Genomic DNA, 89,401 nt, shown 5'->3' with positions numbered 1-89,401 from the left:
CCCCCACCCCCGCCCCCGGCCCATCGCCGCGTTCCGCCGTCACGAAAGCTTTGCACGCTGCCGCTAGACCCGCCGCGCAGAAAGGGAAAAAGGCATGGCTGCGATCGAGATGGAGGCGGTGGTCCGGGCCTTCGGCGCGACGCGCGCCGTGAACGGGGTTTCGCTGGCGGTGCCGCCGGGGGCGTTCCTGGCGCTGCTGGGGCCCTCCGGCTGCGGCAAGACCACGCTTTTGCGGCTGATCGCCGGGCTCGAGCGGCCGGACGCGGGCCGCATTGCCCTGGGCGGGCGGCTGGTGGCCGGACCGGGGCGGTTCGTTGCGCCCGAGGCGCGCGGGCTGGGCATGGTGTTCCAGTCCTATGCGCTTTGGCCGCACATGACCGTCGCCGGCAACATCCGCTTCGGCCTGCGCATCCAGCGCCTGTCCTACGCCGAGGAACGGGCGCGCATCGGCGAGGCGCTGGAGATGGTCGGCCTGTCCGGCATGGCCGACCGGCGCCCGCACCAGCTGTCGGGCGGCCAGCGGCAGCGGGTGGCGCTGGCGCGCAGCCTGGCGGTGCGGCCGGGCCTGATCCTGCTGGACGAGCCGCTGGCCAATCTCGACGCGCATCTGCGCGAGACGATGCTGGCCGAGTTCCGCCGCATCCATGCCGCCCTGCGCACCACCTTCGTCTTCGTCACCCATGACCAGGACGAGGCGATGGCCGTGGCCGGGCTGGTGGGCGTGATGAATGCTGGCCGGCTGGAGCAGCTGGCGAGCCCGGCCGATCTTTATCGCCGCCCGGCGACGCCGATGGTGGCGCGCTTCGTCGGGCGCGGCCGGACGGTGCCGGTGCAGGTGCTCGGCCGGTCCGGGGGGCTGTGCCGCATCGCCGTGCAGGGCCGGGTGGTGGCGGTGCCGGGCGATGCGCCGCCGGGGCCGGGCTGGCTGTGCCTGCGGCCGCGCGACCTTGCCGCGACGGCGGGCGGGGGCCTGCGCGCGCGGGTGCTGGACCACCGTTTCCAGGGCGGCGGCCATCTGGTCACCGCGGCGCTGGAGCATGTCGAGGACGGCGGGACCGTCGATTTCACCCTGCCGCGGCCGCCGCATCCCGGCGAGACGGTCGAATTGTCGCTGACCGGCGGCTGGATCCTGCCGCGCGAGGCATTGCGGGCCGAGACGCCGCTCCAGCACCGCCTGCTGGCCGGGGCGGGGGCCGACGCATGAGGCTGAGGGCGCTTTCCGGGCTGGGGGTCAAGGGGCCGGCCTGTTTCCTGCTGGAGATCGCCGGGCGGCGGCTGATGCTGGACCTGGGCCGCGGCCCCGATGGCGATGCCCTGCCGGACCTGTCCGGGGTGGGCCGGGTGGATGCGATCCTGTTCTCGCACGGCCATGCCGACCATACCGGCGGGCTGCATCTGGCGGCAGGGCTGGGCGATCCGCCCCTGTTCGCGCCCGAGCCCGCCATCGCCCTGTCGCGCGATCCGGCGATGCAGGCGGCGCGGCGGCTTGAGGCCTTTGCGGATCTCGGCCTGCCCTTCGACTGCGGTCCCGCCGGCCATGCGCCGGGGGCCTGCTGGATGCGCATCGGCGGGGCCGAGGGGCTGGTCTATACCGGCGATCTTTCGGCCGAGGGCGGGCTTTATCGCTGCACCATGCCGCCCCAGGCGCGGGCGATGGTCTTCGACGCCTCCTATGGCGCGGCGGATCAGCCGCTGGCCGAACAGGCGACGGGGCTGCTGGAACTGGCGGACAGGCCGCTGCTGCTGCCCGCCCCGGCCGGCGGGCGCGGGCTGGAGATGGCGCTGGCCTTCCTGGCCGCCGGGCACCGGGTCTCGATCTGCGCCGCGCACCGGGCCGTGGCCGAGGCCATGCTGGCCCGGCCGCGCTGGCTGGTGCCGGGCGGGGCCGAGGCGCTGGCGCGGCTGCTGGCCGAGGCGGCCGATCTGGTGCCCGACGGCCCCCTCCGCGGTACCATGATCGCGGCCGGACCCAATGCCGAGCGCGACAGCGCGGCCATGCTGGCGCGGCGCATGATCGGCGAGCGCATCGGCCGCGTCGTCTTTACCGGCCACCTGGCGCAGGGCACCCCGGCGCAGGGCTGGGTGGCCGAGGGGCGGGCGCTGTTTCGCCGCTGGAACGTGCATCCGACGCTTGCCGGCATCCGCGCCCTGTTCGAGGCCGTGCGCCCGGCGCAGGCGATGCCCGCCTTCTGCACGGCTGATGCGGCCGGGCGGCTGGCCGCGGCGCTGGACCGCCCGCTGGTCGCGACCGCCGAGGTCGCCTGGTGATCCCGCTTCTGTCGCAGCCCTTCCTGTTCCTGCGCCACGGCCGGACCGCGGTCAATGCCGCGAACCGGATCGGCGGCGCGACCGACGACCCGCTGGACCCGACCGGGCTTGGGCAGGCCGAGGCGGCGGCGCGGCTGCTGGCGGGCCGCCCGCTGGCCGCGATCTGGCATTCGCCGCTGGCCCGTGCCGCGCAGACCGCGGCGGCCGTCGCCCGCGTCACCGGCGCGCCCTTGGTGCCGCTGCCGGGCCTGGCCGAGCGCAACTGGGGCGCGTGGGAGGGGCAGGACCGCGCGATCCTGATCCGCGACGCCACCCCGCCCGGCGGCGAGGGGCCGCAGGCGTTCCGCGCCCGCATCCGCTGCGCGCTGGCCCGCATCGTCCCGCCCCTGCCGGTGCTGATCGTCGCCCATTCCGGCACGGCGCGCGAAATCCACGCTGCCCTGACCGACGCCCCCTTCCGACGGCTCGGCAATGCCGAGGCGGTTGAATGGCGGCAGGACCGCGATTGTCGCTGGATCTGCACGAAACTGTCATCTGCGCTTTGACTTTCGCCGCTAGCACCCTTGCGAAACGGCAAAACCGACGAGGACAAGATGAAACCCCTTCGCCTTCTTCCCCTGCTGGCCGGCGCCCTGCTGGCGCAAGCGGCCGTCGCGCAGGACGCGCAGACGATCACCGTCTACACCTCGCAGCCGCAGGACCAGATGGCCGCCGTGGTCGAGGCGTTCAACAAGGACCACCCCCAGATCAAGGTCGAGGTGTTCCGCTCGGGCACGACCGAGCTGATGGCCAAGCTCGCGGCCGAGTTCGCCGCCGGCCAGACCCCGGCCGACGTGATGCTGATCGCCGATGCGGTGGCGATGACGCAGCTCAAGAACGACGGCCGCTTGCTGGCCTATGCCGAGGCGCCGGTCGCCGGCATCCCCGAGGCGCTGGTCGACCCCGACAAGACCTTCTTCGGCACCAAGATGATCACCACCGGCATCATCTACAACACCGCCATGGTGGCCGAGCCGCCGCAATCCTGGGCCGACCTGGCCCGGCCCGAGGTGGCGAACAGCCTGATCATGCCCAGCCCGCTCTATTCCGGCGCCGCGGTGATCCATGTCGGCACCATGGTCCAGCAGCCGGAATTCGGCTGGGACTATTACGAGACGCTGGCCAAGAACGGCGCGGTCGCGGGCCAGGGCAACGGCACCGTGGTCGAGGCGGTGGCGCGGGGCGAAAAGGCCTATGGCATCATCATCGAATACATGGCGCTGAACGCCAAGGCCAAGGGCTCGCCCGTCGATTTCGTCTTCCCGGCCGAGGGCGTGTCCATCGTGACCCAGCCCGTCGCCATCCTGAAGGACAGCGACGCGGTCGAGGCGGCCAAGGTCTTTGTCGACTGGCAGCTCTCCAGGGCCGCGCAGGAACAGTCGGTCGCCCAGGGCTATTTCCCGATCCTGGAAGGCGTGGCCCAGCCCGAGGGCTATCCCGACCCGGCCGGGCTGAAGATCCTGCCCGCCGACGCGGCCCGGATGCTGGCCGAGGACAAGGCCAACAAGGAAGCCTTCGCCGAGATCTATGGCGGCTGATCCGGCCCTGTCGCGGAACCTGCGGGGCGGCGAGCACCTGCTCGCCGTCCTTGTCCTCATCTGGGTGGGGGGCCTGTCGGTCTGGCCCCTGGCCCGGCTTTTCGTCGAGGCCTTCGCTGCGGGCGAGGACGGCCGCGCCTTTGGCCTGATGGCCGAGGTTCTGTCGGCGCGTGCGACGCGGCGGGCGCTGGTCAACACGCTCATGGCCTCGGCCGGGTCGGTGGCGGTGTCGCTGGTCCTTGGCGCGGCGCTGGCGCTGGCGACGGGGCTTTTCGCGCTGCGCGGGCGGGTGGCGATGAGCTTCCTGATCCTCACGCCCCTGCTGATCCCGTCGCAGACCCTGGCGCTGGCCTGGATCGAGATGTCGGGCAACAGCTCGCCCATCCTGCGCCCGCTTGGCCTTGCGCCGCCGCCGGGGACGACCAATCCGCTTTATTCCGGCTGGGGCATCGCCTTCCTGATGGGGATCGAGCATATGCCGCTGGTCTTCATCGCCATGCGCGCGGCGCTGACCGGCCTGCCGGCCGACCTGGTCGAGGCGGCGCGGGTCGCAGGCGCCGGCCGGGCGCGGATCGTCGCCTGCATCTTGCTGCCGCTGGCGCTGCCCGCGGCGCTGGCCGGGGCGATCCTGGCCCTTGCCGCGGCGGTGGGGAATTTCGGCGTGCCTGCGCTGCTGGGCATTCCGGGACGCTTCCCGATGCTGACGACGCTGATCTACCAGCGGCTGAACGGTTTTGGCCCCTCGGTCGCGGGGCAGGTGGCGGTGCTGGCGATGATCCTGGTCGCGCTGGCGCTGGCCGCGCTGGCGCTGCGCGCGCTGGTGCTGGCGCGGCTGGCGGTGCCGACGGGAAGCGGCGCGGCGATGCAGCCCTTCGACCCAGGCCGCGCCCGGCCCTGGATCGAGGCGGCGGTCTGGGCGGTCATTGCGGTGATCGCGGTCCTGCCGATGCTGGCCCTGCTGGCGACGGCGCTGTCGCCCGCCCTGGGGGTCGAGCTGCGGCCGTCCACCCTGACCCTGCGCAATTTCGCCGATGCCTTCGCCAATCCGACCATCGTGCGGGCCTTTGCCAATTCGCTTCAGCTGTCGGTGGCGGCGGCGGTGCTTTGCGCGCTGGTGGCGCTGCCCTTTGCCTTCCTGCGGGTCATGGCGGGAAACCCGCTGGTCCGCGCGCTGGACTGGCTGGCCGACGGGCCTTGGGTGGTGCCGGGCACGGTGGTCGCGCTGGCGATGATCCTGACCTTCCTGCGCCCGCTGCCGCTGATCGGCTCGCTTTACGGCACCGGGGCGATCCTGCTCGTGGCCTATCTGGCGCGGTTCCTGCCCCTGATCCTGCGCCCGGTCCTGGCAGCGGCGGCGGCGATCGAGCCGGCGCAGGACGAGGCGGCGCGGCTGTTCGGGGCCGGCCCGGTCCGGCGGATGGCGGCGATCCTGGCCCCCGCCGTCCTGCCCGCGCTTTCGGCCGGGGCGATGCTGGCGGTGATGACGGCGCTGAACGAGCTGACGCTTTCGGCGCTGCTCTGGTCCAGCGGCAACGAGACCATCGGCGTCATGGTCTTTGCCCTGCAATACGAAGGCAACTCGACCGCCGCGGCCGCGGTCTCGGCGGTGTCGGTGGCGCTGGTTCTGGGGATGGCGCTGGCGCTGGACCGGCTGGCGCCGCACCTGCCGCGCGGCACGCTGCCCTGGCGCGGCTGACGATCCATCCGGGGAAAAACCTTGAGCGGCAGCGGCTTATGCTGTTTGCTCGGGAAAGGGTCGACAGGTTGGGGTGCCGGATATGGTCATGATCGACGAGTTTACCGATACCGCCGTGATGGTCGAGGCGGCAATATCGGGCCTGGTCCTGCCGACGAATGCGGTTCCGCATGGCGCGCTCGCCTCGGTCCAGCAGCTCGACATGATGGCGACCAGCGCGCAAAGGGCATTGGTCTTCGAAGCCCTCATGCGCCTGCTTTGGGCGCTTGGCGAGACGGGCGAAAAACCGACAATCGCGTCCTTCGTCCGCTTTCGGCTGCTGAGTTTCGATGATCTCCTGTCCACGCAGCGGGACTATATGAGAAGGCTCGGATTTTCGTATCAGGAAGGCAACTTCACGCGGCATATCCGCGTCCTGAACGCGGATGTCCATGTCGGCTTCGCGCTTTTGGAGAGCGAGGAAGGCAGTCTTTACAAGAAGATCAAGGCAAGCGTCACCTTTACCTCATCGGAACTGAGGCAGGCCCTGCTGAACGTGGTCGCGATCCTGGCGGCGGAGGCAATATTGTCTTCGCCGTCCGTTTCCGGCGCGGAGACCCTGATATTCAATCCGGGTGGCGCGAAATATATCTGCACGATAGACAGTTTCATCACCGACGATTATGCCGGCGTCCTTGAAGATGCGGTCAGGACGCTGTCCACCACCGAATTCGTCTCGGAACAGCATGAGCGCGAGGTCTGGATGGCCCGGCAGATGTGCCTGGCGGCGGCAGGCCATCCGCCCGGAAGGATCGACGGGATAAGGGGCGAAAACACCCGGCTTGCCGAGGAAGCCTATTCACGGGAACATGACGACATAAGGATCATGTGGTCATCGCCGGTCTTTGCCCGGCATGTGCTGCAACATGCGTTCAAATCCCCGGATTACGCCCGGCAGATGGAATAGGCCCCGCCGGCCGGGGGGGTTTCCGCCCCGCAGGCCCGCATCCGCGCGCCGCCCGGCGGATCAGGCCGGCGCGTTCTCGCGCCTGAGCGCCGGCAGGCCGACGCCGGTGGCATCGAAGCCGCCGTCCACCGCCAGCGTCTGCCCCGAGACGAAGCTGGCCTTGTCCGAACACAGGAAGACGATGGCCTCGGCGATCTCGCGCGCCTCGCCATAGCGGTTCAGCGGGATGGCGTCGTAATAGGCCGAGATGATCTCGGGCGCATGCACCGCCGCCGCCAGCTTGGTCTTGACCGGGCCGGGGGCGACGCAATTGACGCGGATGCCCAGCTCGCCCAGTTCCGCGGCGAATTGCTTGGTCAGGTGGATCACCGCCGCCTTGGAGGTGCCATAGGCCACCCGCAGGGTCGAGGCGCGCAGCCCGGAAATCGAGGCGATGTTGACGATGGCGCCGCCGGTCCGGGCCAGTTCCGGCGCCGCGGCCTGGGTGCAGAGGAACACCCCGTCCAGGTTCGTCGCCATCACCTCGCGCCATTCCTCGAAGCTGGTGCGGCCCGCGCGGGAAAACAGCGCCACGCCCGCGTTGTTGACCAGCGCATCGACGCGGCCGAAGCCGGCCACGGTCTCGGCCATCATGCGCGCGACCTGGTCGGGGTCCGAGACGTCGGCCTCGACCGCCAGCACGTTCTCCATGCCGTCCGCGACCCGGTGCAGTTCCTCGGTGTCGCGGTCGACCATGGCGACGCGCCAGCCCTGCTCCAGGAAGATCTCGGTGGCGGCCAGGCCGATGCCGCGGCAGCCCCCGGTGACGATGGCGGTTTTCATGGCGTTTCCCCTGTCGGTTCGATGATGAGTTCCAGCGTCACGCCGACGGGGTTCGCGCCCCGTTCCAGCGTGCCGCGCGCGATATGGCCGTGGATGTCCACGACCTCGATCGGGACATGCGCCGCGCCCTGGACCAGCCGCGCGCCGTCCAGGCGCAGTTCGGTGGCCAGGCAGTCCATGCGATGCCCCTCGGCGAAGCGGATATGGTCGATGCTGCCCACGCCGTGCAGCCGCGCCGTGGCGATGCCGTGCCAGGCGGCGAGGCTCTCGATGCCCGCGACCACGTCCTCGCCGGGCAGGATACGGGCGAAAAGGCCGGGGCCGTCGCCGCCGCCCTGCGGGGTGAACAGCGTGAAGGCGGTTTCCGGGTCGGGCAGGGCCTCGAACCAGGTTTCGGCCGCGCCGAGGCCCGAGACCGCCGCGTCCTCGGCGATGACGCAATCCAGGGGCAGCAGGTGGCCCATGGCGGTATCGCCTCCGCCCGACCAGATGCCGTGGCAATGCAGGAAGGGGGCGCCGTCCTTGCGGCCCACGCTGGCGGTGGCGCTGTCGATGGTCCAGCGGCCCGCGGGCGCATGGGTCGCGGAATACCAGGCCGCGTGCAGCCCGTCGGTCGACAGTGCCGGCAGCACATAGCGCATCGGTTCGCAGCGGACGCCCGCCAGCGACAGGACGCCGCCCTTGCAGCCGTGAGCGGCGAACAGATCGCCCACCGCCTGCATGACCGTCTGGCCCGCGCGCAGCCTGCCGTGGATGGGCCGCAGCGCGGCGCGCCGGACCTGCACGCGCTCGGCCGCGCGGGGGCCGGGATGGACCATGCTCATGCCGGGGCCTGCTCCAGCAAGCCGCGCGCCTCCAGCTCCTCGCGGATCATCTTCTTGGTGATCTTGCCATAGGCCGATTTCGGCAGCGCCTCCCAGAACAGGAAGCGCTTGGGCAGCTTGTAGCGCGACAGCTTCGGGGCCAGGAATGCCGCCATCTCCTCTTCGGCCACGGGGGTTTGGGCGACGCAGATCGCCCAGCCCACCTCGCCCCAGAGCGGGTCGGGCACGCCCAGCACCGCGACCTCGGAAATGGCGGGATGGGTCAGGATCTTTTCCTCGATCTCGCGCGGATAGACGTTCGAGCCGCCCGAGATGAACATGTCCGACTCGCGCCCGGTGATATACAGGAACCCCGCCTCGTCCATGTGGCCCAGGTCGCCGGTGCGGAACCAGCCGTCGCGGAACGCCTTCGCATTGGCCTGCGGGTTGCGGTAATAGCCGGCGAAGACGGCGGGGCCGATGACGCAGATCTCGCCGGTCTGGCCGGGCGGCAATTCGCGGCCCTGGTCGTCCTGGACCTGGATCTCGATGCCCGTCCGGGCATGGCCGCAGGTGCCGAGGCGGGTGGCAGGGCCGTCCTCGGCCTCGTGCAGATGCGCGGGCAGGACGGTGATGTTGCCGGTGCATTCGCCCAAGCCGAAATATTGCACCAGCACCTTGCCCAGGACGCGCAGCGCCCTTTGCTGGTCCACGCGATACATCGGTGCGCCGGCATAGATCACATAGCGCAGCGACGAGGTGTCGGCCGCCACCGTCGCCGGATGCTCGACCAGCAGTTTCAGGATGGTCGGCACGGTGAACATGGTGGACACCCGCCATTCCCGCACCAGATCCCAGACCTGCGCCGCGTCGAAACGCTCGGTCGGCAGCAGCACGGTCTTGACCCCCCGCGCCACCTGCGTCAGCTGATGCACGCCCGCACCATGCGACAGGGGCGCCACGACCAGCGAGGCGTCCTCGCCCGTCAGGCCCGGCATCAGGTCGGCCAGGTGGTTCGTCACCACGAAGGCCATCTGGCCATGGGTCAGAACGCTGGCCTTGGGCCGGCCCGTGGTGCCCGAGGTAAAGAAGAACCAGCAGGGATCGTCGCGATCCACCACGGCGACCTGCGGGCGGCTTCCCCAATGCTCGGCGGTGATCGCCTGCACCGAGGGGCCGAAACCGGCCTCGCCGAAGACCAGCGTCGTCACGCCGCAGGCCGCCGCGTGATCGGGGAATGCGGCGTTGCAGAACATCAGCGTCGCGCCCGAGGATTCGGTCAGCCAGGCCACCTCCTCGGGCGTCTGGCGGAAATTCGCGGGCACCCAGACGCCGCCTGCGCGCCAGGTGGCGAACATCGCCTGCATCATCTCCATGCAGTTCTGCGACTGGCACATGACCCGGTCGCCCTTTTGCAGCCCGAAGCGGGTTTGCAACGCATGGGCCAGGGCGTCGGTGCGGGCCTCGAACTCGGCCCAGGTCCAGCGCGCCTCACCCATGACCAGCGCGATGCCGTCGGGGTCGCGCCGCGCGGCCTGGGTCAGGAAGGTGGCAAGGTTCATCACCCTGGTCGAAACCGGGCGCTGGCCGCCAGCCGGGTCGATGGCGGGTTCCGTCATTTCACGCGCTCCAGGATCGAGCAATAGCTGGCGACCGCCGCGCCGCCCATGTTGAAGACCCCGCCCAAGCTGGCGCCCGGCACCTGCATGGCGCCGGCATCGCCGGCCAGCTGCATCGCGACCATGACATGCTGCGAGACGCCGGTGGCGCCGATCGGATGGCCGCGCGACTTCAGCCCGCCCGAGGGGTTCACCGGCAGCGCGCCGTCGAACCGGGTCACGCCGTCGCGGATGACGCGCCAGCCCTGGCCGCGGGGTGCAAGGCCCATGGCCTCGTATTCGATCATCTCGGCGGTGGTGAAGCAGTCATGGGTTTCGACCAGCGCCAGGTCGGTGATGCTCAGGCCAGCCTGATCGAGCGCCGCCGCCCAGGCCCGGTGCGGGCCGTCGAAGGCGATGGGATCGCGCCGCGACAGCGCCAGCAGGTCGCCGGCCTGGGCGCGGGCGCGAAAGCGGATGGCGCGCTGCAGTTCGGTCGCCACCTCGGGCGCGGCCAGCACCAGCGCCGCCGCCCCGTCCGAGACCAGCGAGCAATCGGTGCGCCGCAGCGGCCCGGCGACGCGCGGGTTCTTGTCCGAGATAGTGTTGCAGAAGGCCAGGTCGAAGGGCTTTTGCATATGCGCATAGGGGTTGCGCATGCCGTTTTCATGGTTCTTGGCGGCGATCATCGCCAGTTCCTCGGAACGGTCGCCGTGGCGCTGGAAATAGCTCTCGGTGATGCGGCCGAAGACGCCGGCGAAGCCGCCGGGGATCTCGCCCTCCTCGGGGACGTAGCTGGCGGACAGCAGGATGTCGCCGACCTGGTCGCCGGGGGTCGCGCTCATCTTCTCGGCGCCGATCACCAGGGCGACCTGGCCGCGGCCCGAGGCGATGAAATCCGCCGCCGCATACAGCGCGGCCGAGCCGGTGGCGCAGGCGTTTTCCGTGCGCATGAACGGCACGCCCGCCAGTTCCGGCGTGCCCATGGCGACCAGCGCGCCCTGGAAATCCTGGCGCGAGAAGCCGTTGTTGTAGACGCCGACGAAGATGCCGTCGACGGCATCGGGCGGCAGGCCGGCATGGTCCAGCGCGGGCCGCGCCACCTCGGCCATCAGGGCCAGCGTGTCGGGCGCCTCGGACTTGCCGAATTTCGTATGTGCCCAGCCGACGATCAGCGGATCTGTCATGCGATGTTCCTTTTCGGTTGCGTGTCCAGCGCGGCAAGGCGGGCTTCGACCAGCCGCGCCTCGCGATGCAGCAGGGCGGCCAGCTCGGCCTGCCGGGCCTCGCCCATGCGGTTCTCGATGGCGGCGATGGACAGCGCGCCGGCCGGCCGCCCGTCCGGCCACAGGATCGCCACGCCCAGGCCCCACGACCCCGGCACCACCCGGCCGGGGTTCAGCGCATGGCCGGCCGCGCGCGCCTGCGCCAGATCCTCGGCCAGGGCCGGGGCAAGGCCGGGGGCCAGCGCCTCGGCCAAGGGCGCCACGCGGCGCAGCAGCGCGTCGCCCTCGGGCGCGGGCAGGGCGGCCAGGATCGCCAGCGCGCCCGCGCCGACGCCGGCCGGCTTGCGGTCGCCGCGCATCAGGGCGTGGGTGCGGATCGGGAAATCGCCCTCGATCCGCTCGAGGCACAGGGTATGGTCGCCCTGCGGCACGGTCAGCAGCAGGGTGTCGCCGGTCTGGCGCGCCAGCCGCAGCATCGAGTCGCGGGCATGATGCAGGATGCCGTGGCGCTCGGCGGCGAACGTGCCCAGCAGATAGGCCTCGGGGCCCAGGTGATAGCGCCGGCTGCGGCGGTCCTGCTCGACCATGCGCGCTGCGGCCAGGGCCAGCAGCAGCCGCCGCACCGTGGGCCTTGTCAGCCCCGAGGCGGCGGCCAATTGCCCCAGCGCCAGCCCCGCGTCGCCGCCCCTGCCGACCAGCGACAGCAGCGACAGCGCGCGCGCCACCGCCTGCGCGCCGCCGGTCGCTTCAGGGGCGGGCGCGTCCGTCATCAGGCCAGCTTCCGGCCGACGGCGGCTTCCAGGATCTCCCATGCCTCGTCGCCATAGGTCTTTTTCCACTCGGCATAGAAGCCGGCTTCGCGCAGCTTGTCCTCGAAGGGCTGCGGGTCCACGTCGTTGAAGACGAAGCCCTGGCTTTCCAGGTCGCCGCGCAGGGTGGCGTTCAGCGCCATGACATCCTCGCGCTGGCGTTCCGCGCCGGCGTTGAAATGCTTGGCGACGACCTGCTGCGCGTCCTCGGGCAGGGCGCCCCAGGCGCGGCGGTTGCCCAGCAGCCAGAACCCGTCCCACATGTGGTTGGTCATGGACAGGTATTTCTGCACCTCCCACAGCTTCGCGACCTTCATGATCGCCAGCGGGTTTTCCTGCCCGTCGACGATGCCGGTCTGCAGCGCGGTATAGACCTCGGCAAAGTTGATCGAGGCAGGCGCCGCGCCGAAGGCCGAGAACAGCGAGGTCCAGAGCGGGCTGACCGGCACGCGGATCTTGAAACCCTGGAAATCCTCGGGCGTCTGGATGGGCTTGGTCGAGGTGGTGGTCTGCCGGAAGCCGTTGTCCCAGATCTTGTCCATCACCACCAGGCCGGCATTCTCGATCTGGCCGCGGGCATAGGCGCCCAGCTCGCCGTCCATCGCCTTCCACACGGTGTCGTAGTCGGGGAAGGCGAAGCCTACGCCGTTGATCGAGGCGTTCGGCACCAGCGTCGACAGGATCACCGGCGAAAGCTGGAAGAACTCGACCCCGCCCGAGCGCAGCTGGCCCAGCACGTCGGTATCGGCGCCCAGCTGGTTCGAGGGGAAGATCTGGATGTCCACCGCGCCCGAGGTTTCCTCGAGGATCGCCTTGACCGCCTCGGCCAGCCGCACGTTGCTGGGATGCTCCAAGGGCTGGTTGTTGGCGATCTTGTAGCTGAACTCGGCGGCGCGGGCGGCGCCCGGCCGGATGAAGGGCGCGGCAAGCGCGCCTGCGGCGGCACCCATCAGGATGCTGCGGCGGGTGATGGTCATGGTTTCCTCCTCCCCGAGGGTTGTTGACGTCAAAGCAAGGCGGTCGAGAATGCCGGCACGGCGGCGATGGCCAGCAGGCCGACCAGCAGCGCCGCCAGATAGGGCCAGATCCGGCGCATGACCTGGTCGGCGGGCACGTTGGCGATCTTGCAGGCGATGTAGAAGCCGATGCCGATGGGCGGCGCCATCAGCCCGATGTTCATCGCGGTGACGATGACCATGGCGTAATGGATGTCGTGGATGCCCAGGCCGCGGGCGATGGGGAACATGATCGGTGCCAAGAGCACGATGGCCGGCAGCCCCTCGAGCACGCAGCCGAGGATCAGGAAGATCAGGATCGAGGCCAGCATGAACACCATCCAGCCGCCCGGCAGGCCGGTGACGACGGCCATCAGGTCGCGGGCAAAGCCGGATTGCGTCAGCGCCCAGGCCATGGCCGAGGCCGCGCCCAGGATCAGCAGGATCGCGCCCGACATGGCCGCGGTCTCGACCAGCATGGTGCCCAGCCTGCGGACCGGGATGCCGCCATACAGCACGACGCCGATGACGAAGGCATAGACCACGGCGATGGTCGAGACCTCGGTCGCCGTCGCCACGCCGCCGCCGACCAGGCTGCGGATCATGAAGGGCAGCACCAGCGCCGGCGCGGCGATCAGCGCGGTCTTGCCGATCAGCGGCAGGGTGGCGGCGCGCACGCCCGACATGTCCTCGGCCCGCGCCTTCCAGCGCGCCAGCACCGCCAGCACGACCAGCAGCACCATCGCGATCACGAAGCCCGAGGTGAAGAGCCCGGCGATCGACACCCCGGCGACCGAGCCCAAGACGATCAGCACGATCGAGGGCGGCACGGTATCGGCCATGGCCGCGCCCGTCGCAAGCAGCGCCGTCATCTCGGGCGCGGAATGGCCCCGCCTGCGCATCTCGGGGAACAGCGCCGGGGCGACCGTCGCCATGTCCGAGACCTTGGAGCCGGAAATCCCCGAGACGAGGAACATCGAGCCCAGCAGCACATAGCTCATCCCCGCCTTGACGTGGCCGAGGAGCGAGGCGAGGAAATTGACGATGGCCTTGCCCATGCCGGTGGCGTCGAGGATGCAGCCCAGCAGCACGAAGACCGGCACCGACAGCAGGATCAGCGAGGACATCCCTTCGTCGATGCGGCCCATCATCACGAAGATCGGCGCATGGCTGGCGAAGGTCAGATAGGCCAGGGTTCCCAGCGCAAAGCAGAAGGCGATGGGCACGCCGATGCAAAGCAGCACCGCGACCAGCAGGCCCAGCCAGATCGGCAGGTTCCAGTTGCCGATGGACAGAAGCGCCGGCCGCGCGAACCACATCAGCGCCACCGCCGCCGCCGTGACGGCCAGGGTCGCGGCGATGATGCGCCATTCGCGCGACCGCAGGACCGAAATCACCGCCAGCACCGCCATCAGCCCGATCCCCGCCGGCAGGGCCGAGGCGCGCCAGGACATCGGCAGCCCCAGCGCCGGCGACCTGACGAAGCTTTCCTCATAGGCATATTCCACCGCGACCGGCAAAAGCCGCAGCAGCAGGACGCAGACCAGCACCTGCCCCGCCACCTCGGCCACCCGCGCCAGCCGCTCGGGCAGCAGCGGCAGGAACACGGTCAGGCGCATATGCTCGTGCCGGTCCACCGCCAGCGCCGCGCCCAGCATCGCCATCCAGATGAAGCTGATGGATGCGACCTCGTCGCCCCAGATCAGCGGCTTGGCCAGCACATAGCGGAAGAACACGTTCGCCAGCACGGTGACGATCATCACCACCAGAAGGCCGGCGGCCAGGATCTCGACCGGGCGCATCCAGCGTTCGGCGCGCTTGGGCTCGGCCAAGGCCTCGATGCCGCCCAGGGCCAGCTCGCCCTCTGGCTGGGTGTCGGTCAGTTGCATCGCATCCCTCCCATGGCGGCGGGCCTCCCCTCCCTGCTGGCGATCCATGATATGGACATGACAGCTGCCGCGTTTTCGGGAATTTCTGGGCGATTCTCGGCAAAGTGCAAGTAAAAATTGCTGGGAGCCGGGCTTTCGGCCCTCTCTGGCCATATTCTGCAGATATGTCATTCCATATGATGGAATATCTTCTCCGGGCGGCAAACGACAACGGCCGCGCCAAGCCGGCGCGGCCGTTTCTGTCAGCGGGCTTGCGCCCCGCGTCCATCGAATGGTGGTCTTGCCGTCGATGCGCTGGAAGGCACCGATCAGGCCATTTGCCCGGATCGGAGGCTCGCCCCTTACTCGGCCGCCAGCGCCGGGCTGTCGGCCAGGTCCAGCGCCTGCATCACCGCATCGACGCGCTGCCGGAAAGCCTCGGCGCTGTTCGCCGTGGCCGCGACATAGAAATCCGGCCGGATCAGCACGTATTTCGCGTCGATCTCGTCGAGCCAGCGCTTGTAGGTGCCTTCGGCGTCGATCACCGCGCAGCCGCCGCCGGGGGCGCAGACCTGCACGCCGAACCCCTCCAGCAGGTCGAGCTGCGCCCGCTGTCCGGGCGTCAGCGCCGCCAGCGGATCGGCCTCGTAGCCGATCACCACCCAGCCCCGGCCCACCGCCTGGTCGAAGCGGTCGCGCCGGCCCTTGTGCTCGACCACGCCCTGCACCGACAGCTCGCCGGCATGGGCGCTGGCCGGGCACCAGGCGCCGGGGCCGAGATGGCAGATGTCGGTCGGCACCGGCCGCTGGCCGCGGGCCTGAAGCTCGGCGATCATGCGGGCGTCGCGCGCGGCGGCCTCGGCCTCGTCGGCGATGCAGATAATGCGGCCCAGCTCCTGGCTGAAGTCGATGTAGTGGCAGGCGTGGTCCTTGCGCTCGCTGGTATAGCTGTCCAGCAGGCCGAGGCCCGCCTTGCCCTCGAGGATCAGGTTCAGCCGCCAGGCCATGGCCACCGCGTCGCGGACGCCGGCGCACATGCCCTCGCCGGCAAAGGGCGGCATCAGGTGTGCCGCGTCGCCGCCGATCAGGCAGCGGCCCTTGTGCCATTGCTTCGCCCAGCGGGCCTGGAAGCGATAGACGGCGGCGCGCTCCAGCTCGGCATTCTCGGGGGTCAGGCCCCAGGGTTGCAGCAGTTCCCACGCCCTTTCCGGGCTCTGCATCTCGGCGGCCGATTCGCCGGGCAGGACCATGAACTCCCAGCGGCGGCGGTCGGGCTGGCCGGGCTGCGGTGCGGGCCCGCCGGGGACGATGGTGGTCGGGCGCCTGGGGTCGCAAAGCTGCCATTGCGCCGGCTCATCCGGGCGCGAGGCGCGGTAGTCGAATTTCGGCAGCATGTCGAGGATCAGCCAGTCGAAGAAATAGCCCTTGTCCTCGTTCTCGATGCCAAGCGCATGGCGCACGAAGCTGTTGGCGCCGTCGGTGCCGGCGACGAATTTCGCCCGGATCGTCCGGCGCTCGCCGTCCGGGCCGACCTCTTCGGGGCTCTGTTGCAGCGCCAGGGTGACGCCCTCGGCATCCTGGTCCAGCGCGACGGCATTCCAGCCGCGCATCATGGTGATTTCCGGCATGCCGCCCGCCAGCTTCAGCAGGCGCTTTTCCAGCAGCGGCTGGTTGAACCAGTAGCGCACGCGCCAGCCGCTGGCCGACTGGCTTTGCCAGTCCACCACCTGCAGGTTCTCGCCCTTGGCGTTGCGCCAGTAATAAAGCTCGTCGTGATGGTTGATCGAGGGGTCGGTCTCGGCGTCGATGCCCAGCGTGGCCAGGATGCGCGCGATCTCGTGGTCGAAGGTCACGGCGCGCGGCAGGTCGTAATGCGTGCTCCAGCGCTCGATCAGCGTCACGCGCTTGCCGCGCTGGCCCAGCAGGATCGCCAGCAGCGTGCCGACCGGGCCGGCGCCGACGATGGCGACATCGGTGTCGCTGGCTTGGGTTGATGGGGTCATCCTTGCTCCTCCCTGAAACGATTGCCGGGGTTCCGGCCCGATCGCCCGCGCTCCCTTGCGGGCGGATCGGTCGTCGGTGAATTTGTTCTAAAAATGAATGATCGTCAACTTTGATTATAATTCATACCGGCCGAGAACTTGCAAGCCATTGGCTGGACGCCAAAAACTCCCGCACTACCCGCGGCTTCTTGTCGCGCCGGCGGCGCAAGCCTGCCCCTCGGCTTGAGATCCGATTCGTTTCCGAATATGGTTCATGTCCGAATACGGAGCAGGACATGGCCGAGGCAGGGATCCAGGGCGAAGGCCGCGTGGCGCGGCGCCAGCGGCGCAACCGGGCGGCGCTGATCAAGGCCGCGCGCGAGATCATGACCGAAAAGGGCGCCGAAGCCGCCACCATGCTGGAGATCGCCGAGCGCGCCGATGTCGGCGCCGGGACGATCTACAACTATTTCCGGTCCAAGGACGAACTGGCCATCGCCGTGCTCGAGGGGCTGATGCACGACCTGGGGGTCAGCATCCAGGCCGTCACCGACAGGTTCGAGGATCCGGCGCAGGTCTATGCCTTCGGCATCCGCACCGTGCTGGACACCGCGACCGGCGATCCGCGCTGGCGGCAGATGCTGCACCGTTCCGAGGTGATCGCGGATGCGCTGTTCCGCATGATGGGCCCCTTTGCCATCCGCGACCTGCGCCAGGCCTCGGCGGCCGGCCGGTTCCAGGCCGAGGGGGCCGAACTGACCTGGCGGCTGACCTGCCACGCGCTGATCGGTGCCAGCCTGGCGATCACCGAAGGCCAGCTTTCGCCCGCGGAAAGCGAGCGGATCGTGGCCCGCCTGCTCTGCATGGCCGGCCTGGACCTAGCCAGCGCCACCGAGCTGGCCGGCCGGCCGCGCCCGCCGCTGCCCGGCCGCTAGCGCAGCACCCTGCGCAGCCCCTCCTGCACCCGGAGCAGCGCCGGCAGGTAGAGCGTGACCAGTTCCTCGGCCGAGGATTGCACCGCCGCCACCCCGGTATTCAGCGCCGCCACCACCCGGCCATGCGCATTCCAAAGCGGCACGGCAAGCGAGCGCAGGCCCAGCTCGACCTCCTGGTCGATCACCGCATGGCCGTCGGCGCGGGCCTGGCGGATGCGCGCCATGATCTCGTCCGGCGCGGTCAGGCTGTGGCGGGTGCGCGGGGTCAGGTCCGAGCGCTCGACGATGGCGCGCGCCTCGGGCTCGGGCAGGGCGGCCAGCAGCACCCGGCCCATCGAGGTGCAATGCGCCGGCAGGCGCGAGCCCGGCATCAGCCCGATGGACATCACCCGCCGCTGCGCCGCCCGCGCCAGATAGACGATCTCGGTCCCGTCCAGGATCGAGACCGAGGTCGATTGCCCGATCTGCTCGGACAGCTGGTCCAGCCAGGGCTGCACCAGCTGCGCCAGCGGCATCGCCGCCAGCGCCCCCATGCCCAGCCGCAGGATGCGCGGCGTCAGGGTGAAGAACTTGCCGTCGTAATCGGCATAGCCCAGCTCGTGCAGGGTCAGCAGGCAGCGCCGCGCCGTCGCCCGGTCCAGCCCCGTCGCCTCGGCCACCTCGGCGATGGAAAGGCGCGGGCGTTCGGCCCGGAACGCCTCGATCACGCCAAGCCCCTTGGCAAGCGAGGCAATGAAATCGGTCTTGTTCACCATGCGCACAGATTTTTACGCATTTTGAACAAATGTCAACATCCGCACGAAACCTCTGGCCTCGCGGCGGCCAGGCGCGCATGACATCCCCGGAACCCGCAGGAGGAGTTCATGGACAAACGCATCCCCAACCTGGCCGAGGCGATCGCCGGCATCCCGGACGGCGCCACGGTGATGATCGGCGGCTTCGGCGGCTCGGGCGCGCCGATCGAGCTGATCCACGCGCTGATCGACCGCTATCTGGCCACCGGCAGCCCCAGGGATCTGACCGTCATCAATAACAACGCCGGCAACGGCCATGTCGGCATCGCGGCGATGATCGAGCAGGGCATGGTCCGCAAGATGGTCTGTTCCTTCCCGCGCTCGGCCGATCCGCGGGTCTTTACCGAGAAATACCTGGCCGGAGAGATCGCGCTGGAACTGGTGCCGCAGGGCACGCTGGCCGAGCGTATCCGTGCCGGCGGCGCCGGCATCCCGGCCTTCTACACGCCCACCAGCTATGGCACCGACCTGGCCCGCGGCAAGCCGGTGGCCGAGTTCGACGGCCGGCCCTATGTGCAGGAGCGCTGGCTCAAGGCCGATGTGGCGCTGATCAAGGCCGAGCTGGGCGACCATTACGGCAACCTGACCTATCGCATGGCGGCGCGGAACTTCTCGCCCCTGATGGCGATGGCGGCGGCGCGCACCATCGCGCAGGTGACGCGGGCGGTCGCGCCGGGCGGCATCGACCCCGAACATGTGGTGACGCCGGGCATCTTCGTCTCTGGCATCGTCGAGGTTGCGAACCCGGCGCAGGAAGAGGCGCTGAACCGCGCCGATGCGGCCTATCCCCCCGCCCGTCCCCAGGAGGTGCAGGCATGACCCGGAAACTGACCAACGCCCAGATCGCCTGGCGCGCGGCGCAGGACATCGCCGACGGCGCCTATGTGAACCTTGGCATCGGCTTTCCCGAGATGGTGGCCAAGTTCCAGCCCCCCGGCCGCCAGGCGGTGTTCCATACCGAGAACGGCGTCCTGGGCTTTGGCGAGGCCCCGCCCGCGGGCCAGGAGGACTGGGATCTGATCAACGCCGGCAAGAAGGCGATCACGCTGAAGCCCGGCGCGGCCTTCTTCCACCATGCCGACAGCTTCGCCATGGTGCGCGGCGGGCATCTGGACGTGGCGATCCTGGGCGCCTACCAGGTGGCGCAGAACGGCGACCTGGCGAACTGGTCCACCGGGCCCAAGGGTGTGCCGGCGGTCGGCGGCGCGATGGACCTGGTGCATGGCGCCAAGCGCGTCGCGGTCATCACCGACCATGTCACCAAGGACGGCAAGCCCAAGCTGCTGGAAGCCTGCACCCTGCCGCTGACCGGGGTGGGTTGCGTGACCCGCGTCTATACCTCGCTCGCCGTGGTGGACATCGAAGGCGGCCGCTTCGTGCTGCGCGAGAAGCTGCCTGCGATTTCCCTTGACGACCTGCAAGCCGTGACCGGCGCGCGGCTGCACCTGGACGGTGCGGTCGGCGACCTGGTCGTGCCGGAGCTGTGACATGACCGAGGTCTTTATCTGCGACTATATCCGCACGCCCATCGGCCGTTTCGGCGGTGCGCTGGCCTCGGTCCGCGCCGACGACCTGGGCGCCATTCCCTTGCGGGCGCTGATGGCGCGGCATGCCGGCCTCGACTGGCAGGCGGTCGACGACGTGATCTATGGCTGCGCCAACCAGGCTGGCGAGGACAACCGCAACGTCGCCCGCATGTCCTTGCTGCTGGCGGGCCTGCCGGTCGAGGTGCCGGGCACGACGATCAACCGGCTCTGCGGCTCGGGCATGGACGCGGTGCTGGTCGCCGCCCGCCAGATCGCGGCGGGCGAGGCCGGGCTGATGATCGCCGGCGGCGTCGAGTCGATGTCGCGCGCGCCCTTCGTGCTGCCCAAGGCCGAGAGCGCGTTCAGCCGCCATGCCGAGATCCACGACACCACCATCGGCTGGCGCTTCGTGAACCCGGCGATGCAGGCGGCCCATGGCACCGACTCGATGCCGCAGACCGGCCAGAACGTCGCCGACGACTACGGCATCTCGCGCGAGGCGCAGGACGCCATGGCGCTGGCCTCGCAAGCCAAGGCCGCGGCGGCCATCGCCAGCGGGCGGCTGGCGGCCGAGATCGCGCCGGTGACGATCCCGCAGCGCAAGGGCGCGCCGGTGGTGGTCGATACCGACGAGCACCCCCGCGCCACCACGGCCGAGGCGCTGGCCAAGCTGCGGCCGCTGTTCCCGAACGGCTCGGTCACGGCGGGCAATGCCTCGGGAGTGAACGACGGGGCGGCGGCGCTGATCCTGGCCTCGGAGGCGGCGGCGAAGCGGCATGGCCTGACGCCAATCGCTCGGGTGCTGGGCGGGGCGACGGCGGGGGTGCCGCCGCGCATCATGGGCATCGGCCCGGCGCCGGCGTCGCAGAAGCTGATGGCGCGGCTGGGCCTGACCCCGGCGGATTTCGACGTGATCGAGCTGAACGAGGCTTTCGCGGCCCAGGGCCTCGCCACGCTGCGCCAGCTGGGCATTGCCGACGACGACCCGCGGGTGAACCCGAACGGTGGCGCCATCGCACTGGGGCATCCGCTGGGCATGTCCGGCGCCCGGATCACCGGCAGCGCGGCGCTGGAGCTGGCGCGGACCGGCGGGCGGCGCGCTCTCTCGACCATGTGCATCGGCGTGGGCCAGGGCATCGCCGTGGCGCTGGAGCGGGTCTAGGCCGCTGGCGGCGGCGGGGGCCTAGCAGGCTGCTGAAAAAATCCTTGCGATAGGACAGCGCGGGCGGGGAACCGGGAAATCCGCCTCAAATTTGCCGAAAACACCCCATTTTCGGGCCGATATCAGCTGGATCCAGAACGATTTCCGCTGCGTCGCCCTCTCAAAATCCTTTTTCAGCAGCCTGCTAGTGCTTCCGCCGCGCGGCTAGAGCCGTCGGATGCAGCGAAAGCCCAGGTGCCCGGTGGTCATGTCCGTCTGCTGCGGATGGCGGGCGGCCGGGCGGTAGCGCTGGCAATAGTTCGGCGCGCAGAGATAGGAGCCGCCCTTGATGACCTTGGTCGCGGCGCCGCTGGCCTGCGGCTTGCGGCAGCAGCTGCGCGCGGGCTCGGCGCGGGGCGCGGCATAGTCGTCCAGCGTCCATTCCCAGACATTGCCGATCATGTCGAAAAGCCCGTAGCCATTGGCCGGGAAACTGCCGACCGGAGAGGTGCGGGCGAAGCCGTCCTCGAGGTCGTTGACGAAGGGAAAGGCGCCCTGCCAGGTGTTCGCCATGTGCCGGCCGTCCGGCGTCAGGCTGTCGCCCCAGGCATATTCCGCGCCCGCGAGGCCGCCGCGCGCGGCGCATTCCCATTCCGCCTCGGTCGGCAGCGCCTTGCCGGCCCATTCGGCATAGGCCAGCGCGTCGCTCAGCGCGACATGCACCACCGGGTGATCCCCAAGCCCCGCAAGGTCGCTGGCCGGGCCGGCCGGGTGCTTCCAGCAGGCGCCGGGCACCAGCCGCCACCAGCTGGCCGGGCCTTTCGGCACCGTGCCGGGCAGCGGCGGGGTGAAGACCGCCGAGCAGGGCTCGACCATGCGGCCGGGGATCGAGGGGTGCGGCTGCGGCCGCTCGGCCTGGGTGACATGGCCGGTCGCGGCGACGAAGCGGGTGAATGCGGCATTGGTGACCGGGTGGCGGTCGATGAGGAAGGCCCCGACCTCGGCCGGGCGGACGGGCCGCTCCTCGGGATAGAAGCGGTCCGAGCCCATCAGGAAACGGCCGCCCGGGATGGGCACCATGTCGCCGGGGTCGTGCTGGCGGGCCAGGGTCATGGCCGGTCCTTTCGATAAGGCCCAGGGACGGCGATGCCCCTGGGCCGGATTGCATGGCCTCAGCGGGCGCCGGCCGGATGCGGGCGCGGGAACAGGTATTCGGCCTCGTTGGAATAGACCATCTGCGGTGCCAGCCCCTCGTTCCAGTAGATGCCGAAGCGCTCCTGGCAATCCTGCCAGTCGGCCTTCAGCCCTGCCAGCCTTTCGGGCTGATCCGCCGCCAGGTCGCGATTCTCGGCCGGGTCGGCCTTGATGTCGAACAGCTCGAAATCGCCGGTGCCCCAGGGCTTGTTGCTATGCACCATCTTCCAACCGTCCTTCCAGACCGAGACGCGGCCGAACAGCTCGGTGCAGACCGGCTCGTCTTGCGGGCGGGCCGTCTCGGCCCGGCCCTCCAGCCAGGGCCGCAGCGAATGGCCGGTCATCGGCGCCAGCGCGATGCCGTCGCGCTGCGCGGGCGGCGTGGCGCCGGCCAGGTCCAAGAGCGTGGGCGCGATGTCGGTGACATGCACGAACTGGTCCAGCCGCGCGCCATTCTTCCAGCCGGGATAGGAGATGAAGGCGGGCGAGCGGGTGCCGCCCTCGTAGGTATAGCCCTTGACCATGCGGAACGGCGTCTGGCTGACCGAGGCCCAGCTGGGACCATAGCCGAAATACGAGCCCTGCCTGCCCAGGTTCTCGAGCGAATTGTCGAAGGCGCGGTCGATCCATTCCCGGTTCAGCCCGCCCATGATGTTTTCGGGCAGCTGGCCCTCGGCGCCGTTGTCCGAGAAGAAGATGAAGATGGTGTCGTCGTATTCGCCCTTCTGCTTCAGGTGATCGACAAGGCGGCCGACGCTCTGGTCGACCTCGTGGATCATGGCGGCATAGACCTCCATCTTGCGGGCCTCGGTGGCGCGCTGCGCCGCGTCGAATTCGTTCCAATGCGGCCACAGGTCGGGGGCGGTGTTGGGCTGCACATCCGGGCCGATCAGGCCCAGCTCGCGCATCCGCGCCAGCCGTGCGTCGCGGATCGCGTCATAGCCGGCATCGTATTTGCCCTTGAACAGCGCGATGGATGCGTCCGGGGCCTGCAAGGGCCAATGTGGCGCTGTATAGGCCAGATAGCCGAAGAAGGGCGCGTCGTCGGCGGCCGAATCGATCTGCTCGATCAGCTGCGCGGTGAAGTAATCCGTCGAATAGGTGAAATCCTCGCCCAGCTCGATCGGCTGGTCGTCGACGGTATAGTTCGCCTTGGGCAGCGCCTCGATCATGCCGGTCTGGTCGAAATGATGCGCGCCGCCGTTCATCATGGCGAAGGAGCGCTCAAAGCCGCGGGCGTTCGGGCGCTGGCCCTCCTTGCCGCCCAGGTGCCATTTGCCCGAGATATAGGTGTGATAGCCGCTGTCGCGCAGCACCTCGGGGAAGCTGACGACCCGCTCGTTCAGATAGCCCTCGTAGCCGGGATGGCCGCGCTGCTCGTCAAGGATTTCCTCGGCCATGCTGCCCAGGCCCGCGACATGGTTGTCGGTGCCCGACATCAGCATGGCCCGCGTCGGCGAGCAGGTCGGCGCGACGTGGAAATTGGTCAGCTGCACGCCGTCCCCGACCAGCGCATCCAGGTTCGGCGTCGGGATTTCGCCGCCGAAGGCGCCCATATCCGAATAGCCCATGTCGTCGACGACGATCAGCACGATGTTGGGGCGGGCGTCCTGTGCCAGCGCCGGATGGGCGATGGCCAGCGTCGCCACGCTCAGCGCAAGGCGCGGCAAGGTGGTCAGTCTTTTCGGCTTCGTCATGTTCTTCCTCCTCCTCCTCCTGTTCGCGAAGGAACGACCCGGCGGGGCAGCGCCGCTGCTGCGGGCCTGTCTTTCCGGGTCTCCTCCCCCTCGGCAGGGTTAGCAAAGGCGGGCGGGGCACAGCATGACATGATCGGCGGGTAATATGCCGCGATGTTATATCGGGCCCCGCGCGCCGTCCCGCGGCGCCCCTTGCCGGGACGGGTTGCGGCATGCCGCCGGGCGCGTGCTTGCGGAACGCGCCCGGCCGCCGGGGTTCAGCGCGCCAGCACCTGGCGCAGCACGCGGGCCAGTTCCGCCTCGGGCTGCGCGACCAGGCCGGTCGCGCGCCAGCAGACATGGTGGTCGGGGCGCACCAGCAGGCAGCCGTTGTCCTTGATTTCCGAGGCGCGGGCCCAGTCGCCGCTGTGGTCGACATAGGTCTGGCGCGGGCCGATGACATGGGCGACCAGGTCGATGCCCAGGTCGCGCGCCACCTTGCCGGCCGCCTCGGCCCAGGCTTCGCCGCCCAGCCCGGTCAGCAGGGTGAAGCGGCCATGGCCGCACAGGTCCAGGGTCGAGACCTCGGCCCCGTCGTCGTGGCGATACAGCCAGGCATGCGGCAGGCGGGCGCCCGGCCAGGTCGTCGGTTGGTAATGCAGCTGGGGGTCGAGCTGGAAGTCCGGCTCCAGCTGGTCGTCGGTCACGACGGCGTCCGAGCGATAGCGCTGGTTCATCTCGACGCCATGCGCGTCGAATTCGTATTTCTTGAAGGCGATGGCCTTGCGGATCGCCTCGCGCTGCAGCTCGGCCGCGGGCGTGCCGTCGGTGCGGGCCTGCAGGTTCTTCTGCATCTGCACCGGGTCCACCCCCTCGGCCATGCCGAGCGCGGCAAAGATCGGGCCGGTCTCGGTGATGGACTGGTTGGCGCGGGTCACGATCTGCCTGGCCACCGGCGCGCGTTCGGCGTCATAGCTGTCCAGCAGCCGCTCGCCCGCCTGGCCCTTCAGCACCAGGGCCAGTTTCCAGGCCAGGTTGAACGCATCCTGGATCGAGGTGTTCGAGCCCAGCCCGTTCGACGGCGGATGCCGGTGGATCGCGTCGCCCATGCAGAACACCCGCCCGTTCGAGGTCCGGGTGGCGTAGAAGTTGTTCACCGTCCAGGTGTTGGCGGACAAAAGCTCGATCTTCAGCTCGGGATCGCCGACCAGCTGGCGGGCGACGCCGGTGGCGAATTCCTCGGTCACCTCGGGCTCGGGGCCGTTGATGTCATAGCCCCAGACGATCAGCCATTCGTTCCAGGGCCGCACCATGCGCACCAGCCCCATGCCGATGCCGCCGACATCGGCGCCGGGCTGCATCACCCAGTAAAGCACCGAGGGGCGGTGCGCGACGTATTTCGACAGGTCGGCCCGGAACAGGATGTTCATCGAGCCGCCCACGCCCATCCTGCCCTCGAAGGGCAGGCCGGCATGTTCGGCGACCAGCGACTTGCCGCCATCGGCGCCGACCAGGTATTTCGAGCGGATGGTGATCTCCTGCCCGGTCAGCCGGTCGCGGCAGGTGGTGGTGACGCCGGTCTCGTCCTGCACATGGCGCAGGTATTCGGTGGAGAGCCGCCCCTGCGTGCCGCGCGAACAGGCGGTCTTGAACAGCAGGGGCTCCATGTAGGTCTGCGGCAGGTCGTTCATCCGGGTGGGCGAGGACATCAGGTGTTCGGCCTTGGACAGCGGATGGTTGCCCCAGGCCTTCAGCCGGCCGATCTCTTCCCCCGCCAGGCTTTCGCAGAAGATGTTCTCGCCCATCAGCTCCTGATGGGTGGCGAACATATAGGCCTCGTCCTCGACGTCGCGGCCAAGGTCGCGCAGCACCTCCATGGTGCGCTGGTTGGTGATATGGGCGCGGGGCGTGTTGGCCAGCCAGCGATAGCGGTTCACCGCCATGTTGGCGATGCCGTAGCTGGACAGCAGCGCGGCGGTGGCCGAGCCGGCCGGGCCGGTGCCGATGATCAGCACATCGGTGGTGATATCAGTCATTCGGGGTCTCTCCTCCCAGAGGGTTTCGTCGAAACGGGTGGTCGCGCGGGCGGCGGCTCAGCGGCCCGGCGCCTCGCCCGCCCAGGCGGCGGCCAGCAGCCGGCGCAGGGCGTCGCGCTCGACCGGGCGCGGGTTCCAGTAGGGGTTGCGGGTGGCGATCTCGGCGGCGCGGTCCAGGTCCGCCTCCTTCAGGCCCAGGTCGCGCAGCGCCAGCGGCGCGCCGCTTTCGCGGGCGAAGCGGTGCAGCGCCTGGCCGGGATCGGCATCGCCGAAGATCTCGGCCACCGGCGCCAGCAGCTCGGGCACCGCCTGCGCGTTATAGGCGATGGCATGGGGCAGGATCACGGCATGGGTTTCGGCATGGGGCAGGTCGAAGCTGCCGCCCAGCGTGTGGCAAAGCTTGTGGTGCAGCGCCATGCCGACCTGGCCCAGCACCGAGCCGCAAAGCCAGGCGCCATAAAGCGTCTCGCCCCGCGCGGCCAGGTCGCCGGGCGCCGCGATGACGCGGGGCAGGGCGTCGCGAAAGGCGCGCAGCCCCTCGACCGCCATCAGCGAGGTCAGGGGCGAGCGGTCGCGGGCGTAAAGCCCCTCGGCGGCATGGGCCATGGCGTTGAGCGCGCTGGTCACGGTCATGGCCACCGGCAGGGTGGCGACCAGCTCGGCATCGTAGAGGATGACCTCGGGCTGCACGCGGCGGTCGGTTATCGTGGTCTTCAGCCCGTTTTCGGTCTGGCCCAGGATCGGCGTCGCCTCGCTGCCGGCATAGGTGGTGGGCACGACGATCTGCGGCAGGCCGGTGCGCAGCGCGATGGCCTTGCCGAGGCCGGTGGTCGAGCCGCCGCCCACCGCGACCAGCACGTCGGCGCCGATGCTGCGGGCATGTTCGGTCGCCTGTTCCGAGACCTCGACCGGGGTGTGCATGGTCGCGCCGGTGAACCGGCCGGCCGCGCGGTCGCCGCAAAGCGCGGCGAACTCATCGGCCATCCCGGCCTGCTGCTGCGTCGTCAGGATCAGCGCGCGGCGGGCGCCGAGCGCGTCGATCTCGTCGGCGATGCTGTTGCGCAGGCCGCTGCCGAACCGCACGCGGACGGCCGGGCTTTGCGCGGTGAATTCCTCGCGGAAAAAGGACACTGGTTTTCCTCCCTCGATCCTGGTCCTGGGCAAGCTACACCGGCCAAAGACAGATATTGATCGGATGAACGGAACATAATATGATAATGAGTTATGAAAATTGACAGCGAACATCTGGAAATCCTGGCGGTGATCGTCGAGAAGGGCGGGCTGACCGAGGGGGCCGAGGCGCTTGGCAAGTCGCAGCCCTCGGTCTCGCGCAGCATGGCGCTGCTGGAAAAGCGCATCGGCATGCCGCTGTTCCAGCCCGGCCGCCGGCCGCTGCGCCCGACCGAGCTGGGGCTGAGCCTGGCGCGGTTCGGCGCCCGCATCCGTGCTGCCAACCAGGAGGCCAGCCTGCTGGTCCAGCGCTTCCGCAAGGGCCATGCCGGGCGGCTGCGGGTCGGCGGCTCGCCGATCTTCATGGACGGGGTGGTCTCGACCATGATCGCGGATTTCCAGATGCGCCACCCCGAGGTGCAGATCGACCAGTCCTATGGCTATGTCGATACGCTGGAGGCGTCCTTGCGCAATGGCGCGCTGGACATGGCGATCCTGCCCCTGCATCCCAGCCAGGTGCCGCCGGGGCTGAGCTTCACCCCGGTCCTGCCCAGCCGCAACGTGGTCGCTGCCCGCGCCGGCCATCCGCTGACCCGGCGCAAGGCCATCGCCCAGGCCGACCTGGCCCCCTATACCTGGATCGCGCCGCCGGCGAACAGCCCGCTTTACCGCGACCTGGAGCGGGCGCTGAAATCCATCGGGCAAGAGGATTTCAACGTCAGCTTCTCGGGCGGCACGCTGGCCTCGATCCAGTCGGTGATGGCGGGTTCCGACGCGCTGACCGTGCTGCCCTATTCGGTGGTGTTCCTGTCGCGCCGCAGCGTGCCGATGGAGGCGCTGCCGCTGCGCATCGACCACCCCGAGCGGCAGCTGGGCCTGCTGATGCCCGAGAACCGCCCCGGCCCGCCGGCCATGCGCCAGCTGATCGCCTTCCTGACCGAGGAATTCGCCCGGCTGACCGCGCGGATGGAACACGACCAGCAGGTGACGCGGAGGCGCGGCTGAGGGTCTATTTCAGCGCCAGATAGGTCTCGGGGTCCAGCATGCCCACCCGCACCGCGACGTCGAGGCCGCTGGCCTGTTCCAGCATCTGCCGCATGGTCCCGGCGACGGCGCGGATCCGTTCCGGCGTGCGCCCGCTGCGCGGCAGGATCAGCAACTCGGCATTCACCTGCGGCTGGTCGGGCAGGCCCACCACCGGCAGCGCGGCGATCTGGCAGGCGCTGGCCTCGACCGCCAGCCCGTCGCACAGCAGGTCGCGCAGCCGGGGCAGCGCGTCCTCGATGGCGTCGCGGCAGGCGGTAAGGCGGGTTTCGTCGATATAGATCTTGACGTTGGGCATGATCGGCTCAGGCAGGGACAAGGATGAAGTCGAAGGGCGAGCGCCAGAGGGTGTCGCCGTCGATACGCTGAAAGGGGGCGATCAGGGTCTCCTTGACGCCGAAGACGGTATCGTCGGCGATATAGTCGTCCTCGGCGACGAAGGTATGGGTGACGACGCGCTGATAGCCCGGCGCCGTCACCATGTAATGCATATGCGCCGGCCGATAGGGATGGCGGCCCAGCTTGCCCAGCATCTGCCCGACCGGCCCGTCGTCGGGGATCGGATAGCTGACCGGCTTGATGCCGACAAAGCTGTAGCGCCCGTCCGGCCCGGTGACGAAGCGGCCGCGATTGTTCCATTTCGGCTGGATGCCCGGCTGCTGCACGTCATAGAAGCCGTCGGCATTGTCGGACCAGACATCGACGGTCGCGCCCTCGACGGGATTGCCGTCCAGGTCCAGCACCCGGCCCTCGAACAGGCAGCTTTCGCCCTTGCCGTCCAGGCTGATGCATGCGCCCATCTCGCGGATCGGCGCGCCCTCGACATGGAAGGGGCCGAAGACGGTGTTCTCGGTCGCGCCCTCGGGGCGGCGGTTGTTGATCGCATCGACCAGCATGGAAAAGCCCAGCACGTCCGAGAGCAGGATGAACTCCTGCCGTTCGCCCGAGCAGATCTGGCCGGTGCGGGTCAGGAAGTCGATGCCGATCTCCCATTCCTCCTGGGTCAGGGCGATTTCCTTGGCGAAGGCGTGCAGGTGCTTGACCAGGCAGGCCATCACCTGCCGCAGCCGCGGGTCGATGTCCTCGGCCATGCGGGCGTTCACCGCCTCGACCGAGCCTGCTTCGGTGAAATAGGACATGATGCTTTCCTTTCTTGAATCTCAGGGCCGGAGGGCCGGTGCAGGGTCGGGGGCGCGGTGGCCCAGCGGCAGAAGCTCCAGCCCGGTGCGCCCGGACAGGCTGCCCCAGATGCCGCGCCGGGCGAACAGCATGACCGCGATGCCGAACAGGCCCAGCACGATCAGATAGGCGCTGCCGTAATCCGACAGCAGCCGCTCCAGCGCATAGAACACCACCACGCCGACGATGGGGCCGGGCAGGGTGCCGATGCCGCCGATCACCACAACGAACAGCACGAAGGCGGTCCAGTCCAACAGCGAGAAGGCCGCGTCCGGGGTGATGCGGGTGATCTGGATGAACAGCAGCCCGCCGCAAAGGCCGGTGCCGAAGGCGGTCAGCAGAAAGACCAGCGCCTTGAGCCGCACCGGATCGACGCCCACCGAACGCGCGGCCATGGCATTGTCGCGGATCGCCTGCAATCCCAGCCCCATGCGCGAGCGCAGGAAGGCCCAGGACATGCCCAGCGTCACCAGCACCAGCCCCAAGGCCAGCCAGTAAAGCACGATGTCGCTGGCCGCCGCGCTGGAGACGCCCAGCCATTCCTTGACCGGCCCGACGCCCAGCATGTCGCGCGTCGTGCCCTTGGGCAGCGAGGTGCCGGTGCCGCCGCCAAGCGCCTTCCACTGGCCCAGGCCAAGCCGGGCGATCTCGGCCGCGACCCAGGTGCCGATGGCGAAATAGGCGCCGTTCAGGCGAAAGACGAAACAGGCCACCGGCACGGCCAGCGCCATGGCGACCAGCCCGCCCAGCAGCACGCCGGCCAGCGGGTCCAGCCCGAACAGGATGACGGCGGCGAACATGGCATAGGCGCCGATGCCGACGAAGGCCTGCTGCCCGACCGAAACCAGCCCGGCAAAGCCCGCCAGCATGTTCCAGTTCAGCGCCAGCACCAGCAGGCAGAGGATGCCGAACAGGTCCTGCACCACGGCGCGCGGTCCGATCAGCGGCACCAGCGCCAGGGCGGCTGCGGCAAGGACAGCGAGCGCCAGGGGGCGATATGCGGGAAAGGTGGTTTTCATCATGGCGCCCTTTCAGTCGATGGCTCGGGGGAACAGCCCGCGCGGGCGGACCATCAGGATCAGCACGAAGGCGACATGCCCGGCCAGGATCTGCCATTCCGGGTTGACCGCCGCGCCCATGGTCTGGGCAAGGCCGATGACCACGCCTCCGGCCAGCGTGCCCCAGAGGCTGCCCAGCCCGCCGATGATCACCGCCTCGAAGGCATAGAGCAATCGCGCCGGCCCGATGGACGGGTCGAAATTCGCCCGCGTGCCCAGGTAGAGCGCGGCGATGGCGGCGACGACCAGGGCGATGCCGGTGGCCATGGCGAAGATGCGCTGCGGCCGGATGCCCATCAGCTGCGCCGTCACCGCATCGTCCGAGGTGGCGCGGAAGGCGCGTCCCAGCGCGGTGCGGTAGAACAGCAGGTTCAGCCCCAGGATCACCGCGACCGCCGTGGCCAGCGTCAACACCGGCATCACGCCCATATGCACCGGCCCGATGGCGACCGAGGCGGATTCGACCGGCCCCGCCGCCAGCTTGCGGCTGTCGGCGGTAAAGGCGGCAAGCAGCCCGTTCTGGATCACCACCGAAAGCCCGAAAGTGACCAGCAGCGGCGGCAGGATGTCCTCGCCCAGCACGCGGTTCAGCAGGCGGGTCTGCAAGAGCCATCCCAGGCCGAACATCAGCGGCATGGCGATCAGCGCCGCGACAAAGGGGTTCATGCCCGTCACCGTGCCCAGGCCGAGGATCAGATAGGCGCCCAGCACGATCAGGTCGCCATGCGCCAGGTTCACCAGCCGCATGATGCCGAAGACCAGGCTGAGCCCGGCGGCGAAAAGCGCGTATAGCCCGCCCAGCAGCAGGCCCTGCACGATTGTATCCAGCGAAAACATCAGTGGGTCGCTCCGAAATAGGCGTCGTGGATCGCGTCGCGCGACAGCTCGGCCGGCCGGCCGGACAGGGTGATGCGGCCCTCCATCATGCAATGCACGTAATCGGCCACCTTCAGCGCCTGGCTCACGTCCTGCTCGATCACCACGATCGAGGCGCCGCTGGCGCGGATCTCGGGGAAGGCGGCATAGATCTCGCGGATCACCACCGGGGCGAGGCCGAGGCTCAGCTCGTCGCACAGCAGCACGCGCGGGTTGGACATCAGCGCCCGGCCGATGGCGACCATCTGCTGCTGGCCGCCCGACAGCGCCGTGCCGGGATGGTCGCGCCGCTCGCGCAGGACGGGGAACAGGCGATAGACGCTTTCCAAGTTCCAGTGCCCCTGGATGCGGCGCGCATGGGCGCCGATCAGCAGGTTCTCCTCGACGCTGAGCGAGGGGAAGAGCCGCCGCCCTTCGGGAACCATGGCGATGCCGGCCATCAGGATGTCGGGCGCCGGGGTGCCGGTGATGTCGCGCCCGTCCAGCCGGACGCGGCCGGCGCTGACGCGGGCGATGCCGGTGATCGCCCGCATCAGGGTGGTCTTGCCGGCGCCGTTGGCGCCGATGATGGCCACGACCTCGCCTTGCTCCAGCGCCACGTCGACGCCGAACAGCGCCTGGAAATCGCCGTAATGCGCAGTCAGGCCGGAAACCGACAGGATGGGTTCGCTCATACCTCGGCCCCCAGGTAGATCTCGCGCACCTCGGCCGAGTTCATCACCGTTTTGACGTCGCCGACCATCAGCAGCCGGCCGAAATTCAGCACGATCAGCCGGCCGACCACGCTGTTGAGCGCATGCAGCACATGCTCGATCCAGACGATGGCGGTGCCCTCGGCATGGATGGCGCGGATGGTGGCGACCAGCTCGACGCATTCGGCATCGGTCAGCCCGCCGGCGATCTCGTCGAGCAGCAGCACCCGCGGCCGCGTCGCCATGGCGCGCGCCAGCTCCAGTCGCTTGCGGCTGAGCAGCGGCAGGCCGCCGGCGGGACTGTCGGCCACGCCGGCCAGCCCGGTGCGGCGCAGGATGTCCATGCAGAACCCCGGCGCCTCGGCCGCCGCAAGCCCGCCGCCGAAGCGCGCCGCGACCAGCAGGTTTTCATAGACCGACAGGTGGCCGAAGGGCTGCGGGATCTGGAACGAACGGCCGATGCCCGCCGCGCAGCGCGCCATGACCGAATCGGCGCTGACGTCGCGCCCGTCCAGCAGGATCTGCCCGGAATCCGGCCGCAGGTTGCCGGTGATCAGGTTGAACAGCGTCGATTTCCCGGCGCCGTTGGGGCCGATGATGCCAAGCGCCTCGCCCGGTTGCAGGTCGAAGCTGACATCGTCGGTGACTTTCAGCGCGCCGAAGCTTTTCGACACGGATTGCAGCGAAAGCAGCGCCATCACGCCAAGGTCCGAATGCTGTCGCCCAGCGGGATCTCGGGCGCCAGCGCGTTCTCGACGATCACCAGATCGAAGCCGCCGTCCTGCTTGCGGCGCCATTGCCCGCCGACCAGCGGCGTCTTGGCGACGTTCCTGCGGGCGAATTCGGGCACGTTCTGCTGCCCCCAGGCGACGCGGCCGACCACGGTCTGCAGGTCGGTGGCGGCGATGGATTCGGCCAGCGCATCGCCGTCGGTCGGGTCGTCCGTGCGGCGGATGGCGTCCGCGGCGACCTCGAACAGCGCATGGACGAAGCCGGCGGGCTGGGTCCATTGCCGCTTGGCCGCGGTTTCGAAATCGGCGGCCAGCTCGCCCGCGCTTTGCCCGGTCAGGGACGAGCGGAACGGGTGCTGCGGCGACCACCAGACCTCGCAGGTCAGGTTGTCGCCCAGCTCGCCAAGCGCGGCGATGCTTTCGGGAAACAGCAGCGCCTTGGCGACCGAGACCAGCTTGGGCCGGTAGCCCTGCTGGCGGGCCTGGGTCCAGAAGGTGGTGAAATCCGGCGGGATCGGGATGCCGACCAGGATCTCGGCCTGTGCCTGCTTAAAGGCGTTGATCTGGGCGCTGAAATCGTCGGTCAGGTTCTGGTAGCGGCCCGGATCGGTCAGCCGATAGCCGGCCTCGGCCAGCGCGGGCGGCATGCCCACGTCCGAGGACCAGGCATTGCCGTCGCTGTCGTTGGGCCAGAGCGCGCCGACCGATTTGTTGGTCTGAACGGCGTCCCACATGTTCATGAAGACGCGGACATTGTCCTCGAGCCCCCAGAAGAAGTGATAGACATAGTCGAATTCCTGCCAGCTTTCCGGGTCGGCCGGGTTGCCCTGCTGGCCGATGAACCAGGGCTGCCAGGGCGCCACGGTCGAGATCACCGGGATCTCCTCGGATTCCGCCACGCTGCACACCGGGTTGGTGGTCTCGGGGGTCGATGCCACCAGGATCAGGTTCACCTCGTCGCGGCTGATCAGTTCGCGCGCCACCTCGGCGGCGCGGTTGGGGTTGGACTGGCTGTCCTTGACGATGACCTCGACGTCCAGGCCAAGGCCGGGCGCGGCGGCCAGGAACTGCCTGACGGTGAAGGCGTCCGAGGCCGAAAAGGCCGAAAGCGGCCCGGTCTGCGGGCTGACATAGCCGATCCTGATCGCCTTGCGCTGCGCCAGCGCCGGGCGCCCCAGCCCCAGCCCCGCCAGCGCCGCGCCCGAGGCGATGAATGTCCGTCTGTTGAGCATTGCCTAACCTCCCATGATCCGCCGCATCCCGTCGCGGTGGCGCGGCCCTCCTCTGGCCGGCGCCTGCGGCAAGCGTCCTGAGGCAGCACTCTATCTTGGGGAAGGCGGCCATATCATCGCATGGTCGCGCAGAAATATACCCTTGGGTTATATCCATGCGGGTTGCATCCGCGGGCGGGGCGGCACCGATCCCGCCGATTACCGCGACGAAGATCCGGCCGGCCTTTCCGCGACGCGGCAAGAAGCGCCGCCCCGCCGGGGGACGGCGCTGCAAGGCATTCACCTTGGCGGGGGCCTGCATGGGACGGGTCGGCGGGGGGCGACCCGTCCCGGCGGTCACAGATACATGTGCCGGATCGTGTCGTCCCGCAGCATCTCGGCGCGGGTGCCGCTGACCGCGATCCGGCCGCGCACCAGCAGATAGCCCCGGTCCGAGATCGACAGCGCGGTCTCGGCATTCTGCTCGATCAGCAGCACGGTCTTGCCCTCGGCATGGATGCGGACCACGGTCTCGAAATATTCGTCGATCAGCTTGGGCGACAGGCCCAGCGAGGGCTCGTCCATCACCAGCATCTCGGGATCGCCGATCAGCGCCCGCGCCAGCGCCACCATGGCCTGTTCGCCCCCGGACATGGTGTTGGCCTGCTGGTTCATGCGCTCGCGGATGCGCGGGAACATGTCGTGGATCAGCTCCAGCCGGGTCTCGAAGGGGATGGCGCAGCCCGAGGCGTCGTAGCCGAGCTTCAGGTTCTCGCGCACGGTCAGGGTCGGGAACAGCCGCCGCCCCTCGGGGACGAAGCCGACGCCGAGCGCGGCCAGCTTTTCGGTGCCCAGCCGCGCGATGTCGCGGCCCATCATCCGCACCGCGCCGCCGTCCAGCGGCAAAAGCCCGGTCAGCGCCTTGAATGTGGTGGACTTGCCGGCGCCGTTCGGGCCGAGCAGGCAGACCAGTTCGCCCTTGCCGATGGTCATGCTGACCCCGCGCAGCATGGCGACGGGACCATAGGAGGTGCTGACGTTGCTGAGTTCAAGCATGTTCGACCGCCTTCTGTCCGAGATAGGCTTGCTGCACGCGGGGAAGCTGGCGCACGGTGGCGAAATCTCCCTCGGCGATCTTCTTGCCATAGTCGATCACCACGACATTGTCGGGCAATTCGGCGACCAGCCGCATGTCGTGCTCGATGATCAGGAAGGACAGGCCGGGATTGTCGGCCATGACGCGGCGAATATCGGCCATCAGCGCCGCCGTGTCGCGGTCGTCCATGCCGGACGAGGGCTCGTCCAGCAGGATCAGCTTCGGATGCGAGGCCAGCGCCCTGGCGATCTCCAGCCGGCGCCGGTCGGCCTGCGGCAGGATGCCGGCGGGCTGGTAGCGGCGGGCGAAAAGCTCGTCCGAGATGCCGCGCAGGATCGTCTCGGCCTCGGCGGCGCAGGCCTCCAGCTCGCGCCGGGACTTCGCCGGGCGCAGCAGCGCGGTCAGCACGTCGGTGCGGGTGCGGCCATGCATGCCGATGATGACGTTGTCGAGGATCGACAGGTCCTCGAACAGGCGCGAGGACTGGAAGGTGCGGGCGATGCCGCGCGCGGCGATCCTGTGGGCGGGCAGGCCGGTGATCGGGTCGCCCTGCAAGGCCACGGTGCCCGAGGTCGGGCGGTAGATCCCGGTAATCAGGTTGAACAGCGTGGATTTCCCCGCCCCGTTCGGGCCGATGATGCAGGTGATGGTCGAGGGGGCGACGGTCAGGTCGACGGCATCGAGGGCGACGAGGCCGCCGAAGCGGATGCCGAGCCCGCTCAGTTTCAGCAGCGGCGTGGTCATCGCTGGCCTCCGTAATGGCGCTGGCGTTGCGGGAACAGCCCCTTGGGGCGCAGGATCAGGAACAGGATCACCACGACCGAGACGAACAGCAGGCGGTAGTCGGAAAACACCCGCAGCTTTTCGGGCAGCATGGTCAGCAGGAAGGCGCCCAGGATCACCCCCAGCGTGTTGTCCATGCCGCCGACGATCACCATGGTCATGATCGTGACCGAGACCAGGAAGGTGAAGTTGTCGGGCGAGATATACGAGATGTAGAAGGCATAGATCGTGCCGGCGAAGGCGGCCAGGAAGGCGTCCACGCCGAAGGCCAGGATCTTGTACCAGACCACGTTGATGCCCTGGCATTTCGCCGCCAGCTCGTCGGCGCGAATCGCGTTCCAGGCCAGGCCCACGCGGCTTTCGTGCAGCCGCTTGGCCGACAGGATCGCCAGCCCCAGCAGCGCCGCCGAGAGATAGTAGAAATTCGCCTGCGACGGCAGCCGGAAGCCGAACAGCTCGATGGGCCGCATGAAGGAATGGCCCAGCAGGCTGGGCGCCGGGATGCCGACCAGGCCGTTCGGGCCGCCGGTCCAGCTGAGGTTGTTCAGCATCTGGTGGATGACGATGCCGAAGGCGATCGTCACCAGCGCCAGGTAGCTGTCGCGCGTGCGCATCGACGGGATGCCCAGCAGGAAGCCGAAGACGGTGGCGACGATGGCGGCGGCGGGCAGCGTCGCCCAGAAGCTCCAGCCGAGATGGATCGCCAGCAGCGCCGAGGTATAGGCGCCGATGCCATAGGTCGCGCCGGTGGCGAAGTTCGGGATATTGGCCGAGCCGAGCTGGAAGTTCAGCGCCAGGGCCAGCACCGAATAAAGCAGCGAGACGATCAGCAGGTGCAGCGCATAGGTGTTGCCGCCCAGGAAGAACGGATAGATCAGCACGATGGCGACGGCCAGCGCCGTGGCCAGCCCGCGCGCGTCGTGGAAGGCGGCGACGATCACCTCCTCGATCTGCGGGCGATACTGCATCGCGGCGAACAGCGCGCCCATCACCGCCAGCAGCGCCACCACCAGCGGCGTCGATTCCGCCAGCAGAAAGGCGCCCAGCAGGATCGCGCCGCCGATCTCGGTCGCGGCGACGATCAGGCTGGCGGGCAGGGTCGTGCGGCTGTGGATATTGGTCAGGGTCGTGGACATCGGCTCAGACCTTTTCGAAGACGGGCTTGCCCAGCAGGCCCGAGGGCCGCAGGCACAGCATCAGGATGACGAGCAGGAAGGCGAAGACGAGGCGGTATGAGGCGCCGTCGGCGATGTTGGCCTGCACGATGCTTTCGATCCCGGCGATGGCCAGCGCGCCGAGGATCGCCCCGGTCATCGAACCCAGCCCGCCGATCACCGCGGCGGAAAAGCCGATCAGCCCGAGCTGCACGCCGAAGTCGAATCGCACCACCCCGGCATGGCTGGCAAAGAACAGCGCCCCCAGCGCCCCCGCCGCCGAGGCGAGGAAGAAGGTGAAGGCGAAGATGCGCGAGGGCGTGATCCCCATCAGCCGCGCGGTCGCCGCATCCTCGGCCACGGCGCGGATGCGGGTGCCGATGGGCGTCTTCTGCATCAGCCCATACATCAGCGCCACGACCAGCACGGTCGTGCCGACGATCAGCACCGGCTGGGCGGGCAGGCGCAGCGGGCCGATCTCCAGGAAGCCCTGGGCGATGGCCGGGAACGCCTTGGGGTTCGAGCCCTGCGGATAGAAGCCCCGGATCAGCTCGCGGATCACCGTGCCCAGGGCCACGGTGGCCACCAGCGCCATCATCGCCGGCGAGCGGCGAAAGCGCGAGATCACCAGCTTGTCCGCGCCGATGCCGATCAGCCCCGTGACCAGGATCGCGATGGCCAGCGCCGCCAGGATCGGCAGGACGCCCATGGCGCCTCCGGTGATGCCGAAGATCGCCTGAAGGCTGCCAAGCGCCACGAAGGGGGCGATCATCGACACGTCGCCATGCGAGAAATGGATGACGTTGAGCAGCCCGAAGAGCAGGCTGAATCCCAGCGCCACCAGCGCGTAAATACTTCCCAGAACCAGCCAGTTAAGCAGGTGCTGGAGGATCAGACTTTCCATGTCGTCCTCCCGTGTTGATGCGTTGGATTGGTTTTTCCGACGAAGATGACGGCGGGATCGCCCGTCAGGCAAATGAAATGCTGGGCCGGATGCTTCGTATTTTTTGAGGCACTGGTTCAGTTAATGCGACTTCTCAGCCGGGCGGAAATCGGTCGATGTTCGGGGTGCGACAACAAGCCGCGAGGCCGGCAGACCAGCGCCCGGCAAGGGTGCCCGGCCGGGCAACGCGGCAGATCCCAACGCAAACGCGACCGCGGAAACTTCCGCTTCGACAGGAGAGGTCCATGGCTTTCATCCCCACCACCCGCCGCGCCGTTCTGGCCGGTCTCGTGCTTTCGACGGCGGTTTTCGCCGCCCCCGCCTTCGCCGAGAAGGCCAAGATCAAGATCGGCTTCATGGGCCCGCTGTCGGGCGGCAACGCCCAGCAGGGCCTGGGCGCCCGGAACGGCTTCCTGCTGGCCATCGAGCAGGCAAATGCCGACCCCGCCGGCAAGTATGAGATCGAGCCGGTGGTGCTGGACGACGCCTCGGACCCGCAGACCGGCGTCGGCGCGGCGATGAAGCTGGTGAACGATCCCGACGTGGTGGCCGCGACCGGGCACTGGAACTCGCCCGTGGCGCTGGCGACCATGCCGGTCTTTGCCCGCTTCCAGACGCCGCTGGTGATCTGGGGCGCGATCTCGCCGGCGATCACCGAACAGAACCTGCCCGAGGTGACGCGCGTCACCCCGACGCTTCTGACCGAGAACCAGCCGCTTGCGGAATGGATGGTCAAGGAACTGGGCGCCAAGCGCATCGCCGTCATCGCCGACACCTCGGACTACGGCAAGTCGAACGCCGAGGCGATTGCCGAATTCGTCCCCGCGGCGGGCGGCGAGGTGGTCTCGACCGACCTGCTGCCGGTGGGCTCGACCGATTTCCGCACCGTCCTGACCTCGCTGAAGGGCAAGCAGGTCGATGCGGTCTATTTCGGCGGCGTCATCACCGAGGCCGGCATCCTGGCCCGGCAGATGAAGGAGGTGGGGCTCGACAAGCCGATGCTGGGCATCTCGGGCTTCTACGACCCGGAATTCATCGCGGTGGCGGGCGACGCGGCCGCGAACACCATCGTCTCCTATCCGGTGGCCTCGCAGACGCCGAAGCTGGCCAGGATGGAGGCCGACTACCAGGCCAGGGGCTTTGCCGAGCCGATGAGCCCCTATACGAAATACGCCTTCGACGCCGCGAACATCATCATCCAGGCGATCAACGAGGCCGGGGTCGAGGACAAGGCCAGGCTGGCCGAGGCGATCCGCGCCATCCAGCATGACGGCGCCACCGGCCAGATCACCTTCGACGCCAATGGCCAGACCCAGACCCCGATCGCCATCGAGCTCAAGACCGTCAAGGACGGCGCCTGGACCACCTATGCCAAGTCCTGACGCCCGCTGACCGACCCATCCCCGCCGGCCGATCCCGCCCCTGCGCGCCCGCTCGCAAGGGACGGGAGAGGTCTGCCCGATCCGCCGAGGGCCAGCGCGCCCGGCCCAATCCCATCCGCCGAAAGGCCAATCCCGAGGAAATCATGCTAAGAACCGGAGAACAGTATCGCGACTCAATCCGCGACGGCCGCCGCGTCTGGATCAATGGCGAGCGCGTGCAGGACATCACCCGGCACCCGATGTTCAAGCCGCTGGTCGACATTCGCGCGCATATCTACGACATGGCCCATGCCGAGGCCACGCGCGACCTGATGAGCTACGAGGAGAACGGCGAGCGTTTCTCGGTCGGTCTCAAGCTGCCCTTCACCCGCGAGGACTGGCGCGCCAAGCGCGCCGCCACCAATGCGGTGCTGGAAGAGGTCGGCGGCATCGTCACCCGCGTCGGCGACGAGACGGCGGGCGAGATGTGGTCGCTTTTCGACGGCCAGGACATCCTGAACGAGGTGGACCCGCGTTTCTCGGAAAACATCCGCAACCACATCCACCGCGTCATCATGACCGACCCCTTCCACGTCTCGGCCAATACCGACCCCAAGGGGGACCGCTCCAAGCGGCCGCAGGACCAGGATCCTGACATGCTGCTGCATGTGGTCAGGGAAACCGACGCCGGCATCGTCGTGCGCGGCGCGAAATACGAGACCGCCGCCGCCTATGCCAACCAGGCCTTCACCAAGCCGACCATCGCCAACTGGGGCAACGAGGCGATGTCGGATTACGCGGTGGGCTTCGTATGCGACTTTTCCTCGCCCAACCTGCGCTTCATCGCCCGCACCGGCTTTGCCGGCCGCGCGCCGGCCAGGGACTATCCGCTGTCGAACCGCTTCGACGAGGTCGAGACGCTGGTGATCTACGACGACGTGCTGATCCCGTGGGAAAACGTGCTGTTCTACCAGCATACCAAGGCCGCGACCTTCATCCGCGCGACGCTGCACCGCTATTCCGCCTTCGCCTTCGTGCAGCGCAATCTGAAGCTTGCCGACCTGCTGATCGGCGCGGCGCTGTGGAACGTGCGCCAGACCGGGCTGGAGCATCAGCCGGCCGTGCAGGAAAAGCTGGCGACGCTGGCCTGCTATCGCGAGGGGATCAACGCCCACCTGACCGCGGCCATCGCCGAGGCCGAGGAAAGCCCCGGCGGGCTCTTGATGCCGAACCAGTCGCTGCTGATGACCGGCCGCGTGCTGGCCTGTTCGCAGCTGCATCACATGATGCACCTGGCGCGCGAGCTTTGCGGCGGCCAGATCTGCATCACCCCGGACGCCGCCTGCTTCGACGATCCCGAGACCGCGCCCTGGCTCGACAAGTTCTACACCCTGAACGAGAACTGGGGCAGCGAGGATCGCCGCAAGCTGCTGGCCTATGCGCGCGACCTGCTGAACTCGGACTATGCCGGCCACCGGCTGACCTTCCAGCTTTTCGCGCAATCCCCGCCCTTCGCCCATCTGGCTGCGGTCTATCGCAACTTCGACTGGAACGAGGCGCTGCGCTTCACCCACAAATCCGCGGGCCTGTCCGATCAGGTCTGGGGCACGAAACACTGACCGACCGGAGCAGAAACCATGACCATCCATCACCGCATCCGCCCCTTCAACACCAGGGAGACCTATCCCGAGCAGAAGCTGGACAACGACCTGAGCCAGGGCGTCGTCGCCCGCGGCACCATGGTCTTCCTGCGCGGCCAGGTTTCGCAGGACCTGGAGACCCGCGAATGCCTGCATGTCGGCGACCCGGCGATGCAGACCCGCAAGACCATGGAAAACATTCGGATGCTGCTGGAAGAAGCGGGATCGCGGATGGAGCATATCTGCCGCATCGTCGTCTATGTGACCGACATCCGCTATCGCGAGGCGGTCTATCAGGAAATGGGCCGGCACCTGCAGGGCGTGCATCCCTGCTCGACCGGGATCGTGGTTCCGGCGCTGGCCCGGCCCGAATGGGTGGTCGAGATCGAGGCCACCGCCGTCATCCCGGACGCATGAGGCGGACATGACCTTCTCGATCTCCGCCCGCTGCCCCGAGACCGGCATGTTCGGCATCGCCGTCTCCTCCTCCTCGCCCTGCGTGGCGGCGCGTTGCGCCCATGCGCGGGCGGGCGTGGGGGTGGTCGCGACCCAGAACGTCACCGACCCGAGCCTGGGGCCCAAGGGGCTGGACCTGATGGCGCAGGGGCTTTCGGCGGCCGAGGCACTGGAGCGGCTGGTGGCCGGGGCGTCGCATGTCGAGTATCGCCAGCTGGCGCTGGTCGATGCGGCGGGCCGCACCGCCGGGCGTTCCGGCGCCCGGACGCTGGGCACGCATGGCATCGCCCATGGCGAGGGCGTGGCGGCGGCGGGCAACCTGCTGCGCTCGGCCGGGATCCCGCAGAAGATGGTCGATGCCTTCATGGCGGCCAGGGGCCGGCACCTGGGCGACCGGCTGCTGGCGGGCATGCGCGCCTCGGTCGCCGCGGGCGGCGAAGAGGGGCCGGTGCATTCCATGGGCATGCTGATCGTGGACAAGGTCAGCTGGCCCATCGCCGACCTGCGCATCGACTGGAGCGAGGGCGATCCCATCGAGGATTGCGCCGCCCTGTGGGAACGCTGGCGGCTTGAGATGGACGCCTATGTGACCCGCGCGCTGAACCCCGACGCCGCGCCGAGCTATGGCGTGCCCGGCGACGAATGATCCCCCGACGCGGGGGCGGCCCGTTCCGCCCCCCGTCCTTGCGACAAGGATTTCCATGACCGCGATCCCCTCGACCGTCGACATCCTGCGCCGGCTGGTTGCCTATGAGACGCTGTCCCGCCGCCCGAACCTCGACCTGCTGGATTATGTCGAGGGGCTGCTGGTGCCGGCGGGCGCGCGCGTCGAACGCTTCGCCCATGCCGATGGCAGCCGCGCCAATCTCTGGGCGACCATCGGTCCCGAGGGGCCGGGGGGCGTGGTGCTGTCGGGCCATACCGACGTGGTGCCGGTGGCCGGCCAGGACTGGAGCGTCGATCCCTTTGCCCTGACCGAGCGGGACGGGCGCTATTACGGGCGCGGCACGGCGGACATGAAGGGCTTCGTCGCCGCCGCGGTCCATGCCGCGATCGGCGCCGCCCGGCGCGACCTGCGCAGGCCGCTGCACCTGGCGCTGTCGTATGACGAGGAGATCGGCTGCATGGGCGTGCGCGGCATGATCGAGGCGCTGGCCGCGCGTCCCGACCGCCCGGCGCTTTGCATCGTGGGCGAGCCGACCGGCATGCGCATCGCCACCGGCCACAAGGGCAAGCTCGCCTGCCGCGCCTGCTGCCACGGCCGCGAGGGCCATTCGGCGCTGGCCCCGAACGCGCTGAACGCCTTGCACCTGGGCGCGGCCTTCATCGCCAGTCTTCAGGCCCGGCAAGAGGAACTGGTCCGAGCCGGCGCCCGCGACCCGGCCTATGACATTCCCTTTTCCACCATCCATGCCGGCCTCATGCAGGGCGGCACGGCGCTGAACATCGTGCCGAACCGCTGCGAGATCGACTTCGAGATCCGCAACATCGTCGCCGACGACCCCGCCGCGATCCTGGCCGCCATCGCCGGCGACGCCGAGGCCATCGCCGCCCCGCATCGCGCCCGTTTCCCCGAGGCACGGATCGAGATCGAGACGGTCTCGGGCTATCCGGGTCTCGATGCCCCCGAGGACGCGCCCGCGGTCCGGCTGCTGCGCCGCATCACCGGCCAGGATGGGCCGGCGATCAAGGTCGCCTTCGGGACCGAAGGCGGGCTGTTCCATCAGGGCCTGGGCATGTCCACGGCGATCTGCGGGCCGGGCTTCATGGAACAGGGCCACAAGCCCGACGAATTCATCGCCGCCGAACAGCTGTCGGCCTGCGACCGGATGCTGTCGCGCCTGCTCGACGCGCTGGAGGCGCCGGCGGCCTGACCCAAGAACCAGCTTCCCTTTCGGCGGGCCAGCGCAGAAAGAATGTTGCCACTTTGCGCGCATGACAGGGGACCAAGACGATGCGATTCACGCTCAGGCAACTCAGCTATTTCATCGCGGCGGGCGAGACGCTGTCGGTCACGAAGGCCGCCGAGCAGGTCAATATCTCGCAGCCCTCGATCTCGGCCGCCATCGCGCATCTGGAGACCGAACTGAACGTGCAGCTTTTCGTGCGCCATCACGCGCAGGGCCTGTCGCTGACCCCCGCGGGCACCCGGCTGCTGCGCGCGGCCAAGGAATCGCTGCGCGCCGCCTCCGAGCTTTACGACGTGGCCAGCGACGTGAACGACCATGTCGCGGGGACGCTGAATGTCGGCACCTTCTTCACCTTCGCGCCGCTGATCGCGCCGGAACTCTGGACCGGCTTCTCGGGCCGCTACGAGGCGGTGCAGATGACCATGACCGAGGGCAGCGAGGTCGATCTCTTGGAAAAGCTGCGGCTGGCGCGGATCGACCTGGCGCTGACCTATGACCTGAACCTGCCGCCGGATGTCTCGTTCATCGAGCTGGCGCGGCTCAGGACCTATGTCATCGTCGGGGCCGGGCATCGCATGGCGGGGCGCCGGTCGATCCGGCTGGCCGAGCTGATCGACGACCCCTTCGTCCTGCTGGACCCGCCGCTGACGCGCGACTATTTCCTGGGCATGTTCCGCAAGATCGGCGGCACCCCCCGGATCGTGATGGAGACCTCGTCCACCGCGTCGCTGCGTTCCTATGTCGCGGCGGGCATCGGCTACAGCATGATGACCGTCCGGCCTGCCAACCGCCACGCCGAGAACGGTCTGCCGCTGGTCTATCTGCCGATCGAGGACGTCTCGCAATCCATCGCCTTCGGCATCGCCTCCCTGACCGAGCTGCGCCGGTCGCGCGCGGCCGAGGCCTTTGTCGACTATTGCCGCGAGGTGATCGGCGACGGCGCCCTGCCGGGCATGCTGCCGGCCGGGCAGACCGAATGCGGCCCCGATCATCCGGCCCATCAATCTTCCTGAGGCAGAGCTGCGGAAAACACGATTTTGGCTCGACGGCAAAAGCCGGCAATCTGCATTCAGGACAATCGGAACGAACCCCACGCAAGGAAAGCAGCCATGAATGCCGACCCGCAGATGCCCCAGATCCCGCTGCGCGACCGTTTCGTCGCCGGGATGAGCCATGCCGCCTGCACGGTGAATGTCGTGACCACCGACGGGCCGGCGGGCAGGGCGGGCGTCACGGTTTCGGCCATGGCCTCGGTCTCGGCCGATGGCGAGGCGCCGACGCTGCTGATCTGCGTGCATCACCTCAGCCCGGCGGCGCCGAAGATCATCGAGAACGGCGTCCTTTGCGTGAACGTGCTGCGCGAGGACCAGTCCTATATCTCGGAAGCCTTCGCCGGCCGCTTCAAGGACGAGCTGGGCGACAAGTTCGAATGCACCGACTGGGTGGTGCTGGCCAATGGCACGCCCCGCGTCGCCGACCCGCTGGTCGCCTTCGAATGCCGGGTGCTGTCGGCCGAGCGGGTGGGCACGCATCACGTCCTGCTGTGCGGCGTCGAGGACACGCATAGCGCGCGGCTCGGCTCGCCGCTGATCTATGCCAACCGCTCCTATGGCTCGTCGCGCCGGATCGAGGCGCCGCGCAGCATGCGGGGCGTGCTGAACGGCGAAGGGATCAAGCTGAAGGTCGGCTGCTTCCACACCTTCGGGCCGTTCCTGATGCCCTCGCTGATCCGGCAACTGGGCGGGCTCGACATCGAGCTGCTGGAAGGGGACCAGCGCCGGCTGACCGAAAGCCTGGTCTCGGGCGAGACCGAGATCGCGGTGATCTACGACAACGACCTGGACGAGCGTTTCGACTGGCAGGCGCTGAGCGTGCTGAAGCCCTATGTGCTGATGGCCGAGGATCATCCGATGGCCCGGCAGGCCGAGATCCTGCCGACCGAGTTGGCGGCCGAGCCGATGGTGCTTCTGGATGCGCCGCCCTCCAGCGCCTATTTCACCGGCATCCTCGAGGCGCAGGGGGTCGAGCCGCTGATCGCGCATCGCTCGGCCTCGTTCGAGATGGTGCGGGGCATGGTCGCGCATGGGCTGGGCTATACGCTGCTTTGCACCAAGCCCGCATCGAGCATGAGCTATGACGGGCTGCCGCTGGTGGCGCTGCCGCTGGCGGGCGATCATGCGCTGTCGCAGATCGTGCTGGCCTGGCGCAAGGGGCATGCGCTGTCCAGCGCCGCCCAGCGTTTCGCCCAGAAATGCCGCGAGAAATTCGCGCGGGCCTGATGCGTGCGGGCCTGGCGGCCCGCGCCCCCCGTCAGCCCGCGGGCGCTAGGGTGACGACCAGCGCCCGCCCGCCGCGCCGCAGCGGGCCCGGCCCGCAGATCAGCGTATCCTGACGGGCCAAGTCGTGCAGGCGGCCGCCGGTCCTGGCCTGCTGGGCTTCCAGCGCGAAGAGGACGGTCAGGCCGGTCGCCTCCGCCGTTCCCTTCTCAAGCACCGCGGCATCGGGGATGGTCCAGTCGTTGCGATCGGCCATGACGTTGAAGACCCGGACCGGACCGCCGACCGGCCGCCCCTGGGGCGCCAGGCCGGTGTCGAAGCGGAACGGGGCGAGCGGCGCCAGATGTTCGCGGCGATGGCCGAAATCCAGCACCAGCCCCGTGCCCTCGATCAGCGTGATGACCCGGTCGGCGCCGGCAAAGGCGGAAAAGCCGCCATCCGCCAGGATCGGCGCGCGCGAGATGCGGATCGAAAAGGCGTCGCGGTCGCTGCGGGGCGGCCAGAGCCAGATCTCGTCGGTGGCGCCGGTGCCGTTCTTCCACGGCATGGTGCGATAGGTGCTGGCCGGCAGGTGCAGGGGCAGGTCCATGGGGCTCCTTTTTCTCGGGCAAGGCGGATCAGTCGTGCCGATCCAGGAATTCGATCCGGCGCGGCAGGCTTTCGGGGGACAGGATGCGGCCGTCCGCGTCCAGCCGGACCGGCCCTGCCTGCGCGGACCGCTGGGTTCGGACCAGATAGCGCCCCGCCGGCGGGCGGATCTGGTCGGGCGCAAGCCGGCCGGCATCCAGCACGCCTTCCCACGGGCGGCCGAGGCAGCGCCGTGCCTGCCGCATGTCGCCGGCCAGGATCGCCTGGCGCGCGGCGGTCGAGGAAAAGCCGCCCTGCAACGGCAGCACCGTGACGCCGATGCCGCGCGCGGTGCATTCCTGCGCCAGGGTCCGGGTGGTGCCGGCGCGTTTCGCGCCGAAATGGAAATCCGCGCCGACCACGACATGCGAAACCCCCAGCCGCCGGCACAGCACCTCGTCGATGAACGCGCAGGGCGTCATGCCGGCAAAGGCGCGGTCGAAGACCGGCTCGAACAGGTAGTCCAGCCCGATGCGCCGCGCCGTGCGGTGCTTCTGCTCGGGCAGGGCCAGGCGAAAGGGCGCGGCCTCGGGGCAGAACACCTGGCGCGGATGGGGCTCGACCGACATGACGCCGACCGCGCGGCCATCCGCCGCGATCCGGCGGGCCGAGCGGATCAGGAACTGGTGGCCGCGGTGGAAGCCGTCGAAATTCCCCAGCACGACGACGCCCCGGCGCAGCGCCGATCCCGTCGCGATGCCGCTGCGCAGGATCACCAGTTCCGGGCGGAACGGATGGGAAAAGGGAATCTGGGTCATGGGCAACTCGTCGTCCTGGCCGTTTGCCCAAGACTAGCGAAGCCGCGCCGCCGCAAAAAATCGCCATTCCCTTGCCAGCGTCTCAGGATTTCCGATGCAGCGGTGCGCGGGGCGTCACAGAAAGCCGATCCAGCGCCCCGCCAGCAGCACCGACACCCAGATCGCCAGCGAAAGCGCCGCCAGGATGCGCGCATCCGGGCTGGGCACCCCGGTCTCGACCGCCTGTTGCCAGCCCTTGCCGGCATGTTGCAGGGCGACGACCGCAAGGCCAAGGCCGATCAGCGCGATCTTCCAGCGAAAGGCGGCATTGGCCAGATAGTCGCGGGCCGAGACCGACCACAGCACCGGGCCGGTCGCAAGGGCGATGGCAAGCCCGGCCCCCGCCGCGCGGGACAGGAAGGGCGCCAGCACGCGCAGCGCCCCGCCGCGGACGATCCCGACAAGGCGCAGGTCCAGCGGAACGATCGCGCCCAGCAGCAGCGCGATGCCCAGGATATGCGTGGCGTTCACCACCATGTAGAGATGGCCCGACCGGCGCAGCGCCGCGGCAAGCGCGGTGCCCTCGGCCCAGGCCGCGAGTTCCTGCACGGCTCAGTCCGCCTGGATGCGCTCGGGATACATGTCGTAGTTCTGCCCGTCGATCACGATGCGGACGGCCTTCATATGCGCGCTTTGATCCTGGTTGCGATTGCCGATCACCGTGATCGCATCGCCCGGCTCTGCCGTGTCGGCGGTAAAGCCCGAGCGGGCGGTCTGGTTGGGATTGCCCAGGTCGACCTGCCAGACGGTGCCCTGGGCGTCGCGGACCTGAAGCGTGGGATGGGGCGGGCTCATCGAGACGCTCTCGACGGTTCCCTCGAGCGTCGTCTGTTCCCCCTCGGCCCAGGACCAGCCGTGATGCGCCAGCGCGGGCATGGTGCCTAGCGCCAGCGCGGCGGCAAGCATGACGGAGGAAAGGGTGCGGGCTCGGATCTGCATGTCGGACCTCCTTGGGATGTGGGTCGGGACTGCGTCGCGGCGGATGGGGCCGCCCCACCATGATCGGCCAGCCTGCGCCCGTTGGGGCTGACAATCGCGTGAACGCGGCGATCCTCGGCCCATCCGCCGGCGCAGGGCGGCCGCCGGCGGATGGGTGCCTTCAATAATTGACCGACCGGACGGTTAAGGATAACCATGGCCATGCGCCGGAGGAGGCGCTTGCACCCGGAGGAGAATCACATGCTCAGGTCTTCGCTTGGCCGCCTGCTGCTGTCGGCTGGCCTTTCTGCCCTTCTGGCCTGCCCGGCGCTGGCCGACACCAAGGTCGAGATCATCCGCGACAGCTGGGGCGTGCCGCATGTCTATGCCGACGACGTGCATGGGCTTTACGCGGGCTTCGGCTACAGCGTGGCGCAGGACCGGCTGTTCCAGATGGAGATGGCGCGGCGCTCGGTCCTGGGCGAGGTGGCCGAGGTGCTGGTCATCGAGCGGCTGCCCTTCGACATCCAGACCCGCGCGATGTTCGACCATGCCGAGATCCGCCGCCAGATCGAGGCGCTGGCGCCGGAAGAGCGTGACATCCTGCGTGGCTATGCGGCGGGCTTCAACCTGTGGGTGGACCGGGTTCTGGCCAAACCGGCCGGGCTGATGCCCAAGCAGTTCAACGATTTCGGCTTCAAGCCCCGCCGCTGGACCGAATTCGACGTGGCGATGATCTATGTCGGGACCATGGCCGGCCGCTTTTCGGGCTACAGCTCCGAACTGGCCAATGCCAGGACGCTGGCCGAGCTGGAGGCGCAATTCGGCGCCGAACAGGCACGCGCGCTTTTCGACCAGATGTTCTGGGACGAAGACCCGCTGGCCCCGACCACCGTGCCCGAGGGCGAGCAATACCAGCGCAAGGCCGCGCTGACCCCGCCTTCGGCCAGCCGCTTTGCCGCGCTGCTGAACGCGCCGGACCTGCCCGGCGACGATGGGCGTCCGCGCGCCAGCAACCTGTGGATCGCCGGGCCGCAAAAGACCACCGACGGCAGCACCATCCTGATCAACGGCCCGCAATTCGGCAATTTCAACCCGTCCTATGTCTTCAGCATCGGCCTGCATGGCGCCGGGTTCGACCTGACCGGCAACACGCCCTTTGCGGTTCCCAATGTGCTGTTCGGGACCAATGGCACCATCGGCTGGGGCGCCACGGCCGGGCCGCGCGACGTGAACGACTACTACCGGCTGGAGCTGAACCCCGAGAATCCGCGGCAATACCGCGCCGGCGACGGCTGGAAGGAGATGACGGCGCGCCGCGAGACCTTCCGCGTCAAGGGCCAGCCCGAGGTCGAGACCACGGTCTGGGAAAGCGATTACGGCGTGGTCGGCCAGATCGACCCCGAGACGGCGACCGCCTATGCCTTCAACCGCGCCTGGAAGGGGCAGGAGATCTCGACGCTCATGGCCTGGGTGAACTCGACCAAGGCGCAGAATTACCAGGAATGGCTGGACCAGGCGGAAAGGGTCGCGACCACGATCAACTGGTATTACGCCGACCGGGACGGGAATATCGGCTATGTCTCGCCCGGCCATGTCCCGGTCCGCGCCGAAGGCCACGACCAGCGCCTGCCGGCCCAGCCGGGCAAGGACGACTGGCAGGGCCTGCGGCCCTTTGCCGATGCGCCCAAGGCCTATAACCCCAGCCAGGGCTGGATCGCGAACTGGAACAACCGCTCGGCCAAGGGGGACGCCGCGAATTTCGAGGCCACGCCCTGGGGCAGCGCCGACCGGGTGGTCGAGATCACCGCGCGGCTGGACGCCAAGGACAAGCTGACCCCCGAGGAGGTCTGGAACATCAACCGCGAGATCAGCTTCCTCGACATCAACGCCCGCTATTTCCTGCCCTTCATCCTCGATGCGGCCGAGGGCATCGATCCGCAAAGCCAGCGCGCCGAACTGGTCGAGATCCTGCGCAACTGGGACCGGCAGCAGATCCGGGCCGAGGACGGCCGCGCCGCCACCCCGGCGGTGGGGCTGTTCCAGGCCTGGCTGGACGTGATGGTCGAGGACGTGCTGCGCGACGACAGCCCGGCCATCCCGCCGGCGATCCTTTACAACCGTATCTCGCGCGCCGCGCAGATGCTGCACAACGCGCTGCTGGGCGAACGGGCCGGCGTGCCGCAGACCCATGATTTCTTCAACGGCGCCGACGAGGGGGGCCGCAACGAGATCATCCTCGCCTCGCTCGACAAGGCGGCGGCGCGGCTGGCCGACAGGTTCGGCAGCCAGGAGCCCGCGGACTGGCGCATCGAGATCAAGCAGCATGTGTTCGAGACCAGCAACTACCTGGGCATCCCGCAGGCCGGCGAGGACGAGGTCCGCGCCATCGGCACCGCGATGAACCGCGGCACCGAGAACAACCGGATCACCTTCCGCGACGGCAGGGCCGAGTTCTGCGCCGTGACCCCTCCGGGCCAGAGCGGGTTCATCAGCCCCTCGGGCGAGGCCTCGCCGCATTACGAGGACCAGCTGGCGCTTTACGAGGGCTTCGACTGCCGCCCACAGGCGCTGACCCGCGACGAGGTCGAGGCGACCGCCGTGTCGCGCGAAACCATCGCCGTTCCGCGCTAGGAACCGGCCGGCCATCGCGACAGGTGGCCGGCATCTCCGCGCCCGAGGGGCAAGCCGCGTTGCACATGACCGCTTTCCGGGCTTCTATGGCGGCGGTTGCAGGCAGCGGGGAAACATGCGGCGGGGCGGAATGGCCGAGCGCGGGCTGATCGACGGAATATTGCAGGGAATGGCGCTGCGTTCGGCCGCGTTCATCGTCACCGTCTATGGCGACGTGGTGGTGCCGCGCGGCGGCGTACTGTGGACCGGCACGCTGATCGAGGTCTGCGAGCGGGTCGGCATCAGCGAATCGCTGGTGCGCACCGCCGTCTCGCGCCTGGTCGCCGCGCATCGGCTGCGCGGCGAGCGGCTGGGGCGGCACAGCTATTACCGGCTGGACGCCTCGGCCCAGCGGGAATTCGACCAGGCGGCGGGGCTGCTCTACAAGGCCGAGGTGCCGGCGCGGGGCTGGCAGATCCTGCACGCCCCGGAGCTGACCGAGGACGAGGCCCGCCACCAGCGCATGGGCCATATGGGCGGGGCGGTCTTCATCCGGCCCGACCGCGGCCAGCCGGTGCCGGAAGGCGCGCTGGTCTTTCACGCCCCGGACCCGCCGGCGCTTGGCCGGATCGGGCAGTTCTGGGATCTCTCGGCGCTGCATCAGCGTTATCTCGACATGCTGGCGCGGTTTGCGCCCCTGGCCGAGGCGGGCGCGGCGCTGTCCGACGAGATGGCGCTGATCGCCCGGCTGCTTTTGGTGCATGACTATCGCGGCGTGCTGCTGCGCGACCCGCGCCTGCCGCAGGCCGCCCTGCCGCCGGACTGGCAGGGGCACGAGGCGCGGGCGCTGTTCCGCCGCCTCTATTGCCAGCTTTCCCCGGCGGCGGAACGCTGGATCGGGGCGCATTTCGAGGGCGGCGACGGCTTCCTGCCCGAGAAAACCGCCCAGAGCGAAGAGCGACTGGCCGATCTGTGCAGGATAACCGGCTGAATTGAAATTATCTTTTTCGCATGCCGCCAGACATTACACGGCGTGCGAAGAATTTTCTTTCTTTGTGATGTTTGGCCATGTATAAACTGACCAATCGGTCGGCGAATTGGAGAATCGCCGGTCTTTCGTCTTGAAAATGGGAGAGAGCATGCAGGACGCCTTCATCTGTGACGCGGTGCGCACGCCGATTGGTCGCTATGGCGGGGCGCTGGCCTCGGTCCGGGCGGACGACCTGGCGGCAGTGCCGCTGAAGGCGCTGATGGAGCGCAACCCCGGCGTGGACTGGGCGGCGGTCGACGACCTGATCTATGGCTGCGCCAACCAGGCGGGCGAGGACAACCGCAACGTGGGCCGCATGGCGGTGCTGCTGGCGGGCATGCCCGTCGCGGTGCCGGGGACCACGGTGAACCGGCTTTGCGGCTCGGGGATGGATGCGGTCGGCATGGCGGCCCGCGCGATCAAGGCGGGCGATTGCGATTTCGTCATCGCCGGCGGCGTCGAAAGCATGACCCGCGCCCCCTTCGTGATGCCCAAGGCGGAAAGCGCCTTTTCCCGCGCCAATGCGGTCTATGACACCACCATCGGCTGGCGCTTCGTCAACCCGGCGATGAAGGCCCGGTTCGGCATCGACTCGATGCCGCAGACCGCCGACAACGTCGCCGCCGATTTCGCCGTCAGCCGCGCCGACCAGGACGCCTTTGCCGCGCAGAGCCAGGCCCGCTGGGAAGCGGCGCAGCAGGCCGGCGTCTTTGCCGACGAGATCGTGCCCGTCACCATCCCGCAGAAAAAGGGCGAGCCGGTGGTCTTCGACACCGACGAGCATCCGCGCCCCGGCACCACGGCCGAGACGCTGGCCCGGCTCAAGGGCGTGAACGGCCCCGATCTGTCGGTGACGGCGGGCAATGCCTCGGGCGTGAACGACGGCGCCGCGGCGCTGGCGATCCTGTCCGGCGAGGCGGCGGAACGGCACGGCCTGACGCCCAAGGCGCGCATCGTCGCCATGGCGGCGGCGGGGGTCGAGCCGCGCATCATGGGCATCGGCCCGGCGCCGGCGGCGAAAAAGGTGCTGGCGCGCGCGGGACTGACCATCGACCAGATGGATGTGATAGAATTGAACGAGGCCTTCGCCAGCCAGGCGCTGGCGACCCTGCGCGACCTTGGCCTGCCCGACGACGCCGCCCATGTGAACCCCAACGGCGGCGCCATCGCGCTTGGCCACCCGCTTGGCATGTCGGGGGCCCGGCTTGTGACGACGGCGATGTATCAGCTGCATCGCACCGGCGGGCGCTATGCGCTTTGCACCATGTGCATCGGCGTGGGGCAAGGCATCGCGCTGATCCTCGAACGCGTTTGACCCAGGGAGAAGTTTGCCATGTATGCCCAGCTTGTGAAGTCCGAAGGGATGAAAGCCCGCGAGGAGATGACCCCCCAGGAGATCGCCTTCCAGGAGCGCATCGACCGCGGCGAGAAGATCGAGCCCAAGGAATGGATGCCCGAGGGTTATCGCAAGACGCTGGTCCGCCAGATCGGCCAGCACGCCCATAGCGAGATCGTCGGCCAGCTGCCCGAGGGCAACTGGATCACCCGCGCCCCCACGCTGGAGCGCAAGGCGATCCTCTTGGCCAAGGTCCAGGACGAGGCCGGGCACGGGCTCTATCTCTACTCGGCGGCCGAGACGCTGGGCGTCTCGCGCGACGAGCTGATGGAGCTCTTGCACGCCGGCAAGATGAAATATTCCTCGATCTTCAACTATCCGACGCTGACCTGGGCCGACATGGGCGCGGTGGGCTGGCTGGTCGATGGCGCGGCGATCATGAACCAGGTGCCACTGCAACGCACCTCCTACGGTCCCTATTCCCGCGCCATGATCCGCATCTGCAAGGAGGAAAGCTTCCACCAGCGCCAGGGCTATGCGGTGATGATGAAGCTGGCCCAGGGCACCCCCGCGCAGAAGCGCATGGCGCAGGACGCGCTGAACCGCTTCTGGTATCCGGCGCTGATGATGTTCGGCCCCTCGGACAAGGATTCGGTGCATTCGGCGCAGTCGATGGCCTGGAAGATCAAGATCAACACCAATGACGAGCTGCGGCAGAAATTCGTCGACCAGACCGTGCCGCAGGCGGAATACCTGGGCCTGACCGTTCCCGACCCGGACCTGAAATGGAACGAGGAAAAGGGCGGCCACGATTTCAGCGAGCCGGACTGGTCGGAATTCTTCGACGTGATCGCCGGCAACGGGCCCTGCAACAAGGACCGGCTGGGCGCCCGCGTCAAGGCCTGGGAGGACGGCGCCTGGTTCCGCGAGGGGCTGATGGCGCATGCCGAGAAGGCCGCAGCCCGCCGCGCGCAGGCCGCCGAGTAAGCCCGCAATCGCCAGGAACGGCGCCGCCGGACAACCGGGTCCGGGGCGCAACCAAGTTTAGGGAGAGAGAACCATGTCCAAGGAATGGCCGCTCTGGGAAGTCTTCATCCGGGGCCAGCACGGGCTGAACCACCGCCATGTCGGCAGCCTGCACGCGCCCGACGCCGAAATGGCGATCATGAACGCCCGCGACGTCTATACCCGCCGCAACGAGGGCGTGTCGATCTGGGTGGTGCCCTCGGCGCAGATCACCGCGTCGAGCCCCTCGGAAAAGGGGCCGCTGTTCGAGCCCTCGAACGCCAAGGTCTATCGCCACCCGACCTTTTTCGACATTCCCGAAGAAGTGGGGCATATGTGATGCCGTCGCTGCCCGACATGACCACGCCCCAGGTGGCGGAACTGGCCCGGCATCAGGCCGAGGCCCATCCGGCCCATCCGACCGTGCCCCAGCCCGACGAGGGCCAGGAGGCGTTCTTCGAGACGCTGCTGCGCATCGGCGACAGCGCCCTGGTCCTGGGCCATCGCGTGTCCGAATGGTGCGGCCATTCGCCGGCGCTCGAGGAAGACATCGCGCTGGCCAACGTGGCGCTGGACCTGATCGGCCAGACCCAGCTGTGGCTGGGGCTTGCCGGCGAGGTCGAGGGGCAGGGCCGCTCGGCCGACGACCTGGCCTATCTGCGCGACGCCTGGGATTTCCGCAACCTGCTGATCTGCGAGCGTCCGAACGGCGATTTCGGCCATACGCTGATGCGGCAGTTCCTGTTCGACGCCTGGCACCATGAACTGCTGAAGGGGCTGGCGGCATCCTCGGACCCGCGCGTGGCCGAAATCGCGGCCAAGGCCGGCAAGGAAGTGGCCTATCACCTGGAACGCTCGTCCGACCTGGTGGTGCGGCTGGGCGACGGGACCGAGGAAAGCCACCGCCGGATGCAGCAGGCGCTGGACGCGCTCTGGCCCTATGCCGGCGAGATGTTCCTGGGCGACGACAAGGATGCCCAGATGGCCGCGCGCGGCATCGCCCCCGATCCGGCCAGCCTGCGCGCCGGCTGGGACGCCACGCTGCGCCACGTGCTGGGCGAGGCGACCTTGCAGATCCCCGCAAGCGACTTTGCGCACAAGGGCGGCAAGCAGGGCATCCACACGGAACATCTGGGCTATATCCTGGCCGAGATGCAGTTCCTGCAACGCGCCTATCCCGGCGCCAGCTGGTAAAGCCCATGGCCGCTGCGACCCATCCCAGCGTCGAGCAGGTCTGGGGCTGGCTGTCCGAGGTGCCCGACCCGGAGATCCCGGTGATCAGCCTGACCGACCTGGGCATCATCCGCGGCGTCGAATGGCAGGGCGACACGCTGGTCGTCAGGGTCACGCCGACCTATTCCGGCTGCCCCGCGACCAGCATCATCAACCTGGACATCGAGACCGCGCTGCGCAGCCACGGCATCGACAAGCTGCGGCTGGAACGCCAGCTGACCCCGCCCTGGACCACCGACTGGATCACCCAGGCGGGCCGCGAAAAGCTGCGCGCCTATGGCATCGCGCCGCCCATCGACGGCACGGCGGCGGACGGGGTGCTGGCCGGGCGCATCGCCCGCATGAGCGGCGCGAACCTGACCATCGCCTGCCCGCGCTGCGGCTCGACCAATACCGAAAAGATCAGCCAGTTCGGCTCGACCCCCTGCAAGGCGAATTATCGCTGCAAGGACTGTCTGGAACCCTTCGACTATTTCAAATGCCTGTAAGAAGGCGCCCCGCTTCAGGAAGGATACCCCCATGGCACGCTTCCATCCGCTGAAGGTCACCGATGTGCGTCGCGAGACGCGCGACGCGGTGGTCGTCACCCTGGCCCCCCGCGACGAGGACCGCGCGCTGTTCGACTTCACCCAGGGCCAATACCTGACCTTCCGCCGCGACTTCGACGGCGAGGAGCTGCGCCGGTCCTATTCGATCTGCGCCGGCAAGGACGAAGGCACCCTGCGCGTGGGCATCAAGCGCGTCGACGGCGGCGCCTTCAGCACCTGGGCCAACGAGAACCTGGCGCCCGGCGACGAGATCGAGGCGATGCCGCCGATGGGCAAGTTCTTCACCCCGATCGAGCCCGAGGCGGAAAAGCAGTATCTGGGCTTTGCCGCCGGCTCGGGCATCACCCCGGTGCTGTCGATCATCAAGACCGTGCTGGCGCGCGAGCCGCGGGCGCAGTTCACGCTGGTCTATGCCAACCGCCAGATCAACACCATCATGTTCCGCGAGGAGCTGGAGGATCTGAAGAACCTCTATCTCGGCCGCTTCTCGGTCATCCATGTGCTGGAGCAGGAGGGGCAGGAGATCGACCTGTTCACCGGCCGCATCGACGAGGGCAAGATGACGGCGCTGCTCCAGCATTGGCTGGACGCCGAGGCGGTCGACACCGCCTTCATCTGCGGCCCCGAGCCGATGATGCTGACCGTGGCGGCGTCCCTGCGCGGCCACGGGCTGCGCGACGAGCAGATCAAGTTCGAGCTGTTCGCCTCCAGCCAGCCGGGCCGCGCCAAGGCCCGCCCCGTCTCGGCCCAGGCGGCCGGCGCGGGCGAGGGCGTGGCCGCCACGGTGACGCTGGACGGCGCCACCCGCGCCTTCCAGATGCCGCGCGAGGGCGAGACGATCCTGGAGGCGGCCCTGGCCAACAACATGGACGCGCCCTATTCCTGCAAGGCGGGCGTCTGCTCGACCTGCCGCTGCAAGGTGCTGGAGGGCGAGGTCGAGATGGCGGTGAACCACGCGCTGGAAGATTACGAGGTCCGCGCGGGCTATGTGCTGAGCTGCCAGGCCTATCCGGTCAGCGACCGCGTGGTCGTCACCTATGACGAATGATCCGGGCGCAGGAGGGGAACCCATGTCCGATACCATGAATATCGAGGACTACCTGGCGCAGGGGGGCGTGCTGACCGCGCCCGGCAACGTGCCCGCCCGCTATCGCGGCGAGCTTTTGCGGCTGATGTCGTCCTTCGTGGACAGCGAACTGGCCGCCTCGGCCGGCTTTGCCGATGCGATCAACCTCGCCCCCGGCATCAAGGAGCGTATCGCCGCCAGTCGCATCACGCTGGAAAAGGCCGACCATGCCGGGCGCGTGCTGCGGGTGATGGCCGAGTTCGGCACCGATGCCGCCCGCTACCAGACCAGCCACGACTGGGCCGCCCGCGTCCCGCGCGACGCCGATCTGGGCACCGCGCGCCGGCCCGGCGACATGCGGCTGTCGGTGTTCCACTATCCGATCGCCGGCTGGACCGATGCGGTGGTGATGAACGTGCTGCAGGGGCTGGCGACCGGGGTGCAGATGACCGAGCTGACCCGCGTCTCCTACGGCCCGCTGGCCGAGGTCTTTCGCGAGATCGCCCCGCGCGAGGCCCGCCATGCCGAGCTGGGCCTGGAGGGGCTGGAGCAGATCGCCCAGACCGAGACCGGGCGCGAGGAAGCCCGCGCCGCCATCGCCTATTGGCAGCCGCGCGTCGCGGCGGGCTTCGGCCTGACCCATTCGGCGCGCTATGACACGCTGGCGCGCTTCGGCCTGCGCCACAGCCCGAACGAGGCGCTGCTGGCGCGCTGGGAGGCGCTGGTGTCGGAACATCTGGCCGCGCTTGGCCTCTGAACCGGCGCTTGCGGCCGCGCTCCCCGACGGGCGCGGCCTTGCCGCCCGAGCAAAACGAAGACTGACCAAGGAAACGCCAATGACCACTCCGCGCCGTCTTGAAAGCTATGTCTGCGGGTGCTGGACCCCCGGCAGCCAGCCCGGCCAGACCCTGCTGGACGCCGCCACCGGCGAGCCGGTGGCCGTGATCGATTCGACCGGCATCGACTTTGCCGCCGCGCTGGCCCATGGCCGCGAGGCGGCGGGGCCAAGGCTGCGCGCCATGTCGTTTCACGAACGCGCCGGCATGCTCAAGGCCCTGGGCCTGGCGCTGATGGCGCAGAAAGAGGAATTCTACGCCGAAAGCCTGCATACCGGCGCCACCCGCACCGACGGCTGGGTGGACATCGAGGGCGGCATCGGCACCATGCTGACCTTTGCCTCCAAGGCGCGGCGCGAATTGCCCAATGCCCGCGTGCTGACCGATGGCGATGTCGAGCCGCTGTCCAAGGACGGCAGCTTCAGCGCCCAACATATCCTGACGCCGCTGCATGGCGTGGCGGTGCATATCAACGCCTTCAACTTCCCGATCTGGGGCATGCTGGAAAAGATCGCGCCGACGCTGCTGGCCGGGATGCCCTGCCTGGTCAAGCCCGCCAGCCAGACCGCCTATCTGACCGAGCTGATGGTGCGCCGCATCGTCGAGACCGGCATCCTGCCCGAAGGCGCGCTGCAACTGATCTGCGGCTCGGTCGGCGATCTGCTGGACCATGTGACCGAACAGGACGCCGTGACCTTCACCGGCTCGGCCTGGACTGGGCGCAAGCTCAAGACCCATCCGGCGGTGATCGCCAATTCCGTGCGCTTCACCATGGAGGCGGACAGCCTGAACGCCGCCATCCTCGGCCCCGACGCGGTGGCGGGCACGCCCGAGTTCGACCTGTTCGTGCGCGAGGTCGCGCGCGAGATGACGGTCAAGGCCGGGCAGAAATGCACCGCCATCCGCCGCGTCATCGCGCCCCGCGCCCAGGTCGACGCCCTGGTCGCCGCGCTGGACGAGCGGCTGGGCAAGACCGCCGTCGGCCTGCCGGGCGACGAGGGGGTGCGCATGGGGCCGCTGGCCAGCCTGGACCAGCGCGAAGAGGTGCGCGAGCGCATCCGCGACCTGCAGGCGGCGGCCGAGATCGTCGCCGGCGATCCCGATGCGGTGCGCGTGACCTCGGGCGACGCGGCCAGGGGCGCCTTCCTGAACCCGGTGCTGATGTATGCCGCCAAGCCCTTCGCGGCCGGGGCGGTGCATGAGGTCGAGGCTTTCGGCCCCGTCTCGACGGTCATGCCCTATGACGACCTGGACGAGGCGGTGGCGCTGGCGCGGATGGGCCGCGGCTCGCTGGTCACATCGGTCTTTACCGACGATCCGAAGGTCGCCGAGGAGCTGGTGCTGGGCACCGCGCCCTGGCATGGCCGGGTGCTGATCGGCAACCGCGCCTCGGCCAAGTCCTCGACCGGGCATGGCTCGCCCCTGGCGCCGCTGGTCCATGGCGGCCCCGGCCGCGCCGGCGGCGGCGAGGAGATGGGCGGCATCCGCGGCGTCAAGCATTACATGCAGCGCACCGCCGTGCAGGGCGCGCCGCGGCTGCTGTCGGCCGTCACCGGGCGCTGGATCCCCGGTGCCGACGTGCGGCAGGGCGAACATCCCTTCCGCAAGTCGCTGGCCGAGCTGCGCATCGGCGACCAGCTGGTCACGGCGACCCGCACCGTCACCCGCGAGGATGTCGAGCATTTCGCCCATTTCACCGGCGACACCTTCTATGCCCATATGGACGAGGCGGCGGCCAAGGCGAACCCGTTCTTCGACGACCGCGTGGCGCATGGCTACCTGATCGCCAGCTTTGCCGCGGGTCTTTTCGTCGAGCCGAACCCCGGCCCGGTCCTGGCCAATTACGGCGTGGACAACCTGCGCTTCCTGACCCCGGTCTATTTCGGCGACACGCTGCAAGTGCGGCTGACCTGCAAGGAGATCAACCCGCGCGAGAACGCCGGCCATGGCGAGGTGCGCTGGGATTGCCAGGTGACGAACCAGAAGGGCGAGGTCGTGGCGCAATACGACGTGCTGACCATGGTGGCCAAGGAATGGCCGCTGGCCCAGGCGGCGGCGCAATAGGGCCGTCGCCGGGCTTGCGTCGCCGGGCTTGCGTCGCCGGGCTTGCGTCGCCGGATGCGCGAACGGACCGGCGGGACGGTGGGCGCCTGCGCCCCGCCGGTCGTCGGGCGGGACCGCCCCGCCCGATGCCTCAGCCCTGCGCGGGCAGCAGGCTGCGCGCGATCGAGGCGTCCAGCGCCTCGAAGGCGTTGAGCCCGATCGCGTCGTAAAGCTCGGCCCTGGTCTGCATCTCGGGCAGCATGGCCGTCGTCTCCCCGTCGCGGGCCAGCGCGGCGTAAAGCCGCTCTTGCGCCTTGTTGGCCACCCGCAGCGACGAGACCGGCCAGATCACCATGTCATAGCCAAGCTCCTGGAACTCCTGCGCGGTCAACGCGGGGGTGCGGCCGAACTCGGTCATGTTGGCCAGCAGCTTCACGCCGGGCAGGCGGGCGCGGACCTCGCGGAACATCTCGACCGAGGTCAGTGCCTCGGGAAAGATCGCGTCCGCCCCGGCCTCGACGTAAAGCTTGGCGCGGGCCACGGTGCCTTCGATGCCCTCGGCCGCGGCCGCATCGGTGCGGGCGATGACGAACAGATGCCGCCGCGCGCGGGCCGCCGCCGCCACCTTGGCCGCCATGTCCTGCGCCGGGGCCAGCTTCTTGTCGTTCAGGTGGCCGCATTTCTTGGGCAGCAGCTGGTCCTCCAGATGCACGGCCGCGGCGCCCGCATCCTCGAAGCTGCGCACCATGTGCATGACGTTCAGCGCCTCGCCATAGCCGGTGTCGCCATCGACCAGCAGCGGCAACCCGCTGGCCCGCGCGATCTGGCGGATGAAGAAGCAGACCTCGTCCACGGTGATGATGCCCAGGTCGGGCAGGCCCATCGAGGCGGTCATGGCGGCGCCGGAGAGGTAGAGCGCCTGAAACCCCGCCGCGCGGGCCTGAAGCGCGGCCATGCCGTTATGCGCGCCGGGCAGGCGCAGGATGCCGGGACGGGCCAGGGCTGCGCGGAACCGCGCGCCGGCCGGCGCCTCGGGCAGGTCGGAGCCGATCAGATAGGGCATCACTCGGCCTCCAGGGACAACAGCCCGCCGCGCTGGTCGATGGGCAGGAAGCGGCGGTTTTCCGGGCCGATGTAATGGGCCGAGGGGCGGATGATCTTGTTGTCCTGGCGCTGCTCGACCACATGCGCGCCCCAGCCGGCGGTGCGGGCGATGACGAAGATCGGCGTGAACATCGCGGTCGGCACGCCGAGCAGGTGATAGGAGACGGCCGAATACCAGTCGAGGTTCGGGAACATCCCCTTGGCGTCCAGCATGACGTCCTCGATCCGCTCGGCCACGGCGAACATGCGGGTCGCGCCCTTGTCCTCGGACAGCCGGCGGGCGACGCGCTTGATGACCACGTTGCGCGGGTCCGAGACGGTATAGACCGGATGGCCGAAGCCGATGACGACCTCGCGCGCCGCGACGCGGGCGCGGATGTCGGCCTCGGCCTCGTCGGGGGTGGCGTAGCGCTTCTGGATCTCGAAGGCGACCTCGTTGGCGCCGCCGTGCTTGGGCCCGCGCAGCGCGCCGATGGCGCCGGCGATGGCGGAATAGACGTCGGCGCCGGTGCCGGCGATGGTGCGCGCGGTGAAGGTCGAGGCGTTGAACTCGTGCTCGGCGTAAAGGATCAGCGTGGTGTGCATGGCGCGGATCTCGGCCTCGGTCGCGGGACGGCCGTGCAGCAGGTGCAGGAAATGCCCGGCGATGCTGTCGTCCTCGGTCTCGACCTCGATGCGGCGGCCATGCTGGGCGTGGTGATACCAGTAAAGCAGCATCGAGCCCTGCACCGCGATCAGCCGGTCGGCGATGTCGCGGGCGCCGGGGATGTTGTGGTCATGCGCCTCGGGCAGCACGCAGCCCATGGCCGAGACGCCCGAGCGCAGCACGTCCATCGGATGCGCCGCGGCCGGGATCGCCTCGAGCGTCTGGCGCACCGCCAGCGGCAGGCCGCGCAAGCTGCGCAGCTTGGCCTTGTAGGCGGCCAGTTCCGCGGCCGAGGGCAGGGTGCCGTGGATCAGCAGATGCGCAATCTCCTCGAACTCGCAGGCTTCGGCGATGTCGAGGATGTCGAAGCCGCGATAATGCAGGTCATTGCCGCTTTGGCCGACGCTGCACAGCGCGGTGTTGCCGGCGACGACCCCTGAAAGGGCCACCGACTTCTTGGGTTTCCTGGCGGAACCGCTCATCGTGATCTCCTTATTTCCAGTCGAAGATGCCATGGGGCGCGGCCTCGCCCAGGCGCGCGGGCGAGACGGTGAAGTTCAGCTCTCCCAGTCGCCCGGCGGGCAGGTCGGGCAGGCCTTGCACCGCGTCGAGGAAGCGGTGCTGCTCGGCGGTGGCGATGATGCCGTCCGACAGGGTCAGGAACTTCTGGATATAGTTTTCCCGCATGAAGGGACGCGCGCCGTCGGGATGGGCGTCGGCCAGCGCCAGCTCGTCCTCGATCACCCGGCCGTCCCTGAGCGTGACCGCGACGCGGCCGCCGAACGCCTTTTCCCTGGGGTCGCGGGCGTGATAGCGCCGGGTCCATTCGGGGTCTTCGACGGTGGTGATCTTGTGCCACAGCGCCACGGTTTCGGGGCGTTGCGCGCGCTCGGGGGCATAGGAGCGTTCGTGATGCCAGCCGCCATCCTCCAGCGCCACGGCAAAGATATACATGATGGAATGGTCCAGCGTCTCGCGCGAGGCCTTGGGGTCCAGCTTCTGCGGGTCGTTGGCGCCGGTGCCGATGACATGATGCGTATGGTGGCTGGTGTGGATCACGATGCCGTCCACCTGCGACAGGTCGCCGATCTGCGGCCCCAACCGGCGGGCAAGGTCGATCAGCGCCTGGCTTTGATATTCCGCCGAATGCTCCTTGGTGTAGGTGTCGAGGATGGCGCGCTTGGCCTCGCCCTGGCCCGGCAGCGGCACCTGGTAGCGGGCCTCGGGGCCGGAAAGCAGCCAGGCGATGAAGCCGTCCTCGCCCTCCCATGCCGGGCTGGGGGCGCCTTCGCCGCGCATCACTCGGTCCACCGCCTCGATCGCCATCTTGCCGGCGAAGGCGGGGGCATAGGCCTTCCAGCTGGAAATCTCGCCCTTGCGGCTTTGGCGGGTAGTGGTGGTGACGTGCAGCGCCTGCTGCACCGCCTGGTAGATGGTCTGCGCGGGCAGGTTCAGAGCCGTGCCGATGCCGGCGGCGGCCGAGGGCCCCAGATGGGCGATATGGTCGATCTTGTGCTCGTGCAGGCAGATGCCGCGCACCAGGTTCACCTGGATCTCGTAGCCGGTGGCGATGCCGCGGATCAGGTCGCGCCCCGAGCGGACGCAATGTTGCGCCACGGCCAGGATGGGCGGGATGTTGTCGCCGGGGTGGGAATAGTCGGCGGCCAGGAAGGTGTCGTGGAAATCCAGCTCGCGCACCGCGGTGCCATTGGCCCAGGCCGCCCATTCCGGGCTGACGCGGGTGGCGTCGGTCATGCCGAAGACCGTGGCGCCGCGCTGGAACGGATGGCACAGCGCCTGCGCCCTGGCCGAGGCCACCGGGCGCCGCGCCAGCGAGGCCGCCGCCACCGCAGCATTGTCGATGATGCGGTTCACGATCATCTCGGTCACGGCCGGCTCCACCGCCACCGGGTCGGCCGCCACCTCGGCGATCTTCCAGGCCAGCTGCTGTTCGCGCGGCAGGTGTTCGGCGGATTTCCAGGTCCGCAGGTCATGGGTGATCATGGGTCAGTCCTTCGCTGGTGATGTTCTGGGCGATGGGCAGCGGACGGCCATGCGCATCCACCGCCACCATTTCGAAGCGGCCCGAGAGCGCCTGCCTTTCGGTCGCGCCCGTCGTCGCCTGGGCCAGGCCAAGCACCTCGACGGTCATCGAACTGCGGCCGGTGCGGATGACGCGGGCGGTCAGGTCCAGGATCTCGCCCACGCGGATCGGGGTGGTGAAATCCACCCGCTCCGAGCGCGCCATGACGACCGAGCCGCCGGCGTGGCGGGTGGCGGCGATGAAGGCCGCCTTGGCCATCAGGGCCAGCGCATTGCCGCCGAACAGCGTGCCGTAATGGTTCGCGGCATCGGGAAAGATCATCTCGACCATGCGGGTCTCTGTGCCCATCGTTCCTGCCTTCGCAAAATTGGCAAAGCCATCTATCCACAAGGCGCATCGCCGGTTAAACTACTGAAAAAGTGTTGATCTGCGAAGGTTGCGCCTACAAATTGCGAAGGTTGCGAAGATGACGAAAAGCTATATGGGCGTCCGGTTGCGCCGCTTGCGCGAGGAACGCGGCATGACCCAGGCGGCCCTGGCGCGGGCCCTGGGGATTTCGCCCAGCTATCTCAACCAGATCGAGCAGAACCAGCGCCCGCTGACCGTGCCGGTGCTGCTCAGGCTGAACGGCGCCTTCGGCCTCGATGTGCAGCTGTTCTCGGATGCCGATGAGGCGCGGCTGATCACCGACCTGCGCGCGGCGCTGGCCGACCAGGGCGCGCCGGCGGCGACGGCGGAATTGCGGGAACTGGTTTCGAACATGCCCGGCATCGCGCGGGCCATCATCGCCATGCAGGCCCGGCTGCGCGAAACCGCCGAGCGCGCCGACCTGCTGGCGGGCCGGCTGACCGAGCCGCAGGCCGCCGCCACCCCCGCCGCCTTCGAGGCGGTGCGCGACTGGTTCTATGACCGCCGCAACCATGTCCCGGACCTGGAGACCCCGGCCGAGGCCATCGGCTCGGCGCTGCCGCCGGGGCGGATGGTGGCGGGGCTGATCGACCGGCTGGCCGGGCGGCACGGCATCCGCATCGCGCTGGACGCAGGCAGCCTGCGCCGCTTTGACGCCGGCGCGCGCATCCTGCACCTGGCGCCGCACCTGACCGAGGGGCAGCAGGCCTTCCAGATCGCCACGCAGCTGGCCTTCCTGGAACAGGGCGAAACCATCGCCCGGCTTGCGGGCGATCCGGGGCTGGCCCCCGACGCGCAGGCGCTGCTGCGGATCGGGCTGGCGAATTACTTCGCGGGCGCGCTGGTCCTGCCCTATGGCGCCTTCCTGCGCGAGGCCGAGGCCGTGGCCTATGACATCGACCTGATCGCGCGCCGCTTCGGCGTGGGGTTCGAGACCACCTGCCACCGCCTGTCCACCCTGCAACGCCCCGAGGCGCGCGGCGTGCCGTTCTTTTTCATCCGCGTGGACCGGGCCGGGAACATCTCGAAACGGCAATCGGCGACGGATTTCCATTTTTCGCGCATCGGCGGCTCCTGCCCGCTGTGGAACGTCTACGAGGCGTTTTCCCGGCCGGGAGAGATCGTGCGCCAGATCGCGCAGATGCCGGACGGGCGCAGCTACCTGTGGATCGCGCGCATGGTCAGCCATGGCCAGGGCGGCTTCGGCGCCCCGGTCAAGACCTTCGCCGTGGCGCTTGGCTGCGACCTGGCCCATGCCGACCGGCTGGTCTATGCGCGCGGGCTGGACCTGAGGAACCCCGCGCTTGCGACCCGGATCGGCCCCGGCTGCAAGGTGTGCGAGCGTCCCGCCTGCCCGCAGCGCGCCTTTCCCATGGTCGGCCGCCCGCTGGCCGTCAGCACCGCCGAGGCCCGTTTCGCCCCCTATTCCAGCGGCGGCTGAGGCCGCGGCCCGGCGCGGCGGGCCAGGTCCAGGAAGCCGGCGATGTAGTCGGTGGCCTCCTCGCCGCGCCGGGTGCCCAGGTGGATCGACTTTTCCAGCCCGGCGCCGATGCGCAGGCCGCGGACCGGCAGGCCCGCGCCCTCTTCGCGCAGGAACCAGTCCGGCACGGCGCTGACGCCGCGGCCGGCCGCGACCAGTTGCAGCATCATCTCGGTCGTCTCGACGCTGCGGTGCTGGCGCGGCAGGCAATTTCCGGGCACCAGGAAGCGGGTGAAGATGTCCAGCCGCGTCGGCTCGACCGGATAGGTTATCAGCACCTCGGGCACCAGGTCGCCGGGCTCGACATGGTCGCGGCCGGCCAGCGGATGGTCCTGCGCCACCGCCAGCACCAGCTGATAGTCGAAGACCGCGGCATAGGCGATGCCCGGCAGCGCCAGCGGGTCGGGGGTGATGAGCAGGTCGATCTCGTGCCCCAGCAGCGCCGCGATGCCGCCAAAGCGAAAGGCGCTGCGCAGGTCCAGGTCCACGTCCGGCCAGGCCGCCAGATAGGGCGCGACCACCCGCATCAGCCATTGCTGGCAGGGATGGCATTCCATGCCGATGCGCAGCGCGCCGCGCTGGCCCTTGGCGAAATCCGCCAGCACCCGCTCGGCATGGTCGATCTGCGGCAGCACCCGCTGCGCCAGGGCCAGCAGGTATTCGCCGGCCTGGGTCAGCCGCAGCCCGCGCCCCTCCTTTTGCCACAAGGCGACGCCGTGGCGGGCTTCCAGCTTGCGGATGGCGTGGCTGACGGCGGATTGCGTCAGGTTCAGCCTGTCGGCGGCGGCGGTGACGCTGCCGAGGCGGTCCACCTCGCGCAGGATGGACAGGTGCTGGCGGTCGAGCATGCATGATCCTTGTTCATGGATTGATGAGAACATACCATTTCCGCTCATGTCTTTGCAGCCCTAGCCTGCGCGCCGACAGCAAACAGGAGCGATCATGGCACAGGCTGCAAATCTGGGGTTTCCGCGCATCGGCGCGCGGCGCGAGCTGAAATCGGCGCTGGAGGCGCATTGGCGCGGCGATCTGGACGAGGCCGGCCTGGCCCGGCAGGCGGCCGATCTGCGCGCGGCGCATTGGCAGGCACAGCGCGAGGCGGGGATCGCGGTCATCCCCTCGAACGACTTTTCGCTCTACGATCAGGTGCTGGACATGACCGCGCTGCTTGGCGCCGTGCCGGCGCGCTTCGGTCCGGTGGGCGCGCGCGTCAGCGCGGCGCAGTATTTCGCCATGGCGCGCGGGGTGCAGGACGCCCCGGCGATGGAGATGACCAAGTGGTTCGACACGAATTACCACTACATCGTGCCGGAATTCAGCCGCGGCCAGCAGTTCCGGCTGGCCGGGACGAAGCCGGTCGATGAGTTCCTGGAGGCCAGGGCGCTTGGCATCCACACCCGCCCGGTCCTGGTCGGGCCGGTGACATGGCTGTCGCTGGGCAAGGGCCGCGACGGGGTCGAGCCGCTGTCGCTGTTGCCGGGGCTGCTGCCGGTCTATGCCGAACTGCTGCGCCGGCTGACTGATGCCGGTGCCGACTGGGTGCAGATAGACGAGCCGATCCTGGTCACGGACCTGCGCGACGACCAGCGCGCGGCGCTGCGCGACGCCTATGCAACCCTGGCGGGGCAGGGGGTGCGGATCCTGCTGGCCACCTATTTCGGCGCGCTGGACGACAACCTGGACCTGGCGCTGTCCCTGCCGGTGCAGGGGCTGCACCTGGACCTGGTGCGCGCGCCGCAGCAATTGGGCCGCGTGCTGGCGGCGGGCAGCGACAAGCTGCTGTCGCTGGGCCTGATCGACGGCCGCAACGTCTGGCGTGCCGACCTTGGCGCGGCGCTGGCACAGGCGCAGGCGGCGGCGCGGCTGCATGGGCCGGGGCGGCTGCAGATCGCGCCCTCCTGCTCGCTGCTGCATGTGCCGGTCGATCTGGAGGCCGAGACCGGGCTGGATGCCGCGCTGAAGGGCTGGCTGGCCTTTGCCCGCCAGAAGCTGGCCGAGGTCGCCACATTGGCCCGCGCCCTGGACGAGGGCGAGGAGGCGGTGGCCGATGCGCTGGCCGGGAACGCCCGTGCCGTCCTCTCGCGCCGCAAGGCGACGCGCATCCACGACCCGGCGGTCAAGGCGCGCGAGGCGGGGGTGGCGCCGGCCGACCTGCGCCGCGCCTCGGCCTATCCGCATCGCCGGGCGGTGCAGGACAGGCGGCTGGGCCTGCCGGCTTTCCCGACCACGACCATCGGCTCGTTCCCGCAGACGCCCGAGGTGCGCCGCGCCCGCGCCGGCCACCGCAAGGGGCTGGTCTCGGACGCGGAATACGACGCCTTCCTGAGGGCCGAGACCGAGGCCTGCATCCGCCGGCAAGAGGCACTCGGGCTCGACATGCTGGTGCATGGCGAGTTCGAGCGCAACGACATGGTGGAATATTTCGGCGAGCAACTGGCCGGCTTTGCCTTTACCCGCATGGGCTGGGTGCAAAGCTACGGCTCGCGCTGCGTCAAGCCGCCGCTGATCTATGGCGACGTGTCGCGCCCGGTGCCGATGACGGTGGCCTGGGCGGCCCATGCGCAGTCGCTGACCGACCGGCCGCTGAAGGGCATGCTGACCGGGCCGGTCACGATCCTGCAATGGTCCTTTGTCCGCGACGACCAGCCCCGCGCCCGGACCTGCCGGCAGATCGCGCTGGCGATCCGCGACGAGGTGGCCGACCTGGAAGCCGCCGGGATCAAGGCGATCCAGATCGACGAGCCGGCGCTGCGCGAGGGCCTGCCGCTGCGCCGCGCCGAACGGGACGCTTATCTGCAATAGGCGGTCGAGGCGTTCCGGCTGTCGGCCAGCACGGTCGCGGACGAGACCCGGATCCACACCCATATGTGCTATTCCGAGTTCAACGACATCATGCCCGCCATCGCCGCGATGGATGCCGACGTGATCTCGATCGAGACCTCGCGCTCGGACATGGAGCTGCTGGGCGCTTTCGGCGATTTCGACTATCCGAACGAGATCGGCCCCGGCGTCTGGGACATCCACTCGCCCCGCGTGCCGCCCGAGGCCGAGATGATCACCCTGCTGCGCAAGGCGGCCAGCGTGATCCCGGCCGAGCGGCTCTGGGTCAATCCCGATTGCGGGCTGAAGACCCGCGGCTGGCCCGAGACCGAGGCGGCGCTGAAGAACCTGGTCGCGGCGGCAGGGGCGCTGCGCAAGGGCGATCTGGCGCCCCTGCCGGTCGAGGCGAGGGGGCGGTCCCAGCCGGCCGGCTGCGGCTGCTCTGCCGCGCAGGGCTGAGACTGCCCCGACTTCTTCCCCGTGGCGGCGTTTTCGGGGACAATCGCGGCTCTCCGGTGGGCAGGCCGGCGGTCACTGTCCCGGCCCCGGCTTGCGGCCCGAAACGGCGAAGCGGTGCTGGCCAAGCGCCGCAAGCCGTGCGCGGGACCAGAGGGGCCAGCGGCGGCTGTGCATCGCCCGCAGGTTCTCGTGCCGCAGATCGGTGAAGCCCGCCCCGCCGATCAGATCGGCGGCGTCCCGCGCCTGCAGACCGGCGCCAAAGGGCAGCTGCGCCATGATCCGCCCATGGTCGCGCCATTGCGCCGGCGTCACCAGGCTGTGGCTGTCCTGCATCCTGCCGAGCAGCCGGTCGAGCCGGGGCAGGGCGCGCTCGATCAGGCTTTGGCGGGCATGGTCCCCGTCGATGACCAGAAGCCGCCCGCCGGGCTTCAGGATGCGGAACCAGTCGCCAAGCGCGGCCTGCGGCGCGGGCAGGGTCCACAGCAGGTTGCGCGCGATGATCACGTCGTAGCGGTTGTCCGGCTCCAGCGTATTCTCGGCATCGGCGGCGATGAAGCCGAGGCGGGCGCCGGCCTCTTGCGCCTTGCGGCGCGCGCGCTCGAGCATCGGGCCGGCGAAGTCGAGCCCGGTGACGGCAAGGCCCGCCTGCCGCATCAGCAGCGACATGGCGCCGGTGCCGCAGCCCAGGTCCAGCGCAAGGTGGCCTTCGCCGGGGCCGAGGTGGCGCCGGATCAGCGCCAGCCAGGCGGCGGCCTCGCGCGCGGCCATCAGGCCATGGCCGGGGCTTTGGTCATAGGTCTCGGCGCGGTGGCTCCAATAGTCGCGGATGTCGTCCTTGACCGAACGGTTCCGCATGGTCCCGGCCGCGGCTCAGTCCGCTTTCCGCCGCTCGAGGATTTCCAGCATCCTCTGGCGAACGGCTTCGGGCAGGTCGTCGGGCAGGTCGGCCTCGGTCGCGGGCCTGTCGCCGACCTGGATCAGCATCGCCATGCCCATGGTGTAATGGGGCGAGCACTTGATGCCCCAGATGCCCTCGGCGTCCAGCGTGACCTCGATTTCCTCGTTGATCTTGCCGATGAATTTCTCGCCACCCTCGGGGATCATGCCGGCGATGGTGGCGGCGTTGTGGCCGGGGTCGGTGGCAAGGAAGCGGACCGTGTCGCCGGGCCGGACCACCAGGTAGTCCGGCTCGAACGGCATCGGGCCGGTGTCGTTGCGGTTAAGCATCCTGACCCCATGCAGTTCGGCCAGGGCGGCGGCGGGCAGCAGGCAGGCAAGAAGCGCGGCGCGAAGCAGCATGGGATGTCCTTTCAGGCAAGGCGTTGGAAGGCGAAGACCGGCCGGCCTCCGCGGGGATGGGGGATGATCTCGGCCTCGACCGCGAAGATCTCGCGGATCAGCGCCGGGGTCAGGATTTCCATCGGCGGCCCCAGCGCCACGCAGCGGCCCGCGCGCAGCACCATGACCCGCTCGCAGCGCAAGGCGTGATGCAGGTCGTGCAGCGCGATGACGGTGGTGACGGAAAGCCGCGCGACCAGGTCGAGGATGGCGATCTGGTGATGGATGTCCAGGTGATTGGTCGGCTCGTCCAGGAGCAGGATGCGCGGCGCCTGGGCATGGGCGCGCGCGATATGGACGCGCTGGCGCTCGCCCCCCGAAAGCGAGGCCCAGTCGCGTCCCGCCATATGCGCCATGTCCACGGCGTCGAGGGCCGCCGCGACGGCGTCGTCGTCCTGGGCACCCCATGGCCGCAGCGGGCCAAGCCAGGGCGTGCGGCCCAGCTCCACCGCGTCGCGCACCGTGATCCGCTCGGCCGTCTCGGCCGATTGCGCGACCAGCGCCAGCCGCCGCGCGATCTGCCGCCGCCCCAGCCGGGCCATGGGCCGGCCCTCCAGCCGGATCTCGCCGCGGCTGGGGCGCAGCAGGCCCGCCATCAGCCCCATCAGCGTCGACTTGCCCGATCCGTTCGGCCCGATCAGGCCCAGGGTCTCGCCCGGATGCAGGCGCAGGCTGATGTCGGACAGGATCTCGCGGCCGCGCACGGCATGGCTGGCGCCGACGGCTTCCAGGATGGGCGTCATCGCTGCCGGCCCCGGATCATGACCACGGCAAAGGCGGGCGCGCCGACCAGCGCGGTGATGACGCCGATGGGCAGCACCTGGCCGGGAATGACGATGCGCGAGACGACGTCGGACAGCACCAGGAACACCGCCCCCGCCAGCGCCGTCGCCGGGACCAGCCTGGCATGGCGCGGCCCGACGAGGATGCGCATCGCATGCGGCACCACCAGCCCGACGAAGCCGATGGCCCCGGCGATCGAGACCATGATCGCCGTCGCCAGCGAGGCCGTGCCGATCAGCAGCGCCTGCGTGCGCCGCAGGTCGATGCCAAGCGACGCGGCGCTTTCCGCCCCGAAGGCGAAGGCGTCGAGCGTGCGCGCATGCCACAGCCCCACCCCCAGCGCCAGCGCCGCCATCGGCACCGCGACCCAGCTGTCCGGCCAGCGCACGCCCGACAGGTTGCCCAGCAGCCAGAACATGATGCCGCGCGCCTGCTCGGCGCTGGCCGATTGCGCGATGATCAGCGCGGTCAGCGCATTGAACATCTGCGAGCCGGCGATGCCCGCCAGGATGATGACCCCGGCGCCGCGCATTCCGGTCCCGCCGCCGGCGGCGCGCGCCAGCGCCGCGACCAGCGCGAAGGCGGTCAGCGCCCCGGCAAAGGCGCCCGCCGACATGCTGAGCAGCCCTGCGCCGATCCCCGCCACCGCGACCGTGACCGCCCCGGTCGAGGCCCCGGCCGAAATCCCCAGCAGATAGGGCTCGGCCAGGGGGTTGCGCAGCAGCGCCTGCAGGATCAGCCCCGACAGCGCCAGGCTTGCGCCGCCGCAGGCCGCGACCACCGCCCGCGACAGCCGGTAATGCCAGATCACGCTGGCGTCGATCGGGTCGAGCGCCGCCGAGCCAAGCCCGGCCTTGACCGCCAGCACCTCGATGACGGTGGCCAGCGGAATGCGCGTCTCGCCCACCGCCGTGCCGAAGAGCAGCGCCGCGACCAGCACGGCGGGGGCCAGCCACAGCCAGCCCCGATTGCGCCCCGTGCTGCGGGTCGCGGCGCGCGCCCTCATTGCAGGTCGAACCCGGCCAGCGAGTCCGCCAGCGATTCCAGCGCATAGATCGCGCGCACCGAGGGGTCCATCGCATTGGCCGGCATGGTCAGGATGCGGTCGTTCTTCACCGCCTCCATCTCGCTTGTGACCGGGTCCGAGGTCAGGAAATCGCGCTTGACGGCGATGTCGTCGGCGGGAAAGCGGCGACGGTTCATCTCGGCCGCGACGATGAAGGCCGGGCCGGCCTTGGCGATGGTTTCCCAGCCGACGGTCGGCCATTCCTCGGGCGAGGCGACGACATTCTGCACCCCCAGCTTGGACAGCATCCAGCCCGGCACGCCATTGGCGCCCGCGACATAGGGGTCGATCTCGATCTCGGCCGAGGAATACCAGAACAGGCCCGACACGCCCTCGGGCAGGTCCAGCGCCTGCGCCCGCTCGACCGCCGCTGCCTCGCGCGCCTTCAGGTCGGCGATCACCTCGGCCCCGCGCTCCGATACGTCGAAGATCGCCGCCAGCTCCTCGACGCCCTGGTAAAGCAGCGCGGTGTCGAACAGGACCGAGCGCGCGCCGTCCATGCTTTGCGTATTGTCCTTGCCGACGCATTCGGTCGGCATGATCCAGCTGGGGATCTGCGCGTCGTCGAACATCTCGCGCGTGCCGACCGCGCCCTGCGGGCCGATCATCCATTCATAGGCCGTGACCACCAGCCCAGGCTTCTTGGCCAGCACGCTTTCGAAGCTGGGGGCGTTGTCGGCCAGCCGCTCGACCCTGGCGTCCGCCTCGGCGAATTCGGGCAGGACCGGGTTGATCCACAGCGCCGTGCCCGCCACCTTGTCGGCCAGCCCCAGCATATACAGGATCTCGGTCGTGCTTTGCCCGACGCTGACGACGCTTTCGGGCGCCTTGTCAAAAGTGACCTCGTGGCCGCAGCTGGTCAGGGTCAGCGGGTATTCGGTGCCCGCCAGCGCCATCGGCGCCAGGGTGGACGTGGCGATGATCGCCGTAGTGAGCCTCAGCATGATGTTTCCTTCCGCTACATCATGAACAGGCCGGATGAGCGGATGGAGACCGGGCCAATGCCGGTCGCAACCCCTCCCGAGCCGACCCGCTCGGATTGGTCAAACGTCGTCGGCAGGTCTCCTGACTGGCGGGTCACGGCAGGGATGCGGCCTTCCCATGGCACGGGGCCACAGTGGCGTTCTCGCATCCTGCTCGCCGCCTACAGTTGCGGGGGCAGTTCCGGTTCGGGGCCTTGCGACCCCGGCGGATTCCCTTTCAATTCCTTGCGGAAACCGACGCGCTCTCCCTAGCTTCCGGCGCGGGCGCTGGCAAGCGTCAGCATGGGCGCCCGGCCACGGCCTGCCTGCGGGCGCCTAGCCCTCCTCGAAGCTGAAGATCGCCAGGCTGCGCTCGCGCTCGTTCACGCGCAGCCGGCGGTTGATCGGGGCATGGGCGCGGGCCGAGCAATCCGGCCGCTCGCAGAGATAGCAGTTCAGCCCGATGTCCACCGGCCGGATGCGGTCCAGGTCGATGCCGTCGGCATAGACCAGCCGCGGCGCATAGGCCACGTCGCAGCCCAGCCCGATCGCCAGCCGTTGCGCCGGTGCGCCATGGGTGCCGCCGGCCCGCGCCACCGTGCGCGCGATCGAGAAATAGCTGGCGCCCTCGGGCATGCGGATCACCTGGGTCTGCACCCGGTCCGGCGTCTCGAAGGCGGCGTGGATGTTCCACAACGGGCAGGTGCCGCCGAAGCGCGAGAACGGGAATCGCCCGGCGCTGAAGCGTTTCGAGATGTTCCCGGCCCGGTCCACCCGCACGAAGAAGAACGGGATGCCCCGCGCCTCGGGGCGTTGCAGCGTCGACATGCGATGGGCGGTCTGCTCGAAACTGGCGCCGAAGCGATGGCCCAGCAGCTCGACGTCGTAGCGCACCGATTCGCAGGCGGCGAGAAAGCGGGCATAGGGCATCATCAGCGCCGCCGCGAAGTAATTCGCCAGGCTCACCCGCATCAGCGCGACGGCAGGCGGGTCGGCCAGTCCCGCCTCGTTGACCAGCCGGGTGATGAGCGGCTCCTGCTCCAGCCGGGCCAGCAGCACGCCGATCTGGAAGCGGCGGCTGGATTGCGCCAGCAGTTCCGACAGCATCAGCTCGCGCCGGTGCGGGTCGAAGCGGCGCAGCTGCTCGCCCATGACCGGGGCGGGCAGGATGCGCACAGCGATGCCATGCGCGGCCAGCCGGCCGGTCAGGGCCATGTGCGGCTCGTTGCGGTGCAGCGCCAGCTCCTCGGCCAGCGCCTCGGCGGCGCGGTCCAGCGCATCGACATGGTTGCGCCGGGCATAGAACCAGCCGCGCACCGCATCGACCGGGCGCGATGTGCCGGCCAGCGCCTCGACCTTGTCGCGGTCGGTCAGCGGGTTGTCGTCGGCCTGCGGCCGCAGCAGCGCCTGGCGGTGGCTGTCGTGCAGCCGCACGAAGGCCGCCGCGATCCGGGGCGAGGCTTGCAGCACCGCCTCGATCTCGGCGCGGGACGGCGCGCCCGCCTCCAGCGCCGGATCCTTCAGCGCCGCGGCGAAATCCGCCGCAAGCTGCGCGTCGGTCGAGGGCGCAAGCTCGGCGATGTTCATGTCATAGACCTCGGCCAGCCGCATCAGGAACCGCGCCGAGGCCGGGCGCTGGTCGGATTCGATCAGCGTGACATAGCTGGCCGAGACGCCCAGCTCGGCCGCCATCTGCGCCTGGGTCAGCCCCAGCGACTGGCGCAGCACGCGCAGGCGCTGGCCGATGATCAGTTTCTCGCCTCGGGCCATGTGACAAACCTTACAAGTTCTGCGGCTGCACGGTGACAAGATTGACCGCCACACCCGTTGTTTTCAAAGCAATAATGCACATGCAGCATGACATTACTACTGTGACATTACGCCGTGAATCACAGGAGGCCGCCATGCCGCTCGACCGCAATGCCCCACCGCTTCCGCCTGTCGTCCTGCGCGCCGTGCCGGGCGCGGATCATGTCCTGACCCCCGAGGCGCTGGGTTTCGTCGCCGCATTGCAGGCCCGCTTTGGCCTGCGGCTGCATGCGCTGATGGTCGCCCGCGCCCGCCGGCAGGAGCGCATCGACCGGGGCGAGTTGCCCGACTACCTGCCGCAGACGCGCGAGATCCGGCAGGGCATCTGGCAGGCCGCCCCCGTTCCGCCCGCGCTGGAGGATCGCCGGGTCGAGATCACCGGCCCGGTGGATCGCAAGATGATGATCAACGCGCTGAACTCGGGCGCGCGCGTCTTCATGGCCGATTTCGAGGATGCGACCGCGCCCAGCTTTGCCAATGTCATCGCCGGGCAGGCGAACCTGATCGACTATCGCGACGGCACGCTGGACCATGACGATCCCGCCACCGGCAAGAGCTATCGCGTCGGCCCGAACCCGGCGCTGCTGGTCGTCCGCCCGCGCGGGCTGCACCTACCCGAGGCGAATGTGCTGATCGGCGGCCAGCCGGTCTCGGCGGCGCTGTTCGATTTCGGCCTGTCGCTTTATCATTGCGGCCGGGCGCTGGCCGCGACCGGGCGCGGGCCGTTCTATTACCTGCCCAAGCTGGAAGCCCATGGCGAGGCGCGGTTCTGGAACGAGGTCTTTGCCTTTGCCCAGGACCGCATGGGGCTGGCGCAGGGCACGATCAAGGCCACCGTGCTGATCGAGACCCTGCCCGCCGCCTTCGAGATGGACGAGATCGTCTGGGAACTGCGCGACCATATCGCCGGGCTGAACTGCGGCCGCTGGGACTATATCTTCAGCTATATCAAGACCCTGCGCAACCATGCCGCCTATGTGCTGCCCGACAGGGCGCAGGTCGGGATGGAGGACGCCTTCCTGGCCGCCTATGCCGCCCGCGTGGTCAAGGTCTGCCATCGCCGCGGCATCCATGCCATGGGCGGCATGTCGGCGGCGATCCCCGTCCGGGGCGAGGCCGAGGCGAACGAGGCCGCCTTTGCCCGCGTCCGCGCCGACAAGCAGCGCGAGGTCGGGATGGGCTTCGACGGCTGTTGGGTCGCGCATCCCGACCTGGTGCCGGTGGCGCAGGCGGTCTTCGACGCCGCCATGCCCGGTCCGAACCAGATCCGCAAGCCGCGCCAGCAATGGCGGATCGAGCCCGCGATGCTGCTGAAACCGCATCAGGGCCGGATCACCGAGGCGGGCGTGCGGCTGAACATCCAGGTCGCCGTCGAATACCTGGCGCAATGGCTGTCCGGCCGCGGCGCGGTGCCGATCCAGAACATGATGGAGGATGCCGCCACCGCCGAGATCAGCCGCGCCCAGCTGTGGCAATGGATCCGCCACGGTGCCCCGGTCGCGCTGGAGGGCGGCGGGGAACGCCGGCTGACCGCCGATTGGCTGGGCGAGTTGATGCAGGCCGAGATCGTGCGCATCCTCGACCGGCTCGGCCCGAACGGGTTCCATCGCGGCCATTACGCCTCGGCCGCGCGCATCGTGCAAGAGGCGGCCACGGCCGAGACCCTGCCCGATTTCATCACCCTGCCGGCCTATGACCTGCTGAACGCGCTGGACTGAGGGGCCCGATGGACATCATCCGCACGCTTTCCCCCTTTGGCGGACCGCTTCCCCCCGGATGCCCCGCCTTGCCGCAAACCGCGGCTGCCGATCCCCGAACCGACCCTGCTGAAAGGAAGCATCATGAGCAGAAAGACTTTTTCGGAAATCCATGCGGAGGTGTCGTCCCGCTACCCCTCCGGTCAAACGCCGGGTGGCGTTTCGGTCGATGACATCGTGCAGCTGCGGCTGCAGAACACCTATGACACGCATCTGGACATCGCCCGCGGCATGGCCGGGGTCATGCGCGCCGACATGGCGGCCTATGACGCCGACCCCGGCAAGTTCACCCAGTCGCTGGGCTGCTGGTCGGGCTTTCACGCCCAGCAGATGATCAAGGCGGTCAAGCGCCTGCGCGGCACGGCCAGGGGCACCTATGTCTACCTGTCGGGCTGGATGGTCGCGGGCCTGCGCAACCGCTGGGGCCATCTGCCCGACCAGTCCATGCATGAAAAGACCGCCGTGGCCGACCTGATCCAGGAGATCTACGTCTCGCTGCGCCAGGCCGACGAGGTGGCGCTGAACGACCTGTTCAAGGCGCTGAAAGCCGCCACGACCGAGGCCGAGCGGCAGCAGGCCATCGCGGCGATCGACGGTTTCGAATCCCATGTCGTGCCGATCATCGCCGATATCGACGCGGGCTTCGGCAACGAACACGCCACCTATCTGCTGGCCAAGGAACTGATCAAGGCCGGCGCCTGCTGCCTGCAGATCGAGAACCAGGTCTCGGACGCCAAGCAATGCGGCCACCAGGACGGCAAGGTCACGGTCCCGCGCGAGGATTTCATCGAAAAGCTGCGCGCCTGCCGCCTGGCCTTCGAGGAACTGGGCGTGGACGATGGCGTCATCGTCGCCCGCACCGACAGCCTGGGCGCCGGGCTGACGCAGAAGGTGCCGGTCAGCCAGCGGCCGGGAGACCTGGCCTCGGACTATATCAAATGGCTGAAGGTCGAGCCGATCACCGAAGCGAACCCGATCCGCGAGGGCGAGCTGGCGCTTTACCAGAACGGCGCCTTCGTCAAGCCGGCGCGGCTGCCGAACGGGCTTTTCCCCTTCCGCGAGGGCACGGGGCGGCAGCGGGTGATCGAGGATTGCATCGCCAGCCTGACCCAGGGCGGCGCCGACCTGTTGTGGATCGAGACCGACACGCCCAACGTGGACGAGATTGCCGGCATGGTGGCCGAGATCCGCAAGGCGGTGCCGAACGCCAAGCTGACCTATAACAACTCGCCCAGCTTCAACTGGACGCTGAACCTGCGCAAGCAGGTGCGGGCGCAATGGCTGGCCGAGGGCAGCATTGCCGAGGCCGACTACCCGGACGGCAACGAATTGATGAAGCCCGATTTCGACGATACCGACCTGGGCCGCGAGGCCGACGCCCGGTTGCAACGCTTCCAGACCGACATCTCGGCCCGCGCGGGCGTGTTCCACAACCTGATCACGCTGCCGACCTTCCACCTGACCGCCAAGTCGGTGGACGAGCTCAGCCGCGGCTATTTCGGCGAGGAAAAGATGCTGGCCTATGTCAGGACCGTGCAGCGCCAGGAGATCCGCCGCGGCATCTCGGCGGTCAGGCACCAGCACGAGGTCGGCTCGGACCTGGGCGACAGCTTCAAGGAGATGGTCGCGGGCGAACGGGCGCTGAAGGCGGGCGGCCATGCCAATACCATGAACCAGTTCGCCGCCGAATAGGCCGGATCAGGCCGCGGCCGCCTGCCTTCGGTGGATTCGCTCATCGGCCCCGGCCTGCTTGCGCCGCGCCTGGTCCCTCGGGGGCGGCGCTTTTACCGTGCCGCCCGGCGCGTCCTTGTTCAGATCAACGCCCAATTGCCGCTGGCCGCCGCGGCGGCAAAGACCACGAGGTTCGCTGCCGCATGCGCCCATACCGCGTCGGTCAGCCTGCCGCGGCGCTTGTAGACAAGGGCAAAGGCCAGCCCGGCGACGAAGGCCGCCGTGCCGCTGTCATGGAGCAGCGCGAAGGCGGCCGAGGACACCAGCACGGCGCCTGCCTGCCCGGCCGGGCCGGGCAGCTTCAGCAGGTGGCCCAGCAGATAGCCCCGGAAGGCCGCCTCCTCGATCAGGGGCACCAGCAGCACGGTGCCGGCCAGGCGCAGCACGATCCAGCTTGCCGCCGCAAGCCCCAGCCCGGCGAAGGGCGGCGGGGGCGCCTCGCCCCCCGCGGCGACGCCGGCGGCAATCCACATGACGCCCACCGCGACGCCCACCAGCAGGGGCAGCGGATCGACGCGCCAGTCGAGCCCGGCCCAGACCGGAAGGAACAGGACCAGCCCCGCGCACATCGCCGGCACCCGGTAGGGATAGGCCGCTTCGGGATTGGTGAAGAATGTCGATACGAAAAGACCCGAGAGCAGCAATACCACCAGCGGCACCAGCATCGCGCTGACCGGATCGTGCCGGAAGGCGGCCGTCCTTGCGCCAAAGGCCGGGCCGGCCTTTTCGCCCCGCCACAGCGCCGGCACCAGATGCGCCGCGCCGACCATCCCGATGCTGAGCAAGGTGAACAGCAGCCAGCCCGCGTAGCTGTGAAAGGCATTGACCGCGAGGTCGGGCGATATGCGCGCCCCGATCCAGATCAGGACCGCGATGCGCAGCACGTTCAGGCCGAAACTGGCCAGCAGCCCGATCGGCAGCAGCACCAGGGCCAGAGGCAGGCGCAGGCGCCGCCGCTCGAGCGCGATGAAGCCGGCCATCACCAGGGTGATGAGCGCAAAGCCTTGCATCCCCGAGCATGGGTCGCCCACGCGGATGAGGAAATCGTCAAAGCCGATCACCATCTCGTTCGGGGCGGCCGCGACCCTTCCCGGCAGCAGGGCAAGCAGGCGCAGCACCAGCTCGAATGTGGCGGCGGTCAGGGGCGGCCAGCCCCAGGTGCCGTTGAACAGCCCGGTCAGTTCCGGCGAGAGCAGCGCGATCCCCATGGCCGCCCACAGCCAGGGGCCGCCCCGGCGCAGCACCGAAAGCCAGCAGGCGATGGGCGCGGTCCCGGCCAGCGCCGCCGCAACCGAAACGGCGGCGCCCGCCGCAAGGGCCAGGGCAAGCGGCGCCAGGCTGGCGGTCATGTCGCCCCAAAGCGCCGGCAGCAGCATGATCGCCAGCCCCGCCAGCATGGCGGCCGTCGCGGCGCCGGGCGACAGGCGGCCCGCACCGCTGCCGCCCGCGCCCAGGAAGCCGAAAAGCTGGGGCCGCGCGGTCATCGCCAGTCCGGTAAGCAGGGCCAGGGCAAGCAGCCGTCCCAGCCCCTCGCGCAGCGCGAGGCAAGCTTGCGGCGTCTGGAAATCCGTGCATTCGATCTCGACGAGGAACTGGTAGCAGAAGGCGACGATCAGCAGCTCGCCCAGCAGCAGGGCGGCGAAAAGGCCGAGCCTGCGCCAGCCGCTTGCAAGGAACGGCGCTTTCGGCGCAGGCGCTCCCGCCTGCCCATGATCTGGCCCGGCGCCGCCAACCGCCGCCGGGTCCGAGGGGTCGGCGCTGTCGGTCACGGGTTGACCGAGCGCCGGCGCCACTCCCAAAGCAGAAGCGCGACGATCACCGCGATCATCAGGACCGACGCGCCCGCGAACAGGTCGATCTCGGGGACGCTGTGGGGCGCGGTGGGGCTTGTCGGATGGGCGGGGCCGCCATGGCTTTCCGACGGATCGGCCAGCGCGAGGTGGGTGCCGGCGGCGGACAGGGTCAGCAGGACCAAAAGCGCAACATAGAACATCGAAACGGACCCAAATACCTAGGAAACGCGACAGCCGGACAAGAGCGTCGTTGACCAAGAATTCATCATGCAAGGAAAAGGGGCAACCTGTCAGAATCGCCAGGTTTCCGCTGTTCTGCCGGCCTGTTTCGGGTCAGGGCGGCAGTTCGGGGCGCATTTTCCGCAGGCGCGGCGAGCCTGCGATGGGTTCCGCCTGCGGCGGTGATGCCTTGCGGTGTCGCGGCCGGCCGGAATGATCCGCGGCAAGCGGGTCTCTGCGCTGATTGGGGTTGCCGGGGTGCAGGCGCTCAGTTGCGCAGGGCGGCTGCCGGCGACTGGCGATAGGCCAGCCAGGCCGGCAGCGCCGCCAGCAGCGCCGCGACCGCGGCAAGGATCGCCAGCATCGCGCCGTCCTCGGGCGTGAAGCCGACCGGCAGGCTGAAGCCGCGCTGCATGGCGAAGGCGCGCGACAGCAGGCTGGCGGCCAGGTAGCCGCCGCCATAGCCCAGCAGGATGCCAAGCCCGACCAGCACGGACAGTTCAAGCCAGACGATCCCGAACACCGCCGCCCGCGGCGCGCCAAAGGCCCGCAATGCGCCGATCTGCCGCCGGCGCTGGCCGACATGGATCACCGTCACCATCAGCAGCGCCGCCGCGACCAGAAGCTGCGTCCCGGCCGCGATGACCGCCAGCACCTGCCGGGCATCGCCCAGCGTCGCGTAAAGCCCGGTCAGGACTTCGCCCGGAAAGACCGCAAGCGTCCGGCCGTCCGCGCGATAATCCTGGCGCAGCCGGTAGGCGTCGGCGATGGTCTTGGGCTTGATCAGGATGGCCGGCAGGCCGGGCAGCGCGCCGCGATGCCAGTCCTCGTCCAGGGGCGCGTCGGCATCCATGCCGTGATGTTCATGCGCCTCCTCGTCCTCATGCGCGGTGTCGTGGCCGGCGTGGTCGTGGTCGTGGTCGTGACCGGCTTCAAGGCCCATGCCATGCACATGCCAGACCGCCTGGATCGGCACCAGGATCGCCCGGTCCCAGGGCGTGCCGGTCGGGTTCAGCCGGCCGCTCACCCGATACCGGATGCCTTCGTGTTCGTGCCCGCCCTGTTCGACCTGGCCATGGGTCGGCACGACCGCCTCGCCCGGTTGCAGGGGGACGGCCGAGCCGACGACGGCCTCGCCCTCGGTCCTGAACATCCCGCCTTGGGAAAAGCCGCCCGCGGTGGCCTCGATCAGGGTGGTGGTGGTGCCGATGATCGGGTAGCCGGCATGGAAGTCGCCGAAACCCACCGGCGCGGCCCATTCCACGCGCGGGTCGTCGTTCAACTCGGCCAGCACCTCGCCCGGCATCAGGGGCAGGGCGGCCGGTTGCAGGAAGACCGCCGAAAGCACCAGCTGGGTTTCGCTGCCCGGCGCGCCGACGATCACGTCGAACTTCTCGGCGGCGCGCGCGCTGCCCAGGCGCAGCGCGCGTTCCTGCAAGCTGACGCCGACGCCAAGCGCCACCGCCAGCGCGACCAGCAGGACGATCACCACGGAACCGGCCCAGAGCCGCTTCAGGTCGGCCAGGACAAAGCGGATCATGGCTGGGCCTCCGCCATGCTGTCGTACCGGACGGTGCCGTCCGCCATGGCGATCCGGCGCGGCAGGCGCGAGATCAGGCGCTGGTCATGGGTGACGACGATCAGCGTCGCCCCGGTCTGCGCGGCCAGTTCCAGCAGCAGGGTGGCGATGACCGCGCCGTTTTCGGGGTCGAGGCTGGCCGTCGGTTCGTCCGCGACGATCACGCCGGGATTGCGCAGCAGCGCGCGCGCGGCCGCGACGCGCTGCATCTCGCCGCGCGACAGGGTCTCGACCGGCTGGTCCGGCCGCGACAGGCCGGCGCGGGACAGAAGCGCGGCCGCGCGCGCCCGGATGGCGCCGTCCGCCACGCGCGCCAGCCGGGCGGGCAGCAGCACGTTCTCCAGCGCCGAAAGCCCCGGAAACAGGTGGAAATCCTGCATGACCAGGCCGATATTGGCGCCCCGCCAGCGGTCGCGGCGGCCTTCGGAAAGCTGCGCGATGTCGCATTCGTCCCAGAACACGCGGCCCTGGGTCGGGCGGGCCAGGCCGGTGATGACATTGACCAGCGTGGATTTCCCCGACCCCGAGGGGCCGATCACCGCGACCTGGCTGCCGGCGGCGATGTCCAGTCGCGGGATGTGCAGGACCGGCGCGGGCAGGCCGGGAAACGAGACTTCGGCAGCGTCGAGGTGCAGGCAGGGCATGATGCGATCTCAGACCGTGGCATAGCGCGCTTCGCGCAGCCGCAGCTGGCTGACGAAGCCGGTTTCGGGGTCGATCCAGGAGCCGCGCTCGAGCCGGCCGACTGCCTCGATCATCTGGTTGGGTTGGGTAAAGGTCTGACGCCGGTCCAGGTAGACCACGACGATGTTGTCCGGCCAATCCGCATCGGACGAGCAGAAGGGGCAAAGCGCCATCGGGATCTCGGACAGGACGAAGAACTGCGCCTCGGCCTTCAGCGGCGGGGCCATGAAGCCGCGGATGCTGACCGTCTTGCCGGTCAGCAGCTTGACCTTGTCCGAGAACTCCAGCCCCAGCACGCCGTATGAGGCATAAAGCTCGTCGAAGGTCAGCGCGGGCGCGCGGGCCAGCGCCGGGACCGGGGCACCCAGGGCCAGCAGCGCCGCCAGCCCGCCCAGGCAGGCGCGGCGGTCGGGACGGAAACGGATCGGGTCTTGGGGACGGGTCATCCTGCATCTCCGGCAAGGAATACGGTTCGGCCTGTCCGGGGGGGAAACCCCGGACAGGCCGCAAGGCTCACTTCTGCACGGTGCCGAGGGCAAAGGCGTCGGCCAGGATCTTGTAGACGTCGGACTGCTCCATATAGCCCTTGAACGCCTCGGCGCCGGGGCCGGCGGCCTGCAGCACGATGTCGTCCACGGCATGGACGGCGGTGTCGTTGTCCTTGGGCAGGTTGCCTTCGCGGAAGACCGCGCCGGGCAGATCCTTGTAGGCTTCGTTGGCGACATATTCGCCGTTCTCGTTCTGCACCGCCGGCTGGAACGGGCCGTCCAGCTTCGGACCCCAGGTCTCGTAATGGTCGGGATAGTTCGAGGCGAAGATCGCGAAGCGCCGCGCCACGTCGACCGAGTCGGGATAGCCGTCGCCATCGGCATCGACATAGTCGGGAAAGCCCGCCTCGTCATAGACGCCGACCTTCTGGCGCATTTCGTCGCCGGGCCGGTTGTCGTCGATGGTGCCGATCAGCGAGACGCCATGGGTATGGTCGCCCGTGACCACGATCAGCGTGTCGGGGTTGGCCTCGGCGAATTCGCGGGCCAGGGCCACGACCTGGTCCAGCTCGATGGTCTCGACCACGGCGCGATCCCAGTCCATCGGGTGGGACATCTTGTCGATCGAGGCGCCCTCGACCATCAGGAAGAAGCCGTCGGGGTTCTTCGACAGCTGGTCCAGCGCCGATTTCGTCATCTCGACCAGGCCGGGCTGGTCGGGGAACTTGTCGACGGTGCCCTTCTTCAGCTGGTTGCGGTCCAGCCAGGTGTCCATGTTGCCGGTGTGGAACAGGCCCAGCAGCTTGCCGGCATTGCTGCCCGCCGCCGCGGCCAGTTCGTCCTTGCTGGTCGCCAGCGCATAGCCGGCATCCTTGAACAGCTGGATATAGTCCTTGTCGTCCTTGCGCTTCGAGCCGGGGATGTCGGCCTTGAGGAAATAGGCCGAGCCGCCGCCCAGGATGACCTCGGGCTGGACGTCGTGGAACATGCCGACGATCTCGGCCTTGTCGGCGCGCTTGCGGGTATGGGCCACGACCGCCGCCGGGGTCGCGTCCTGCAGTTCCGAGGTCGAGACGACGCCGATCGCCTTGTTGGTGGTGCGGCGCAGCGCCTCGGCGATGGTTTCGACCCTGGGGTCGTCCAGGCTGTCCGGGGTGCGGTCGGCATAGACGCCAAGCGCGTTCACGCGGCTCTTGTGGCCGGTCATGTAGGCCGAGGCGGTGTTGGCCGAATCGGTGGCGATGGAATGGGTGGACGAGGTGCCGATGAAGGCCATGTGGTCCAGGTCGTCCATGGCCAGGCGGCCGTTGGCCTTGCCCTCGGTCATGCCCTTGGACATGATCCGCGCCGCGGTGCGATGCGCCACCGACAGGCCGTCGCCCAGGATGAAGATGACATTCTTCGCCTTGGCGGTCTCGGCGGTCGAATAGACCTCCCAAGTCACCGACTTCATCTCGTTGCCGGCCTTGACCTCGACCGTGTATTGGCCCGGTTCGGCCAGCGCCAGGTCGCGCAGGATCAGGGCCGAGCCGAGGGCCGCGTCGTCCTCGCCCTTTTCCTCGGCCACGAATTCGGCCGGCTTGCCGAAGACCTCGGCATAGGGCTTGCCGTTCACGGTGACGGCCAGGTCGCCTTCGGGATGAACCTCGTCCAGCTCGATCTTGAAATCGAAGGGAGAGTTCACCAGGATCGTCGCCCGGTCGAGCGGATAGATCGTGGCGGCCTGGGCAGCGCCCGTCAGAAAGGTCGTTGCCGCAAGCATCGCAAACAGATTTCGCATGATCGCCTCTTGTGGGTTTCGAAAAAACGGAGGGTTTTCCCGCAAGGGCGGCCTAGTCCCCTTCTGTGGCGCGAACGTGACAGAATGGCTGGGTGGCGGCGCAATCTTCCCGAAAAGGGCGATTTTCAGCAAAATCCCAGCCGTTTCATTATGTTATATCATATCGATTTGGCTGAGCCGGCATGACCGGAGAACCCGTGGGACTCGGTTTGCAGGCGGACGGGTCCGGTGGCGGATGCCGGGCAGGGGGCTGCCCCTGCGCCATCGCATCGCGGCAAATCCGATCCGCAAGGCCATCGGTGCGCAGGATGCATGGATGCCTCCGCTGCCGCAGTCCCGTCGGTTCTTGCGGAGAAGGGGTCGGGATGGTCAGCCGGGCAGGGTGATGACGATCGCCCCGCGATCCGTCGCCACCACCGTATGCTCATATTGCACCACCGGGGCAGGGGGCTGGCTGTAGAGCGTCCAGCCGTCATCCCCCTCGGTCGCCCAGAGGCCGCCGGCCGAGAGGAACGGCTCGACGGTCAGCACCAGCCCCTTGTCGATGCGGCGCTTCTCGGTTCGGCTGGGCCAGGTCGGGATGTCCTCGGGGTATTCGTGCAGCGACCGCCCGACGCCATGGCTGGCGAGATTGCGGATCAGCGTATAGCCGCGCCCCGCGGCAAAGCGGCCGATGGCCCTGCCGATGCCGGCAAGCGGCCGGCCGCTGCCGACCTGGGCGATGCCGATCTGCATGGCGCGCCGGCCGTCGCGGCACAGCCGGTCCAGGGCGGGCCGCACGGGCGCGATGCGATATGTCGCCCCGGTATCGGCGAAATAGCCGTTCTTCGAGGCCGAGACGTCGATATTGACCAGGTCTCCCGCCGCGATCACCCGGCCGCCGGGAATGCCATGGGCGATTTCCTCGTTCACGCTGATGCAGGTCGCGCCGGGAAAGCCATAGGTGGACTGCGGTGCCGGGACGGCACCCTCGCGATCCAGCAGCGTGCGGCCGATCCCGTCCAGCTCGCCGGTGGTCATGCCGGGTTCCAGCGCCTTCGCCATGGCCTGCATGGTGTTGGCGACGATCCGGCCGATGTCCTTCAGCCCGTCGAGTTCGTCCTGGTTGGTGATCGTCATGCAGTGGTTTCCCTTGAGACGCGGATGGACTGGCCAAGGCCGGCAGGGAAGCGCCGGCATCCCCCGCATCGCCCATCCTACGGGGCTCCGCCGAACCTCGCCAGATGCTTCCGGGAGGTTCAGGGGGAATACCCACTCGGAATGCGGAATGGCGGTTTTCGCTGCGGCCAGCCGCGCGGGCTTTGCAGGTTCCGGCCAAAGCGGCTTTGCGGGTTGCAGGGGACGGGATGCCTTCAGGGCGCGCTGTGATCGAGGACGGTGCGCATCAGGCGCCGCAATTCTTCGTCCGGCTCGTCCGGCTCCGCCTTGGCCAGCGCCTCGGCCAGCACGGGCCATCCCAGGACGCGGACCGCATAGGTCGCCGCCCTCCTGTGCCCCGCCAGCGGCGAGGCGAAGGCCTTGGCAAAGGCATCGGCGACCCGCTGGTCGTAGTCCTGTCCCACGGCCGCCAGGGCCACCCGGACCAGTTGCCGCTCGCTGTCGTCACGCGCCAGCAGGGCAAGATGCTGGTCCAGCGTCCCATAGGCTGCGGTCGCGTCGAAGGCTTGCAGGATCGCGGCGGCGGCCTCGGGGTCGCTGGCCTGGGCATCGACATGGGCGATGCGGTTGGTCCGGTCGAGCGTGAGCGTCACCAGAAGCTCGGGGTCATGCGACTCCATCCAGCGGATCGCGCCCGCGGAATCCCCCGCCATGTCCGGCACCGTGAAAAGGTCTAGCGGCGTTTCCGCATTCAGCAGCCGGATCGCCTCGAACGCGCCTTGCCTGACCTTGTCGAGGTCGTCCTCGAGCGCGACATATCTGCCGAAGGAAAGCAGGTCGTCGTCATCCTGGCCCTGGGTCATGGGTATCGGCTCCTGAGGAAGGCGACCATGCTGGCGATGAGCTGCTGCGCCGCCGCCGCCTGCTCGGCCGGGGTCGAGGCGCGGCGGCCCGCGCGGCTTACGTTCGATAATGCCCATGAACGAAACGCCTGCGCAAGGTCGCGCAGGGCCTGGTCCTCGCCCAGCACCGTCATGGCGCCGGCCTGCTGCCGAAGCACCCGGTCGAGAAGCTTGAAGATATTGCCGGTGCGCCTGTGGCGGGCCTGGCGGGCACTCGCGATCTGGCCGCGGGTGAAGCTGCCCCTGTCCTGGCGGCCCCGGAAGTCCTGGTCGGCGGCGACCGAGGCGCCGCGCGGCGCCATCGGGGCGTATTCGCCGCGCGCCGCCTCGAGCCGCGGGTCGATCATGCCGCGTTCCTCCAATGAGCGGGCGGTGGCGCGCGCCGCAAGCTGGCCCGGCGCGCGAATGGGTTCCACCACGTTGCGCAGCTGGCCCGCGTCAGGGCTGTCGAGATGTTCGGCCCGGAACCCCTCGTAGGCGGGCGCATTCGCCTGGAACAGCATCGAGGAACGCCGCACGTCGCGGATATAGGCCGGCCGGCTGCCCGGCATGCTGATCGAGGCGTGGAACGGCCCCGAGAACCTGCCGAACCTTGCCCGACCCAAGGGCAGGGGCAACTGGCCCGGAGCGGACAGGAACCGGCGCCCGGCAAAGACGACATCGGCCTCGTTCAGGCCCGCGCCGGCCGTGACCTCGCGGCCTTCGCGCATCTGCCGCTCAAGCTCGGCCGACTGGGCGCGAACGGCGGGATTGGACGCCCGCTCCTGCTCGAACAGCCGTTCGGCCTCGCGCAGGATCGGCTCCAGCGCCCGGCCGATGCGCGCCGGGCTGAGCTGCGCGATGCGCCCCGCGGGGGAAGATGGGTTGATCCGGGCGACGATGGAATCGCCCTGCCGTTCCAGCGAGGTCAGGCGATAGCGCAGCCGCCAGAAGGTCAGCCTTGCGCCAAGGCCCAGGCGCGAGACGCCGCGCCGCGCCAGTTGCTGGACCTGCGGCTGGATCGCCCGCACCGCCCGGTCCAGCCGTTCGCGCTGGCGGCGCTCTTCCTCCTGGCGGCGGCGGCGCCGGCGGTCGGCATCGCTTTCGGAACGCTCGCGCCTGCGGTCGCGGCCGCGATCCCGGTCCCGCTGGCGGCGGTCCGCGGCGCGGCGGTCGCGGCGGGCCTGGTCGCGGGCGCGGCGGCGGGCATCGGCGCTGCCGCCGCGGTCGTCCCCGTCATCGCGCCGCCGCCCCCGGCCGCCCGCGCGCCGGTCGCCGCTGCGCCGCCGCCGGCGCTCCATGAACTGGCGGAAACGCTGCTGGATGCGGGCGACGATGCGGCCGAAGGGCCGCGCGATGGCCCCCAGCAGGCGGCGGATCAGCGCATCGACGCCAAGGAAGGTCAGCACCATGTCCACCGCCGCGACGATGCCATGCGCCAGGGCGCGCGCGAAGGCCGCCGCGCCATTGCCGGGCGCCGCCACCTGCATGACGAATTCCAGGAAGGCGCGGGCGGCCGAGAACAGCGACTGCACCAGCGACCAGGCCGCGCGGATCGCGTCGATCACCGCCATGATCGCGCCCGCGCCGGGGATCAGCTTCAGCGCAAGCTGGGTGGCCAGCCAGATCATCGCGGCGCTCGCCATCGCGGGCATCAGCAGGGGCAGGCTTTCGGTGATCAGGCCGATCATGCTGGTCGCCAGCGCGGTCAGCATCTCGACCCAGTTCGGCGGCAGGTTCATCAGCAGCTGCAGGCCGGGAACCTTGTTGAAGAACCATTCCTTGAAGGTTTCCTTCAGCGAATCCCACAGGTGGTTCTTGACCCCTTCCTGCGCCTGCGACCCGGCCGCCGACAGGAATGCGCCGATCCCCATCCGCGTCACCCGCGCCATCAGCGCCATGAACTCGCCAAGCGCATCGGCCAGCGCCTTGATCGCCGCGGCGATGCGATCGACGAGGCCGGCATTCTCGGCCTGGATCTCGGCCAGCTTCGCATCCATCTCGCGGATGGCGCGCTCGCGTTCGCGGTCCAGCGCGGCAAGGGCGGCGCGCTGCGTCGCCTCGATGCGGCTTTCCATCGCCTGGAACTGCGCCTGCGCGCGGGTCAGCGCCGCCTGCGCCTCGGCGTCCAGGTTGCCCTTGTTGGCCTCGACCAGCTGGTCGATGGCGGCCTTCGCCTCGGCCAGGATGGCCTTGCAGTCGTCGATGGTGCGCTGGATGCTGCCGCGGATCTCGTTCAGCAGCGCGTCGATGTCGGCGATATACTGGTTGCGGTGGCGGTCGTAGAGTGCCTTGACCTCGGGCAGGCTGTTGATCGACAGCAGCCAGTCCCGCGCGCGGTTGTAAAGCCCCTTGGCGCCGGTATAGCGCCGCGCCTTGAACGCCTCCAGATCGGCCCGGACGCCCGAGGCAAAGGCCTCCAGCCGCTGGCCCTGGCGGTCGCGAAAGCTTTGCACCGCATCGCTTTCCAGCGAGCCCAGCTTTTCGTTCACCTGCCCCTCGGCGGTGGCATAGGTCGCGTTGATCTGTTCGGCCAGGCTGCGCTGGCCGGTCTCTTCGCCCGAGCGGGTGCCGGTCTGCTCGCCGCTCACCGCCTCTTGCGCCGCCTCCCGCCCGGCCTCCATCCCGCCGACGCTTTCGGCCTCGGTCGCGGCCAGCCCCGCCGCGGCCTCTTGCGTGGCGGCGGTCTCGGTCGCGCGGGCGTCGGTCGCGGCGCCGTCCACGTTCTCGTTCAGCTCGTCCTTGTCGTCGCCGATGGCGCGCAGCGGGCCTTCCTCGGCCTTGGCCAGGGTCGCGTCGTCCACGCCATGTTCGGCCAGCGCCTCGTCGGCGGCTTCGCGGAACTCGCTTGCGTCCAGCGATTCCTCGGGCACCGCGGGGGGTGCCGCGCCGGTCAGGCCCGGTGCCGCGGTCGCCGGGGCGGCGACGGGCGCGGGCTGGGGCACGGC

General features: G+C 69.3%; 79 protein-coding genes, 1 pseudogene and 1 riboswitch. Of the genes and pseudogenes, 32 read left to right on the top strand and 48 right to left on the bottom strand.

What is annotated here, in order from left to right:
- Nucleotides 1-94 precede the first annotated feature (94 nt).
- From IT40_RS10955 to IT40_RS10930, 6 genes are all read left to right on the top strand, one after another.
- Nucleotides 95-1,204 carry an ABC transporter ATP-binding protein gene (locus IT40_RS10955; protein ID WP_084197041.1) on the top strand — a complete coding sequence of 370 codons (1,110 nt, stop codon included), beginning with the start codon at nucleotides 95-97 and terminating at the stop codon, nucleotides 1,202-1,204.
- Complete coding sequence (locus IT40_RS10950; RefSeq protein WP_052095862.1) at nucleotides 1,201-2,268, top strand: MBL fold metallo-hydrolase; 1,068 nt, start codon at nucleotides 1,201-1,203, stop codon at nucleotides 2,266-2,268. The genes IT40_RS10955 and IT40_RS10950 overlap by 4 nt, the downstream gene beginning before the upstream one ends.
- On the top strand, nucleotides 2,265-2,813 hold the full coding sequence (locus IT40_RS10945) for a histidine phosphatase family protein (RefSeq protein ID WP_052095861.1): 549 nt from the start codon (nucleotides 2,265-2,267) through the stop codon (nucleotides 2,811-2,813). The genes IT40_RS10950 and IT40_RS10945 overlap by 4 nt, the downstream gene beginning before the upstream one ends.
- A gap of 48 nt (nucleotides 2,814-2,861) precedes the next feature.
- Nucleotides 2,862-3,845, top strand: a complete 984-nt coding sequence (locus IT40_RS10940; RefSeq protein WP_036754526.1) for an ABC transporter substrate-binding protein — start codon at nucleotides 2,862-2,864, stop codon at nucleotides 3,843-3,845.
- Nucleotides 3,835-5,541 (top strand): ABC transporter permease, encoded by a 1,707-nt coding sequence (locus IT40_RS10935; RefSeq protein WP_036754496.1) that lies wholly within the window; start codon nucleotides 3,835-3,837, stop codon nucleotides 5,539-5,541. The genes IT40_RS10940 and IT40_RS10935 overlap by 11 nt, the downstream gene beginning before the upstream one ends.
- An 88-nt stretch (nucleotides 5,542-5,629) precedes the next feature.
- Nucleotides 5,630-6,487: a hypothetical protein gene (locus IT40_RS10930; protein WP_147307251.1), complete on the top strand. Its 858-nt coding sequence runs from the start codon at nucleotides 5,630-5,632 to the stop codon at nucleotides 6,485-6,487.
- 60 nt (nucleotides 6,488-6,547) lie between these two features.
- Here the strand turns inward: IT40_RS10930 and IT40_RS10925 are convergent, their stop codons facing one another.
- The 8 genes from IT40_RS10925 to mhpA form a co-directional block, all read right to left on the bottom strand.
- A complete protein-coding gene (locus IT40_RS10925; RefSeq protein ID WP_036754491.1) occupies nucleotides 6,548-7,309 on the bottom strand; it encodes an SDR family NAD(P)-dependent oxidoreductase in 762 nt (253 codons plus the stop codon).
- The gene (locus tag IT40_RS10920; protein ID WP_036754489.1) at nucleotides 7,306-8,133 is read right to left on the bottom strand and encodes a PCC domain-containing protein; all 828 of its coding nucleotides are present in this window, start codon (nucleotides 8,131-8,133) and stop codon (nucleotides 7,306-7,308) included. The genes IT40_RS10925 and IT40_RS10920 overlap by 4 nt, the downstream gene beginning before the upstream one ends.
- Complete coding sequence (locus IT40_RS10915) at nucleotides 8,130-9,731, bottom strand: acyl-CoA synthetase (RefSeq protein ID WP_036754487.1); 1,602 nt, start codon at nucleotides 9,729-9,731, stop codon at nucleotides 8,130-8,132. Before IT40_RS10915 ends, IT40_RS10920 begins: the two co-directional genes overlap by 4 nt.
- Nucleotides 9,728-10,897 carry an acetyl-CoA acetyltransferase gene (locus IT40_RS10910; RefSeq protein WP_036754484.1) on the bottom strand — a complete coding sequence of 390 codons (1,170 nt, stop codon included), beginning with the start codon at nucleotides 10,895-10,897 and terminating at the stop codon, nucleotides 9,728-9,730. The genes IT40_RS10915 and IT40_RS10910 overlap by 4 nt, the downstream gene beginning before the upstream one ends.
- The gene (locus IT40_RS10905; protein WP_036754482.1) at nucleotides 10,894-11,706 is read right to left on the bottom strand and encodes an IclR family transcriptional regulator; all 813 of its coding nucleotides are present in this window, start codon (nucleotides 11,704-11,706) and stop codon (nucleotides 10,894-10,896) included. Before IT40_RS10905 ends, IT40_RS10910 begins: the two co-directional genes overlap by 4 nt.
- Nucleotides 11,706-12,722: a TRAP transporter substrate-binding protein gene (locus tag IT40_RS10900; protein ID WP_036754479.1), complete on the bottom strand. Its 1,017-nt coding sequence runs from the start codon at nucleotides 12,720-12,722 to the stop codon at nucleotides 11,706-11,708. The genes IT40_RS10905 and IT40_RS10900 overlap by 1 nt, the downstream gene beginning before the upstream one ends.
- Nucleotides 12,723-12,751: 29 nt before the next feature.
- On the bottom strand, nucleotides 12,752-14,629 hold the full coding sequence (locus tag IT40_RS10895; protein WP_036754476.1) for a TRAP transporter large permease: 1,878 nt from the start codon (nucleotides 14,627-14,629) through the stop codon (nucleotides 12,752-12,754).
- Nucleotides 14,630-14,970: 341 nt separating this feature from the next.
- Entirely contained in the window at nucleotides 14,971-16,611 is a 1,641-nt protein-coding gene (gene mhpA / locus IT40_RS10890; RefSeq protein WP_036754474.1) for a bifunctional 3-(3-hydroxy-phenyl)propionate/3-hydroxycinnamic acid hydroxylase MhpA, read from the bottom strand.
- Nucleotides 16,612-16,886: 275 nt separating this feature from the next.
- On the opposite strand from mhpA, the gene IT40_RS10885 reads away from it, so the two are divergent.
- Nucleotides 16,887-17,525 carry a TetR/AcrR family transcriptional regulator gene (locus IT40_RS10885; RefSeq protein ID WP_036754471.1) on the top strand — a complete coding sequence of 213 codons (639 nt, stop codon included), beginning with the start codon at nucleotides 16,887-16,889 and terminating at the stop codon, nucleotides 17,523-17,525.
- Here IT40_RS10885 and IT40_RS10880 read toward each other — a convergent pair.
- Entirely contained in the window at nucleotides 17,522-18,280 is a 759-nt protein-coding gene (locus IT40_RS10880) for an IclR family transcriptional regulator domain-containing protein (RefSeq protein ID WP_036754469.1), read from the bottom strand. The two genes, IT40_RS10885 and IT40_RS10880, sit on opposite strands and share 4 nt — an antisense overlap.
- A 108-nt stretch (nucleotides 18,281-18,388) precedes the next feature.
- On the opposite strand from IT40_RS10880, the gene IT40_RS10875 reads away from it, so the two are divergent.
- From IT40_RS10875 to pcaF (IT40_RS10865), 3 genes are read left to right on the top strand one after another with little or no spacing between them, the layout of a single operon-like run.
- Entirely contained in the window at nucleotides 18,389-19,138 is a 750-nt protein-coding gene (locus tag IT40_RS10875) for a 3-oxoacid CoA-transferase subunit A (RefSeq protein ID WP_036754467.1), read from the top strand.
- Nucleotides 19,135-19,806, top strand: a complete 672-nt coding sequence (locus IT40_RS10870) for a 3-oxoacid CoA-transferase subunit B (protein WP_036754464.1) — start codon at nucleotides 19,135-19,137, stop codon at nucleotides 19,804-19,806. Before IT40_RS10875 ends, IT40_RS10870 begins: the two co-directional genes overlap by 4 nt.
- A 1-nt stretch (nucleotide 19,807) precedes the next feature.
- Complete coding sequence (pcaF, locus tag IT40_RS10865) at nucleotides 19,808-21,007, top strand: 3-oxoadipyl-CoA thiolase (RefSeq protein WP_036754462.1); 1,200 nt, start codon at nucleotides 19,808-19,810, stop codon at nucleotides 21,005-21,007.
- Nucleotides 21,008-21,211: 204 nt separating this feature from the next.
- Here pcaF (IT40_RS10865) and IT40_RS10860 read toward each other — a convergent pair whose 3' ends face one another.
- The 4 genes from IT40_RS10860 to IT40_RS10845 all read right to left on the bottom strand — a co-directional run bounded on the left by IT40_RS10860 (nucleotide 21,212) and on the right by IT40_RS10845 (nucleotide 27,023).
- On the bottom strand, nucleotides 21,212-22,099 hold the full coding sequence (locus tag IT40_RS10860) for a formylglycine-generating enzyme family protein (RefSeq protein ID WP_116171040.1): 888 nt from the start codon (nucleotides 22,097-22,099) through the stop codon (nucleotides 21,212-21,214).
- Between the two features lie 59 nt (nucleotides 22,100-22,158).
- The gene (locus IT40_RS10855) at nucleotides 22,159-23,877 is read right to left on the bottom strand and encodes an arylsulfatase (protein WP_052095860.1); all 1,719 of its coding nucleotides are present in this window, start codon (nucleotides 23,875-23,877) and stop codon (nucleotides 22,159-22,161) included.
- A gap of 257 nt (nucleotides 23,878-24,134) precedes the next feature.
- The gene (locus tag IT40_RS10850; RefSeq protein ID WP_036754459.1) at nucleotides 24,135-25,892 is read right to left on the bottom strand and encodes an FAD-dependent oxidoreductase; all 1,758 of its coding nucleotides are present in this window, start codon (nucleotides 25,890-25,892) and stop codon (nucleotides 24,135-24,137) included.
- Nucleotides 25,893-25,949: 57 nt separating this feature from the next.
- A complete protein-coding gene (locus tag IT40_RS10845) occupies nucleotides 25,950-27,023 on the bottom strand; it encodes a maleylacetate reductase (protein WP_036754456.1) in 1,074 nt (357 codons plus the stop codon).
- A 93-nt stretch (nucleotides 27,024-27,116) separates the two neighbouring features.
- Between IT40_RS10845 and IT40_RS10840 the strand changes: the two genes are divergently transcribed.
- A complete protein-coding gene (locus IT40_RS10840; protein ID WP_036754453.1) occupies nucleotides 27,117-28,067 on the top strand; it encodes a LysR family transcriptional regulator in 951 nt (316 codons plus the stop codon).
- 4 nt (nucleotides 28,068-28,071) lie between these two features.
- On the opposite strand, the gene IT40_RS10835 is transcribed toward IT40_RS10840, so the two are convergent.
- From IT40_RS10835 to IT40_RS10785, 11 genes are all read right to left on the bottom strand, one after another.
- Nucleotides 28,072-28,404: a hypothetical protein gene (locus IT40_RS10835; RefSeq protein ID WP_036754450.1), complete on the bottom strand. Its 333-nt coding sequence runs from the start codon at nucleotides 28,402-28,404 to the stop codon at nucleotides 28,072-28,074.
- Between the two features lie 7 nt (nucleotides 28,405-28,411).
- Entirely contained in the window at nucleotides 28,412-29,245 is an 834-nt protein-coding gene (locus tag IT40_RS10830) for an intradiol ring-cleavage dioxygenase (protein WP_036754448.1), read from the bottom strand.
- 21 nt (nucleotides 29,246-29,266) lie between these two features.
- Nucleotides 29,267-30,307 carry a branched-chain amino acid ABC transporter permease gene (locus tag IT40_RS10825; RefSeq protein ID WP_036754446.1) on the bottom strand — a complete coding sequence of 347 codons (1,041 nt, stop codon included), beginning with the start codon at nucleotides 30,305-30,307 and terminating at the stop codon, nucleotides 29,267-29,269.
- Nucleotides 30,308-30,316: 9 nt separating this feature from the next.
- Entirely contained in the window at nucleotides 30,317-31,180 is an 864-nt protein-coding gene (locus IT40_RS10820; protein WP_036754444.1) for a branched-chain amino acid ABC transporter permease, read from the bottom strand.
- Nucleotides 31,180-31,893 (bottom strand): ABC transporter ATP-binding protein, encoded by a 714-nt coding sequence (locus IT40_RS10815; protein WP_036754441.1) that lies wholly within the window; start codon nucleotides 31,891-31,893, stop codon nucleotides 31,180-31,182. Before IT40_RS10815 ends, IT40_RS10820 begins: the two co-directional genes overlap by 1 nt.
- Nucleotides 31,890-32,609: an ABC transporter ATP-binding protein gene (locus IT40_RS10810; RefSeq protein ID WP_036754438.1), complete on the bottom strand. Its 720-nt coding sequence runs from the start codon at nucleotides 32,607-32,609 to the stop codon at nucleotides 31,890-31,892. The genes IT40_RS10815 and IT40_RS10810 overlap by 4 nt, the downstream gene beginning before the upstream one ends.
- Nucleotides 32,609-33,874 carry an ABC transporter substrate-binding protein gene (locus IT40_RS10805; protein WP_036754435.1) on the bottom strand — a complete coding sequence of 422 codons (1,266 nt, stop codon included), beginning with the start codon at nucleotides 33,872-33,874 and terminating at the stop codon, nucleotides 32,609-32,611. The genes IT40_RS10810 and IT40_RS10805 overlap by 1 nt, the downstream gene beginning before the upstream one ends.
- Before the next feature lie 336 nt (nucleotides 33,875-34,210).
- A complete protein-coding gene (locus IT40_RS10800; protein WP_036754432.1) occupies nucleotides 34,211-34,909 on the bottom strand; it encodes an ABC transporter ATP-binding protein in 699 nt (232 codons plus the stop codon).
- Nucleotides 34,902-35,693 carry an ABC transporter ATP-binding protein gene (locus IT40_RS10795; protein WP_036754429.1) on the bottom strand — a complete coding sequence of 264 codons (792 nt, stop codon included), beginning with the start codon at nucleotides 35,691-35,693 and terminating at the stop codon, nucleotides 34,902-34,904. The genes IT40_RS10800 and IT40_RS10795 overlap by 8 nt, the downstream gene beginning before the upstream one ends.
- Nucleotides 35,690-36,868, bottom strand: coding sequence for a branched-chain amino acid ABC transporter permease (locus IT40_RS10790; protein WP_052095859.1), 1,179 nt, complete (start codon nucleotides 36,866-36,868; stop codon nucleotides 35,690-35,692). Before IT40_RS10790 ends, IT40_RS10795 begins: the two co-directional genes overlap by 4 nt.
- A 4-nt stretch (nucleotides 36,869-36,872) precedes the next feature.
- Entirely contained in the window at nucleotides 36,873-37,790 is a 918-nt protein-coding gene (locus IT40_RS10785; protein WP_036754426.1) for a branched-chain amino acid ABC transporter permease, read from the bottom strand.
- Between the two features lie 284 nt (nucleotides 37,791-38,074).
- On the opposite strand from IT40_RS10785, the gene IT40_RS10780 reads away from it, so the two are divergent.
- The 7 genes from IT40_RS10780 (at nucleotide 38,075) to IT40_RS27500 (ending at nucleotide 45,475) form a co-directional block, all read left to right on the top strand.
- Nucleotides 38,075-39,211 (top strand): branched-chain amino acid ABC transporter substrate-binding protein, encoded by a 1,137-nt coding sequence (locus IT40_RS10780; protein ID WP_036754423.1) that lies wholly within the window; start codon nucleotides 38,075-38,077, stop codon nucleotides 39,209-39,211.
- Nucleotides 39,212-39,354: 143 nt separating this feature from the next.
- Complete coding sequence (locus IT40_RS10775; protein ID WP_036754420.1) at nucleotides 39,355-40,809, top strand: 4-hydroxyphenylacetate 3-hydroxylase family protein; 1,455 nt, start codon at nucleotides 39,355-39,357, stop codon at nucleotides 40,807-40,809.
- Nucleotides 40,810-40,827: 18 nt separating this feature from the next.
- A complete protein-coding gene (locus IT40_RS10770) occupies nucleotides 40,828-41,247 on the top strand; it encodes a RidA family protein (protein ID WP_036754417.1) in 420 nt (139 codons plus the stop codon).
- A gap of 7 nt (nucleotides 41,248-41,254) precedes the next feature.
- Nucleotides 41,255-41,932 (top strand): DUF1028 domain-containing protein, encoded by a 678-nt coding sequence (locus IT40_RS10765; RefSeq protein ID WP_036754414.1) that lies wholly within the window; start codon nucleotides 41,255-41,257, stop codon nucleotides 41,930-41,932.
- Nucleotides 41,933-41,987: 55 nt separating this feature from the next.
- Nucleotides 41,988-43,160: an acetylornithine deacetylase gene (argE, locus tag IT40_RS10760; RefSeq protein ID WP_036754411.1), complete on the top strand. Its 1,173-nt coding sequence runs from the start codon at nucleotides 41,988-41,990 to the stop codon at nucleotides 43,158-43,160.
- 80 nt (nucleotides 43,161-43,240) lie between these two features.
- Nucleotides 43,241-44,209 (top strand): LysR family transcriptional regulator, encoded by a 969-nt coding sequence (locus IT40_RS10755; RefSeq protein WP_052095858.1) that lies wholly within the window; start codon nucleotides 43,241-43,243, stop codon nucleotides 44,207-44,209.
- 96 nt (nucleotides 44,210-44,305) lie between these two features.
- Nucleotides 44,306-45,475, top strand: a complete 1,170-nt coding sequence (locus IT40_RS27500; protein WP_084197026.1) for a LysR substrate-binding domain-containing protein — start codon at nucleotides 44,306-44,308, stop codon at nucleotides 45,473-45,475.
- 31 nt (nucleotides 45,476-45,506) lie between these two features.
- Here the strand turns inward: IT40_RS27500 and IT40_RS26745 are convergent, their stop codons facing one another.
- From IT40_RS26745 to IT40_RS10730, 4 genes are all read right to left on the bottom strand, one after another.
- Nucleotides 45,507-46,061 (bottom strand): HutD/Ves family protein, encoded by a 555-nt coding sequence (locus tag IT40_RS26745; RefSeq protein WP_052095857.1) that lies wholly within the window; start codon nucleotides 46,059-46,061, stop codon nucleotides 45,507-45,509.
- Between the two features lie 28 nt (nucleotides 46,062-46,089).
- The gene (locus IT40_RS10740) at nucleotides 46,090-46,857 is read right to left on the bottom strand and encodes an adenylyltransferase/cytidyltransferase family protein (RefSeq protein WP_052095856.1); all 768 of its coding nucleotides are present in this window, start codon (nucleotides 46,855-46,857) and stop codon (nucleotides 46,090-46,092) included.
- 114 nt (nucleotides 46,858-46,971) lie between these two features.
- Nucleotides 46,972-47,445: a DUF6644 family protein gene (locus tag IT40_RS10735; protein WP_036754408.1), complete on the bottom strand. Its 474-nt coding sequence runs from the start codon at nucleotides 47,443-47,445 to the stop codon at nucleotides 46,972-46,974.
- Between the two features lie 3 nt (nucleotides 47,446-47,448).
- On the bottom strand, nucleotides 47,449-47,835 hold the full coding sequence (locus IT40_RS10730) for a DUF6152 family protein (RefSeq protein ID WP_036754405.1): 387 nt from the start codon (nucleotides 47,833-47,835) through the stop codon (nucleotides 47,449-47,451).
- 240 nt (nucleotides 47,836-48,075) lie between these two features.
- Here IT40_RS10730 and IT40_RS10725 point away from each other — a divergent pair, with 240 nt between their 5' ends.
- The 10 genes from IT40_RS10725 to paaZ all read left to right on the top strand — a co-directional run bounded on the left by IT40_RS10725 (nucleotide 48,076) and on the right by paaZ (nucleotide 59,545).
- Entirely contained in the window at nucleotides 48,076-50,448 is a 2,373-nt protein-coding gene (locus IT40_RS10725) for a penicillin acylase family protein (RefSeq protein WP_036754403.1), read from the top strand.
- A gap of 115 nt (nucleotides 50,449-50,563) precedes the next feature.
- A complete protein-coding gene (locus IT40_RS10720; RefSeq protein ID WP_036754400.1) occupies nucleotides 50,564-51,418 on the top strand; it encodes a PaaX family transcriptional regulator C-terminal domain-containing protein in 855 nt (284 codons plus the stop codon).
- Nucleotides 51,419-51,566: 148 nt separating this feature from the next.
- Entirely contained in the window at nucleotides 51,567-52,772 is a 1,206-nt protein-coding gene (pcaF, locus tag IT40_RS10715) for a 3-oxoadipyl-CoA thiolase (RefSeq protein WP_036754397.1), read from the top strand.
- Nucleotides 52,773-52,790: 18 nt separating this feature from the next.
- Complete coding sequence (gene paaA / locus IT40_RS10710) at nucleotides 52,791-53,780, top strand: 1,2-phenylacetyl-CoA epoxidase subunit PaaA (RefSeq protein WP_036754394.1); 990 nt, start codon at nucleotides 52,791-52,793, stop codon at nucleotides 53,778-53,780.
- 73 nt (nucleotides 53,781-53,853) lie between these two features.
- Entirely contained in the window at nucleotides 53,854-54,138 is a 285-nt protein-coding gene (paaB, locus tag IT40_RS10705; RefSeq protein WP_011751029.1) for a 1,2-phenylacetyl-CoA epoxidase subunit PaaB, read from the top strand.
- Nucleotides 54,138-54,992, top strand: a complete 855-nt coding sequence (gene paaC, locus IT40_RS10700; protein ID WP_208021273.1) for a 1,2-phenylacetyl-CoA epoxidase subunit PaaC — start codon at nucleotides 54,138-54,140, stop codon at nucleotides 54,990-54,992. Before paaB ends, paaC begins: the two co-directional genes overlap by 1 nt.
- Before the next feature lie 5 nt (nucleotides 54,993-54,997).
- Nucleotides 54,998-55,519, top strand: coding sequence for a 1,2-phenylacetyl-CoA epoxidase subunit PaaD (gene paaD / locus IT40_RS10695; RefSeq protein WP_036754391.1), 522 nt, complete (start codon nucleotides 54,998-55,000; stop codon nucleotides 55,517-55,519).
- A gap of 31 nt (nucleotides 55,520-55,550) precedes the next feature.
- Complete coding sequence (gene paaE / locus IT40_RS10690; RefSeq protein ID WP_036754388.1) at nucleotides 55,551-56,627, top strand: 1,2-phenylacetyl-CoA epoxidase subunit PaaE; 1,077 nt, start codon at nucleotides 55,551-55,553, stop codon at nucleotides 56,625-56,627.
- Nucleotides 56,628-56,649: 22 nt separating this feature from the next.
- The gene (locus IT40_RS10685; RefSeq protein WP_036754386.1) at nucleotides 56,650-57,402 is read left to right on the top strand and encodes a Phenylacetic acid catabolic protein; all 753 of its coding nucleotides are present in this window, start codon (nucleotides 56,650-56,652) and stop codon (nucleotides 57,400-57,402) included.
- Between the two features lie 79 nt (nucleotides 57,403-57,481).
- Nucleotides 57,482-59,545, top strand: coding sequence for a phenylacetic acid degradation bifunctional protein PaaZ (gene paaZ, locus IT40_RS10680; RefSeq protein WP_036754384.1), 2,064 nt, complete (start codon nucleotides 57,482-57,484; stop codon nucleotides 59,543-59,545).
- A gap of 130 nt (nucleotides 59,546-59,675) precedes the next feature.
- Here the strand turns inward: paaZ and prpB are convergent, their stop codons facing one another.
- Genes prpB through IT40_RS10660 form a run of 4 tightly spaced genes read right to left on the bottom strand, consistent with a single transcriptional unit; the run spans nucleotide 59,676 to nucleotide 63,666 of the window.
- Complete coding sequence (gene prpB / locus IT40_RS10675; protein ID WP_036754382.1) at nucleotides 59,676-60,587, bottom strand: methylisocitrate lyase; 912 nt, start codon at nucleotides 60,585-60,587, stop codon at nucleotides 59,676-59,678.
- Nucleotides 60,587-61,756 carry a bifunctional 2-methylcitrate synthase/citrate synthase gene (gene prpC / locus IT40_RS10670; protein ID WP_036754380.1) on the bottom strand — a complete coding sequence of 390 codons (1,170 nt, stop codon included), beginning with the start codon at nucleotides 61,754-61,756 and terminating at the stop codon, nucleotides 60,587-60,589. Before prpC ends, prpB begins: the two co-directional genes overlap by 1 nt.
- 10 nt (nucleotides 61,757-61,766) lie before the next feature.
- Entirely contained in the window at nucleotides 61,767-63,278 is a 1,512-nt protein-coding gene (locus IT40_RS10665) for an MmgE/PrpD family protein (protein ID WP_036754377.1), read from the bottom strand.
- Nucleotides 63,265-63,666 (bottom strand): acyl-CoA thioesterase, encoded by a 402-nt coding sequence (locus tag IT40_RS10660; protein ID WP_036754375.1) that lies wholly within the window; start codon nucleotides 63,664-63,666, stop codon nucleotides 63,265-63,267. The genes IT40_RS10665 and IT40_RS10660 overlap by 14 nt, the downstream gene beginning before the upstream one ends.
- Before the next feature lie 118 nt (nucleotides 63,667-63,784).
- Between IT40_RS10660 and IT40_RS10655 the strand changes: the two genes are divergently transcribed.
- Nucleotides 63,785-65,167, top strand: a complete 1,383-nt coding sequence (locus IT40_RS10655) for a short-chain fatty acyl-CoA regulator family protein (protein ID WP_036754372.1) — start codon at nucleotides 63,785-63,787, stop codon at nucleotides 65,165-65,167.
- Here IT40_RS10655 and IT40_RS10650 read toward each other — a convergent pair.
- Nucleotides 65,149-66,054: a LysR family transcriptional regulator gene (locus IT40_RS10650; protein ID WP_036754369.1), complete on the bottom strand. Its 906-nt coding sequence runs from the start codon at nucleotides 66,052-66,054 to the stop codon at nucleotides 65,149-65,151. The two genes, IT40_RS10655 and IT40_RS10650, sit on opposite strands and share 19 nt — an antisense overlap.
- Nucleotides 66,055-66,148: 94 nt before the next feature.
- Between IT40_RS10650 and metE the strand changes: the two are divergent.
- A pseudogene (metE, locus tag IT40_RS10645) lies at nucleotides 66,149-68,485 on the top strand (5-methyltetrahydropteroyltriglutamate--homocysteine S-methyltransferase).
- A 72-nt stretch (nucleotides 68,486-68,557) separates the two neighbouring features.
- Here the strand turns inward: metE and IT40_RS10640 are convergent.
- The 6 genes from IT40_RS10640 to IT40_RS10615 all read right to left on the bottom strand — a co-directional run bounded on the left by IT40_RS10640 (nucleotide 68,558) and on the right by IT40_RS10615 (nucleotide 74,404).
- Nucleotides 68,558-69,340: a methyltransferase domain-containing protein gene (locus tag IT40_RS10640; protein ID WP_036754367.1), complete on the bottom strand. Its 783-nt coding sequence runs from the start codon at nucleotides 69,338-69,340 to the stop codon at nucleotides 68,558-68,560.
- Between the two features lie 15 nt (nucleotides 69,341-69,355).
- On the bottom strand, nucleotides 69,356-69,784 hold the full coding sequence (locus tag IT40_RS10635; RefSeq protein WP_036754364.1) for a pseudoazurin: 429 nt from the start codon (nucleotides 69,782-69,784) through the stop codon (nucleotides 69,356-69,358).
- An 11-nt stretch (nucleotides 69,785-69,795) separates the two neighbouring features.
- A complete protein-coding gene (locus IT40_RS10630) occupies nucleotides 69,796-70,566 on the bottom strand; it encodes an ABC transporter ATP-binding protein (RefSeq protein ID WP_036754362.1) in 771 nt (256 codons plus the stop codon).
- Entirely contained in the window at nucleotides 70,563-71,612 is a 1,050-nt protein-coding gene (locus IT40_RS10625) for a FecCD family ABC transporter permease (RefSeq protein ID WP_036754359.1), read from the bottom strand. The genes IT40_RS10630 and IT40_RS10625 overlap by 4 nt, the downstream gene beginning before the upstream one ends.
- A complete protein-coding gene (locus IT40_RS10620; RefSeq protein ID WP_036754356.1) occupies nucleotides 71,609-72,616 on the bottom strand; it encodes an ABC transporter substrate-binding protein in 1,008 nt (335 codons plus the stop codon). Before IT40_RS10620 ends, IT40_RS10625 begins: the two co-directional genes overlap by 4 nt.
- Nucleotides 72,617-72,710: 94 nt before the next feature.
- Nucleotides 72,711-72,909: riboswitch (cobalamin riboswitch) on the bottom strand.
- Between the two features lie 61 nt (nucleotides 72,910-72,970).
- Nucleotides 72,971-74,404, bottom strand: coding sequence for a helix-turn-helix domain-containing protein (locus tag IT40_RS10615; protein ID WP_036754354.1), 1,434 nt, complete (start codon nucleotides 74,402-74,404; stop codon nucleotides 72,971-72,973).
- Between the two features lie 134 nt (nucleotides 74,405-74,538).
- Between IT40_RS10615 and aceB the strand changes: the two genes are divergently transcribed.
- Together aceB and IT40_RS10605 are read left to right on the top strand one after the other, a co-directional pair.
- Nucleotides 74,539-76,161, top strand: a complete 1,623-nt coding sequence (gene aceB / locus IT40_RS10610; protein WP_036754349.1) for a malate synthase A — start codon at nucleotides 74,539-74,541, stop codon at nucleotides 76,159-76,161.
- 123 nt (nucleotides 76,162-76,284) lie between these two features.
- On the top strand, nucleotides 76,285-77,892 hold the full coding sequence (locus IT40_RS10605) for an isocitrate lyase (protein WP_036754501.1): 1,608 nt from the start codon (nucleotides 76,285-76,287) through the stop codon (nucleotides 77,890-77,892).
- Nucleotides 77,893-78,011: 119 nt separating this feature from the next.
- On the opposite strand, the gene xrtE is transcribed toward IT40_RS10605, so the two are convergent.
- The 9 genes from xrtE to IT40_RS29245 all read right to left on the bottom strand — a co-directional run.
- Entirely contained in the window at nucleotides 78,012-79,700 is a 1,689-nt protein-coding gene (gene xrtE, locus IT40_RS26740; RefSeq protein ID WP_052095855.1) for an exosortase E/protease, VPEID-CTERM system, read from the bottom strand.
- The gene (locus IT40_RS29250) at nucleotides 79,697-79,924 is read right to left on the bottom strand and encodes a hypothetical protein (protein WP_036754346.1); all 228 of its coding nucleotides are present in this window, start codon (nucleotides 79,922-79,924) and stop codon (nucleotides 79,697-79,699) included. The genes xrtE and IT40_RS29250 overlap by 4 nt, the downstream gene beginning before the upstream one ends.
- A gap of 287 nt (nucleotides 79,925-80,211) precedes the next feature.
- Nucleotides 80,212-81,483 carry an FtsX-like permease family protein gene (locus IT40_RS10590; protein WP_036754343.1) on the bottom strand — a complete coding sequence of 424 codons (1,272 nt, stop codon included), beginning with the start codon at nucleotides 81,481-81,483 and terminating at the stop codon, nucleotides 80,212-80,214.
- Nucleotides 81,480-82,166, bottom strand: coding sequence for an ABC transporter ATP-binding protein (locus IT40_RS10585; RefSeq protein WP_036754339.1), 687 nt, complete (start codon nucleotides 82,164-82,166; stop codon nucleotides 81,480-81,482). Before IT40_RS10585 ends, IT40_RS10590 begins: the two co-directional genes overlap by 4 nt.
- 9 nt (nucleotides 82,167-82,175) lie before the next feature.
- Nucleotides 82,176-82,652: a hypothetical protein gene (locus IT40_RS10580; protein WP_052095854.1), complete on the bottom strand. Its 477-nt coding sequence runs from the start codon at nucleotides 82,650-82,652 to the stop codon at nucleotides 82,176-82,178.
- Nucleotides 82,653-82,719: 67 nt separating this feature from the next.
- Complete coding sequence (locus tag IT40_RS10575; RefSeq protein WP_036754336.1) at nucleotides 82,720-84,474, bottom strand: alkaline phosphatase; 1,755 nt, start codon at nucleotides 84,472-84,474, stop codon at nucleotides 82,720-82,722.
- Between the two features lie 369 nt (nucleotides 84,475-84,843).
- Entirely contained in the window at nucleotides 84,844-85,593 is a 750-nt protein-coding gene (map, locus tag IT40_RS10570; RefSeq protein WP_036754333.1) for a type I methionyl aminopeptidase, read from the bottom strand.
- Between the two features lie 233 nt (nucleotides 85,594-85,826).
- Entirely contained in the window at nucleotides 85,827-86,435 is a 609-nt protein-coding gene (locus IT40_RS10565) for a hypothetical protein (protein ID WP_036754330.1), read from the bottom strand.
- Nucleotides 86,432-89,401 (bottom strand): hypothetical protein (locus IT40_RS29245; protein WP_036754327.1); only part of this gene is annotated, 2,970 nt, incomplete at its 5' end. The genes IT40_RS10565 and IT40_RS29245, both read right to left, overlap by 4 nt.

The organism is Paracoccus versutus (assembly GCF_000763885.1).
Lineage (GTDB): Bacteria > Pseudomonadota > Alphaproteobacteria > Rhodobacterales > Rhodobacteraceae > Paracoccus > Paracoccus versutus.
Note: the sequence above shows the minus strand (reverse complement) of the source record. Positions and strands in the feature narration are given on the sequence as shown.

What these genes read in the sequence shown, in the direction of transcription:
- IT40_RS10870 (WP_036754464.1), top strand. Translation starts at nt 19,135, where the DNA reads ATGACCCGGAAACTGACCAACGCCCAGATCGCCTGGCGCGCGGCGCAG.
- paaB (WP_011751029.1), top strand. Translation starts at nt 53,854, where the DNA reads ATGTCCAAGGAATGGCCGCTCTGGGAAGTCTTCATCCGGGGCCAGCAC.
- IT40_RS10915 (WP_036754487.1), bottom strand. Translation starts at nt 9,731, where the DNA reads ATGACGGAACCCGCCATCGACCCGGCTGGCGGCCAGCGCCCGGTTTCG.
- IT40_RS10585 (WP_036754339.1), bottom strand. Translation starts at nt 82,166, where the DNA reads ATGCCCTGCCTGCACCTCGACGCTGCCGAAGTCTCGTTTCCCGGCCTG.
- IT40_RS10665 (WP_036754377.1), bottom strand. Translation starts at nt 63,278, where the DNA reads ATGATCACCCATGACCTGCGGACCTGGAAATCCGCCGAACACCTGCCG.
- IT40_RS10800 (WP_036754432.1), bottom strand. Translation starts at nt 34,909, where the DNA reads ATGCTTGAACTCAGCAACGTCAGCACCTCCTATGGTCCCGTCGCCATG.
- pcaF (WP_036754462.1), top strand. Translation starts at nt 19,808, where the DNA reads ATGACCGAGGTCTTTATCTGCGACTATATCCGCACGCCCATCGGCCGT.
- IT40_RS10730 (WP_036754405.1), bottom strand. Translation starts at nt 47,835, where the DNA reads ATGCAGATCCGAGCCCGCACCCTTTCCTCCGTCATGCTTGCCGCCGCG.
- IT40_RS10755 (WP_052095858.1), top strand. Translation starts at nt 43,241, where the DNA reads ATGCGATTCACGCTCAGGCAACTCAGCTATTTCATCGCGGCGGGCGAG.
- pcaF (WP_036754397.1), top strand. Translation starts at nt 51,567, where the DNA reads ATGCAGGACGCCTTCATCTGTGACGCGGTGCGCACGCCGATTGGTCGC.
- IT40_RS10820 (WP_036754444.1), bottom strand. Translation starts at nt 31,180, where the DNA reads ATGTTTTCGCTGGATACAATCGTGCAGGGCCTGCTGCTGGGCGGGCTA.
- IT40_RS10810 (WP_036754438.1), bottom strand. Translation starts at nt 32,609, where the DNA reads ATGGCGCTGCTTTCGCTGCAATCCGTGTCGAAAAGCTTCGGCGCGCTG.
- IT40_RS10895 (WP_036754476.1), bottom strand. Translation starts at nt 14,629, where the DNA reads ATGCAACTGACCGACACCCAGCCAGAGGGCGAGCTGGCCCTGGGCGGC.
- IT40_RS10590 (WP_036754343.1), bottom strand. Translation starts at nt 81,483, where the DNA reads ATGATCCGCTTTGTCCTGGCCGACCTGAAGCGGCTCTGGGCCGGTTCC.
- IT40_RS26745 (WP_052095857.1), bottom strand. Translation starts at nt 46,061, where the DNA reads ATGGACCTGCCCCTGCACCTGCCGGCCAGCACCTATCGCACCATGCCG.
- IT40_RS10880 (WP_036754469.1), bottom strand. Translation starts at nt 18,280, where the DNA reads ATGGTGAACAAGACCGATTTCATTGCCTCGCTTGCCAAGGGGCTTGGC.
- IT40_RS10720 (WP_036754400.1), top strand. Translation starts at nt 50,564, where the DNA reads ATGCGGCGGGGCGGAATGGCCGAGCGCGGGCTGATCGACGGAATATTG.
- IT40_RS10795 (WP_036754429.1), bottom strand. Translation starts at nt 35,693, where the DNA reads ATGACCACGCCGCTGCTGAAACTGAGCGGGCTCGGCATCCGCTTCGGC.
- IT40_RS10875 (WP_036754467.1), top strand. Translation starts at nt 18,389, where the DNA reads ATGGACAAACGCATCCCCAACCTGGCCGAGGCGATCGCCGGCATCCCG.
- IT40_RS10785 (WP_036754426.1), bottom strand. Translation starts at nt 37,790, where the DNA reads ATGGAAAGTCTGATCCTCCAGCACCTGCTTAACTGGCTGGTTCTGGGA.
- IT40_RS10940 (WP_036754526.1), top strand. Translation starts at nt 2,862, where the DNA reads ATGAAACCCCTTCGCCTTCTTCCCCTGCTGGCCGGCGCCCTGCTGGCG.
- IT40_RS10605 (WP_036754501.1), top strand. Translation starts at nt 76,285, where the DNA reads ATGAGCAGAAAGACTTTTTCGGAAATCCATGCGGAGGTGTCGTCCCGC.
- IT40_RS10635 (WP_036754364.1), bottom strand. Translation starts at nt 69,784, where the DNA reads ATGCTGCTTCGCGCCGCGCTTCTTGCCTGCCTGCTGCCCGCCGCCGCC.
- IT40_RS10565 (WP_036754330.1), bottom strand. Translation starts at nt 86,435, where the DNA reads ATGACCCAGGGCCAGGATGACGACGACCTGCTTTCCTTCGGCAGATAT.
- IT40_RS10815 (WP_036754441.1), bottom strand. Translation starts at nt 31,893, where the DNA reads ATGAGCGAACCCATCCTGTCGGTTTCCGGCCTGACTGCGCATTACGGC.
- paaE (WP_036754388.1), top strand. Translation starts at nt 55,551, where the DNA reads ATGGCACGCTTCCATCCGCTGAAGGTCACCGATGTGCGTCGCGAGACG.
- IT40_RS10740 (WP_052095856.1), bottom strand. Translation starts at nt 46,857, where the DNA reads ATGACCCAGATTCCCTTTTCCCATCCGTTCCGCCCGGAACTGGTGATC.
- paaA (WP_036754394.1), top strand. Translation starts at nt 52,791, where the DNA reads ATGTATGCCCAGCTTGTGAAGTCCGAAGGGATGAAAGCCCGCGAGGAG.
- IT40_RS10575 (WP_036754336.1), bottom strand. Translation starts at nt 84,474, where the DNA reads ATGCGAAATCTGTTTGCGATGCTTGCGGCAACGACCTTTCTGACGGGC.
- IT40_RS10780 (WP_036754423.1), top strand. Translation starts at nt 38,075, where the DNA reads ATGGCTTTCATCCCCACCACCCGCCGCGCCGTTCTGGCCGGTCTCGTG.
- IT40_RS10920 (WP_036754489.1), bottom strand. Translation starts at nt 8,133, where the DNA reads ATGAGCATGGTCCATCCCGGCCCCCGCGCGGCCGAGCGCGTGCAGGTC.
- IT40_RS10770 (WP_036754417.1), top strand. Translation starts at nt 40,828, where the DNA reads ATGACCATCCATCACCGCATCCGCCCCTTCAACACCAGGGAGACCTAT.
- IT40_RS10860 (WP_116171040.1), bottom strand. Translation starts at nt 22,099, where the DNA reads ATGACCCTGGCCCGCCAGCACGACCCCGGCGACATGGTGCCCATCCCG.
- IT40_RS10685 (WP_036754386.1), top strand. Translation starts at nt 56,650, where the DNA reads ATGTCCGATACCATGAATATCGAGGACTACCTGGCGCAGGGGGGCGTG.
- IT40_RS10835 (WP_036754450.1), bottom strand. Translation starts at nt 28,404, where the DNA reads ATGCCCAACGTCAAGATCTATATCGACGAAACCCGCCTTACCGCCTGC.
- IT40_RS10725 (WP_036754403.1), top strand. Translation starts at nt 48,076, where the DNA reads ATGCTCAGGTCTTCGCTTGGCCGCCTGCTGCTGTCGGCTGGCCTTTCT.
- IT40_RS27500 (WP_084197026.1), top strand. Translation starts at nt 44,306, where the DNA reads ATGAATGCCGACCCGCAGATGCCCCAGATCCCGCTGCGCGACCGTTTC.
- IT40_RS10950 (WP_052095862.1), top strand. Translation starts at nt 1,201, where the DNA reads ATGAGGCTGAGGGCGCTTTCCGGGCTGGGGGTCAAGGGGCCGGCCTGT.
- IT40_RS10855 (WP_052095860.1), bottom strand. Translation starts at nt 23,877, where the DNA reads ATGACGAAGCCGAAAAGACTGACCACCTTGCCGCGCCTTGCGCTGAGC.
- IT40_RS10910 (WP_036754484.1), bottom strand. Translation starts at nt 10,897, where the DNA reads ATGACAGATCCGCTGATCGTCGGCTGGGCACATACGAAATTCGGCAAG.
- IT40_RS10905 (WP_036754482.1), bottom strand. Translation starts at nt 11,706, where the DNA reads ATGACGGACGCGCCCGCCCCTGAAGCGACCGGCGGCGCGCAGGCGGTG.
- paaD (WP_036754391.1), top strand. Translation starts at nt 54,998, where the DNA reads ATGGCCGCTGCGACCCATCCCAGCGTCGAGCAGGTCTGGGGCTGGCTG.
- IT40_RS10825 (WP_036754446.1), bottom strand. Translation starts at nt 30,307, where the DNA reads ATGATGAAAACCACCTTTCCCGCATATCGCCCCCTGGCGCTCGCTGTC.
- IT40_RS10885 (WP_036754471.1), top strand. Translation starts at nt 16,887, where the DNA reads ATGGCCGAGGCAGGGATCCAGGGCGAAGGCCGCGTGGCGCGGCGCCAG.
- IT40_RS10620 (WP_036754356.1), bottom strand. Translation starts at nt 72,616, where the DNA reads ATGCTGAGGCTCACTACGGCGATCATCGCCACGTCCACCCTGGCGCCG.
- IT40_RS10655 (WP_036754372.1), top strand. Translation starts at nt 63,785, where the DNA reads ATGACGAAAAGCTATATGGGCGTCCGGTTGCGCCGCTTGCGCGAGGAA.
- IT40_RS10775 (WP_036754420.1), top strand. Translation starts at nt 39,355, where the DNA reads ATGCTAAGAACCGGAGAACAGTATCGCGACTCAATCCGCGACGGCCGC.
- IT40_RS10925 (WP_036754491.1), bottom strand. Translation starts at nt 7,309, where the DNA reads ATGAAAACCGCCATCGTCACCGGGGGCTGCCGCGGCATCGGCCTGGCC.
- IT40_RS10765 (WP_036754414.1), top strand. Translation starts at nt 41,255, where the DNA reads ATGACCTTCTCGATCTCCGCCCGCTGCCCCGAGACCGGCATGTTCGGC.
- IT40_RS10850 (WP_036754459.1), bottom strand. Translation starts at nt 25,892, where the DNA reads ATGACTGATATCACCACCGATGTGCTGATCATCGGCACCGGCCCGGCC.
- IT40_RS10840 (WP_036754453.1), top strand. Translation starts at nt 27,117, where the DNA reads ATGAAAATTGACAGCGAACATCTGGAAATCCTGGCGGTGATCGTCGAG.
- IT40_RS10830 (WP_036754448.1), bottom strand. Translation starts at nt 29,245, where the DNA reads ATGTCCTATTTCACCGAAGCAGGCTCGGTCGAGGCGGTGAACGCCCGC.
- IT40_RS10790 (WP_052095859.1), bottom strand. Translation starts at nt 36,868, where the DNA reads ATGTCCACGACCCTGACCAATATCCACAGCCGCACGACCCTGCCCGCC.
- prpC (WP_036754380.1), bottom strand. Translation starts at nt 61,756, where the DNA reads ATGAGCGGTTCCGCCAGGAAACCCAAGAAGTCGGTGGCCCTTTCAGGG.
- prpB (WP_036754382.1), bottom strand. Translation starts at nt 60,587, where the DNA reads ATGCCCTATCTGATCGGCTCCGACCTGCCCGAGGCGCCGGCCGGCGCG.
- IT40_RS10805 (WP_036754435.1), bottom strand. Translation starts at nt 33,874, where the DNA reads ATGCTCAACAGACGGACATTCATCGCCTCGGGCGCGGCGCTGGCGGGG.
- mhpA (WP_036754474.1), bottom strand. Translation starts at nt 16,611, where the DNA reads ATGACCCCATCAACCCAAGCCAGCGACACCGATGTCGCCATCGTCGGC.
- IT40_RS29250 (WP_036754346.1), bottom strand. Translation starts at nt 79,924, where the DNA reads ATGTTCTATGTTGCGCTTTTGGTCCTGCTGACCCTGTCCGCCGCCGGC.
- IT40_RS10640 (WP_036754367.1), bottom strand. Translation starts at nt 69,340, where the DNA reads ATGCGGAACCGTTCGGTCAAGGACGACATCCGCGACTATTGGAGCCAC.
- IT40_RS10580 (WP_052095854.1), bottom strand. Translation starts at nt 82,652, where the DNA reads ATGACCCGTCCCCAAGACCCGATCCGTTTCCGTCCCGACCGCCGCGCC.
- IT40_RS10660 (WP_036754375.1), bottom strand. Translation starts at nt 63,666, where the DNA reads ATGGGCACAGAGACCCGCATGGTCGAGATGATCTTTCCCGATGCCGCG.
- IT40_RS10930 (WP_147307251.1), top strand. Translation starts at nt 5,630, where the DNA reads ATGATCGACGAGTTTACCGATACCGCCGTGATGGTCGAGGCGGCAATA.
- paaZ (WP_036754384.1), top strand. Translation starts at nt 57,482, where the DNA reads ATGACCACTCCGCGCCGTCTTGAAAGCTATGTCTGCGGGTGCTGGACC.
- IT40_RS10615 (WP_036754354.1), bottom strand. Translation starts at nt 74,404, where the DNA reads ATGGCCCGAGGCGAGAAACTGATCATCGGCCAGCGCCTGCGCGTGCTG.
- IT40_RS10630 (WP_036754362.1), bottom strand. Translation starts at nt 70,566, where the DNA reads ATGACGCCCATCCTGGAAGCCGTCGGCGCCAGCCATGCCGTGCGCGGC.
- argE (WP_036754411.1), top strand. Translation starts at nt 41,988, where the DNA reads ATGACCGCGATCCCCTCGACCGTCGACATCCTGCGCCGGCTGGTTGCC.
- IT40_RS10650 (WP_036754369.1), bottom strand. Translation starts at nt 66,054, where the DNA reads ATGCTCGACCGCCAGCACCTGTCCATCCTGCGCGAGGTGGACCGCCTC.
- map (WP_036754333.1), bottom strand. Translation starts at nt 85,593, where the DNA reads ATGACGATCACCAACCAGGACGAACTCGACGGGCTGAAGGACATCGGC.
- IT40_RS10625 (WP_036754359.1), bottom strand. Translation starts at nt 71,612, where the DNA reads ATGAGGGCGCGCGCCGCGACCCGCAGCACGGGGCGCAATCGGGGCTGG.
- paaC (WP_208021273.1), top strand. Translation starts at nt 54,138, where the DNA reads ATGCCGTCGCTGCCCGACATGACCACGCCCCAGGTGGCGGAACTGGCC.
- IT40_RS10955 (WP_084197041.1), top strand. Translation starts at nt 95, where the DNA reads ATGGCTGCGATCGAGATGGAGGCGGTGGTCCGGGCCTTCGGCGCGACG.
- aceB (WP_036754349.1), top strand. Translation starts at nt 74,539, where the DNA reads ATGCCGCTCGACCGCAATGCCCCACCGCTTCCGCCTGTCGTCCTGCGC.
- IT40_RS10900 (WP_036754479.1), bottom strand. Translation starts at nt 12,722, where the DNA reads ATGACCATCACCCGCCGCAGCATCCTGATGGGTGCCGCCGCAGGCGCG.
- IT40_RS10935 (WP_036754496.1), top strand. Translation starts at nt 3,835, where the DNA reads ATGGCGGCTGATCCGGCCCTGTCGCGGAACCTGCGGGGCGGCGAGCAC.